This window comes from Neobacillus sp. NPDC093182, from assembly GCF_044754045.1.
In genome coordinates this window covers 1-115343 of sequence record NZ_JBIVOI010000009.1, presented here as the reverse complement: position 1 = coordinate 115343, position 115343 = coordinate 1, and the positions used below count along the sequence as shown (strand labels likewise).

103 protein-coding genes, 2 tRNA genes and 1 pseudogene (1 of these 106 running past the window's edge) are annotated in these 115343 nt (G+C 38.5%); 80 read left to right on the top strand and 26 right to left on the bottom strand.

The features are described from left to right. From ACIQAA_RS17350 to ACIQAA_RS17340, 3 genes are all read right to left on the bottom strand, one after another. Positions 1-924, bottom strand: partial view of a tyrosine-type recombinase/integrase gene (locus ACIQAA_RS17350; protein ID WP_402621777.1) — the 5' portion only. The gene continues 129 nt to the left of window position 1, outside the view; only the first 924 of its 1053 coding nucleotides appear in the window; it begins with the start codon at positions 922-924; the stop codon falls past the left edge of the window. 167 nt (positions 925-1091) lie between these two features. Beyond that, positions 1092-1165: transfer RNA gene (locus ACIQAA_RS17345), tRNA-Arg, on the bottom strand. Between the two features lie 68 nt (positions 1166-1233). Then, positions 1234-1941 (bottom strand): YwaF family protein, encoded by a 708-nt coding sequence (locus tag ACIQAA_RS17340; RefSeq protein ID WP_402621775.1) that lies wholly within the window; start codon positions 1939-1941, stop codon positions 1234-1236. A 162-nt stretch (positions 1942-2103) separates the two neighbouring features. On the opposite strand from ACIQAA_RS17340, the gene mutS reads away from it, so the two are divergent. From mutS to ACIQAA_RS17315, 5 genes are all read left to right on the top strand, one after another. After that, positions 2104-4698: a DNA mismatch repair protein MutS gene (mutS, locus tag ACIQAA_RS17335; protein WP_402621774.1), complete on the top strand. Its 2595-nt coding sequence runs from the start codon at positions 2104-2106 to the stop codon at positions 4696-4698. A 12-nt stretch (positions 4699-4710) separates the two neighbouring features. Beyond that, on the top strand, positions 4711-6591 hold the full coding sequence (gene mutL, locus ACIQAA_RS17330; RefSeq protein WP_402621772.1) for a DNA mismatch repair endonuclease MutL: 1881 nt from the start codon (positions 4711-4713) through the stop codon (positions 6589-6591). A gap of 129 nt (positions 6592-6720) precedes the next feature. Beyond that, a complete protein-coding gene (locus ACIQAA_RS17325; RefSeq protein ID WP_402621770.1) occupies positions 6721-7173 on the top strand; it encodes a hypothetical protein in 453 nt (150 codons plus the stop codon). Between the two features lie 349 nt (positions 7174-7522). Beyond that, the gene (locus ACIQAA_RS17320) at positions 7523-8044 is read left to right on the top strand and encodes a YsnF/AvaK domain-containing protein (protein WP_402621768.1); all 522 of its coding nucleotides are present in this window, start codon (positions 7523-7525) and stop codon (positions 8042-8044) included. Positions 8045-8114: 70 nt separating this feature from the next. Beyond that, positions 8115-8531 carry a YsnF/AvaK domain-containing protein gene (locus tag ACIQAA_RS17315; RefSeq protein WP_402621766.1) on the top strand — a complete coding sequence of 139 codons (417 nt, stop codon included), beginning with the start codon at positions 8115-8117 and terminating at the stop codon, positions 8529-8531. A 136-nt stretch (positions 8532-8667) separates the two neighbouring features. Here the strand turns inward: ACIQAA_RS17315 and mreBH are convergent, their stop codons facing one another. Next, on the bottom strand, positions 8668-9675 hold the full coding sequence (mreBH, locus tag ACIQAA_RS17310) for a rod-share determining protein MreBH (protein ID WP_402621764.1): 1008 nt from the start codon (positions 9673-9675) through the stop codon (positions 8668-8670). A gap of 316 nt (positions 9676-9991) precedes the next feature. On the opposite strand from mreBH, the gene miaA reads away from it, so the two are divergent. From miaA to spoVK, 3 genes are all read left to right on the top strand, one after another. Further along, positions 9992-10948: a tRNA (adenosine(37)-N6)-dimethylallyltransferase MiaA gene (gene miaA / locus ACIQAA_RS17305; protein WP_402621762.1), complete on the top strand. Its 957-nt coding sequence runs from the start codon at positions 9992-9994 to the stop codon at positions 10946-10948. A 26-nt stretch (positions 10949-10974) separates the two neighbouring features. After that, positions 10975-11205, top strand: a complete 231-nt coding sequence (gene hfq / locus ACIQAA_RS17300) for an RNA chaperone Hfq (protein ID WP_034672853.1) — start codon at positions 10975-10977, stop codon at positions 11203-11205. Between the two features lie 240 nt (positions 11206-11445). After that, positions 11446-12396, top strand: a complete 951-nt coding sequence (gene spoVK, locus ACIQAA_RS17295) for a stage V sporulation protein K (RefSeq protein WP_402621760.1) — start codon at positions 11446-11448, stop codon at positions 12394-12396. Between the two features lie 37 nt (positions 12397-12433). Here the strand turns inward: spoVK and ACIQAA_RS17290 are convergent, their stop codons facing one another. Beyond that, positions 12434-13039 (bottom strand): trimeric intracellular cation channel family protein, encoded by a 606-nt coding sequence (locus tag ACIQAA_RS17290; RefSeq protein WP_402621758.1) that lies wholly within the window; start codon positions 13037-13039, stop codon positions 12434-12436. 171 nt (positions 13040-13210) lie between these two features. Between ACIQAA_RS17290 and hflX the strand changes: the two genes are divergently transcribed. From hflX to glnA, 4 genes are all read left to right on the top strand, one after another. After that, entirely contained in the window at positions 13211-14479 is a 1269-nt protein-coding gene (gene hflX, locus ACIQAA_RS17285) for a GTPase HflX (protein ID WP_402621756.1), read from the top strand. Between the two features lie 4 nt (positions 14480-14483). Beyond that, complete coding sequence (locus tag ACIQAA_RS17280) at positions 14484-15755, top strand: methionine gamma-lyase family protein (RefSeq protein WP_402621754.1); 1272 nt, start codon at positions 14484-14486, stop codon at positions 15753-15755. Positions 15756-15899: 144 nt separating this feature from the next. Next, complete coding sequence (locus ACIQAA_RS17275; protein WP_402621752.1) at positions 15900-16301, top strand: MerR family transcriptional regulator; 402 nt, start codon at positions 15900-15902, stop codon at positions 16299-16301. A gap of 22 nt (positions 16302-16323) precedes the next feature. Beyond that, positions 16324-17658, top strand: a complete 1335-nt coding sequence (glnA, locus tag ACIQAA_RS17270) for a type I glutamate--ammonia ligase (RefSeq protein WP_402621751.1) — start codon at positions 16324-16326, stop codon at positions 17656-17658. Between the two features lie 410 nt (positions 17659-18068). Here glnA and ACIQAA_RS17265 read toward each other — a convergent pair whose 3' ends face one another. Further along, entirely contained in the window at positions 18069-18359 is a 291-nt protein-coding gene (locus ACIQAA_RS17265) for a DUF4257 domain-containing protein (RefSeq protein WP_402621749.1), read from the bottom strand. 262 nt (positions 18360-18621) lie between these two features. Further along, positions 18622-19245, bottom strand: coding sequence for a transcriptional repressor LexA (lexA, locus tag ACIQAA_RS17260; RefSeq protein WP_402621747.1), 624 nt, complete (start codon positions 19243-19245; stop codon positions 18622-18624). 157 nt (positions 19246-19402) lie between these two features. Here lexA and yneA point away from each other — a divergent pair, with 157 nt between their 5' ends. The 9 genes from yneA to ACIQAA_RS17215 all read left to right on the top strand — a co-directional run bounded on the left by yneA (position 19403) and on the right by ACIQAA_RS17215 (position 28589). Continuing rightward, complete coding sequence (yneA, locus tag ACIQAA_RS17255; protein ID WP_402621745.1) at positions 19403-19726, top strand: cell division suppressor protein YneA; 324 nt, start codon at positions 19403-19405, stop codon at positions 19724-19726. A 9-nt stretch (positions 19727-19735) separates the two neighbouring features. Beyond that, entirely contained in the window at positions 19736-20392 is a 657-nt protein-coding gene (locus tag ACIQAA_RS17250; protein WP_402621990.1) for a YneB family resolvase-like protein, read from the top strand. Positions 20393-20703: 311 nt separating this feature from the next. Next, entirely contained in the window at positions 20704-20934 is a 231-nt protein-coding gene (locus ACIQAA_RS17245) for a DUF896 domain-containing protein (protein WP_402621743.1), read from the top strand. Positions 20935-21116: 182 nt separating this feature from the next. Beyond that, entirely contained in the window at positions 21117-23123 is a 2007-nt protein-coding gene (gene tkt, locus ACIQAA_RS17240) for a transketolase (RefSeq protein WP_402621741.1), read from the top strand. Between the two features lie 392 nt (positions 23124-23515). Next, positions 23516-23956, top strand: a complete 441-nt coding sequence (gene sirA, locus ACIQAA_RS17235) for a sporulation inhibitor of replication protein SirA (RefSeq protein ID WP_402621739.1) — start codon at positions 23516-23518, stop codon at positions 23954-23956. 77 nt (positions 23957-24033) lie between these two features. After that, a complete protein-coding gene (locus tag ACIQAA_RS17230) occupies positions 24034-24255 on the top strand; it encodes a YneF family protein (protein ID WP_063254381.1) in 222 nt (73 codons plus the stop codon). Between the two features lie 151 nt (positions 24256-24406). Then, positions 24407-24877 carry a hypothetical protein gene (locus ACIQAA_RS17225; protein ID WP_402621737.1) on the top strand — a complete coding sequence of 157 codons (471 nt, stop codon included), beginning with the start codon at positions 24407-24409 and terminating at the stop codon, positions 24875-24877. Between the two features lie 165 nt (positions 24878-25042). After that, positions 25043-26794 carry an ABC transporter transmembrane domain-containing protein gene (locus ACIQAA_RS17220; protein ID WP_402621735.1) on the top strand — a complete coding sequence of 584 codons (1752 nt, stop codon included), beginning with the start codon at positions 25043-25045 and terminating at the stop codon, positions 26792-26794. Continuing rightward, positions 26781-28589 (top strand): ABC transporter ATP-binding protein, encoded by a 1809-nt coding sequence (locus ACIQAA_RS17215; protein ID WP_402621733.1) that lies wholly within the window; start codon positions 26781-26783, stop codon positions 28587-28589. The genes ACIQAA_RS17220 and ACIQAA_RS17215 overlap by 14 nt, the downstream gene beginning before the upstream one ends. A 37-nt stretch (positions 28590-28626) precedes the next feature. Here the strand turns inward: ACIQAA_RS17215 and ACIQAA_RS17210 are convergent, their stop codons facing one another. Next, positions 28627-28806, bottom strand: a complete 180-nt coding sequence (locus tag ACIQAA_RS17210; protein ID WP_402621731.1) for a Spo0E family sporulation regulatory protein-aspartic acid phosphatase — start codon at positions 28804-28806, stop codon at positions 28627-28629. Positions 28807-29086: 280 nt separating this feature from the next. On the opposite strand from ACIQAA_RS17210, the gene ACIQAA_RS17205 reads away from it, so the two are divergent. Continuing rightward, positions 29087-29794, top strand: a complete 708-nt coding sequence (locus ACIQAA_RS17205; protein WP_402621729.1) for a cytochrome c biogenesis CcdA family protein — start codon at positions 29087-29089, stop codon at positions 29792-29794. A gap of 62 nt (positions 29795-29856) precedes the next feature. After that, entirely contained in the window at positions 29857-30330 is a 474-nt protein-coding gene (locus ACIQAA_RS17200) for a CcdC family protein (RefSeq protein ID WP_402621727.1), read from the top strand. Between the two features lie 36 nt (positions 30331-30366). Here the strand turns inward: ACIQAA_RS17200 and ACIQAA_RS17195 are convergent, their stop codons facing one another. After that, positions 30367-30849: a hypothetical protein gene (locus ACIQAA_RS17195; RefSeq protein ID WP_402621725.1), complete on the bottom strand. Its 483-nt coding sequence runs from the start codon at positions 30847-30849 to the stop codon at positions 30367-30369. A gap of 80 nt (positions 30850-30929) precedes the next feature. Continuing rightward, a complete protein-coding gene (locus ACIQAA_RS17190) occupies positions 30930-31358 on the bottom strand; it encodes a DUF2621 domain-containing protein (protein ID WP_402621724.1) in 429 nt (142 codons plus the stop codon). Between the two features lie 220 nt (positions 31359-31578). Between ACIQAA_RS17190 and ACIQAA_RS17185 the strand changes: the two genes are divergently transcribed. The 18 genes from ACIQAA_RS17185 (at position 31579) to ACIQAA_RS17100 (ending at position 49871) form a co-directional block, all read left to right on the top strand. Beyond that, a tRNA-Sec gene (locus ACIQAA_RS17185) sits at positions 31579-31675 on the top strand. Positions 31676-32286: 611 nt separating this feature from the next. Further along, complete coding sequence (locus ACIQAA_RS17180) at positions 32287-32598, top strand: hypothetical protein (protein ID WP_402621722.1); 312 nt, start codon at positions 32287-32289, stop codon at positions 32596-32598. Positions 32599-33555: 957 nt separating this feature from the next. Then, positions 33556-34689, top strand: a complete 1134-nt coding sequence (locus tag ACIQAA_RS17175) for a betaine/proline/choline family ABC transporter ATP-binding protein (RefSeq protein WP_402621720.1) — start codon at positions 33556-33558, stop codon at positions 34687-34689. A 17-nt stretch (positions 34690-34706) separates the two neighbouring features. Further along, entirely contained in the window at positions 34707-35411 is a 705-nt protein-coding gene (locus ACIQAA_RS17170) for an ABC transporter permease (protein WP_402621719.1), read from the top strand. 64 nt (positions 35412-35475) lie between these two features. Next, entirely contained in the window at positions 35476-36390 is a 915-nt protein-coding gene (locus ACIQAA_RS17165; protein WP_402621718.1) for a glycine betaine ABC transporter substrate-binding protein, read from the top strand. Between the two features lie 34 nt (positions 36391-36424). Beyond that, the gene (locus ACIQAA_RS17160; protein ID WP_402621716.1) at positions 36425-37147 is read left to right on the top strand and encodes a cyclase family protein; all 723 of its coding nucleotides are present in this window, start codon (positions 36425-36427) and stop codon (positions 37145-37147) included. A 37-nt stretch (positions 37148-37184) separates the two neighbouring features. After that, positions 37185-37946, top strand: coding sequence for an IclR family transcriptional regulator (locus ACIQAA_RS17155; protein ID WP_402621714.1), 762 nt, complete (start codon positions 37185-37187; stop codon positions 37944-37946). Positions 37947-37983: 37 nt separating this feature from the next. Next, positions 37984-39387, top strand: a complete 1404-nt coding sequence (locus tag ACIQAA_RS17150; protein ID WP_402621713.1) for a UbiD family decarboxylase — start codon at positions 37984-37986, stop codon at positions 39385-39387. Continuing rightward, complete coding sequence (locus tag ACIQAA_RS17145) at positions 39356-40942, top strand: HAL/PAL/TAL family ammonia-lyase (protein WP_402621712.1); 1587 nt, start codon at positions 39356-39358, stop codon at positions 40940-40942. The genes ACIQAA_RS17150 and ACIQAA_RS17145 overlap by 32 nt, the downstream gene beginning before the upstream one ends. Before the next feature lie 101 nt (positions 40943-41043). After that, entirely contained in the window at positions 41044-41784 is a 741-nt protein-coding gene (locus ACIQAA_RS17140; RefSeq protein ID WP_402621710.1) for an SDR family NAD(P)-dependent oxidoreductase, read from the top strand. Positions 41785-41824: 40 nt separating this feature from the next. Next, complete coding sequence (locus ACIQAA_RS17135; protein WP_402621708.1) at positions 41825-42544, top strand: cyclase family protein; 720 nt, start codon at positions 41825-41827, stop codon at positions 42542-42544. A gap of 81 nt (positions 42545-42625) precedes the next feature. Then, positions 42626-43207, top strand: a complete 582-nt coding sequence (locus ACIQAA_RS17130; RefSeq protein WP_402621706.1) for a UbiX family flavin prenyltransferase — start codon at positions 42626-42628, stop codon at positions 43205-43207. A 105-nt stretch (positions 43208-43312) separates the two neighbouring features. Next, on the top strand, positions 43313-44311 hold the full coding sequence (locus ACIQAA_RS17125) for a YeiH family protein (protein ID WP_402621989.1): 999 nt from the start codon (positions 43313-43315) through the stop codon (positions 44309-44311). 23 nt (positions 44312-44334) lie between these two features. After that, entirely contained in the window at positions 44335-45732 is a 1398-nt protein-coding gene (locus tag ACIQAA_RS17120) for a dihydroorotase (RefSeq protein WP_402621704.1), read from the top strand. A 29-nt stretch (positions 45733-45761) separates the two neighbouring features. Beyond that, a complete protein-coding gene (locus tag ACIQAA_RS17115) occupies positions 45762-47024 on the top strand; it encodes a Zn-dependent hydrolase (protein ID WP_402621702.1) in 1263 nt (420 codons plus the stop codon). Between the two features lie 61 nt (positions 47025-47085). Next, a complete protein-coding gene (locus tag ACIQAA_RS17110; RefSeq protein WP_402621700.1) occupies positions 47086-48384 on the top strand; it encodes an MFS transporter in 1299 nt (432 codons plus the stop codon). Between the two features lie 439 nt (positions 48385-48823). Beyond that, positions 48824-49300 carry a GNAT family N-acetyltransferase gene (locus ACIQAA_RS17105; RefSeq protein WP_402621699.1) on the top strand — a complete coding sequence of 159 codons (477 nt, stop codon included), beginning with the start codon at positions 48824-48826 and terminating at the stop codon, positions 49298-49300. Between the two features lie 55 nt (positions 49301-49355). Continuing rightward, positions 49356-49871 carry a PucR family transcriptional regulator ligand-binding domain-containing protein gene (locus ACIQAA_RS17100; RefSeq protein ID WP_402621697.1) on the top strand — a complete coding sequence of 172 codons (516 nt, stop codon included), beginning with the start codon at positions 49356-49358 and terminating at the stop codon, positions 49869-49871. Between the two features lie 200 nt (positions 49872-50071). On the opposite strand, the gene ACIQAA_RS17095 is transcribed toward ACIQAA_RS17100, so the two are convergent. Further along, complete coding sequence (locus ACIQAA_RS17095; protein WP_402621695.1) at positions 50072-50596, bottom strand: phosphatidylglycerophosphatase A family protein; 525 nt, start codon at positions 50594-50596, stop codon at positions 50072-50074. A gap of 113 nt (positions 50597-50709) precedes the next feature. Continuing rightward, on the bottom strand, positions 50710-50889 hold the full coding sequence (locus tag ACIQAA_RS17090) for a PTS sugar transporter subunit IIA (RefSeq protein ID WP_402621693.1): 180 nt from the start codon (positions 50887-50889) through the stop codon (positions 50710-50712). A 410-nt stretch (positions 50890-51299) separates the two neighbouring features. On the opposite strand from ACIQAA_RS17090, the gene ACIQAA_RS17085 reads away from it, so the two are divergent. Continuing rightward, complete coding sequence (locus ACIQAA_RS17085; protein WP_402621691.1) at positions 51300-51563, top strand: phytanoyl-CoA dioxygenase family protein; 264 nt, start codon at positions 51300-51302, stop codon at positions 51561-51563. Positions 51564-52318: 755 nt separating this feature from the next. Here ACIQAA_RS17085 and ACIQAA_RS17080 read toward each other — a convergent pair. Then, positions 52319-52423, bottom strand: a pseudogene (locus tag ACIQAA_RS17080) (site-specific integrase); the annotation flags it as partial. A 411-nt stretch (positions 52424-52834) separates the two neighbouring features. On the opposite strand from ACIQAA_RS17080, the gene ACIQAA_RS17075 reads away from it, so the two are divergent. From ACIQAA_RS17075 to ACIQAA_RS17045, 7 genes are all read left to right on the top strand, one after another. Next, the gene (locus tag ACIQAA_RS17075) at positions 52835-53545 is read left to right on the top strand and encodes a GntR family transcriptional regulator (protein ID WP_402621690.1); all 711 of its coding nucleotides are present in this window, start codon (positions 52835-52837) and stop codon (positions 53543-53545) included. 546 nt (positions 53546-54091) lie between these two features. Beyond that, positions 54092-55189, top strand: a complete 1098-nt coding sequence (locus ACIQAA_RS17070; protein ID WP_402621688.1) for an amidohydrolase/deacetylase family metallohydrolase — start codon at positions 54092-54094, stop codon at positions 55187-55189. Next, positions 55167-56270 carry a DgaE family pyridoxal phosphate-dependent ammonia lyase gene (locus ACIQAA_RS17065; RefSeq protein WP_402621686.1) on the top strand — a complete coding sequence of 368 codons (1104 nt, stop codon included), beginning with the start codon at positions 55167-55169 and terminating at the stop codon, positions 56268-56270. The genes ACIQAA_RS17070 and ACIQAA_RS17065 overlap by 23 nt, the downstream gene beginning before the upstream one ends. A 1-nt stretch (position 56271) precedes the next feature. Further along, positions 56272-57027, top strand: a complete 756-nt coding sequence (gene dagF / locus ACIQAA_RS17060; protein ID WP_402621684.1) for a 2-dehydro-3-deoxy-phosphogluconate aldolase — start codon at positions 56272-56274, stop codon at positions 57025-57027. Next, on the top strand, positions 57020-58036 hold the full coding sequence (locus ACIQAA_RS17055; protein WP_402621682.1) for a sugar kinase: 1017 nt from the start codon (positions 57020-57022) through the stop codon (positions 58034-58036). The genes dagF and ACIQAA_RS17055 overlap by 8 nt, the downstream gene beginning before the upstream one ends. Positions 58037-58257: 221 nt before the next feature. Next, positions 58258-59583, top strand: coding sequence for a GntP family permease (locus ACIQAA_RS17050; protein ID WP_402621680.1), 1326 nt, complete (start codon positions 58258-58260; stop codon positions 59581-59583). 150 nt (positions 59584-59733) lie between these two features. Further along, positions 59734-60546 carry a BtpA/SgcQ family protein gene (locus ACIQAA_RS17045; RefSeq protein ID WP_402621678.1) on the top strand — a complete coding sequence of 271 codons (813 nt, stop codon included), beginning with the start codon at positions 59734-59736 and terminating at the stop codon, positions 60544-60546. A gap of 713 nt (positions 60547-61259) precedes the next feature. Here ACIQAA_RS17045 and ACIQAA_RS17040 read toward each other — a convergent pair. Then, positions 61260-62972, bottom strand: coding sequence for a metallophosphoesterase (locus ACIQAA_RS17040; protein ID WP_402621677.1), 1713 nt, complete (start codon positions 62970-62972; stop codon positions 61260-61262). 405 nt (positions 62973-63377) lie between these two features. On the opposite strand from ACIQAA_RS17040, the gene ACIQAA_RS17035 reads away from it, so the two are divergent. The 4 genes from ACIQAA_RS17035 to ACIQAA_RS17020 all read left to right on the top strand — a co-directional run bounded on the left by ACIQAA_RS17035 (position 63378) and on the right by ACIQAA_RS17020 (position 71866). Continuing rightward, a complete protein-coding gene (locus ACIQAA_RS17035; RefSeq protein WP_402621675.1) occupies positions 63378-68132 on the top strand; it encodes a glycerophosphodiester phosphodiesterase family protein in 4755 nt (1584 codons plus the stop codon). Between the two features lie 436 nt (positions 68133-68568). Continuing rightward, positions 68569-69960, top strand: coding sequence for an alkaline phosphatase family protein (locus tag ACIQAA_RS17030; RefSeq protein WP_402621673.1), 1392 nt, complete (start codon positions 68569-68571; stop codon positions 69958-69960). 84 nt (positions 69961-70044) lie between these two features. Then, positions 70045-70752: a DUF4352 domain-containing protein gene (locus tag ACIQAA_RS17025; protein ID WP_402621671.1), complete on the top strand. Its 708-nt coding sequence runs from the start codon at positions 70045-70047 to the stop codon at positions 70750-70752. Between the two features lie 913 nt (positions 70753-71665). Beyond that, the gene (locus ACIQAA_RS17020) at positions 71666-71866 is read left to right on the top strand and encodes a hypothetical protein (protein WP_402621669.1); all 201 of its coding nucleotides are present in this window, start codon (positions 71666-71668) and stop codon (positions 71864-71866) included. Positions 71867-72167: 301 nt separating this feature from the next. Here the strand turns inward: ACIQAA_RS17020 and ACIQAA_RS17015 are convergent, their stop codons facing one another. Further along, positions 72168-73331: a serine hydrolase domain-containing protein gene (locus tag ACIQAA_RS17015; protein ID WP_402621667.1), complete on the bottom strand. Its 1164-nt coding sequence runs from the start codon at positions 73329-73331 to the stop codon at positions 72168-72170. A 226-nt stretch (positions 73332-73557) separates the two neighbouring features. Here ACIQAA_RS17015 and ACIQAA_RS17010 point away from each other — a divergent pair, with 226 nt between their 5' ends. Beyond that, positions 73558-74241 carry a hypothetical protein gene (locus ACIQAA_RS17010; RefSeq protein ID WP_402621666.1) on the top strand — a complete coding sequence of 228 codons (684 nt, stop codon included), beginning with the start codon at positions 73558-73560 and terminating at the stop codon, positions 74239-74241. Between the two features lie 175 nt (positions 74242-74416). Here the strand turns inward: ACIQAA_RS17010 and ACIQAA_RS17005 are convergent, their stop codons facing one another. Next, on the bottom strand, positions 74417-75286 hold the full coding sequence (locus tag ACIQAA_RS17005) for an SDR family oxidoreductase (protein WP_402621664.1): 870 nt from the start codon (positions 75284-75286) through the stop codon (positions 74417-74419). Positions 75287-75766: 480 nt separating this feature from the next. Here ACIQAA_RS17005 and ACIQAA_RS17000 point away from each other — a divergent pair, with 480 nt between their 5' ends. From ACIQAA_RS17000 to ACIQAA_RS16980, 5 genes are all read left to right on the top strand, one after another. Continuing rightward, positions 75767-75955, top strand: a complete 189-nt coding sequence (locus ACIQAA_RS17000; RefSeq protein WP_402621662.1) for a hypothetical protein — start codon at positions 75767-75769, stop codon at positions 75953-75955. Positions 75956-76178: 223 nt separating this feature from the next. Next, positions 76179-76361, top strand: a complete 183-nt coding sequence (locus ACIQAA_RS16995) for a Fur-regulated basic protein FbpA (RefSeq protein WP_402621660.1) — start codon at positions 76179-76181, stop codon at positions 76359-76361. 245 nt (positions 76362-76606) lie between these two features. Next, positions 76607-78817: a catalase/peroxidase HPI gene (gene katG, locus ACIQAA_RS16990; protein ID WP_402621659.1), complete on the top strand. Its 2211-nt coding sequence runs from the start codon at positions 76607-76609 to the stop codon at positions 78815-78817. 224 nt (positions 78818-79041) lie between these two features. After that, positions 79042-79176: a hypothetical protein gene (locus tag ACIQAA_RS16985; protein WP_402621657.1), complete on the top strand. Its 135-nt coding sequence runs from the start codon at positions 79042-79044 to the stop codon at positions 79174-79176. Between the two features lie 167 nt (positions 79177-79343). Further along, the gene (locus ACIQAA_RS16980; RefSeq protein ID WP_402621655.1) at positions 79344-80174 is read left to right on the top strand and encodes an alpha/beta fold hydrolase; all 831 of its coding nucleotides are present in this window, start codon (positions 79344-79346) and stop codon (positions 80172-80174) included. A gap of 97 nt (positions 80175-80271) precedes the next feature. Here the strand turns inward: ACIQAA_RS16980 and ACIQAA_RS16975 are convergent, their stop codons facing one another. Continuing rightward, a complete protein-coding gene (locus tag ACIQAA_RS16975; RefSeq protein ID WP_402621653.1) occupies positions 80272-81411 on the bottom strand; it encodes an MGDG synthase family glycosyltransferase in 1140 nt (379 codons plus the stop codon). 154 nt (positions 81412-81565) lie between these two features. Here ACIQAA_RS16975 and ACIQAA_RS16970 point away from each other — a divergent pair, with 154 nt between their 5' ends. The 4 genes from ACIQAA_RS16970 to ACIQAA_RS16955 all read left to right on the top strand — a co-directional run bounded on the left by ACIQAA_RS16970 (position 81566) and on the right by ACIQAA_RS16955 (position 87124). After that, entirely contained in the window at positions 81566-82945 is a 1380-nt protein-coding gene (locus tag ACIQAA_RS16970) for an MFS transporter (protein WP_402621651.1), read from the top strand. 225 nt (positions 82946-83170) lie between these two features. Further along, positions 83171-83371 (top strand): hypothetical protein, encoded by a 201-nt coding sequence (locus ACIQAA_RS16965; protein WP_402621649.1) that lies wholly within the window; start codon positions 83171-83173, stop codon positions 83369-83371. 361 nt (positions 83372-83732) lie between these two features. Then, positions 83733-84635, top strand: a complete 903-nt coding sequence (locus ACIQAA_RS16960) for a phosphatidylinositol-specific phospholipase C/glycerophosphodiester phosphodiesterase family protein (protein WP_402621648.1) — start codon at positions 83733-83735, stop codon at positions 84633-84635. Positions 84636-84784: 149 nt separating this feature from the next. Beyond that, on the top strand, positions 84785-87124 hold the full coding sequence (locus tag ACIQAA_RS16955) for an alkaline phosphatase D family protein (RefSeq protein WP_402621647.1): 2340 nt from the start codon (positions 84785-84787) through the stop codon (positions 87122-87124). 214 nt (positions 87125-87338) lie between these two features. Here the strand turns inward: ACIQAA_RS16955 and ACIQAA_RS16950 are convergent, their stop codons facing one another. Continuing rightward, complete coding sequence (locus tag ACIQAA_RS16950; RefSeq protein WP_402621645.1) at positions 87339-87503, bottom strand: hypothetical protein; 165 nt, start codon at positions 87501-87503, stop codon at positions 87339-87341. 201 nt (positions 87504-87704) lie between these two features. On the opposite strand from ACIQAA_RS16950, the gene ACIQAA_RS16945 reads away from it, so the two are divergent. From ACIQAA_RS16945 to ACIQAA_RS16935, 3 genes are all read left to right on the top strand, one after another. Continuing rightward, entirely contained in the window at positions 87705-88370 is a 666-nt protein-coding gene (locus ACIQAA_RS16945) for a GntR family transcriptional regulator (RefSeq protein ID WP_402621987.1), read from the top strand. Between the two features lie 5 nt (positions 88371-88375). Continuing rightward, positions 88376-89350: a DMT family transporter gene (locus ACIQAA_RS16940; protein ID WP_402621643.1), complete on the top strand. Its 975-nt coding sequence runs from the start codon at positions 88376-88378 to the stop codon at positions 89348-89350. 231 nt (positions 89351-89581) lie between these two features. Beyond that, positions 89582-91024, top strand: a complete 1443-nt coding sequence (locus ACIQAA_RS16935; RefSeq protein ID WP_402621641.1) for a glycoside hydrolase family 1 protein — start codon at positions 89582-89584, stop codon at positions 91022-91024. A 77-nt stretch (positions 91025-91101) separates the two neighbouring features. Here the strand turns inward: ACIQAA_RS16935 and ACIQAA_RS16930 are convergent, their stop codons facing one another. Beyond that, complete coding sequence (locus ACIQAA_RS16930; protein ID WP_179599146.1) at positions 91102-91311, bottom strand: heavy-metal-associated domain-containing protein; 210 nt, start codon at positions 91309-91311, stop codon at positions 91102-91104. A gap of 182 nt (positions 91312-91493) precedes the next feature. On the opposite strand from ACIQAA_RS16930, the gene ACIQAA_RS16925 reads away from it, so the two are divergent. Further along, complete coding sequence (locus ACIQAA_RS16925; RefSeq protein WP_402621640.1) at positions 91494-91835, top strand: hypothetical protein; 342 nt, start codon at positions 91494-91496, stop codon at positions 91833-91835. A gap of 79 nt (positions 91836-91914) precedes the next feature. Here the strand turns inward: ACIQAA_RS16925 and ACIQAA_RS16920 are convergent, their stop codons facing one another. From ACIQAA_RS16920 to ACIQAA_RS16910, 3 genes are all read right to left on the bottom strand, one after another. After that, on the bottom strand, positions 91915-92037 hold the full coding sequence (locus ACIQAA_RS16920; protein ID WP_402621638.1) for an anti-repressor SinI family protein: 123 nt from the start codon (positions 92035-92037) through the stop codon (positions 91915-91917). Between the two features lie 531 nt (positions 92038-92568). Next, positions 92569-93876 (bottom strand): M14 family zinc carboxypeptidase, encoded by a 1308-nt coding sequence (locus ACIQAA_RS16915; protein WP_402621636.1) that lies wholly within the window; start codon positions 93874-93876, stop codon positions 92569-92571. 222 nt (positions 93877-94098) lie between these two features. Further along, positions 94099-95928: a helix-turn-helix domain-containing protein gene (locus tag ACIQAA_RS16910; RefSeq protein ID WP_402621634.1), complete on the bottom strand. Its 1830-nt coding sequence runs from the start codon at positions 95926-95928 to the stop codon at positions 94099-94101. A gap of 259 nt (positions 95929-96187) precedes the next feature. Here ACIQAA_RS16910 and ACIQAA_RS16905 point away from each other — a divergent pair, with 259 nt between their 5' ends. From ACIQAA_RS16905 to ACIQAA_RS16875, 7 genes are all read left to right on the top strand, one after another. After that, on the top strand, positions 96188-97327 hold the full coding sequence (locus ACIQAA_RS16905) for an acyl-CoA dehydrogenase (protein ID WP_402621633.1): 1140 nt from the start codon (positions 96188-96190) through the stop codon (positions 97325-97327). A gap of 45 nt (positions 97328-97372) precedes the next feature. Further along, positions 97373-99343, top strand: a complete 1971-nt coding sequence (acs, locus tag ACIQAA_RS16900) for an acetate--CoA ligase (protein WP_402621631.1) — start codon at positions 97373-97375, stop codon at positions 99341-99343. 172 nt (positions 99344-99515) lie between these two features. Then, a complete protein-coding gene (gene accC / locus ACIQAA_RS16895; RefSeq protein ID WP_402621629.1) occupies positions 99516-100877 on the top strand; it encodes an acetyl-CoA carboxylase biotin carboxylase subunit in 1362 nt (453 codons plus the stop codon). 11 nt (positions 100878-100888) lie between these two features. Continuing rightward, a complete protein-coding gene (locus ACIQAA_RS16890) occupies positions 100889-101101 on the top strand; it encodes an acetyl-CoA carboxylase biotin carboxyl carrier protein subunit (protein ID WP_402621628.1) in 213 nt (70 codons plus the stop codon). Between the two features lie 30 nt (positions 101102-101131). Then, positions 101132-102058: a hydroxymethylglutaryl-CoA lyase gene (locus tag ACIQAA_RS16885; protein WP_402621626.1), complete on the top strand. Its 927-nt coding sequence runs from the start codon at positions 101132-101134 to the stop codon at positions 102056-102058. A gap of 14 nt (positions 102059-102072) precedes the next feature. Then, positions 102073-102855, top strand: a complete 783-nt coding sequence (locus tag ACIQAA_RS16880) for an enoyl-CoA hydratase (protein WP_402621624.1) — start codon at positions 102073-102075, stop codon at positions 102853-102855. Positions 102856-102887: 32 nt separating this feature from the next. Beyond that, a complete protein-coding gene (locus tag ACIQAA_RS16875) occupies positions 102888-104420 on the top strand; it encodes an acyl-CoA carboxylase subunit beta (protein ID WP_402621986.1) in 1533 nt (510 codons plus the stop codon). Positions 104421-104485: 65 nt separating this feature from the next. Here ACIQAA_RS16875 and ACIQAA_RS16870 read toward each other — a convergent pair whose 3' ends face one another. From ACIQAA_RS16870 to gltC, 4 genes are all read right to left on the bottom strand, one after another. Further along, positions 104486-104686 carry a hypothetical protein gene (locus ACIQAA_RS16870; RefSeq protein ID WP_402621623.1) on the bottom strand — a complete coding sequence of 67 codons (201 nt, stop codon included), beginning with the start codon at positions 104684-104686 and terminating at the stop codon, positions 104486-104488. 66 nt (positions 104687-104752) lie between these two features. Continuing rightward, positions 104753-105187: a glycine/sarcosine/betaine reductase selenoprotein B family protein gene (locus tag ACIQAA_RS16865; RefSeq protein WP_402621621.1), complete on the bottom strand. Its 435-nt coding sequence runs from the start codon at positions 105185-105187 to the stop codon at positions 104753-104755. 36 nt (positions 105188-105223) lie between these two features. Beyond that, positions 105224-105724: a peroxiredoxin gene (locus ACIQAA_RS16860; protein WP_402621619.1), complete on the bottom strand. Its 501-nt coding sequence runs from the start codon at positions 105722-105724 to the stop codon at positions 105224-105226. 145 nt (positions 105725-105869) lie between these two features. Then, entirely contained in the window at positions 105870-106772 is a 903-nt protein-coding gene (gltC, locus tag ACIQAA_RS16855) for a glutamate biosynthesis transcriptional regulator GltC (protein ID WP_402621618.1), read from the bottom strand. A 133-nt stretch (positions 106773-106905) separates the two neighbouring features. On the opposite strand from gltC, the gene gltB reads away from it, so the two are divergent. From gltB to ACIQAA_RS16825, 6 genes are all read left to right on the top strand, one after another. After that, on the top strand, positions 106906-111453 hold the full coding sequence (gene gltB / locus ACIQAA_RS16850) for a glutamate synthase large subunit (protein ID WP_402621617.1): 4548 nt from the start codon (positions 106906-106908) through the stop codon (positions 111451-111453). A 17-nt stretch (positions 111454-111470) separates the two neighbouring features. Next, on the top strand, positions 111471-112937 hold the full coding sequence (gene gltD, locus ACIQAA_RS16845; RefSeq protein ID WP_402621615.1) for a glutamate synthase small subunit: 1467 nt from the start codon (positions 111471-111473) through the stop codon (positions 112935-112937). A 233-nt stretch (positions 112938-113170) separates the two neighbouring features. Next, on the top strand, positions 113171-114397 hold the full coding sequence (locus tag ACIQAA_RS16840; RefSeq protein ID WP_402621613.1) for an endo-1,4-beta-xylanase: 1227 nt from the start codon (positions 113171-113173) through the stop codon (positions 114395-114397). A gap of 94 nt (positions 114398-114491) precedes the next feature. Continuing rightward, the gene (locus tag ACIQAA_RS16835) at positions 114492-115055 is read left to right on the top strand and encodes a helix-turn-helix domain-containing protein (protein WP_402621611.1); all 564 of its coding nucleotides are present in this window, start codon (positions 114492-114494) and stop codon (positions 115053-115055) included. Between the two features lie 56 nt (positions 115056-115111). After that, positions 115112-115264: an IS3 family transposase gene (locus ACIQAA_RS16830; protein ID WP_402621609.1), complete on the top strand. Its 153-nt coding sequence runs from the start codon at positions 115112-115114 to the stop codon at positions 115262-115264. Then, positions 115192-115343, top strand: a 152-nt coding sequence (locus tag ACIQAA_RS16825) for an IS3 family transposase (RefSeq protein WP_402621984.1), incomplete at its 3' end; no start/stop codon positions are given. The genes ACIQAA_RS16830 and ACIQAA_RS16825, both read left to right, overlap by 73 nt.

Below are 115343 nucleotides of genomic sequence, written 5' to 3'. Positions count from 1 at the left end.
TTTTTGTAAAGTGAAAACATCTCCACCATTTAAAATGTAATTTCTAGCGAAGGTATGCCGAAACATATGGGGATGGAGTTTGGGTATGTCCAATTTCTTCTTAAGCCGATTTAATCTTTTCCTAAAGGCGTCTGCAGTAAAATCATCCCCATAAGCGTTCATAAAGATTTGGGTGCCTTCACCAAAATATTGTTCAGTTTCATTCAGTAACTGTTTTAATCTTTTTGATATTTCTCGGCTAATCGGTATCTCTCTATGCTTTCTATTTTTAGCGATTGAAGAGGGTACGATAAGGGTATTTTGGTGGATGTCAATTTGTTCTGAAGTAAGCGACATAGCTTCATTGATCCGTAACCCCGTGTCTAGTAATAGCAGCACTAAGGTTTTATCTCGCCACTGCGCAAATAATTTATCATCATATGAATCTAGAATCATATCAATTTTTTCGTCCGGTAGCCCTTGAACTTCTTCATGTTCATCATCTTTAACTAAAGGGATATTACCGGTTGGATTTTTGTTTATGATACCTTCCTCTGCCAAAAATCGGAAAATCGCTTTCAGATTTCGCAACCGAAAATTAATCGTAAATACAGATAATCCTTTTTTAGTTTTCTCTCGTTGTTTATCACCCTGATAAGGTAATCTGTCGTTTTTTAAATAATTGATATAATTACGTATCATTGTGCTTGTAATTTCATCAATGTATTCAATATCGGGACTTAACCAATCCCGGAAATATCGAACCGTATCATAATGTCCTTTGATGGTACTTTTCCGTAGCCCCTCTGCTTCCTTCGCATGAATAAATATTTCTACAGCGTCATGAATAGTATATCGGATATCAGGTGTATGTCGGTAATGACGAGGCTGTCGGTCATTGTTTGATGTTTTTTGTCCTCTTTGTGCAATGAATGTGCGTCCCATAAGTAATTTTGCCCCCTATTTTGGTGGCTGCATGTCCTATAGTCACAAAAATTCATGTCCTACAGTGTAGCGAAAAAACAGCAAAAAACGCTGATTCTATGCTACACATTAACCGACATAAATGAACGGCTAAAATAGCGTTAGAACAGCGTTTTCAGGCTTTTGTACGTCCCGAAGAGGATTCGAACCTCCGACCTACAGTTTAGGAAACTGTTGCTCTATCCTGCTGAGCTATCGGGACACTTTTATTGGGAACGTTACCTATTATAAATAGTTACAAGTAAAAGGTCAACAAGTAAGTATCCAAAACTAACCAACTTTTCTTATCCGGAAAATTAACCAAACAATTAGACTAAGGGAGATTAATAAAAACTCCATTGAAAAGATGTACCACGGATAGGGTCCTAATAAATCCAATAAGCTGGCACTGTTTGGTTTATGACTTAAGAACATGTAGTTTCCGTTTACAGCCTTATTAATTAGCATAATGATTGGCATTAAAACATTCAAAAAGACAAAGAGTTTTAGGACTGACCAGATCGTTGGTCGATATCCGTGAACCCAGGTAAAATAAAGGACAACCCAAATCATCATTAAATGGGTATAGAAGAAATGAAAATAGCGAAAATGCGGGAATTCAAAATTTAATAAAGGGGTAAATATTGCCTGAGAGGCACCCAATAAAGCAGTAAATAATAAAACTTCATAAATGATTTTTTTCCTCGTTACCAATAACAGTACAGATAAAATTAAGCTGAGACTGCACAATTCTAATGGAATGGCATGACTGACATCCCACATGTCATTTACAGTCATCCAAATATGGTACGTTACTTCTATTAATAGTAGAGATAACCCTACCATTATCTCTGCCTTTCTCCACTTTTTATCTCTAAGAGTATCTCTATTGATAAAAATTAGGACAGAACCAAGAAAAAGAAGGGCTATAATCACAAAATGGCTGACAGAAAACATTTGAAAATCAAATCCCTTATAACTGCCACCAAACCATCCCATCTTCGACCACCCTTTTCGGTTTATTACCATGATTATATGCGGACATGTTCCATTCCCGACCATAATAGGGGAAAAGAAATTTCTACCTAATCTAAGTTTACCTGATATATGATATAATAGTTTGTCGAAGATACTCGAAATAATTAAAATGTGGGGGTCATTATGGCTGGTTATACGCCGATGATACAGCAATACTTAACGATTAAGGCAGATTACCAAGATGCCTTTTTATTTTTTCGCTTAGGAGATTTCTATGAAATGTTCTTTAGCGATGCGATTAAAGCATCCCAAGAATTAGAGATTACCTTAACGAGCCGTGAAGGCGGCAGTGAGGATAGGATACCAATGTGTGGGGTTCCGTATCATTCCGCCCCTAACTATATTGAACAGCTTATTTCAAAAGGCTACAAAGTGGCCATATGTGAGCAAATGGAAGACGCAAAATTAACAAAAGGCATGGTTAGACGGGAAGTTGTTCAACTCATAACACCTGGAACCGTAATGGAAGGTAAGTCGTTATCAGATAAAGAAAATAACTACATTGCCTCGATTTCATGTTTTGATGACCAAACCTATGGTTTTGCCTATACCGATCTATCAACAGGTGAAAGCAAAGTAACGCAGCTATCTTCTAATTTTGATGAGGTATTAAATGAGGTTGCTGTTTTAAGCACAAAAGAAGTGGTTGTAGCAAGCAATTTTGACGCTGAATTGCAAAGGAAAATGCGGGAACGCGATGTCCTCGCCATTTCCTTTGAAGATAATAGTTCAATAGAAATGCAGTTTTCACAACTGTTGGATAATCTCAATCAAGACAAGCTAAAACAAACGGCAGCAAGACTGTTTCACTATTTGTACCGCTCTCAAAAGCGAAGTCTTGACCACCTGCAGCCTGTCACTACTTATCAAATCCATCAATATATGAAAATTGATTATTACTCAAAACGAAATCTTGAATTGACAGAAACGATTCGCTCCAAAGGGAAGAAAGGCTCCTTACTGTGGCTGTTAGATGAAACGATGACAGCAATGGGCGGCAGGATGCTGAAAACGTGGATTGATCGTCCGTTACTGTCTCGTGATGAAATCGAGCACCGTCAAACGATTGTCGAAGTATTGATGAACAAGTATTTTGAACGTCAGGAGCTGCGTGAAAAATTAACGGAAGTCTACGATTTGGAGCGCCTTGCAGGACGTGTGGCTTTTGGGAATGTAAATGCCCGGGATCTCGTTCAATTAAAACGTTCATTAATGCAAATTCCTTACCTAAAACAAATTCTTCATGGCATGGAGCATGAAGTGGTAAAACAAATTGCAGATTCACTTGACCCTTGTGAAGAAGTGACTGATTTATTGGAGCAGGCAATTGTTGATAATCCACCTCTTTCACTGAAAGAAGGGAATATCATTCGCGACGGCTACAATGACCAGTTGGATCAATACCGTTATGCCAGCCGAAACGGGAAAACCTGGATTGCCCAGCTCGAACGTGAAGAGCGAGAAAAGACGGGAATAAAATCCCTAAAAGTAGGCTTTAACAGGGTATTTGGTTACTATATTGAGGTTACACGCGCAAACCTTCATCTATTAACAGAAGGCCAGTATGAACGCAAACAAACCTTAACAAATGCAGAGCGCTTTATTACCCCAGCATTGAAAGAAAAAGAAGCATTAATACTTGAAGCGGAAGATAAATGCGGTGAGCTTGAATATGAACTGTTTACGGAAATCCGAGAGATTGTAAAAGAACATATCCCGCGCCTGCAGGCAGCTGCAAAAGCAGTAAGTGAACTTGATGTGCTCCAATGCTTTGCAGAAGTTAGTGAAAACCGTCGCTATGTAAAACCGCAGTTTTCAATAGAAGGTAAGGTTGTTATAAAAGAAGGCAGACATCCTGTGGTCGAAAAAGTGTTAAATGCACAGGAGTATGTAGCGAACGACTGTTATATGGATATTGACCGCGAAGTTCTTCTCATCACGGGTCCTAACATGAGTGGTAAAAGTACGTATATGCGTCAAGTTGCGTTAACAGCCATCTTAGCGCAAATTGGCTGTTATGTACCGGCCGATGAAGCGATGTTGCCCATTTTTGACCAAGTATTTACGAGAATTGGAGCAGCAGATGATTTGATATCGGGACAAAGTACGTTTATGGTCGAAATGCTTGAAGCTAGAAATGCACTGACCAATGCTACGCAAAACAGCTTGATTTTATTTGATGAAATTGGCCGTGGAACTTCCACCTATGATGGGATGGCACTAGCACAGGCTATCATTGAATACATTCATAAACATATTGGCGCGAAAACACTGTTTTCAACCCATTACCATGAATTAACCGTATTGGATAGCGAATTAGAGAAATTAAAGAACATCCATGTTAGTGCGATTGAACACAATGGAAAGCTTGTCTTTCTTCATAAAATAAAAGAAGGACCGACGGATAAGAGTTACGGAATACACGTTGCTCAATTAGCAGAGCTTCCGAAGGAATTGATCAATCGTGCCAATGAAATCTTATCAGCACTAGAAAAACCTGGTGTTCAACCTGTCGATGTTAAAAGTGCTGTGAAGGAAATTGGAGAGCAGCCAGCGCAACTGTCATTTTTCGATGAACCGAAAGAGCCAAAGAAACAAGAGCTTTCTTCTAAAGAAATGAAAGTCTTAGATAAGATGAAAGAAATTGATTTACTAGATATTACTCCGCTTCAAGCGATTAATCTATTGTACGAGCTTCAGAAAAAGTTGAAAAGCTAGGAGGTGACATGTGTGGGTAAGATTATCCAGCTAGATGACGCACTATCCAATAAAATTGCAGCAGGAGAAGTTGTCGAGCGTCCTGCTTCTGTTGTGAAAGAATTAGTAGAGAATGCAATTGACGCTGGCAGTACGGTCATTGAGATTGAAGTCGAAGAGGCGGGGCTTGCAAAAATTCGCATTACTGACAATGGGAATGGAATTGAAGAGGAAGACGTCTTACTCGCCTTTCAACGTCATGCGACGAGTAAAATCAAGAATGAAAATGACTTGTTTCGTATCAAAACTCTCGGTTTTCGCGGGGAAGCTCTGCCCAGTATCGCATCAGTTTCAAGGCTGGAGATGAAGACCTCAACTGGTGAGGGCGCAGGAAATCGTGTGGTTATTGAAGGCGGTAAGGTTGAAGTTTTTGAGAAATCTTCGAGCAGACGCGGGACGGACCTTACGATCACCGATTTGTTTTTTAATACACCGGCACGCTTAAAGTACATGAAAACCATTCATACAGAGCTTGGAAATATTACCGATGTGGTGAACCGTCTTGCACTTTCCCATCCAGAGGTAGCATTTCGCTTGATTCATAACGAGCGTAAGCTGTTGCAAACGAACGGTAATGGCGATGTCCGCCAAGTGCTTGCGTCCATTTATGGAATGGCGATTGCCAAACAGCTGGTACCGATTTCTGGGGAATCACTGGATTACAAAATTAGCGGCTTTGCCTCGATGCCTGAGGTAACGAGAGCGTCAAGAAACTATATTTCTACAATGATTAATGGACGATTCATTAAAAATTATGCCTTAGCAAAAGCGATTCAGGAAGGGTACCATACGTTACTTCCTATAGGAAGATTTCCGATTGTTCTCCTCAATATTGATATGGACCCATTATTGGTGGATGTCAATGTACACCCATCTAAAATGGAGGTTCGAATCAGTAAAGAGGCAGAACTAAATGAATTAGTCACCGATATCATCAAAAATGCGTTTAAATCGAAGGTTTTAATTCCATCTGCATATACTCAAGAGAAAAAAGAGATGCCAAAGTCAGAACAGACTACGTTAATTCTTGATGAACGAACGAATGAAACCCCGGTTAGTAAAGAAATCAAATGGGAACGGCCAATCTTTTCTAGCAACACCATTCAAGAAAAGGCAGAACCTTTAAAGGTGAATTATGAACCCGTGCCGCCAAAAGTAGAGGTGGAAAACGATCATCACAATTGGGAATTCGAAGAACCTGAACTCGAGAAAGAACTAATTGAGACAGAGCAGCATTCAGAAGTTACGCACGAGGATAACAAATTTGAAAGCAGAATACCTCGGTTATATCCAATCGGTCAAATGCACGGTACCTATATCTTTGCTCAAAATGAAAATGGTTTATATATTATCGACCAGCATGCTGCACAGGAACGACTCAAGTATGAGTATTTCCGTGAGAAGGTGGGGCAAGTCCATGCCGAGCTCCAGGAGCTACTCGTTCCAATCACGCTGGATTATTCAACAGATGAATATCTAAAAATAAATGAAAACCGTGTGGAATTGGAGAAGGTCGGGGTTTTCCTTGAGGAATTTGGATTGAACAGTTATATCGTTCGTTCCCATCCACAATGGTTTCCGAAAGGAGAAGAAAAGCAAATCATTGAAGATATGATTGAGCAGCTTCTCTCGATGAAAAAGGTCGATATCAAAAAGCTTCGGGAAGAAGCTGCGATTATGATGAGCTGTAAAGCTTCCATTAAAGCGAATCGTCATTTGCGCAATGATGAAATCCAAGCGTTACTTGATGATCTAAGAAAAGCTTCAGATCCGTTTACATGTCCGCATGGAAGACCGATTATTGTTCATTATTCGTCATATGAAATGGAGAAAATGTTTAAACGGGTAATGTAATCATGGCAAGAGTGTTTTCTTTTTAATAAGAAAGCACTCTTTTTTTATAAAATATTCAGAATAGGACTTATATTTGTTTGTTGTATAGTGTAAAATTACACTATAAGGGAGAAAAAAGGAGGTGGCTGAATGGTTGTTTTTGGCATCTTAAGTACTTTTTTACCTATCGTCATCATTATTTTTGTAATCGTTTACGCTGTGAAAAACAAAGAAATGGGGGGAGAAGCAGTGATACGTCATCTTTACACGTATTTAGTCTTGTTTGCAACACTTATGATGGTGATTGGCGGGGGGATCTCGATTTTTATGGCAGCAGCAGATTTAGTCAGTCCGCCAGGATATTATCAAAACTATGAAGATTTTAAACAGGTTTACCATGCTGGGAAAGTTCCAACTGAGGAAAGTAAAGGGTTATCAGATGATGAAATTCGCGAAAGATATGATCAAATGGTAAAAGATGAAAAGAACCGTGCTAGAGAAAATGCAAAAAACCAACTCATTAAAAGCTTAGGATTTATCGTCATTCCACTTCCAATTTTCCTATACTTCAACAATATGCGAAAACGCCAAAGTGAAATTTAGAGGTAATAGCCAGAGTACCCCTATTCCTAACGGGTTTAGTTATAGATCACAACATAATAATATAAAGGAAAATGACTATCAAAATGCATGTAAAACGATAGTCATTTTTTTATTGACATATAGGCCGATTTTTAAATAATTTTGGCCGTTTTTTATAAAAAATCAGTTGCTCTTAGGTACATAAATGTGTAATAAAAAAATGAGCTATCACAGTGAGCTTTTCGATGATATTTTTAATTATTCGCAAATAATAAGGTTGCAGAGGTTTATCCAAACAAACGAATAAAAAAACCTTTTGAGTAGATTATATAAAGGCATTACATTAATCAATTCGTGAGGAGGAATTCTTATGGGTAACATTTTTAATTTGTTTGGTGATGACAATTCACAAAATACAAATAACCAAGACAGCCAAAATAATTCAGGTACTCAAGGAAACCAGGCCAGTTCAAATACCCAAGCTAATCAAACTAACGGCTCCTTAGAACTCCATAAGGAAGAGCTGGACATTACGAAAAATACAGTTGATGCCGGTGAAGTTGTCCTATCTAAAGAGGTTGTTGAAGAACAAAAAAGCGTAGACGTTCCTGTTATGCATGAGGAAGTTGTTATAAAGAGAACGCCAGTGAACGAACGTAGTAATGCATCGATAAGCTCCGAGGAGACCATCCATATCCCTGTCAGCCAGGAGCAAGTTCAGGTGAACAAATACACGGTAACAACTGAGGAAGTCTCTGCTTCTAAACGCCAAGTTGAGGAAACACAGCAAGTTCAGGAAACACTTAGACATGAAACGGCTAATGTTAATACTACTGGTAGTGTTGACTTTGTTTCCGATACATCAGGCTTTGAAGATATAAATAAAAGCTAAAAGCAAAAACACCTTTTCATCCACCATAATGAAAAGGTGTTTTGACTCTTTTCCTTGGAGGAGGATTAAGGTGTCTGAGCAGCCAAAAACAGCAAATGACCACTATAATGAGGTAACACTTAAATTACATAAGGAAGAGTTGCAGGTAAGTAAAAAGTGGATAGAGACAGCTAACGTTACCGTGTATAAGAAAAGTTATACGGAAGAGAAGCAAATTTTGGTACCTGTTCGTCGTGAGGAGTTAATCATTGAGAAAAAGATATTAAATTCAGAAGGAGAAACGGATAAAAATATTGAAACGATTCGTATTCCTTTAAGAGAAGATCGAATTGAGGTTACTTTACAACCAACCCTCCTTGAGGATGTAGAAATTTATAAGAACCAATATGAAGAACTAAAACACGTTATTGAAACTCTTAAGGAAGAAAAAGTTCAGATAGAAACTGTAGGTGATATAAAGTTAACAGTTAATAATGAATTATTATAATACACCTGAAGATTTTGCAGCCCTTATTAAAAGAATCATATCAATTAATGAGTTAATTGAAAAACTGGCTCTAAAGTGACCCGAGCCAGTTTATTTATACATAAGAATCCGTTACCTTGTCATTGCTCGTTATTTCTTACTTCACTAAAGCTGGAATCTTATGCATGTATTTTAGGGCTTGTCCGGTTCCGATTGCGACGGATTCCAGAGGATTTTCTGCTAATTGTACAGGCACTACTATTTCCTTGCTTAGCCATTCTTCCATTCCCTTCATTAAGGCACAGCCACCCGTTAGGATCACGCCGCGGTCCACAATGTCTCCGCTTAGTTCGGCAGGGCAGTCCTCGAGTGTTGCACGAATCGCTTCTAATATATGAGACAATGATTCTTTTAAAGCATTTCTGATTTCATATGATGATAGTGTCACGGTTTTTGGCAAACCTGTCACAAGATCACGACCGCGTACTTCCATCGTAAGCTCTTCGTGATCAACCAATGCATAGCCGATTTCCATTTTGACATTCTCTGCTGTTCGCTCACCAATCAACACGTTATATTCTTTTCGGACATGTTGAATGATTTCTTCATCAAGACGGTCTCCACCAATTTTAATAGAATGGCAGGACACCACACCACCGAATGATATGATTGCTACCTCTGTATTACCCCCGCCAATATCTACAACCACATTGGCTACCGGCTCATCTACAGGCATTCCAGCACCAATCGCAGCCGCAACGGGTTCTTCAATCAACTGGATTTTTTTTGCGCCGGCATTTCGCACGGCATCATGAATTGCTCGTCTTTCCACACTTGTTGATCCAGAAGGGGTACAAATCACAACATTTGGCTTACGAACGGCAAAGCCGACTGATTTAGAAGCTTTGCGCATGATATGCTTCAGAAGCTCTGTGGTAAGGTCATAATCGGCAATGACGCCTTCTTTTAATGGGCGGATGGCAATAATTTTCTCTGGTGTTTTTCCAATCATTTCTTTTGCTTCTGTACCAAAAGCAACAACTTTTTTCGTTTCTGTATCAATTGCAACCACCGAGGGTTCATTTACAGCGATTCCTTTATTTTTACTATAAACCAATATATTAGCTGTTCCTAAATCAATTCCAATTTCAAAGTTCGAGAACATTTCATTTCACCTATTTTCCTATTTTTCGACAGCCAGCCGTTTTGGCCCGCCATTTTTCTACACAATATGCTACGAATAAGCCTACCATGAACTTGGGGGTAAAAAGCTGTTTGTAAATGAATCGTTATATGAATGTAATGATGTAAAGGAAATATATTTATTGAGACGAAAATGGAATAAAAAAATACTGTTTAAAAACATGCATAGAAAGGATTATTTTTGATTATACTTATTTGATGTTCAACTGCTTTTAACGTTTTATGTTAGGATGTAAGTGTGACATCACGGAAATTAAGAAAAGGGCAGTGTGAAGATTTTGGATTCAAAACAGAAATTATTAGTCATTATTGGTCCAACGGCAGTTGGAAAAACAAAGTTAAGCATTGAACTAGCTAAACGGTATAATGGCGAAATTATCAGCGGCGATTCCATGCAGATTTATCGTGGTATGGATATCGGAACTGCAAAAATAAAAACCGAGGAAATGGAAGGGATTCCACACCATTTGATTGATATTAAAGAGCCGGATGAGAGTTTTTCTGTTGCGGAATTCCAGCAGCTAGTGCGGGAAAAAATTTTAGACATCACCTCAAAAGGCAAGCTTCCTATCATCGTTGGCGGGACTGGCTTATATATTCAAGCGGTTATCTATGATTATCAGTTTTCTGAAGCGCCTGCAGATGAAGAATTTCGTTTACAGCTTGAAGAGAGGGCAAAGGAAATTGGCAATGAAGCTCTCCATCAGGAGTTAATGAAGGTCGATCCTGAAAGTGCCAGCCAAATTCATCCTAATAATGTTAGAAGGGTGATAAGAGCACTTGAAATTTTTCATTGTACTGGTAAGATTATGAGTGACTATCAAAATAATCAACAGCCTGACCTTCTATATGAAACCGCACTGATCGGTTTAACGATGGAGAGGGAGAAGCTATATGAACGGATTAATATGCGTGTCGAAATGATGATTTCGGAAGGTCTGCTTGATGAAGTCGGCAGGCTGCACAATCAGGGGCTAAGAGATTGTCAATCCATTCAGGCTATTGGCTATAAGGAAATCTATGATTATTTGGATGGGAAGGTTAGTCTAGATCTTGCCGTTGAAAATTTAAAACAAAATTCTAGACGATATGCAAAAAGACAGCTAACCTGGTTTCGAAATAAAATGGAAGTACAATGGTTCGACATGACAGATGTCTCAAATTTGTCAAAAAAAATAACCGAAATTTCACATTACGTTGAAGGAAAGCTGCAAGTAAAATCGAATACATATTAGTAGAGATAAAAGAGGAGGATATACAAATGAAAACCACCATTAACATTCAGGACCAATTTTTAAACCAGTGCCGTAAGGACAATACCCATGTAACGGTATTCTTATTAAACGGATTCCAATTACGAGGCCAAATTAAAGGCTTTGATAATTTTACTGTTCTTTTTGAATCGGAAGGGAAGCAGCAATTGGTTTACAAGCATGCCATTTCAACCTTTGCTCCGCAAAGAAATGTTCAGCTTGACCTGGATGCCCAATAATCTTCAATAATTAACCGAGTCCATGAAATCCATGGGCTCCTTTTTTATTTTTAATAATGAATTGTGAATAAGTTGAATACACATAAATGAAGGAGCATTGCTTGGGAAGCGCATAGAAAGGTCAGAGTGAACTTTATTAGCAATTTCCTCTCGTTATTTGTCAAAATGAGCATTTATTTTTTCAAGTCAACGATAAAAGCTGCCTAACGTATACTGTTTGCAGAATGAGAGGTGAAGTCTTTGGATCAACCGATTCGCATGAAAAGTAATGGACAAATAACAGTATCCCTCAACTCCCAAAAGAGAAAGTCCTTGACGAAAGAGCTGCCTGTTCCTCAAGTTGTTCCAAAGGATATTCCCCCGGAACACTCGGCATTAAAGGAAATCGAAGACGAGCTCGGGGCATTAGTGGGTATGGAAGAAATGAAACGAATGATAAAGGAAATTTACGCTTGGATTTTTGTAAATAAGAAACGAGAAGAATTAGGACTGAAGGCCAGGAAACAAGCTCTTCATATGATGTTTAAAGGGAATCCCGGAACAGGTAAAACAACGGTGGCACGGTTAATCGGCAAGCTCTTTCTAAAAATGAATGTTTTGTCTAAAGGACATTTAATTGAGGCAGAACGTGCGGACTTGGTGGGGGAATATATTGGACATACCGCACAGAAAACAAGAGATTTAATCAAGAAAGCGCAGGGCGGAATATTGTTTATTGATGAGGCTTATTCATTAGGACGCGGAGGGGAGAAGGATTTCGGAAAAGAGGCCATTGATACACTTGTGAAGCATATGGAGGATAAACAGCATGAATTTATTCTTATTTTGGCTGGATATTCCCGCGAGATGGATTATTTCTTAACGCTGAACCCTGGGCTCCATTCCCGCTTTCCACTCGTCATTGACTTTCCGAATTACACGATTGAGCAATTGATGGAAATTGCAAGCCGCATGCTGGATGAGAGAGAATATTCGTTAAGTCATGAGGCGGAAAAGAAGCTTAAGGACCATTTAATTTGGGTCAAAGCGGTTCTCAGTCCAAATAGCTTTTCGAACGGGCGATATGTTCGTAATATTATTGAAAAGTCGATACGCGCTCAAGCGATGCGGCTTTTATTGCAAAACAGCTTTGACAAACATGAATTGATGACACTTAGAAGTAATGATTTAATCTTCGAAGAAGACTCATAAGGACAAAAAAATCGGCGGAACATTGTCCGTCGATTTTTTAATGTGCACCTAGTCTTCTTGATGGCAGTTTCCAATCAAATGTATAGGAAAGGACCCTTAAAGCTGTTATAAGTACAAATAAGCTGTATAACTCCCACGGACTTGAGGCGATTTTTAAACCAATGATGAGACCTGCAAGAATCGCCCAAACTGCATATATTTCCGCTCTTAATACAATTGGCTTCCTTCCGGCAAGTAAATCGCGGATAATCCCTCCGCCAATTCCAGTTAAGACTGCTGCCACGATGACCGCACTTATCGGATGATCCATATTGGCTGCGTAGATAGCACCTTGAATGGCGAAAGCTGATAAGCCAATCGCATCGAAAAAGTTACCCCATTTTTGCCAATGACGCAGCAAATTATTTGGAAACAGGAAAACAGCTGTAATCGATAATAAAGCAATTTGAAAAAATAAACCTTGTTCCCATAATGCAGAAACGGGGACACCGATTAATAAATTTCGAATGGCTCCACCGCCGAAAGCTGTCACAATGCCTAAAATATATACCCCTAAGATATCATACTCTTCTTCCATCGCTATAATTGCTCCACTTACAGCAAAAGCAATGGTGCCAATGATACTTAACACATCCCATGTCATTTTGTCTGTTTCCCCTCGATGTAAAATACATATATTCTTAAATTTAATATGATTTTAACACGGAAGTTGAAATTATCAATAAAAATATGAAAAAATCTGCTGGAAATTAGGGGATTGCCCTTATTTTTGGTATGATGAAAAAGGAAAAATTTACGAAAATGAGGTGTTGGTATGGAACAAGAAGAAAGCTTGGAAAAAGCAATCTTAGTTGGCTGCCAAACGCAAGCATTAGACGATAGTCGTTTCGAATACTCAATGGAGGAACTTGCTTCCTTAACGGAAACCGCTAAAGGTGAAGTACTGATGACTGTTTCTCAGAAACGAGAGCGTATTCACCCTGCGCTATATATAGGTAAAGGGAAAGTGGAAGAACTAAAAGCGCTTGTCGATGAAGTTGAGGCTGACTTGGTCATTTTTAACGATGAATTATCACCAAGCCAAAAGCGAAATCTTGCTTCTGAATTAAATGCCCGTATTATCGACCGGACTCAGCTTATATTAGATATATTTGCACAAAGAGCACGCTCAAAAGAAGGTAAGCTGCAGGTGGAATTGGCACAGCTACAATACCTATTGCCGCGTCTTGCAGGCCAGGGGACAGCCTTATCTAGACTAGGTGCTGGTATTGGAACAAGAGGACCTGGGGAAACCAAGCTAGAATCAGACCGCCGTCATATCCGTCGGAGAATTGATGATATTAAAAGTCAGCTGGGAGTAATTGTGCAGCACCGGGATCGTTACCGGGAAAGAAGAAAGAAAAACAAAACGTTTCAAATCGCGATTGTTGGCTATACGAATGCAGGAAAATCTACACTGTTTAACCGACTTTCTGAAGCCGATTCGTATGAAGAAAATCAATTATTCGCGACCTTGGATCCAATGACACGCAAGCTTGTTTTGCCAAGCGGGTATCAAACCTTAATTACAGATACGGTTGGATTTATACAAGACCTGCCAACCGCGCTGATTGCCGCCTTCCGTTCGACCCTTGAAGAGGTAAAGGAAGCGGACCTGCTTTTGCATGTAGTTGATATGGCTAATGCTGATTATTTCCAGCATGAAAAAACAGTCAATAAGCTGCTTGAAGACTTAGAGGTTAAAGACATTCCGCAGATTACTGTCTATAATAAGAGGGATATTAAACATCCTGACTTTGTACCGACAACGAACACACCTCTTATTTTCATAAGCGCCTATGATAAAGAGGATCGAAATGAACTAAAAAGAAAAATTGAAAAAGTGATTATTGAATTGATGGATCAATATCAAGTTAGCATACCTTCAACCGCAGGAAAGCTGCTCGCGCAATTAAAGAATGAAACGATTGTAAGGGAACTTGTCTTTGATGAAGAAAAAGAGCTTTATCAATGCAGGGGATTTTCTCTCCCAGATCATCAAATTTCCGGACAATTAGTGAAATATAAAAGTAGAATGGAGTAACAGCATGTTTCAACAGTTAAAAAATGGGGAAAAGCTTCAACAAATCGTAAGTAGTGTAGAACAACAAATTGCCTCCGTACATAAAGGAATCGATGAAAGAATTGAGTCCAATCAATTTCGAGTTTTGAGAAGTTACCAAAAGCATAGGGTGAGTGATTCTCACTTTATCCCTTCGACAGGGTACGGTTATGATGATATCGGAAGAGATACATTGGAACTGATTTATGCAGATGTTTTTGGTGCTGAGGCGGGCCTAGTCCGTCCGCAGATTATATCCGGGACACATGCGATTTCGATTTCGTTATTTGGAATCCTGCGTCCTGGAGATGAACTTCTTTATATTACCGGTAAACCGTACGATACCCTTGAAGAAATTGTCGGTATCCGTGGAAATGGTGTCGGTTCTTTAAAGGAATTTGGTATTTCTTATGATAGTGCAGCACTGACGAAAGAGGGGACAATCGACTGGAGTGCGGTTGCCTCAAAAATAAAAAGTAATACAAAAATGATTGGAATACAGCGTTCAAAGGGGTATGCAACCCGCCCATCTTTTACGGTGGCTGAAATCAAAGAAATGATCTCATTTGTAAAAGAAATCAAAGAGGATGTAGTTGTTTTTGTAGATAACTGTTACGGGGAATTCGTTGAAGAACTAGAGCCTTGTCATGTTGGGGCTGATTTAATGGCGGGTTCTTTGATTAAAAACCCAGGTGGAGGAATGGCGAAAACAGGCGGTTATATTGTAGGCAAAAAACAATATGTTGAAGCTTGTTCCTATCGAATGACCTCCCCGGGTATCGGAGCTGAGGCAGGTGCTTCGCTATACAGCCTGCAGGAAATGTATCAGGGGTTCTTTTTAGCTCCGCATGTAGTCGGCCAAGCATTGAAGGGAGCCGTTTTTACAGCAGCTCTGTTGGAGAAATTAGGAATGAATTCATCCCCAAAGTGGGATGCAAATAGAACCGATTTAATTCAATCTGTGCAGTTTGATGATAAAGATAAAATGATTTCTTTCTGCCAGGCGATACAATTTGCTTCACCAATTAATTCTCATGTCACAGCTTATCCAGCATATATGCCGGGTTACGAGGATGATGTGATTATGGCGGCTGGTACCTTTATTCAAGGGGCGAGTATTGAACTGACTGCCGATGGACCAATCAGACCGCCGTATGTTGCTTATGTACAAGGCGGCTTAACTTACTCGCATGTTAAAATGGCCGTTTGTATTGCAGTCGATTCTTTAATTGAAAAGAAATTGATTGAATTAAACTAAGTCAAAATACAAAGGATAACAAAAGTAGTGGTCCTATATTTTTCGATGAAAAACTATGTAAGAAAACCTAACATATGATTGACATCTTTTCTAACACGAAATATAATAACATTATAAATCAGCAGAAGGAGAGGAGAAATTAAAGTGAGTGGAAAAGAAATACGCCGCTCAATGCCACTATTCCCAATTGGTACCGTCATGCAGCTAACAGACTTAACTGCCAGGCAAATCCGATATTACGAAGAGCACGAATTAATCTCTCCAGCTAGAACAGACGGGAATAGAAGACTCTTTAGCTTAAACGATATTGATAGACTATTAGAAATTAAGGATCTTATTGACCAAGGAGTAAATATGGCTGGTATTAAACAGCTTCTCTTGGTAAAAGATCAACAGGCAAATGTTATCCAGCAGCAGGCTGAAAAAGCCAAGCAGGAATTAACAGACGAACAGCTAAGGAATTTACTCCGCCAAGAATTACAGCAGGCTGGAAGATTCAATCGTTCGTCACTGAGGCAAGGGGATATGTCACGATTTTTCCACTAATTAAATTTTGGAGGTAATAAAGATGGCAAAGTTTACTAGAGAAGATATTAAGCGGTTGGCAGCAGAGGAAAATGTTAAATTTATTCGTTTACAATTCACTGATATTCTAGGAACAATCAAAAACGTTGAGATTCCTATCAGTCAGTTAGAAAAAGCTCTTGATAATAAAATGATGTTTGATGGTTCTTCTATCGAAGGTTTCGTACGTATTGAAGAATCTGATATGTATCTATATCCAGATTTAAATACTTGGGTGGTATTCCCTTGGACAGCTGAAAAAGGAAAAGTAGCTCGTTTAATCTGTGATATCTATACTGCAGAAGGAAAACCATTTGATGGAGATCCTCGTAACAACTTAAGAAGAGTATTAAAGGAAATGGAAGAGTTAGGTTTCACTAACTTTAACTTAGGACCTGAACCAGAATTCTTCTTATTTAAATTAGACCAAAAAGGTGAGCCAACACTAGAATTGAACGACCAAGGCGGCTACTTCGATTTCGCACCAACAGATTTAGGAGAAAACTGCCGTCGTGATATCGTACTAGAACTAGAAGAAATGGGCTTTGAAATTGAAGCTTCCCACCACGAAGTAGCACCAGGACAACACGAAATCGACTTTAAATATGCGGATGCGTTAACAGCTTGTGACCAAATCCAAACATTTAAATTAGTAGTAAAAACAATTGCTCGTAAACACGGTTTACATGCAACGTTTATGCCAAAACCATTATACGGAGTAAATGGTTCTGGAATGCACATGAATCTTTCATTATTTAAAGATGGTGTGAATTCATTCTACGAGCCAACTGGTGATTTAGAAATGAGTGATACAGCTCGTCAATTCATCGCTGGTATCTTAAAGCACGCTCCTACCTTTACAGCGGTAACAAACCCAACTGTAAACTCTTATAAGCGTCTAGTACCAGGTTACGAAGCACCTTGCTATGTTGCATGGTCTGCTAGAAACCGTTCACCATTAATTCGTATTCCAGCTTCTCGCGGTTTAAGTACTCGTGTAGAAGTAAGAAGCGTTGACCCAGCTGCAAATCCATACCTAGCAATGGCTGTTCTATTAAAGGCTGGTCTAGATGGAATCAAGAACAAATTAACTCCTCCAGCTCCAGTTGACCGTAACATCTATGTTATGAGCAAAGAAGAGAGAATTGAAGAAGGAATCATCGATCTTCCAGCTACTCTAGCTCAAGCATTAGACCTATTAAAGTCTGATGAAGTTATTGTATCTGGTTTAGGAGAGCACATCTTCGAACACTTTATCGAAGCAAAAGAAATCGAATGGGATATGTTCCGCACAGTCGTTCACCCTTGGGAACGCGAACAATATATGAGCATGTACTAAAATTAAGTAACCCAGTATTGACTATAGTCTTTACTGGGTTATTTTCGTTTTAATGGGTTGTGGTGTGCCTGTTTTATGTTGGAAGGTAGTTAGGGTGCGGTATGATGACCGTTTTCAGAGTAAAAATCGAAAAGTGGTAACCATGGAGCGTTCATGATGGCCGTTTTTAGAGTGAAAATCGAAAAGTGGTAACCATAGAGCATTCATGATGACCGAAATCCAAGGTGAAACGGAAAAGTGGTAACCATAGAGAGTTCATGATGACCGAAAACAGAAGAAAAACGAAAAAGTGGTCATCATAGAGTGTTCATGATGACCGTATCCATCGGGGAAATTAAAAAGTGGTAATTAAAAGATTCAGCAAAATTGAAAGACCCAGGATGGAAACGACCATACTGGGTTATTTGCGTTCAGGATTCTTTTTCTTTATTTTCATTAAGTGCTCTAAAATTAGTGAGTATGATATCACCACTAATCCCGGCAAGGGCCGATAAAAAAATGGTTTCTATCATTGAATTCGGAGTTGTGTAAATCATGATGAGGAAAGCTGCGACAGAACCAAGTAGCATTTCTTCTAAAAACCCTAAAAAGATAAACCTTTTTGTTTTCCGGGGCATAATTATTTTTCCGTGCTTCCTAACATGCCCTGCAATCCCTGCCATACCACCAATAACCATCGAGAAAATAATGTCCTTCAACACTTTTTCCACTCTCCTTAAGCCTAGTTTTTTTGGACCTAAGGTAAATCATGGTGTAATACTATTATACAAATAGTGGAAACTAGTTAGAATGAGTAAATATACACATTTTTGTATAAAGTGGAAATTGATTCTGAAATTGATGGTTGAAATTATGGAGACCTTGTCTGAATCAAGCATAGATTCGGACACAAGAGCTTTCCTTCGAGACTGATAAAAAAGAGTACAATTCAAAATCAGAATTGTACTCTTTCCCGTTTTAGGATTAATGAATATGTCGATAAACCCCAATTACTTTTCCGAGGATAGAAACGTTTCTTAAGATAATTGGATCCATGGTTGAGTTTTCAGGCTGCAGGCGAATGTAATCTTTTTCTTTAAAAAATCTTTTACAGGTCGCTTCATCTTCCTCTGTCATCGCAACGACAATATCCCCATTGTTCGCCGTTGGCTGCTGTCTTACGATTACGTAATCTCCATCGAGAATTCCTGCTTCTATCATACTCTCACCCATGATTTCTAGCATAAATACTTGCTCATCTGCAGGTGCTAGACTCTCAGGGAGCGGGAAAAACTCTTCAACGTTTTCAATGGCGGTAATAGGAAGACCAGCAGTTACTTTACCCACAATCGGTACATTGACAACATTGTTTCTTGGGATATGAATGGTTTCATCCACTTCTAGTATTTCGATAGCTCTTGGTTTAGTAGGATCTCGTCTAATAAGTCCTTTGCTTTCCAATCTTGCTAAATGACCGTGGACGGTAGAACTAGAGGCAAGTCCTACTGCTTCACCAATTTCCCGAACGGATGGCGGATAACCCTTCTTCTTTACTTCCCCTTTAATAAATTCAAGGATATCCTGCTGGCGCTTAGATATTTTTGTCATAATAGATACACCTCGCCCTATGTAATATTTACCTTTATTATAGCATGTTCGTATTTTTTATACAAACATAAGTTCGAATTATTATTGACAACAAACAAATGTTCGGATTATAATAAAAACATAAAAACGAACATACATTCTGGATAGGGGTTATATTATGAGAAAAATTTGGGACAGATACTCTTATGCTATTTTATTAATCATCTTGAGCTGCACAGTAGCTTTTATTTTATCATTACGTTTTAATGCTGATGTTGAAGAAACGTACTTAACGATTACTATTTCCGAAGGAGATTCGCTTTGGAAAATTTCTAACCAATATTCGGAGCAGCATTCATACTCTAATGATGAATTTGTCAGCTGGGTCAAGCACCATAATGAAATAGATGGAGATAAAATTTATCCTGGGGAAGAAATCATTATTCCTGTAAACTATGAAGTTGGGTCCATGACTGAATATGCAAGCGCTGCTGGGGAATAAAGTCAGATGGTGAATGCGATCGTTTACTGCCGGGTAAGTACAAACAAAGAAACCCAGGAAACATCATTAAAGCGTCAGGAAGAAGAGCTCACGCAGCTGGCGAGTCAATATCATTTTAATGTTGTCTCCATTATTAGAGAACAAGCGAGTGGTTATGAATTGGAGCGAGACGGGATTCTTGAGTTATTAGATTTATTGAAACATAATGATATACATGCTGTATTAATCCAAGATGAAACGAGACTCGGAAGAGGGAATGCGAAGATCGCACTCTTACATTGTATATTAAAAGAAGATGTGAAACTTTATAGTATTTCTCATAATGGTGAACTACAGCTTTCAGAAAGTGATTCAATGGTATTGAAAATTGTAGGGATGGTTGAGGAATATCAGCGTAAATTACATAATATTAAAATTAAACGTGGAATGAAACGAGCCGTGGCTCAGGGATACAAGCCTGAAAAAAATCTAAAAAACCTCGAGTGGAATTCTGGAAGAGAAAAAATAGAAGTTCCGATTGAAGAGATAGTCCGTCTTAGAAAAAATAAATTAACTTTTTCAGAGATTGCTGCTACTTTAAGAGGATTTGGATATAATATTTCAAAAGCAACTGTCCATAGACGCTATCAGGAATATCAAGAAACTATCGAATCAGAAGAAGATTAGACCATTTGCTTGTCAGATGGTCTATTTTTTAGTAAAATCAGTCTTTAAGTGAAGCTGTGGTAACGCTAATTGATGTTTAGAAACCCAGTTGATTGGAGCGGAAGGCACGAAGACTCCTCGAAAATGCTATCGCATTTTCTTCGTGCGTGGGCCGATTCGAAGGAGTAAATCCAATGTCCTGCAGGAGTACGGAGCAGGTGAGACCCCACAGGCGCAAGCGCCGAGGAGGCTCACCGCAACGCCTGCGGAAAGCGAAGTGCCTGCAACTGACTTGATTAACACAGCACAAGTATTTGAAAGGAGGGTCCTAAATGCTCTCAAAAGAAAAGATGGCAAGAATCAATGAATTAGCTAGAAAAGCTAAAGCAACTGGACTTACAGAAGCAGAAGCAAAGGAACAATCCAAATTAAGAAGCGAGTATTTGACCACTTTCCGCAGTTCTATGCTGGATACATTAACAAATACAAAAATCGTTGATCCTGAGGGAAATGACGTAACGCCAGAAAAAATAAAACAAAGAAAAAAATATAATCTACATTAATTTAAAAGGGAAACATTTTGTTTCCTTTTTTACATATTGCGCACTAACCTGTGTAAAAATATAAACTGAAGTGAAATAATTTGTTTAGTAGTCAAATTAATTGTTGAATTAATGTAAAGAGAGCTATAATATTAAGGTTGTTATTATTTTTTTATCCTAGAGAATCAGGAGTGATGTAAACAATGTTTGATACTATTGATGCTTTGTCCGTAACCTCTATTCGTACGCTTTCAATCGATATGATTGAAAAAGCAAATTCAGGCCATCCTGGAATGCCAATGGGTGCTGCACCAATGACCTACACTTTATGGACTCGTTTCATGAACCACAACCCAAAAAACCCAGAGTGGTTTAACCGTGATCGTTTTGTATTATCAGCAGGCCATGGATCTGCTTTATTATACAGCATGCTTCATTTATCTGGTTACAATCTATCAATGGATGACTTAAAGCAATTCCGTCAATGGGGAAGCAAGACTCCAGGACATCCTGAGTACCGTCATACTGAAGGGGTAGAAGCCACAACAGGTCCACTTGGACAAGGTATTGCAATGGCTGTTGGTATGGCAATGGCAGAGCGCCATACTGCTAGTGTCTACAATAAGGAAAATTATGAACTTGTTAACCATTATACATACAGTATTTGTGGTGATGGAGATTTAATGGAAGGTGTATCTGCAGAAGCTGCTTCACTTGCTGGACACTTAAAATTAGGTCGTTTAGTGGTATTATACGATTCAAATGATATTTCACTTGATGGAGATTTAAATAAGTCTTTCTCAGAAAGCGTAAAGGAACGTTTCTTATCATATGGCTGGCAATACCTTCGAGTTGAAGACGGAAACAATCTAGAAGAAATTGCTCAGGCCCTTGAAGAAGCTAGAAATGATCTAGACCGTCCGACAATGATTGAAGTTAGAACGGTTATCGGATATGGCTCACCAAACCGTGCAGGAACTTCTGGCGTTCATGGTTCTCCGCTTGGAGCTGACGAATTAAAGCTTACAAAAGAAGCTTACAAATGGACTTTTGAAGAAGATTTCCATGTACCACAGGAAGTATATGACAACTTCCAAAACCTTATCGTTGAAAACGGTACTAAGAAAGAAAAAGAATGGAATGACCTTTTTGCACAATACCAAAAGGACTATCCTGAACTAGCAAATCAATTAGAAAAAGCATTGAAAAACGAATTACCTGAAGGCTGGGATAAGGATATTCCAGTTTACAGCGAAGGTAAAGCTCTAGCTAGCCGTGCGTCATCAGGTGAAGCACTAAACGGTATCGCGAAAAATTTACCAATCTTTATCGGGGGATCTGCTGACCTTGCTGGTTCCAATAAAACGATGATCAAAGGTACAGGAGATTTTGCACCAGGCAGCTATGATGCCAGAAATATTTGGTTCGGAGTTCGTGAATTTGCAATGGGTGCAGCAATGAACGGGATCGCTTTACATGGCGGAGTGAAGATTTTTGGAGGAACATTCTTTGTATTCTCTGATTACCTTCGTCCAGCAATCCGTTTGGCTGCGTTAATGGGCTTACCAGTAACGTACGTATTCACTCATGACAGTATTGCTGTTGGTGAAGATGGACCTACACATGAACCTGTTGAACAGCTTGCAGCACTACGTGCAATGCCAGGTCTTTCTATTATTCGTCCAGCAGATGGCAACGAGACAGCAGCAGCATGGAAGCTGGCAGTTGAATCTACAAACAAACCTACTGCTTTAGTGTTAACACGTCAAGATCTGCCAACACTAAAAGGAACAGATCAAAACGCTTACGAAGGCGTTTCAAAAGGTGCTTATGTGGTTTCTCCTTCTGAAAAAGAGACTCCAGACGCATTATTACTAGCAACTGGTTCTGAAGTAAGTTTAGCTGTTGAAGCACAAGCTGCTTTAGCTGGCGAAGGTATTCATGTTTCTGTTGTAAGTATGCCATCATGGGATCGCTTCGAACAGCAATCACAAGAATACAAAAACTCAGTTCTTCCAAAGAACGTGAAAAAGCGTCTTGGAATTGAAGTTGGTTCTTCATTTGGCTGGCACAAATACACAGGTGATGAAGGTGACGTCCTAGCAATCGATACATTCGGGGCTTCTGCACCTGGAGAAAAAATTATGGAAGAATACGGCTTCAGTGTTAGCAATGTAGTAGCACGCGTGAAAGCACTTCTTCAAAAATAAGCCAACATTGAAGGGATCGGTATTACTGCCCGTTCCTATCACAATCATTAAAATGTAACCAAAAATGACTATCAAATCGTAAGCTGATTTGATAGTCATTTTTTATTAATATGACAACAGAATGATAAAAAGGCAAACACGGATTGTGTTTACCTTTGCTAAAATGGGGAAATACGATAGTTATCTGGAAATATCCGTCCTATACAGATATAAACTTTATATCAATGATTTTGATTTTAATAAATACCATTTATTAGTTGAATATAATAAAATTTGTAAGAAACTAATGAATTCGACAATAATAGTGATATTTTTTGCCGGTAAAAGACAAATGTTTTGACAACGCATATTTATAATTGATAGAAAGGGTATTCAACGAAGGAGAGATCGTGGTGAGACATTATCAGCTTTATTTAATAGAAGATGAATTTGCCGCCCATTACTTCGGAAGAGAGCGTATGTTTTTTCAGCTTTTTCAGGAACATGACAAAGCAGAAGGTGAACTTAAATTTATTACAAATAAGCAAATATCGTATATAACAAAGTCGATAGAAGTTTTAAAAATCCATAATTTAATTCAGAAACAACTTGGTAAAAAGAAAGGGTTTCGTGCTGAACATGGTACATACTCAATTGAGTTAAGTGGAAAACTAAGTACAGCGAAACTAAGGGTTTACCAGGATTTAATCATGATTGAGGCTACAGGCAGCTATGAAGCAGAAACGATTTTCTTTGAAGTACTGAGAAAATGTGAATCTTCCTTTATGGCATTAGACCTGGATCATCAGAGATTTGGATGGTTAAAGCCTATTAAAGAGAGAAAATATGTCTAATCTTTTAAAAGAGAATATTGTATATTCCTGTTTAATTTAGTACACTGTATGTTAGACAACATGAAGGAGGAAGTTTAATGGGTACAGGTCTATGGATTCTAGTTGTTATACTAGCATTAGTAGCTGGTGTAGCTCTAGGATTTTTCATTGCTCGCAGATATATGATGAGCTATTTAAAGAAAAATCCGCCAATCAATGAGCAAATGTTAAAAATGATGATGATGCAAATGGGTATGAAGCCTTCTCAAAAGAAGATCAACCAAATGATGGCTGCTATGAACAAACAACAAGGCAAATAATAGATGAAACCAAAACCATTTTATCTTTGGATAAAGTGGTTTTTTCATTTATTTAGAATATTATTATTTTAAAAAAGTATATTGAAATGTAGGATAAATAGATACATAATAGTTACGCTAAGAACAACTGCATAGATAAAGGAGCATTTATATGAAAAAAGTTTTATCACTTATTTTAATTTTACTTTTAGCTTTAACAGCGTGCGGAACGCAAGAAAAAGAAGAGACCGCTTCGCCTGAAGAAAAGAAAACAGAAGAGGGTACAAGTGCTGCTAAAGAAGAAAAGACAAATACAAGAGAGTTAACAGCTGAAGATGAAAAGTTCAGTAAATTTATCGTAGAAAAAAAGTATGACCAAGTAGTTACAGAGACAGTTTCTTTAAAGACTGAATCACAAAAAGACTTCTATTATATCGCATCAGCATTTATTAAAAATAATGAGAATCAAACAAAGACATATGATCCAGCTGATCTAACTGCGATGAAAACAGATTTTCAGGTAATTGTTAATTATATTAACCGAGTGAAGTTTGTACCTGATGAAATCAAAGCTGAAGTGGAAGGATTAAAAAAATCTGCTGAAGAAAAAGTGGCAGAAGCAGATAAACAATTAACAAAATAAACATGGACTTGCACTCATATCTATGAGTGTTTTTTTATAAATGGAAAAAATGTCTAAATCTTTATTATTTTACTAATATTTGATAAAATATACTTCCAGGCGAGATGGAATGATTTTTTTAAAATAATAAAAGGATAAGGTCAATTATTTTTCGGGGGAAGAATTATGAGAGTATTTTTAGATTTAGGCTGGTTTTTTAAGCAAGAGAAAAAAGCATACTTAACAGGGACATTTATATTACTGTTTGTCGCGCTGCTTCAACTCGTACCGCCAAAGGTAATCGGCGTGATAGCCGATCATATTAATGAAGGTACGTTGACCAAAGGCTTGCTTCTTGAATGGATGCTCGTATTAGTGGGTGCAGGACTCGGTATGTATGTCTTGAGGTATTTTTGGCGAATCATGATTTTTGGTTCAGCGGTTAAACTTAGCAAACAGCTGCGAAATCGCTTATATCAGCACTTTACCAATATGTCACCATCGTTTTATCAGAAACGCAGGATTGGCGATTTAATGGCACATGCCACGAACGACTTACAGGCTATTCAACAAACAGCCGGTGCGGGAGTCCTAACGTTAGTAGATTCTCTATCAACAGGTGGATTCGTTATCCTGGCCATGGCATTTACAATCAGCTGGAAATTAACGTTGATTTGTTTAATACCGATGCCTTTTATGGCAGTGCTTACAAATTGGTTTGGCACCATGCTCCACCGTACCTTTCACAAGGCACAAGAAGCCTTCTCTGATTTGAATGATAAAACACAGGAAAGTATTTCAGGGATCAAGGTTATAAAAACGTTTGGGCAGGAAAAAGAAGACATTGAGGATTTCCGAAAGCAATCCGAAGATGTTGTACAAAAAAACATCGTCGTCGCAAAAATAGATTCTTTATATGATCCTACTATTTCCATTATAGTGGGTATATCGTTTTTCTTAGCGATTACCTTTGGTTCGAAATATGTGTTGGCAGGAGAATTATCGATTGGTGAGTTAATTGCCTTTACGACCTATCTAGGACTTTTAATCTGGCCAATGTTGGCATTCGGCTGGCTGTTTAACATCGTTGAACGCGGTCGGGCTTCTTATGACCGTGTAGCCGCATTGCTTCGTGAAAAGTCAGACATTACAGACACAAGTGATGCTTTAGAGGTCGTGCCTAGCGGCGGTATTCAATATAACATTGAGAAATTCACTTTCCCTGGTGAAAAGGAACCAATGTTAAAGGATATCTCCTTTACTCTTAATAGAGGAGAAACACTCGGAATTGCAGGGAAAACAGGTGCTGGTAAAACGACACTGTTAAAGCTTCTCATACGTGAATTTGAAGACTATGAAGGGGAAATTAAATTCGGCGATCATACCCTTCAAGAATATAAGCTGGTAAAAATGCGTGAAGCCATTGGCTATGTGCCACAGGATCATTTCTTATTCTCAGCCAGTGTGGGTGAAAATATTGCTTTTACGAACCCAAAAGCACCAAAAGAAGAAATCTATGGTGCCGCAAAGCTGGCCAATATTCATGATGATATTCTTCAATTTACAGAAGGCTATGAAACTGTTGTCGGTGAAAGGGGAGTCTCACTATCCGGCGGACAGAAACAAAGAATTTCGATTGCACGTGCATTGCTAATGAACCCAGAAGTCCTGGTTCTAGATGATTCATTATCAGCAGTTGATGCAAAAACGGAAGAAGCAATACTTTCCTCTTTAAGGAAGAATCGTGAGGGGAAAACAACCATCATTACTTCTCATCGTTTAAGTGCCATCCAGCACGCAAATCTAATCTTAGTTCTAGATAATGGCAGGATTATAGAAAGAGGAACGCATGAAGAATTGATGGCAAGTGATGGCTGGTATAAGGAAATGTATTTACGTCAGCAGCTAGAGGAGTTGGTCGAGCATGGTGGACATTAAAATAGATGAAACAGCACAGCTGACTGAAAAAGAACAAAAACGTGTTTTGTATCGTCTGCTTTCCTATACGAAACCACATAAAAAGGAATTAATTCTAGCATTCAGTCTTCTCGTGTTAACAACATTAGGAGAGTTAGCATCTCCTATTCTCGTTAAAATCTTTATTGATGATTACTTAACACCAGGAAATTTAGTGTTTCAGCCTTTGTTGATCCTTGGGGTAAGCTATCTTGGAATTCAAATTGTAAAATCAGTCCTGTTATTTTTTCAATTAGTAAAGTTTCAGGAGATTGCCTTAAAGATTATCCAGCAGCTGCGGGTTGATATCTTTTCAAAGGTTCAATCACTAGGACTTAAATATTTTGATCAAACACCGGCAGGAAGTATCGTTTCCAGGATTACGAACGATACCGAAGCGATTAAAGATATGTTTGTTACCGTACTTTCAACCTTTATCCAAAGCGGATTTTTACTGACGGGTATTTTCATTACCATGTTTATTTTGGATGTAAAGTTGGCGTTGTTCTGTCTGATTTTTATACCACTAATTCTACTGGTCATGAGTTTATACCGTAAATTTAGTTCCCGTTTTTATTTGGATATGCGTGAAAGACTCAGCCAATTAAATGCGAAGCTAAGTGAATCTCTGCAGGGAATGAGTATTATCCAGGTATTCCGTCAGGAAAAGAGACTTCGCAAAGAGTTTGAAGACATCAATGAAAAGCACTATAACTCCGGTATGAAAAATATTAAGATTGACGGATTACTGTTGCGGCCTGCTGTTGACTTGATTTTTATTTTAGGATTAATCATCGTCTTAAATTATTTTGGGATTACCTCATTGGACAGTCCAGTTGAAATTGGTGTGCTTTACGCCTTTGTCAATTACCTGGAGCGTTTCTTTGAACCCGTCAATAATATGATGATGAGATTATCGTTGTATCAGCAAGCGATTGTGGCTGGGGCACGTGTTTTTAGAATATTGGATAAACAAGAATTGGCACCGGCACAAAGTGAAAAAAGTGCTCTATCGATTGAAGAGGGAAGAATTGAATTTAAGAATTTAACTTTTTCTTACGATGGACAGCGGGATGTGTTAAAAAATATATCCTTTACGGCTAACCCTGGGGAAACCGTGGCACTCGTCGGGCATACGGGAAGTGGAAAAAGTTCGATTATTAATCTATTAATGAGATTTTATGAATATGAAAATGGTGATATCTTAATAGATGGTAAATCCATTCGAGATTTCTCTAAGGAAGAATTACGCGATAAAATGGGGCTTGTACTCCAAGATCCGTTTTTATTTTACGGAACCGTAAGAGAAAATATTACGCTTCATAATCATCACCTAACGGATGAGCAAGTAGAGGAAGCAGCGAAATTTGTTCAGGCACATACGTTTATCGAAAAGCTGGAAGATACCTATAATCATAAAGTAGTGGAAAGGGGATCTACTTTTTCGAGTGGACAGCGGCAATTGATTGCCTTTGCAAGGACGATTGCAGCGAATCCAAAGATACTGGTCCTCGATGAAGCAACCGCTAATATTGATACCGAAACAGAAGAAGCCATTCAAACGGCTCTTGCAAAAATGAGGAAGGGGCGGACGACTATCGCCATTGCCCATCGGTTATCGACGATTCAGGACGCTAACTTAATTCTCGTCCTCCACCAAGGTGAAATTGTAGAAAGAGGAACGCATCAAGAGCTGTTGGCGCTTGGCGGGCTATATCATAAAATGTTCCTATTACAAAATGGAGCTGTTGAACGTTTAGAGGATGTTATGCATTAAATAAGAAAAAATCCTGGCAATGTGCCAGGATTTTTCATCAGAGACTCGCCACTCGGCGGGTTTTCTTTATATACTTTCGATTATACTCATTTAAAAGGTGGTCTAATTCTTGGCTATAGCGAATAGCAATGGAGGAGGTCAAGCCGTTTGTAACCGCGACTTGTATTAATTCAGCACGCTTATTTTCTATTAGTTCAATAAGATCTTGTTTAATCATAGCCGTGGCCCTTTCCGGAGAAACTCCAATAATAGATAACAAAACATTGGCAGGAAATTCTCTACCAATGTTTTACTAGTATAACCTAAGATGGGAATAAATACAAAGATATTTGTAAATAATTATCCAACTAATTTAGGTATTTAATAGATTTATTGTCATTTTGTTGAAGGGGATTTTAATATATTGCCAGCGACACAAAATATTCATGTTAACCATTATCTTTTAGGGGTAAGTTTTGTTAAAATGAAGGAGTATCGACTATAGTGGGAGTGTTAATATGACTGACGTAAATATATTTTTGGCCTTGGGTGCTGGTTTTTTAAGTTTTATCTCACCATGCTGTTTACCGCTATACCCTGCATTTCTATCGTATATCACGGGGATGTCTGTAGGGGAGTTAAAAACTGAAAATGCCATGCTTCAAAAACGGAGTCTTCTACATACAATCTTTTTCCTTATAGGATTTTCGGCTATTTTCATCGCAATTGGTTTTGGAACTTCCTTTGTAGGAAGCTTCTTCCTCGAGTACAAAGATCTTATTCGTCAGCTTGGCGGAATATTTATTGTACTGTTTGGATTAATCATTGTGGGAGTATTCAAACCGGAGTTTTTGATGAAGGATCGTAAATTAGAATTTAAAAATCGACCTTCTGGCTTTTTTGGTTCAGCGCTTATTGGAATGGCCTTTGCTGCCGGCTGGACTCCATGTACAGGTCCAATTCTTTCGGCGGTTATTGCTTTAGCTGCAACAAATCCAGGTTCAGGAGTACTATACATGACTGCTTATTCTCTTGGGTTTGCCATTCCGTTTTTAATCTTATCATTCTTCGTCGGTCGGATGAAATGGATTCGCAAAAACAGTGGAAAGATTATGAAATTCGGTGGTTACATCATGATTGTAATGGGTATTGTCCTCTTTTTTGACTGGATGACAAAAATCATAGAGATTTTCTCAAGATTGTTTGGTGGATTTACAGGTTTCTAAAACATGAATCATATATTAAAATATGATATAGCTTTATTTTAAGAAAATAGGGGATGGAACCTATGAACTTCGTTGTTGTATCTTCAATCGGAGCTGTATTTATGGGGATTTTGGCTTTATTTGTCCGTATGAAGGCTGCTAAAAAACCTACAAATGCATTAAAAATTATCCTGCCGCCAGTCTTTATGTCGAGCGGGGCATTGATGTACGTGGTACCACAATTTCGGTTAACTGGTATGGAAATCATAGAGGTCGTCATTTTGGGAATGCTTTTTTCGATTCTGTTAATCAAAACATCTAAATTTGAAATTCGCGAAAACCAGATTTACTTAAAAAGATCTAAGGCTTTTATTTACATTTTAGTTGGATTGTTAATTGTGAGATTAGCTTTAAAATCAATCTTAAGTACAACCATTGACTTTGGAGAACTCAGCGGCATGTTCTTCCTGCTGGCATTTAGTATGATTGTTCCATGGCGGGTTGCGATGTATCTAGATTATAAAAAACTATATAGACAGCTTTATGGTCATCACTGAAGAAACGCTCAGGGCATAATATTCCTGAGCGTTTCTTTAATATCGATATCTTTTGATTTTATCAAACAAATACTGTACTCCATATAAAAGATAGGCTTTATAATGTAAGTAGACAAAAAACTGAATATGATTTAATCGGCCTAGACTAACGATTTTAAACTTCTTAAGAACATCAATGATAACGAACGCAAAGGCACCATCAGCAATTACATTAAGTAACACAAACTTCTTGAAGTTTCCGTTCGAGATTTTAAGGAGCCACATCGAAAGAGGAGCATAAGGACCCACACTAAAAGGAAGTTCATCCCTTATAAATGATTTGCGTTTATCGTAAAACTTCCACCATTTGCGCTGATGTCCATACAAATGATTGATGATTTCAAAAATAATAATAAAAACGCCAGAAAAAGAATACCGTTTAAAATCACGCTTTCCTATAAATAATAATGACAGCCACGGTATCAATATTAACAATAGATTAAATATCTTGTGCCTCTTTGTGGCCATGCGTTTTGCCATCTGTTTCACCCCAACCTACTAATTGACTCTCTTTTAAAGTATCCAAAATCATGAAAAAAAACCGCCAAAAATTGGACGGTTTAGAATAAATGCTCATAAGGAGCTACATCAATTCTATTTTCAAAAAGCTTTTTACGTAAAAATTTATGATCTCTTTTTGGTGTGGCTTGAATGTAGCCGCGGATTACAAGGTCTTCTGTAATTTTAGGTGCTTTCTCATTAAGCGCAATCTCGCCAATCTTACCTGCTATTTTGTGCCTAGCTACATCACGGAATAATTCAGGAACCGGGCTGACCAAATCTTCAAGAAGAGCTTTCTCTTCGTCACCCCAAAGGTGCCGAGATTCATTCACATAATATTCTTCCCAGTCCATAACCGATTTGCCATCGTCTTTTGGCATTCTTTTAAGGAATTTCCGAAACATAAAAAATCCGCCAATCGCCATGGCTCCGGCAAAGGCAAAGATCCATAATAAAATAAACCAAAGAAACCAACCTGTTAACTGCATTGTTTTCACCTACACGATACTATTTTCATCTATTTATTATAGTCTGTAATAAGGTGAAAAGACAAGTCATTGCCTTTTGTGTCAAGGAAAAGTAGAGCTCTAAGAAGATTTGTAAAAGTTGTCGGAAAAATGACAATGTCCCCAACACTATTGATTTATTACTATATTCCATTGTATTATAATTACAAAAGGTAGTTATCTTTTTTACAATAATAATTATGGGGCTGAATGGGGTACTGGTGTCCTCCACAGTCTTCAAAACTGCTTGAGACCTGCGTGCCAGGTCTGGTGGGTTCGATTCCCACGCAGTCCCGCCAATACTGACTTTTTTAGCGTTTTTATTATTATAAGTTCTCGTACACGGTCTAAATGGTGTTTTTTTACTAGACTGTTAAAGACGTTTAGCAAGACTGTGAAGAACATTTACTCTTAGTCGCCTATAAAAATTCATAGGAGGCTATTTTTTATGCATAAAATTATTCGTAAGTATAAGCGTATTCAAGGAAGTAGAAAGAGTACAAAAAGGTTTTAGATGAATTAACATTAGATGAATTGTTTGATAAGTTTATGACTTTTAAGAAGTCAGATGCATTGGAACCTTGAACTATATCAGAGTACTATATTTATTTTGATTATCTGAAAGAAGTATCTTTTAGAAAGGCTTCTTCCTCTTTATTATTACATATTATCATTTCCACTTTTTTAGTCTTTGGTGGGGATACTTGATGCAGTTTAACCGATGTCGGTTAAAGTCCTCTACCATCTATTTTCTCGTTTTCTAGTTTATTAGAATATTATTATTGTTAGTTAATTTAAAACAATTTATGGGTTGGTATAGCTTTAAATATTTGTTACCATTAAGTTTAAGGTGACTTTTGCTGTATTTTGTCTTTAATTAAAATAACAAAGTCCAATAGGGAGTGATTAGATGTCAATCAAAGTATTTATAGAATATAAAATAAAAAGAGAGGAGGAGGGATTCTATCGTTCATTTCTGCATGAGGTCCTGAAGTACCACCGAGATCAATGGGGAATCAGTGATTTTCAAATTTTTGAAGGTACTGACCAGCATAGTTTGTTTGTTGAAGAGTTTCATGTCGAAAATATAGAGCTATTCCAGAATTATAACGAGGAACGATTACAAGAAAAAAATCAATTGTGGAATAGACTTCACAATTGTATTGAAGGCGGAAGAGACAAAGTTCACATCTGGTCTTTTCAAAGTTTGGATATATCATAGAAAAGTGTTCTAAGAGTAAATGACGTTTTTTAAAAGTGTTTGGAATAGTTTAAATAACTTACTTCACTACATTTAGATCTTTCTTCAAATCAACAATTTTTGTAAAGCAAACCTTACAGAGTAATTTTTACAAGTTACTTATATTAGTTTAACACAACTCAGCAAGTGAGAGTGATATTGTTCCCTTCTCTTGGTTTTTACAATGTCAAATTAAATGGAAGAAGTGATGATGAATGTGCAATTGCAATGATGCTTTATACCATAAAAAACAGGATTAATATTAGCTAAAATTCTCCTTATTTATTCAGAACCTTCTGCTTATTAAGGTATTATAGTAACCCCTCTTTTCTTCTATCCATAAATTGAGTTCACAATGATCTCCCTAAACCTCTATCCCCTTTTCATTTAATTGTGTTTGAACAATCATTAACAAAAATGAACATTTCTATCTCTTTATTCAACACTAAAAGAATAGGTACGGAAACAATTGGTCCTTGCTTTGATGATTTCCTTTTTTATCTAAGGTTAAGATGATTTAGACTAGAACTAAAGTAGTTATTGGAAGTCATATCTCATTATATAAGAATGACTTCTTTTTCAAATTTCTAAAAAAGATAATTATAAAAATATGATTATTATTTTTAATCTTATTTAATTTATTGAATATAATTTCATATATAGAGAATATAGTCCTGATATGTGATACGAAAATATATGGAAAATAAAAAAAATATAAAATTTATTCTGAATATTGATAATATTGTATCAATGATATATAATCCTTTTAAAGCGTTTACAAAAATACTTTATTAACAAACCTTACATAAGTTATCACAACTAGAAACAGAACTTTTAAAATAATCTAATAATATTTCTCAATATAAGGGAGTGGTGTACCAATAAATAAAAATTTGTTAGTTTATTGCATCTATATTATTTAAGGATAGGAGGGTTCCATTGATCAGATTTGAAAATGTAACCAAAATGTACGGGGATGTTAAAACACTAACTGACATCAGCTTTGAAGTACAAAAAGGGGAGATTCTTTCTCTCATAGGACCAAGTGGATGCGGTAAAACAACAACTTTAAGGATGATCAATCGCTTGATTGAATTGTCGTCTGGCAAGATTTACATTGATGGCAGGGATATTTCAGAGATTGATCCCGTCGAATTACGACGAGGGATCGGATATGTTATTCAGCAAGTAGGTTTACTACCTCATTTGACCATCGGTAAAAATATAGGTCTCGTCCCTAAATTAAAGGGATGGAAAGAAGAACAATACAACCAGCGTATAAACGATCTTCTGGATATGGTTGGTTTAGATCCTCATGTTTTTCGAAACCGCTATCCAGCTGAATTAAGTGGTGGTCAACAACAAAGGGTTGGAGTTATTCGCGCTTTAGCTGCTGAACCACCTATCGTACTTATGGACGAACCGTTCAGCGCACTTGACCCGATTAGTCGAGATCAATTGCAGGATGATATTGCCCGTATCCAAAAGGAAATTCATAAGACAATTGTTTTTGTTACACATGATATGGATGAAGCACTAAAAATCTCTGACCGAATCGCAATTATGCATCATGGACGGATTGTTCAACTGAATACTCCAAAAGCGATTTTGGAACAACCGGTCAATGAATTTGTAAAAGATTTTATCGGTGAAAAGCGTTTAAATACCAAAAAGGAGTTATCTGAATCATTGGTTTCTCTCGAGGATGTAATGGTTACATACGAATACATTTCTCCTCATAACACTCTCCAGAATGCATGGTCATTTGCTAGGGCCGAGGGGTATGAGGTCCTCATGGTTGTCGACCAGAATGAACAGGTGCTGGGAATCATTACATTAGAGGATTTAAGTCATCATGTAAACACCCATCGAGTAAATGAGTCCGTTGAAGCCATTATGAATACCAAAGTTCCGGTAATGGATTGTACCCTTGGCTGGAAAGAGGCAGCTAAACATTTCTTAGATGAGAATGTAAAAGCAATAGTTATTGTGAAACAAAACAAGGTGATCGGGTTAGTAACTGAAAAAAGTATTATAAGAAGCTTAGCTAATCTTAAATCAGTTGCCTTATAAAAGGAGGGTATTAACCTATGGTAGATGCATGGAATTTAATGATTGAAACCGTCACTAATCGGTGGGATATGTTAATGACGTCGTTATGGCAGCACATTTACATCTCCATGGTATCTATGGTCATCGTATTGGTCATTTCCATTCCGTTAGGAATCTATTTAACAAGAAAAAAGAAGCTAGCTGAACCTGTAATTGGATTTACCGGAATTTTTCAAACTATTCCAAGTATTGCTCTGTTCGGATTTTTATTGCCCTTCGTCGGAATCGGAATCAAGCCGACGATCATTGCACTGGTCCTATATGCATTACTTCCTGTCGTACGAAACGTCTATACAGGGATTCTTGAAGTAAACCAATCTGTCGTTGACGCTGGTCGTGGGATGGGAATGACCAGTAAGCAAATTCTGTGGATGATCGAGATCCCTCTAGCATTGCCAATCATTATGGCTGGGATACGTACAGCTACCATTATGACTATTGGGGTAACGACAATTGCCGCGTTTGTTGGTGCTGGGGGACTAGGGGAAATTATCTTCCGTGGAGTATCCATGATGAGAACAGAACTAACACTTCTTGGTGCTATCCCAGCAGCGACATTAGCCATTTTAACGGACTTTCTTCTAAAAAAACTAGAAGTAAAAGTCACTCCTAAATCGATACAAAAGAAAAAAGAGAAAAAGAAGCGGCTTCACCTAGGAAGGAAACAAAAGCAAGTAGCCTAATCCCATTATCCAATAATCAAAAATGAAGAAATTAGCGATTATTAATATTCAAGGGGGTTTAATAGTGAAGAATCTATTTGTTTTCTGTGTATCGCTCTTTTTAATTTTCATGACAGCATGCTCCAGTAGTACAACTTCTAATAGTGAAGAGAATACAACAAAGATTACTATCGGAGGAAAAGTTTTTACAGAACAGGTTGTCCTTGTCAATATTATGGCTGAACTATTGAAGGATAGGACGGATCATGATATTAGCACTGAGGAGGGTTTGGGTTCATCCCAAGTGTTAATGCAGGCTATGTCAGACGATGACATCCAAATCTATGCAGACTACACAGGTACAGGTTACATCAATATTCTAAAAAATGAATTAAAACCAGAAGATACCGCTGACAGCATCTATAAAATGACGAAAGAAGGATATGAGAAGGAATACGGATTCACATGGTTGAAACCTATGAATTTTTCTAATACGTGGACGCTGATTATGAAAGAGGAAAAGGCAAAAGAGCTAAATATAAAAACGTTCTCTGATTTGGCCGTACATACAAAAAATTTGAGTATCGGTTCTGATGCCCAGTTTTTTGAAAGAGGAGACGGGTATGAAGGTGTGGTTGAAAAATATGGTTATGCCGATTTCAAAGAAACGAAGGAAATGGACATTGGCTTAGCATTCCAAGCACTTGATAAAGGACAAATCGATGTGCTAGTTGGTTATGCAACGGACGGTCGGATCCCAGCCTTGAACCTTGTCACTCTTAAAGATGACAAAGGATACTTCCCGCCATATTTTCCGGCACCAATCTTAAAAGAAGAATTTGCTGACAAACATCCTGAAGTAGTAGATGCCTTGAATGAATTAGCAGATAAACTGGATGAAAAAACAATCTCTGATTTGAATGCAAGAGTAGATGTTGAGAAAAAGGATCCTATTAGTGTTGCAAAACAATTTTTAAAGGAATCAGGACTAGTAAAATAAAGAACATAATTTGTTAAATTAGGAGGATTCTAGAATGAAAGTAATAGATTTATCTTTAACAATCGCTGAGGATATACTATATGCAGGATTTCCAAGGAGTTTGGTCTACGGGAAACCAGAATCTAGCACGAAGATATGGGAAGTGGCTTCTTTAAAAGAAAATAAGGTTCAGTCTCACAATTTTACTATGTGCACCCAGCATTTCACACATTATGATGCACCTGCTCATTTTTTGGAAGACGGTTTAAAGAATGATGAAGTCCCGATCGACTCCTTTGTAGGTGAGGCAGTAATGTTTGACATGATGCATAAAGAGCCTGGTTCCTATGTGACGGCAAGTGACCTTGAACATGCTGGAGTTGAAGTGAGGGAAGGAGATATTGCCATTATTCGAACAGGGTGGACAGACAAATCCTTCGGAACCTTACGATTTTGGCAGGAAATGATTGGATTGTCCACTTGTGCTGCCGAATGGCTCATCTCGAAAAAAATCAAGTCAGTTGCCGGAGATTTTATGCTATGTGATTCTCCTCTAAACCCTCCAGAAGATCGTAAATGGGAGAGTGACAACTGGAGTCCGAATCACTTTACATTTCTGACAAGGAATATCGTTATGTTAGAATGGCTAACAAACTTGCAGGCAATAACAGAAAAACGTTTCTTGTTTGGTTGTGTCCCAATCAAATTGAAGGGAACAGATGGAGCTCCTTGTCGGGCTTTTGCAATAGAAGGGGTGTTGAACCGAAAATATTCATAAAATAACGAGTTGGGCTGTATAGAAAGGAGAACTAGAGATGGCATCAGATTCAAATCGTACTTTAGAAAATGGGCTTGATATGTTATTTCAATTTACGGAGCAAAAGCCGGTATTGTCGGTCAAAGATATTGTTGCTGAATTGGATTTACCCAGAAGCACGGCATACCGTTTGTTGGAAACGTTGAAAAATAAAAAACTGATCCAGGAGAGCGGGCCAGGACGCTATCGTCTCGGTCTAAGTATCCTACAGTTAGCAAAAGTCGCTACAGTAGGCATGGAGTTGGTCACTTTAGCGCTCTCAGCAATGGAGGAACTTTCAAAAGAGACTGATGAAACGGTTATCCTAACAGGTCTTATCGATGATCGGGCGATTTGTATTGACCGAATTGAAAGTACTCAGCCAATCAAGTTAACTTTTGAACGTGGAAGGGTACAGCCGCTGCATGTTGGTGCTTCTGCAAAAATCCTTCTGGCCTTCTTGGATGAGGACAAGCAACGGGACATCATTGATAAGTTATGGAGAAATGGAATGATTGTTGACAGGAATGAGTACAAGAAAAGGTTATCTAATATAAAGGAAGAAGGTTTTGCCATTAGTAATGAAGAAATTGATTTAGGAGCCTGGGCTGTTGCAGTACCCATATTTGGGGTCTCTGGAAATATCTTGGCTGGCATTACAGTTGCTGGCCCAAAATTCCGAATTGATAATGAAAAAGAGAAGAGGATTATAGATAAGCTACAATTATTTGCAGATGAATTAAACGAAAAAATCAAGTTGATGGAGATTGATTCTATTTAAATGAAGCAGTTCAGTTTGTGTGCAGGAGGAACCGCAGATGTCCAAAAAGAAACAAGATATGAGATTTGCGCTGGATATTTTGGAAAGGGAAGCCAGAATTACAAGAGTACGGGGAGAGGTTGACCCAAAATTTGAACTACCTGCGGTGTTGGCACAAAGCCCCAACAGATCAGCAGTGATTTTTGAAAAAGTAAAAGGTTATTCTGTTCCTGTGGTAGGTAATTTGGTTGATCGAGAGAATTTTGCCCTTACATGTGGAATTGAATCGACTATAGAGGCATCACTTCAGTTTATTGACCATGGAATAACAAATCCAATCAAACCCGAATTGATAAAAAATGCTCCTTGTAGGGAAATCGTTATTACAGAGAATGTCGATGTGATGAAAACGATCCCTGTTACGACATTTTTTCAAAAGGAATCTGGCCCATATATCATGTCCGCAATTGTCGTAGCAAAGGACCCGGAAACTGGTAATCGAAATGTATCCATGAACCGATTACTGATCCTTGGCCCGGATCGATTGATGATCGGCATGTCTCCGAGTCATCATCTCCATCGCCTGTTGGAGAAGGCAACTGTATTGGGAAAAACTTTAGAGGTTTCTATTGCTATTGGTAATCATCCGGCTGTTTTGGTTGCAGCCAATGCATATGTGGATCTGGGATTTGATGAATTTTATATTGCCGGGGGTATGTTCGGTGAGCCACTAGAATTGTCTCCCGGTATAACAGTTGATGTGGAAGTTCCTGCCGGAGCCGAGTTTGTGATTGAAGCCGAATTCATACCAGGAGAATTACATGAAGAAGGGTTTGTATCGGAATTTCACGGGATGTATGTAGACTATGGGAAAAGTCCCGTTCTTCAGGTGAAGGGAATCACGCATCGTAAAGATCCTATTTTTCAAATCATTTTGCCTGGCAGGTACCATGAGCATTTCATTATAGGAGCGATGGCGATTGAAACAACAACTTTGCGCCATATCCGAGCAGCCGTTCCAAGGGTGAAAACTGCTTATATTACTGAAGGCGGAATGGGCCGCAGCCATTTGGTTACTTCACTATCCGATCCTCGACCGGGTGAAGGTCAAAAAGCGATTTTTGCTGCATTTGCTCATTGTAACTTGATCAAGCATGTTACGGTTGTTGATGAAGATATCAAAGTGGATGATCCTGTTGATGTCGAATGGGCGATTGCTGCTAGAATGCGAGCCGAACGGGATATCATGATAATACCTGGTGTACGAACGGACCGGGCAGATGCATTGGTTAAGGAAGGAACAGTATCAAAGGTAGGAATTATTGCATTACGTGAACCTACTGCATTACCAAAAGCCGAGATTCCACATGAGATAATGGAAAAAGTGAAAAGTGAGTGGGGACGTTATAAGGTACAAGTGGGGGATAAAAATGTTAACAGAAGCTTTTCCTACATCAAATGAACCGGTGTTACTCACCGGAGAAACACTGACCTTGGCTGAAGTGAACAGGGTGGCATTTAATCGTACCAAGGTCGCAATTGATCAAAAGGCAATGGAACGTGTGATCATGGATCGTAGATTAGTAGAGAAGCTTGCAACGCTAGATATACCTATTTACGGAGTGACCACAGGGGTGGGGGCAAATCGTACAGTGAAGATCCAATCCGATGACATCAATCATTTTCAAAGTAGGATTTTGTTGAGCCATTGCATTGGTATTGGTCCCTATCTTCCTGAGGAAGTAGTTAGGGCAGTAATGGTATCGAGAGCAAATGCTTTGGCAAAAGGCGGGAGTGGAGTTCAGCCAGAGATTCTTGAGTTGTACGTCAATCTGCTAAATTTTGAAATTCATCCTTTGACACCTTCAAGGGGTTCTGTTGGAATGGCAGATCTGGGGCCCATGGCAGAAATGGGCTTGGTCTTTATCGGGCAAGGAGAAGTAATGTATAAAGGGGAGCAGATAGCATCATCTCAAGCTTTGAAGTTAGCAGGGTTAAAGCCTATCACATTAGGTCCCAAAGACGGGTTGATCCTTTGTAGTCATAATTCTTTGACGATTGGACATGGCTCTCTTGTATTACAGCGTTGTGCCGCCTTGCTGGATCAAGTTGACCTCTCATATGCTCTTTCATTGGAAGGTTTCAGGGGCAACATCATGCCCCTCGATAGCACAGCAAATTTCTACCGACCTCATCCAGGTCAAATAGAATCGACCACTGATCTGCTGAAGTATTTGCAAGGCAGTTTCTTATGGGAAGTGGGAACGCAGCGAGCTGTACAAGACCCGTTAAGTTTTCGCTGCGCAGTACAGGTTCATGGGGCTTGCCGCGATGTCTTCCATTTTGTTGAGAAGGGGCTGGATATTGAATTGAATAGCATGAGTGATAATCCACTTTTATTACAGGATGAAGAAAAATTCATTTCCCATGGTCATTTTCACATTCAAACTATAGCCATGCGTTTTGATTTTCTAGGTATCCAACTTTCTTCATTGGCCAACCAAATACAGAACCGAATTCAGCGGCTTATGACCCCTGAGTTCAGCCAGTTGACAAAATTTTTAACGGTTCAGGAAGGGGTATCTAATGGGTTTAGCACATTACAAAAAACTTATACGGTTTTAGCAGCTGAGATTCGTCATCTTGCAAATCCGGGTTCTCTCGATGCTCTGCCAGTTGCCAACAGCATGGAAGATCAAGCTACTATGGCACCGTTTGTCATTCAGAAGACGGAACGGATCCTTGATAATTTGGAGTATATGATAGGGATTGAATTTATGGTAGCTGCACAAGCAGTCGATCTCCTTGGTCATCCACAGTTGGGAAAAGGAACTGAAATGGTATACCAATGTTTACGAAAATCAATTCCAAAACTTGAAGAAGATCGAATTCTTAAGGACGATATTGAAACCGCCAAGAAGTTGGTGGCTAGTGGTGAATTACTTAAAGCAGTTAGAAACGTTTTCGAAAGTACTCCTAATTCGGTTAGAGATGTTGACCAAATCACTAAGCGGTAACTTAAAATTTTTTTTGATAAATATTGAGACACTATTCCCAAAATATAAGAATTCCGTTAGGAATCTATTAAAATATGATAATTAAACAGGAGGTATAGGCCATGAGGTTGAAAGGTAAGGTTGCAATTATTACTGGAGGTACAAAGGGTATAGGTAAAGCTACCGTAGAACTTTTCATTGAAGAAGGGTCACACGTAGTAATCGGTGATGTGGATGATAATGGTGCCGAATTGGCTAAAGAGTTATCGACTCCAGAAACTCAATGCACTTTTATTCGAACAGATGTGACCAATGAAGAGGATATTAAGCACTTAGTGGACGAAACCGTAAAACAATACGGAAAACTAGATATCTTGTTCGCAAATGCAGGGATCGGCGAAGCAACGATGATTGAGCAAATGAGTTATCAAGACTGGCAAAGAGTAATTAATGTAAACATGAATTCCGTTTTCTTAAGCAATAAATATGCAATAGAAAAGATGCTTGAAACAGGAGGTGGGTCAATTATTAATAATGGGTCCGTACTAAGTTTTGTTGGTCAGGCATCTGTAATGGCTAATGCAGCGGCCAAGGGTGGTGTCGCCAATTTAACAAGGACATTGGGTGTTAACTACGCTTCAAAAGGGATTCGAGTCAATTCAGTGTGCCCTGGCTATACCTTATCTCCAATCATTACTTCTAAACCTCAAGTTTTCATTGATGGGCTTATAAAAAATCATCCGATTGGTAGATTAGCAGACCCGATAGAAATCGCAAAGGCTGTATTGTTCTTGGCTAGTGATGATGCATCCTTTGTGGTAGGAAGTAATCTTATCGTGGATGGCGGTTATACAGCGCAATAAGGATTTATTATAAAAATATAAAAATGGAGGATACTTTTTTATGAGAATTATCGATCTAACATTAACCATTGATCCAGAAACCAAATATCCTGGTTTTCCTAGAAGCAAAGTTTATGGTAAGCCGGAATCAGTGAACCAAATTACAAAAGTTGCTTCTGTAGAAGAAAATAAAGTATCTTCGCATGACGTATTGTTGTCAACCCAACATTTTACTCATTATGATGCACCATCTCATTATATTATCGGAGGATTAAATAACGATGAAGTTCCTCTAGACTGGTTAGTTGGAGAAGCTGTTGTATTTGATATGATGCACAAAAAAGCCGGGGAAATAGTAACTGCCGCTGACCTTGAAGCTACCGGAGTGCAAATGAAAAAGGGTGATATTGTGATCATCCGAACCGGGTGGACAGATAAGATGTTTGGCACTTTTGAATTCTGGGATCAAATGATCTATTTATCGACGGATGCGGCGGAATGGCTGATGGAACGAGGAATTAAGTCGTTAGTTCAGGATTTCATGACCTGTGATTCTCCACTGCACCCACCAGCTGGACGCGAATGGGGAACACCAAATTGGAGTCCTAATCATCTTACTTTCTTAGGGAATAATGTTTGTTTAATTGAGTGGTGCACCAATTTGGGTGAAATTAAAGAAGAAAGAGTATTTCTTGCATGTGCTCCAATCAAACTTAAAGGAACTGAAGGGGCTCCATGTCGAGTATTTGCAGTCGAAGGCTTGATTAATAATAACTATTAACTTAGTGAATCTCAGGAAGGAATTCTTGAGATTCGCAATCTATTTTAATAATTCACAGCGAAAAGCAGGGGAGGAAATTTGATGAAAATAGTGGTCGGCATATCAGGTGCGAGCGGTGCAATTTACGGAATAAGAACTTTAGAGATACTGAGACATTTAGGTATAGAAAGCCATGTAGTGATCAGCGATGCAGCGAAGCAAACTATCCAACATGAGACCCCTTATCAGATAAAAGATATTCTTGATTTAGTTACCCATTCTTACGATCAAAAAGATATTGGTGCTGCCATTTCAAGTGGTTCTTTTAAAGTAGATGGAATGATCGTCGCTCCATGTTCCATTAAAACTTTATCAGCGATTGCTAACAGTTATAATGACGAACTTATCACTCGAGCAGCAGATGTCCAGCTAAAGGAAAGAAGAAAGCTTGTTCTTCTAGTCAGGGAAACGCCATTAAATCTTAGTCATTTGAATCATATGACTTTAATCACTCAAATGGGCGGGGTGATCCTTCCTCCTGTGCCTTCTTTCTATCACTTACCGAAATCAGTTGATGATATTGTTAACCATACTGTTGGTAAAGCACTCGATCAATTTGGAGTGGATGCTCATCTTTTTGATAGGTGGAAGGGATTGGAGCAGTCGTATACGCTCAAAGTTTAGGGATAAGCAATCTTATTTCTATTAGGAAGGAATAGTAAAATGGGTTTAGCGAAAAAAGCAATGAACTCTTCTAAAATAATGAATTCTCTTCCACTGCAGCTTGAGATGGAGTCTTCCTTAAAACGGGGATATCTACGAGGGATCTGTTTAACTCTTATTTTAGCAATTTTAGCCAGGAGTTTGGTACAAATACCCTATTTTTCTATACTGGGTGCCATGGTTATCTCTATCCTATTAGGAATAACTTGGAGAGGAATCATGGGGATACCACAAGATGCAGACATTGGTATCACATTTTCAAGCAAATTTTTACTCCGATTTGGAATTATAATAATGGGATTACGGTTAAATCTCTCGGATATAGCAGCAATCGGGTGGAAAGTACTCCTGATTAATGCCATTCTAATTACATTTACGATAGTTGTTATAACTCTATTGGGAAAATGGTTCAAGATGGAATCACATATATCAGTCCTGACTGCAGTCGGTACCGCAGTTTGTGGAGCTGCGGCAATTTTAGCAGTTGCTCCGTTAATTCAATCGAAAAAAGAGCATACAGCAATTGCTGTCGCCACAATAGCCATTATGGGAACAGTTGGTACAATTATCTACACCATGTTATATCCTATTCTTCCCATAGATTCATATTTTTACGGTTTATGGTCTGGCTCAACGTTACACGAATTAGCCCATGTCCTTGCAGCTGCACAGGTTGGCGGTGAAGAGAGCAGCGAAATTGGAATAATAGTAAAACTTGGAAGAGTGGCCATGCTTGTCCCAGTAGCTCTCACCCTTGGATATATTTATGGTAATAAAGAAAAAAAGGAAAATAATAGCGGTTGGAGTAGATTACCCATTCCATGGTTTATAATTGGGTTTTTGTTGATGAGCGTGATTAATACTTTAGGGCTGGTTTCACAAGGGATAATCCAATGGACAATGGTTCTCAGTGTATTTTTGCTTTCAATGGCAATGGCAGGTTTAGGTCTAGGCGTAGATATTAAATCTATGAAAAAATATGGTGGAAAGTCTTTAATGATTTGCTTGATAGGTTCAGTGGCCTTATCGTTATTAGGCCCATTGTTATTAAAAATATCGGAATAATCTAAAAACAAAGGAGCCTGAATATGCAGAACGAGCAAAACAATTATGATGTAGTGATTAAAGGGAATGTTGTACTACCAACTGAGGTTTTGTATGATGCCAGCCTAGCAGTTAAAGACGGCAAAATAGTGGGTATTTTTAAGGAAGATATCAAAGTGAGAGGGAAAGAAAATATTGATGCCCACGGTCACTATGTGCTTCCAGGTGCGATTGATGCCCATGTTCATTGTTATAGCTCTTTAGATGAGGGGTTTACGACAGCAAGTCGATCTGCAGCAGCAGGCGGAGTCACGACGATTATTGAAATGCCTTATGATGCAACCGGTATGGTTTGTACGGAAGAATTATTTTTACAAAAAAAAGAGCGGCTAGACAAAGAAACCATAGTTGATATGGCAATGCTGGCTACTATTCAAAAGAAAAAAGGGTTAGATCAGATACCTTTAATGGCAAAAGCGGGTGCATGCGGATTTAAGGTTTCTATGTTTAACACAGATTCATTCCGCTTCCCACGGATTGATGATGGGGAGCTATACGAAGCTTTTCATAAATTCGCTGAAACAGGATGTCCAGTCGGTGTTCATGCTGAAACAGATGAAATTGTTCAAAAGTTTATTGAAAAATATCGGGAAGAAGGTGATGATCCGAGGTCCCACTGCTGGAGCAGACCAAAAATTAGTGAATCAACAGCTGCCTTGAAAGTAATGGAAATGGCCCATTGGTCTGGAGTAAAACTGCACATTTATCATTGTACTTTCCCTCACATTTTTGAATTGGTAAATTATTATCGGTCTAAAGGAACACGAGTAACTGCTGAAACCTGTACCCATTATCTAGCTTTTGATGAGAATGATATGCTTTCACTTAAAGCGAAAGGGAAAATTAATCCTCCTTTGCGTTCTCGAAATGATAGGGAAGAGTTGTGGAAACAAATGTCGCTAGGTATGATTGATATCGTTACATCTGACCATGCCCCCTGGTTAATTGAAAGAAAAACTCATCCTAACATTTTTGATAATGCTTCTGGCACTCCTGGTGTTGAAACCTTATTACCTTACTTATACAGCGAAGGTGTTGCAAAAGGTAGAATTACGATCCTGCAACTAGCCAAGCTGTTAAGTGAAAAGCCAGCTTCGATATTTGGTTTAGACTATTGTAAGGGAACTATCGAAAAAGGTAAGGATGCCGATTTCGTCATTATCGATCCTAAAGCCAATTGGATTATAGATGAAAAAAATCTGCATTCTAGTGCAAGGTGGAGCCCGTATCATGGAATGAAAATGCAGGGTCGTATAACACATACACTGGTTCGCGGAAACGTGGTTTATAACGGAATGGTAGTTGGTCAACCGGGAGAAGGGAAATTTGTTCCGGCTAAACATAGAGTTCTTGAGTCAAAATGTGAAAATTTATTGGTCTAGGATTAAAAACATTGAGAGGAGTATTTAGTATGAAGACGTATACAATAACACCGAACATTGAAAGAATTCAGGCGGATATTGAGAAACTTGCAACATTCGTAGATCCGGAAAAACCGGGGTGGACTAGAAGGCCATTTACTCCTTGGTATTTCCAAGGAAGGGAGTGGCTGAAAAATCAAATGCTTGCCATTGGAATGGAAGTGGAAGTCGACTCAGCATCAAATCTAATTGGAAGAATTCAAGGAACCAATCCTCAACTTCCTCCAATTATAATTGGCTCTCATACGGATACTGTTACCGGAGGAGGTAGATTCGACGGGATCATAGGAGTAATTGGAGGATTAGAGATTGCTAGAATGCTGAAGGAATTGGGTATAACCCTAAGACATTCTCTTGAAATTGTGGATTTTACGGCTGAAGAACCGAGCGAATTTGGAATTTCAACAATCGGCAGCCGGGGCATGGTAGATAATTTATCCGAAGAGATGCTAATAAGAAGGGACCCTTCGGGATTAGCATTAAGAGAAGGAATCCTGATGGCAGGTGGCAAACCCGACGAGATTAATAGCTATGCAAGAAGGCGAGGTGATGTTGCTTTATACTTGGAGATGCATATAGAGCAAGGTCCAGTTTTAGAACAAACAAAGAATAAGTTAGGTGTAGTAACGGGGATTGTTGGTATTCATCGCTACCGCGTTATTGTTGATGGGAAGCCCAACCATGCTGGAACAACTCCTATGAATATGCGCTTTGATGCATTCACTGGGGCAGCCCAAATCGCACTGGAACTGGAGTCCTTATGTCAGAAAGAATATAGGGAACCAATTGTTGGAACGGTGGGGAAGCTTAATGTAGAACCGAACGCATCCAATGTCATCCCTGGGAAAGTCATTTTTGATTTAGAAGTACGATCGTTAGATACTGCTATTCTAGAACAAATTATAAAAGAATTTAAGAAAAAGTCTACTAATATTGCTGATTATAGGGGATTAACCGTTCATTTTGACTGCCTGTCTAAATCAGAACCCATCCTTGTTGCTCCCGAAATCCAAAACGTTCTTGAAGCGGCTTGTAAAGAAACAGGCAGTACCATTTTAATGCCGAGTGGTGCAGGACACGATGCAAACCAATTAGCGAAAATTACTCCAATTGGAATGATTTTTGTTCCGAGCAAAGATGGAAGGAGTCATTGCCCAGAGGAATGGACTTCTTATAACGATGTTGCTTTAGGCATAGAAGCAATTGCAAGGGCTCTCTTATCATTTGATCAATTAAATGAATTGGTTGTATAAAGTCGGGATTTACTCTTGGTCTATATAAACCTACTCTAATAATAAAGGAGGATATAAATATATGAAAAGTTCGGTGAAACTATCTTCCAACACGCAGGAAGAGTTAGCGATTCAAACAATTTGGAGTCGGTATCAATGGTTTATTGTAATCTCACTTTTTTTAGCAATGGTAATTGCCTATTTGGATAGAATTAATTTCTCCATTGTAATGCCAGTTCTAATAAAAGAATACAATTTAAATCCTTCAACTGGAGGGATACTTCTCTCAATATTTAATTGGTCATTGGCTTTTTTCTATCTATTCACAGGACCTCTTATTGATCGATTCCATTCAAGTAGAATGTTACCGGTGGGAGTAGGTTTATGGTCTACAGCAACGATTTTAACAGGGCTTACTAGTAGTATTCCTTTCTTAGGAGTTATGCGTGGATTATTGGGAGCAGGAGAAGCAACACTTATTCCATCCGCATCAAAAATAATTTCTGAAGTTTTCAAAAAAGAAGATCGTGGAAAAGTAGTCGGATTATATTTTTCTGGTACAAAAGTTGGGGTAACACTAGGGGCTCCTTTGGCATCAATGATTTTGGTTGCTTTCGGCTGGCAAGCAGTTTTCTATATTACAGGTGCTATTAGCTTTTTATGGTTAATTCTGTGGCTTCCATTTTACCGAAAAAACAAGGAAGTTATTCCTCCAGAGGTACCTGAAGAGGAAGAAAAACAAACCCCAATTAGCTGGTTTTCCTTACTAAAGAATCGATCAGTTTGGGCATTGATATTAGGACAAGCTGGATATCTTTATGTTTACTTTGTGTTCATCACTTGGGTACCAAGCTATCTAGTTCTTGAACTAAAGATGGGTTTCTTAAAAACAGGATTTCTTTCTATGGTTCCTTTTCTATTGGCGGTTGTTATGGGGATTTCTTCCGGTTGGGCAGCAGATTGGTGGATTAGGAATGGAGGTAATTTATCGTTCGTAAGAAAGACCTTCATAGGTTGTGGATTTGCTTTATCGACAATTTTTATTATCATCTCTGCATACTCACCATCTGCTAATCTAACAGTCTTGTTTCTTATACTTTCAATGGGAGCACTTGGTATAACATCACCAAATATTAATGCACTTCCAATGGATATTGCCTCACGACGTGTCGTTTCATCGGTATCGTCACTCCAGAATTTTGGAGGAAACATCGGTGGCGCGTTTGCACCTGCTCTCACTGGAATCCTATATGCTTGGAGCGGTAGTTTTCAATCTTCCTTAATTCTAACAGGTGTGATTGCAATGGTTCTGGGAATTGGTTCCCATATTTTTTTACTAGGTAAGATTGATAAAAGTGTTGGTATTAATCTAAATAGTTGAGAATAATAAGAGGTTGCTTGAATTTTCTAAAAACTTTATTTGTATTCCTAAATATACCAAGTTTTTAGTATAGTCAGTGACATCTTCGACGGAAAACTGAAAATCTATTATATCCCGATATCTATTGCAATGTGCTCATTTTATTACTAGATTTTTTAGTACTGCACTGCTTTCACCGCTATTACTGTGTGAGGTTATTTAATTTACGGGGTTGCGAAACTAGGTTGAATTCACTGAATACGATGTGAGAAGGAGGATTATGTATCTCTAAAAAGTGGTGCCCTTTGTATCCAATCTGCCCTGTTCCTGTTATAGGGAGCAGGTTTTTTATCTTTTTTAGAAAAGTTAAAATCAATATTTTTAAGTATATTAAAGGTTATAAGATCAAGAAAAGAATATTATCTTAATGCAATTCTATTATAAGGATAGGTGAAAAGGTATGAATAATATTGTAACAGCAAAAGTGGAAGATTCAGCGGAAATTCTTTCTTTGCAAAAATTGGCCTATGTTAGTCAAGCAGAATTAGCTGGCGATTATTCGATCCAACCTTTGACACAAACATTGGCTGAGTTAGAAAAAGAGTTTGAAAATAATTTAATTTTAATATATATGCATGATGGCAATATTATTGGCTCTGTAAGGGGATATGAAAGAGATGGAACCTGCCATATTAGTAAATTAATGGTCCATCCAGAATTTCAAAATAGAGGCATTGGCAAGGAATTGATGAGAAAAATAGAAAGTATGTTTATTGACGTTCGATTTGAATTGTTCACGGGAAGTCAAAGTACAAAAAATATTTCCTTTTATGAAAAATTAGGGTATAGGGGATATAAAAAAGGAAAGTTAGACAGAGAAGAAACGGTTTTTATTTTTATGGAAAAATCTGCTCTTCACCATAAATCCAAAATATAGTTAACCAACGAATAGAATAGTGATAAGAGGTCTAACATTGGGGGGGGATTTAATCTTGTTACTTGTCCGGGAATTTAAAAAATTGGAGTATTTTTCAAATGTTGCTAATCTTGTAGCAGGAGAAAAAGGGCTTAACAATCAAATTAGCAATATCACAGATATGGAAGCTCCAGATTTCCCCAATTGGGTTAGCGGGGGTGAATTTGTTCTTAGCACATTTTTTTCTATAAAAGATGATCTGGATGTTCAAGTCAAGATTATTAGACAGTTAACAACGAAAGGAATTGGCGCCTTAGGGATTAAAGTAAATCGGTATATTGAAACGATCCATCCAACAGTACTTCAAGAAGCAGATAAACTTTCCCTTCCCGTATTTTCTATTTCTAGAGAGGCTAAATTTCGAGACTTAATGAAGGATATATCAGCTGAATTAATTCATCGTCAAAATGAATCTCATAGAGAAACGGGAATATTTCAGGATAAAATCATGACGCTTTCATTTAAAGTGTATTCCTTGAAACATTATGCCAAGAAATTGAAAATCATGTTGGAGTTAGTAAAGGTAAAGTAGAGGGAGCAGAGGATGAATATATTATGATTTTTGCTCCGTTAGAGGATTGCCAAGACTGCATTTTTGAAGTTGGAAATAATATTAAAATACCATTTACGAAGTAGTATCGAGCCTCCTTGATCGTTTAGTACATAATTATATTCAACGTATAATTAGCCTCCGACATTTCCTAGCAGGAGGCTCATTCGTTAGTGCTATATTTATTGATTTTTCTCAGTTCTCTCAAGTCTTGCTCGGTAGCGATGAGCCAAGCGACTCGATGCTGCCGCTGCAATAGCCCCTACTAAATCGTCCAAAAAACAATTTACCTTTCCAGTCGATTTATCATTCAAAAGACTTAGTACTCCTTCTTTAAGCTTATCTATGTAGCCGTAATTCGTAAAGCCGATGCTTCCGTACAAATTCAAAATCGATAATGCTAACGTTTCATCTACTCCATACAGGCTTTCATCAGTTTTGAGCATTTGCTGCAATGGAAATGACAATCCTTCCTTTTCAGTCAGCATATCAAGCTCAATTCCTGTTAGCAATGCATTTTGAACTTCTCTTTTTTTGAGTACATGTTCAATACTTTCAATACACATCTCCATTGTAAGATCTGGAATATACGGCTTTTGCAAAAACATGGTAAGCTTAGCAATATCATTAATTTTCACACCTCTGTTATTTAGCGCCTCTAAAGCATGTGCCTCTACAACAGAACTACGTATAAACGAATATTCCATTCTATACCTCCTTAAGACATAGTTTTATAACTCTGTCTTATTATCATTCTGATGTAAGACTTTATACGTTGCTTAGCCAAAACAGTGCCTCAAGAGGAAAGTAAAAAGGGAGTTTAGATTTCCCAGGTCTTCAAAGGTGATTTTAAAGTCACGACCGCAAAAGTCGCTTCTTTGACAGTTGAGGATTTGCCATGGGGAATGGCTAACCCACCTTCAAACCCTGTCGGGGAAAGCTTCCCTCTGTCCATAACGGCCTTATAAAATTGTTCTTCTGTATCTAATTTTTTAAGCACCTGTTGGCTTTCAATATTCACATTGTCACAATTACGATACGAAGGAATTCCGTGCGTGCGATAGTGAAAGACTCTCCGATGACATCGAGGATTTAGTAGGAACAGGTCGCTGGATCGACCCTTGCATACCCAATCGTTGGGGATGGTGGCCTGTTAATTTTTCAGAAGGTTCCCATCTGGAATGGGACGTTCCAACTGTGATGGATGGATTTGGGATGGGATCCATTTTAAACATCGCGTAGATAGTCCTGATCAAGGTCTGCTTTGTTTATGTATTTTTTCGGATATTGGTCCCCTGGGTGGCGGGACATTAGTGGCAGAGGGCTCACATAAAGTGATAGCCCGATACTTAGCTGTGCAGCAAAATGGTGTCACTCTCGAGGATGGAATCCAAGCGGTGAATAGAGCTCATGAATGGTTTGGGCATGCTTACAGGTCAAGAAGGGACATCTTCTTTAATCAAGGATACGAACCGAATTGATTATTTTATGAATGAAACCGTTAAGGTTGATGGGGCAAACCTTAGAGTAGTAGAAACGACTGCAGAAGCAGGAGATGTCTTCCTTTGTCATCCTTTTCTCTATCATGCATCCTCTCAAAATCATTCAGGAATTCCTCGTTTTATGTGCAATCGGACAACTCCGTTAGGGGAGAGATTAAACTTAAGAAGATAAATGATAAAGACTATTCACCTCTGGAATTTAGTATACGAAAGGCCTTGTAAACTCAGGAAAAAGCCCGATTATGTGGTATCCTATCCATTAAATCGGGCTATTTTTCCGTATTTGAAGTCTTTTACCCTATTATACTAAAGTAACACTACTCAGCCGTATATCGAAAACGGAATTTCGGATGGTACTTTTCCACCAGATAAACTGTTGCCTTCTGAGAGAACCTTTGATACTTAAAAATGACCTAAAATAACACATTTCCTCTAACTTCAAAACTTCTTGTTGTGTGATTCTAACATAAGTACTTTTCGATTAATAAGAAATTTCCGGGTTACCTAATGTGTTTTGAGATATTTCATGAGATTAAGGGGGAAGTCTTTGATACTGTAGATTTTATGAAACGAAAATCTAAAGATATAAGGTATACTTAATACAAGTGGATTAGACATTAATACTAGTGATTAAATTTAGAAAATACTAGTGACCTTTCTTAATAAAACTGATTTGAACTTAATTTGGTGAGGATTAAACTGTACTAGGCGTTCAGGAAGATAATCAAAAAAGGACGTCCAGTCTTCAAAACTGCTTGAGACCTGCGTGCCAGGTCTGGTGAGTTCGATTCTCAAGCAGCCCTGCCAACCTTGATATATAAGGATTTTTGAGCTTTTTTTGAAGATAAAGAGGAATATTTTAGTGTAGAAAATTTTAAAAGTATCTAATTTGGTCACAAAGGATAATTGTTTATAATATTAATATGATTATTTTATTAGCTGCTCAAATTGTCGAGCAGCTTCTTTTTGCATATTTGGTAAAACGTGCGTGTATGTGTCCATTGTAATACCTATTGTTGAATGGCCTAATCTAGTGATTCATGTAAAACATTAGCGTCCTTAGCTAGGAAAGAAAAAACGACAAAATTAATAAATCGGTTCAAATACTGTTTGTCCATATTCCGTGGATTCAAAATCTTACTTACATGAGGGCAGCAATACCGAACGAGCTGAAAACCCTAAATCCAAAGATTGAAAGATCAATGTAAATCATGGAGGTCTTTTAAGTTGGGTAAATAATAGATAAGGTAAGGATTTCAAAAAGATACAACATTTATACAATTATTGGTACAATAAGAAAGAATGTTCACTTAGATGAACAATAAATACATGGCTTCCTATAAAGGAAAAGCATTACATATATAGACTTACCAGTTGCTTCTTTAGATGATATTTGAACCATAGTTTGATTTGAGATTAGAAACATAGGAAAGGTAGATCTTTATGAGAGTGTTACGGAATAAGGAACCATTTTATATTCAAGTAAAAAATGAATTAAAAGAACGGATTATAAAAGGAGAATATCCAATAAATTCGTTAATCCCACCTGAACCTGTTTTAGAAAATGAGTTTGGTGTAAGTAAAATAACGATACGCAAAGCTGTGGAACAATTGGCAATTGAGGGATACGTGGAAAAACATAGCGGTATCGGTACGAAAGTGTTAGATAATCGAGCAATCTCGAAATTATCAAAGGGCCAGGGATTTTCTGAGTATTTATTATCCACAGGATATACCTTAAAGAAGGGAAACGTAACTATCTCTAAAGTTGATGTATCAGACCATCCAATCTTATCCAACTTTTTTGAAAGAGAGTACTATTGCATTGAGCGTTTATATACGTTAAATGATGAACCTTATATTCATTTTACACACTATATACCCGGTCGATTTTCACTTTCGTTAGATCCTGAAATGTTTAAAGATTCTTTATATGAAATCTTGTATAAAAAGGGAGTTTACTTTAATCGGTTTCAAGATGAATTTGGTGTAGAAACTCCAAATGATAAAATTGCTAATTTGCTAAATATCGAATCGAAACCACTATTTCAAAGATCTCGTTATTCTTACGATATCAATGAACAATTAATCGAATATTCGATCGGATACTATAATACAGATATTCATAAATATGTTGTAAATTTAAATGTATAGAAAATGAAAGCTATAAAAAGCTAAGTTACACAATATAAGTTCTTAGCTTTTTATATTTTTTTAACTTTCCTGTTTTTAGTTAAGATCCATATACAGTTACTTGATAGGAGATAGGTGATAAAACATGTTTCTTGTTCTTTAATTTTTTCAATGGATTTTCTCTTCGATGTTATAAATATCTGACTTTTTACAACTCCTATAAGATAACTCTCCTTTAATTTCCTTTTCCATTGTTACTGTAACCATTTTTATTAATTAATTAATTAATTGCTTTATCGAATCAAGTATGAATGCAGAACAGTTATAAAAAATGGAATATTTTACATTTAAATTCAAACAACAAACATTATAACGTTATATTTACTTTATTGATTTTCTATGTTATCTTAACGTTATAACCAACTCAACCTTATTGTATCAACAAACATTATAACGTTATGCTGTTACGAAGTTTTTTTACTACACCAGCCTTGTTGGAGAAAACAATAAGGCTGCAGCAATAAATTGTAAGCGTGTTTAAATAGAGTACGGAAAAGGTGAAATGAAATGAAGGACTTCGTATTGAGTCATGTAAAGCGAGTAAATGGAGAAGAGATCGATATTGTCATTGAAGGTGGTAAAATTGCTGAGGTGTCTAAGGCTGGGTATGGACGTGGAAAACATGTTTTAGATTACTCAGGTGTTTATGTATCGAGTGGTTGGATTGATTTACATGTCCATGCATTTCCTCAATTTGATCCCTATGGTGATGAAATCGATGAAATAGGAGTAAAGCAAGGTGTAACGACAATCGTGGATGCGGGAAGCTGCGGAGCGGACCGAATTGCGGATTTGGTAGCAAGTAGAGAAAGAGCTAAAACTAACTTATATGCATTTTTGAATATTTCACGTATTGGTTTAAAAAGAGTGGATGAATTATCCAATTTAGAATGGATAGATAAAGGAAAGGTTGTACAAGCAGTAAATGATTATAAAGAGGTAATCGTTGGATTAAAGGCGCGAATTAGTAAAAGCGTTGTTTGTGAAAGCGGTATTGAACCTTTAAGGATCGCACGTGCTCTTTCTAGTGAAACATCATTGCCGTTAATGGTTCACATCGGTTCTGGTCCGCCAAATATCGATGAAATTATTCCACTCTTGGAAAAAAAAGATGTCATTACCCATTATCTCAATGGGAAACAAAATAATCTTTTCGATGCAAATGGGATTCCCCTTCAAGTGTTGAAGGATGCGATTGAACGCGGTGTGCATTTGGATGTTGGTCATGGTACTGCAAGCTTCTCATTTAAAGTTGCTGAAGCAGCAAAACGCCACCACATCGGTTTAAATACAATCAGTACAGATATATATCGAAGGAACCGAATGAGAGGTCCTGTATATAGCATGGCGAATGTACTTACAAAATTTCTAACCTTAGAATATTCGCTGGAAGAGGTGATCGCAGCGGTTACTACAAATGCAGCTGACTGGCTTGAAAAACCAGAACTAGGTCGCATAGAGGTTGGGGACGTTGCTAATATAACTCTTTTTACAGTTGAAAATAAACCGATTACCCTCATTGATTCCGAAGGAGAAAAGCGAGTAGCAGATAGAAGAATAGAAACAAAAGGAGTGGTTGCAAATGGTGAGTTCATTGAATGCTAAATATGGGCTTAAACGTGTTATTAATGCAAGTGGACGAATGAGTATCTTAGGAGTATCAGCTCCAACTGATACTGTTATGGATGCGATGAAACAAGGTGGACAAAATTATGTTGAGATTGCAGATTTAGTCGATAAAGCAGGTGATTACGTAGCACGCATTCTAGGTTCAGAGGCAGCAGTCATCGTTAACTCGGCATCAAGCGGTATTGCACTTTCTGTTGCTGCAATTGTGACACAGGGGAATCGCCGTAAAAGTGAACGTCTGCACCAAGAGGATATTCCTAAAAATGAAATCATCATGCTAAAAGGTCACAACGTACAATACGGAGCACCTGTTGAAACGATGATTTATTTAGGCGGTGGAAAGCTTGTTGAAGTTGGCTACGCCAATGAAGGCAGAGCAGAACATATTGAGGATGCGATTTCTGAAAACACAGCAGCCATCCTTTACGTCAAATCACACCATACGGTCCAAAAAAATATGATTTCTGTTGAGGAAGCATGGGAGATTGCTCAACGTCATAATGTGCCACTCATTGTGGATGCTGCAGCAGAAGAAGATATTCAAAAGTATGTGAAATACTCAGACCTAGCAATCTACAGCGGTTCAAAGGCCATTGAAGGTCCGACTTCAGGGATTATTGGCGGTAAACGAAACTATATTGAGTGGGTAAAAGTACAATTACATTGTGTTGGACGCAGTATGAAAGTCGGCAAAGAAACAACCTTTGGACTACTTCAAGCTCTCGATGAATACGGCGCAAAAGAAGATAAAAGCGAACAAGAAAAAGAAACATTACAAGCATTAATACCATTGAATGAACTTGAAGGCGTCAAAGTGACGATTGTTCAGGATGAAGCGGGTCGAGCGATATTCCGTGCACGCATTCAACTTGATCCAAAACAAACAAATATAACTGCAAAAGAAGTTGTGACTGGGTTGAAAAATGGTGAAATTGCTATCTACACACGAGATTACGGTGTCAGACAAGGCTATTTCGATATCGATCCACGTCCGCTACAAGGTGATGATATTTATGTCATCAAATCTAAAATCAATGAATTACTAGGGGGAAACTAAGATGTCAAACATTACAAAACGTTTTTATAAAGACCGTGTCGCATTAAATGTATTAGCAAATAGTGTAGAGAATGCCAAAGAGGTATTCGAAGCGGCAGAAGGATATGTATTAGTCGGAGTTCTTTCAAAAGACTACCCAACGGTAGAAGAAGCAGTAGCAGCTATGAAAGAATATGGAAAAGAAATTGATGAGGCAGTATCGATTGGATTAGGCGCTGGTGATAATCGTCAAGCTGCTGTAGTAGCAGAGATTGCGAAATACTACCCAGGCAGCCATATTAACCAAGTATTTCCTGCCGTAGGCGCAACGCGTGCTAATCTGAGTGAAAAAAATAGTTGGATTAATAGTTTAGTTTCTCCGACAGGACGCGTTGGATATGTGAATGTTTCAACAGGGCCAGTGAGTGCTGCGCAGGACGAGCATGCGATTGTACCAATTAAAACTGCGATTGCGCTTGTACGTGATATGGGAGGTAATGCATTGAAATACTTCCCAATGCAAGGATTGAGTCGTGAAGACGAGTTCCGTGCTGTTGCACAAGCTTGTGGGGAAGAAGGATTCGCATTAGAGCCAACTGGTGGTATCGACAAAGAGAATTTTGAAGCAATCTTGCGCATTGCCTTAGAAGCTAACGTGCCACAAGTCATTCCTCACGTGTATTCATCGATTATCGACAAAGAAACAGGAAAAACAAATGTCGAAGATGTTCGCGAATTACTTGAAACGATGAAGAAATTGGTTGATCACCATGGGTAAACAGATTACAGCATTTGGGGAGGTTATGATGCGCTTGCAAGTGCCGGGATATGAGCTCCTGTCACAAGCCAGCACATTAAATTATTCTTTTTCAGGTACGGGAGTGAATGTAACCGCAGCTCTTGCACGCTTTGGACATACAGGATACCTCGTGTCCACATTGCCAGCTAATGCAGTTGGTGATGCGGCCGTATCGTATCTTCAAAAACTAGGAGTTACAACATCGTTTATTATGCGAGACGGGAATTACGTGGGAATGTATTTTTTAGAAAATGGATTCGGTGCGCGGCCTAGCCGCGTTACCTATTCCAATCGACTTGAGAGCAGCTTCAATACAGCATCTGAAGGAACGTATGATTTTCAAGACATTGCAAAGAAAATGGATGTTGTCCATTTTTGCGGAATCACGCTAGCGATGAATGATTCTGTCCGTTCCCACATGAAAACATTCGCTAATACTGTCAAAAAAAATGGCGGTACTGTTGTTTTTGACTGCAACTACCGTCCGTCCCTCTGGGGTGAAGATGGATATGAAAAAGCGAAATCGCATTATGAAGAAATGCTGCATTTGGCGGATATCGTCATGATGAATGAAAAAGACGCAATGTTTGTCCTCGGTATGAAAACAGAGAAAGAAGACCGCCAAGAACAGCTCATGGATCTGATTCCAGCCGTTGCGGAAAAATACAAAATCTCTGTCGCAGCAGGTACGCACCGTTCAATCAATGGTGACAATACACATTCGTTGCGTGGTTTTATCTTTAAGAATCAAACCTTCACATTTTCAAAAACACTTACGTTTTCTGTCTATGACAGAATAGGTGCTGGGGATGCCTATACGAGTGGTATTGTACATGGTGAAGTGGAGGGATTTTCACCAGAGAAGACAGTTGAGTTTGCCGCAACAGCAGGAATGCTTGCGCATACAATTGTAGGCGATACTCCCATGTCATCTGAGAGTGATATACTCCGGGCGATGACAGAATCGGTGGGCGATGTAGAAAGATAGAAGATTTTATGTCAAAAAAAGAAACACCTGTTATTAAAAAAATCACGTTATTCCTAAGATGAAACGGGTGGTGTGATCAATGCAGTGAAGAAGATGCAATACGGACCTGCCAATTTATGTAATGAATTAGGATAACTAAGAAGTAGCGAGAAATGGATTTAAACCCTTTTCTCGCAAGGGTTTTGAAAACGTTTACTGTATAGGGAGAAGGGGGAAGGAATATGGAATTGTATTTATTATCGGTTACAATGCTATCGATTGTGATTGTCATTTTAGGAGTAGCATGGTGGAAATGGCATGCGTTCATTAGTTTAACCGTCGCGAGTTTGTTCTTAGCGATTATGTCAGGATTATCGATGGATAAAATCGTTAGTGCCTATGAAACAGGAGTTGGGAGCGTCTTAGGTCATTTAGTTGGGATCTTAGCGTTAGGTACTATTTTAGGAAAGTTGATGTCAGATTCAGGTGCTGGAATGCAAGTGGCAGATTTCTTCATTCGAATCTTTGGTGTAAAGAAATTGCCTTGGGCAATGTTACTGTCAGGCTTTATTATTGGAATCCCGGTATTTTTTGACGTAGGGATTGTAATGTTATTACCTCTAGTGATTTCAATTTATAGAACGACGAAACAAAACATATTATTAATCGCTTTACCTGTACTTGCCGGGTTATCCATTGTACACGGGCTTGTACCTCCACATCCAGGGGCAATGACTGCTATAGGAATCTATAATGCCAATATAGGAAAAGTGCTAGTCTACTCACTCATCATTGCGTTGCCAGCAGCCATCATCGCAGGACCAGTGTTTGCAAAGTGGGTGAATAATCGCGTTATTCCTGAAGGAGAGCCAGAGCTAATCCGTGTAAGTACGACGTCACAAAAATTACCAAGTACAGGAATTTCATTCTTTATTATCTTATTGCCTGTAATATTAATGGTATTATCGGTTGTTGCACCGTTTATCTCACTACCAAGTGGCTTGATGAAATTCTTAATATTTATTGGTAATCCAGTAATTGCACTTCTAATTTCTTGTTTTGCAGCATTTTACTTCCTTGGATTTCGCCAAGGTATGGATAAAAATTTCATTAAGAAGTTATCAGACGAATGTTTACTGCCAGTTGGTTCAATTATTTTAATCATAGGTGCCGGCGGTGGATTTAAGCAAATCCTTATTGAGAGTGGTGTCGGTACAGCCATAGCTCAAATGTCCGAACTTATATCCTTATCCCCAATTGTTTTAGCGTTTATGGTAGCCGGATTAATTCGAATTGCAACAGGTTCAGCGACGGTCGCATTAACAACAGCAGCTGGAATTGTTGCACCAATTATTGAACACATGTCAGGTGTGAACTTGGAATTGCTCGTTATCGCAACAGGTGCGGGGTCGCTAATGTTCTCACACGTAAATGATGCTGGTTTCTGGATGGTAAAAGAATACCTGGGCTTAACAGTCAAAGAAACATTTAAAACGTGGACGGTATTGGAAACATTACTTTCATTTATTGCTTTTGGAACCGTTTTACTGTTTGATATGTTTTTTTAAAATCAAAACTCCTTCTACAGAATGGTAGAGGGAGTTTATGCAATATAATCCAAATTTTTAAGGATGTTTATATGAGATCGATTGAACCTAAATGCTATTTGATAAAATAAAACCAAACTTACAATAAAAAGGTGATTAGGAGGATTGAATATGACTTGGTTAAAAGATGTAATTGGAACTGAAAAGGCGATTATTGCAATGTGTCATTTATTACCGCTGCCGGGAGATCCTTATTTTAGTAAAGAAAAAGGGATGGAGTATGTTGTAGAAATGGCAAGGAAGGATTTGCAGGCTCTTCAAGAGGGCGGTGTGGATGCAGTTATGTTTTCAAACGAGTTTAGCATGCCGTATCTGACAAATGTAAAAACGGAAACTGTTGCTGCTATGGCTCGTATTATTGGGGAGTTAATGTCAGATATTAGAGTACCATTTGGTGTAAATGTATTATGGGATGCAAAAAAATCACTGGATTTGGCTGCTGCAACAGGGGCGAAGTTTGTCAGAGAAATTTTCACAGGTGTATATGCTAGTGATTTTGGGACATGGAATACAAATGTAGGTGAAACCATTAGACATCAGTATAGAATTGGTGCTGAAGATGTAAAGCTGTTGTTTAACATTGTACCAGAAGCCGCTAAATATTTAGCTGATCGGGATATTGAAAGTATTGCTAAGTCAACGGTGTTTAACAATCAACCTGATGCTTTATGTGTATCTGGTCTAACAGCAGGTTCACAAACCAATGCACAGTTATTAAGACGCGTAAAAGATATAGTTCCTGAAACAGTTGTTTTGGCGAACACTGGAGTAACACTTAAAAACCTTGAAGAACAACTATTAATTGCTGACGGAGCAGTTGTTGGAACTACTTTTAAATATGATGGAAAATTTGAGAATCATGTTGATGCTAGACGTGTAAAAGAATTTATGGAGAATGTGAAGAGTTTTCGTAATACGCATTAAGTTTGTTGGTGGAATAAGCAAGGTGATTGAAAAAAATAAGAAATATTTGTATCAAAACCAAACAATATTTTCATAATGAATCTGTTAAAATGACAAAGCATACCCAGCATTGAGAGGGTTAAGGTGACAGGTTTAATTATGATTTTCTTAACTAGTAGTGACAAATGGAAGAAGAGGAAGTTTGCATAAACCTCCTCAATTATTCGTTCAATCCTATCAATCAAACAAGGTAACTGGTGACAATTTGGTCACGAATTAGGATATTTTTATATTTTATTAGATAAAATTAAATGATATATGACTTGTTAAAAAGTACATTAAATCAAGACTTTATGACATTATATTAATCTAGATGAAATCAAAAGAGATACCTTCCCTTTAACTTTATAACTGCTTGAGACCTGCGTGCCAGGTATGGTGGGTTCGATTCCCACGCAGTCCCGCCAACTCAATAATACAAGGATTCTAGGGAATTCTTTCTTACATAGACCAGAGGGCACTCTGGTCTTTCTTTGTTTGGCGGTGCCAAGTGGTGCAATTTCATATATGTAATCATCAATCTTTGATATCTTTTAATATTATTGTTTAAGGGGCTTTGGCAATTTCTTTGGTCCCTTTTGGTATCATTGGATATATTATAAAAATCGATAAGAAGATCTTATAATCTATAAAAATTTAACCCCCATTTCATTTGAAATGGGGGTTGCACGAGATTAGTTTACTGTAAAGGTTGCATGTGTGACGGCATCATATCCACCGCCGTAGAAATATACGAACTTATACGTTTTGCCTGACTGATATCGACCTGGATATGAATTCTTACTTGGATCATAAGTAACTCTATATGTTCCATTAGTTACTGTTGTATACTCCCACCAAATGGCTGGTACATTCCCTGGATTTTCACTAACTTCATATAATCCAATCCAGTCACCTTGTGGAACTCTTGCGTTTTCTACCAAAACATCAACTGTTTCGGTGGTTCCAGTTAATGTGTTTTTAGACAGAGTAATTGTGATATCCTTTATTTCACCATCAATTGTTTTTCCTAAAACCTTTAATGCATTTTGACTTTGGTTCCCAAATGCATCTAGTGCAAATACGTTGATCTCATATAATGTATTCGGCTGTAATCCATCAATTTGTAATGTAAGCGGATTAGGAATCGGGTCTTTATAAAATTCCGAGAATGCAAGGAATTCTTTCACTTTTTGTCCTTTCGACGAATCGGTGATCTCTACCTTATAATCATGAACCAGCAAGTCATCCTTCGCTTGAGTAAACATAACGGCAAGGCTTGTTGGTGTTGTGAGTTCGTGATTAATCGAAATTAACGCATCCTTTGTGAAAAATGGAGCCTTTTTATCTCGATCTTCTGTATAGATAAATTCATTTTTGTTAGCAGGTAAGGTGATTTCAAAAGGTTCAGCTGTCCAATTATTGTTATGAATATCCCGTCGCTTCAGTAATACCTTGTTATTGTACACTTCAACGATGAGTGCCTGGTTAAGGATGTCCGCTCCTTCCGGCACTTCCCCTTGTATTCTTCCAGCATCGAGCCACAAATAAGCACCCGTGGAGGTTCCGGTGGATGTAAAGTCCTTTTGATGGATGATTTTAGGGTCATCTAGTGGATAGTGGGTGTGACCAGAAAACGAAATCACCTGTGGATAGGCGGCCAATGTATTGTAGAATAAATCCCTATTTTTTGCAAAGCCCCATTCACTTCCATAAACCGTTCCCATAATCGGCTGATGATGGAACACAAAAATCGGTTTGTTCGGATCATCCTGTGCTGCCTGCTTTAACTGTTCGGCTAACCAATTAATTTGAGTTACTGAAAAAGTACCTTCTGTTAGACCATCTTCTGTTCCAAGGATGATAAAATGGTAACCTTTAATTACTTTGTGAAAGTAAATCGATTCCATCCCTGACCTTTCAAGGAATCGTTTTTGAGCTTCTGAAACCGAAAGCCCATTCCAATAATCATGGTTTCCGATGGCAATCAAGGAAACCGCATGTTTTTGTTTTTTTGCATTATAAGTTGAGAAAAACTTATCATATTCTTCCGTGTAACCATTATCAGTTAAATCTCCTACTACCACAAATGCATCCTGCTTTGGGACTAGTAGATTTAATTGATCTAATGTTGTTTTAAATTTTTCTAATGTTTGATTACTGTTTTTATTCATATGTACATCACTAATGACTGGAAATACAAGCTTTGGCTTTACTTTTTTGGATTCAATGATGGAAGAGTTAGACGCAGCGCTCACAGGCAGGCTCGTCAATGAGCCTACTAAAGATGCCCCCATCGCAGCTCCAACAACCATCGTAGTTTTCTGCAAAAAGGCACGTCGATCCATTCCCTCACTTAATACATTCTGAGTTTTTAAGTCTTCATCTTTTACCTTGATGTCTTTCATTTTTCCTAATCCCTCCTGCTTAAACCTAATAGTAGATTATATATTCTACTCTTTGAACATTACTAAAAAATCATGTAGCCGATGTTAAAGAGGCGTTTAATTTATGTAAATTTTGCACCAACTTTTGAACTAATTAATATCTAATATTCTCGTGTACGGATCGAGATTTTCTGGTTCACATTAAGTAATTTTGGGGTATTTTCACATTGTTAGAGATTGGTATACAAAAAGACTGATATTTCAAAAAAATTACGTTATTTTTACATAATTCTTCAATTTCTTTAACAAAACGTTGGTAGGCTTTATTGAGAAGACCTTACATTTTGAAACGGAAGGGAGAAGTATTAATAGTTGAATAAATAGATAGTGTAAGGCTTGAATAATAAACAATGGAGGATGAGTTTAATGAACATGCGAAAGTCTAATCTGCTGTTTTTCGTTGTCATCTTATTTCTCAGCTCTTTGCCGCTGAATATGATAAATGTTAGCGCAGAAGAAACCACACGGCAAAGTTTAGACATTAAGAAGACCCTTGTGGAACCGATGATTGACGGGAAGTTGAATGAAGAGATGTGGTCCGTCAACGAGCCATTAGAAGTACAATTTGGTGAAGGTAATTTTAAAGATTCGAAGTTTGGAATGTTATGGGATCATACATATCTTTATATTGGAGTTACGGTAGAAGATGATGAATTTGTGTATGACGGCGAAGGAAACTGGTTTCAACAAGATAATATTAGTATGTTCTTCGATCCTTCCCTCCATCAGTCCTCTCCATTTGTAGAAAATGATATGCAAATGGGTCTCGTCTATCAACCAGATACGACAACCCCAAAGTTCTATTTTGGTGCAGCATCAAACCATAAGAATAAAGCTGAAAATGATATCCTTCGTGCCATTGAAACCACTGAAACAGGATGGACAGCGGAGGTAGCGATTCCATGGGAGATGCTAGCGTTTGATCCTGTTCTTTCTAAACAATTGGGCTTTGAAATGACTGTCACTCACCGAGATGACAAGACCGATGCCCCTTTTAGTGCATGGAGTGCCTACAATTCTAGTTCTTTTTGGAATGATACTAGAGGATATGGCACCATTGTTCTGAATGAAGAAACGGTGAATGGTAAAGAAAATAATCTTATTCTAGATGAAAATTTTGATAGCTATGAAAATGGCCAATTACCGGACGGCTGGACTTCACATATTAATTCTGGCGGTCGCGGGTTTGGAATTGTTAAAGATGGTCAGGATGGAGAAATGGCCTATGATGGAAACGTATCAGGCTATTCAGCGGCAGCCTTGGCGCCAGTCAGGTGGGATCACTATATTGTGGAAGCCGATGTATCCTTTGACAAAGTGATAAATAGTGCCAGATGGGCTTCATTAGTCGTTAGAGCATCGGATAATGGATTAAATCAATACAATCAAATGGCAGTTAGACAAAACGGTAGCTATGAATTTGCCTATCGGACACCTACAAACGCATGGTCTGTTCCTGTGGCAGGAAAATGGACACAACCCCTTGCTTTAGGTAAAGACTATACGTTGAAAATTCGAATTGTCGATAATAATGTGAAAGAATACATTAAAGCCGCAAATGATGAGGAATTTACACTTTTAACAGATACCCGTCTTGATAGTAGTATTCTTAAACGTGGAAAAGTAGGATTCCGAGCAGACCAAAGTAAAGTAGCGTTTGATAACTTGAAAGTAACAAGAGTTACTGCGGAAAGCATCTCTATGGACATACCAGCAGAATTGGAATCGTTGACAGGGCCGATTGATCATACTTATGAAGTTACGTATTCTGATGGGATGAAAGAAGCGGTACCAAATGAAAAGGTGAAGCTATACTCTTCTGATGAGGCAGTGATCAAAGTAATCGAAGGACAACTCTACCCGTTGAACGTGGGTACAGCAACAGTGAAGGCAGTCTATCAAAATGCAGTAGTAAAAAAAGAGATTACGGTTACTCCCTCAAGCAGTGGTGTTGAGGTTACGTCGTTAAAGCATGAAGAAGGTTATATTTTAGGAACGAGTGGAATCTCTATTCCAATGAATAGTATTTTCTTACAGTCCTCTTTTAATGATTTAACAGAAGGGCAAATCACAGGTGATCAAGTCACATGGTCTTCAGACAGTGACGCCCTTGAAATTTCAGAAGGTTCCATTACACCAAAGCAAGATGGGATTTATACTTTAACAGGTACAAAAGACGCAGGTTCTACTAATGTCCTTTTAGTTGTAAAGGGAGCAGAGGATGAAGAATATGTCCTCTATGAGGAAAATTTTGATAGTCTTTCAGAAGGGAGCATTCCAGAAAACTGGACAAAACTTGACGGTACAACGAATAGTCAAATCGGTGTGAAGGCAGGGGCCTTTGAAATCGATGGAAGAGGAAATGGTTATAACGGTACAGGTATTCTTTTACCAGAATACTTAGGGATGTTTGGCAATTATAAAATTGAAGCAGACATGACTCATTTGGCTGCCAATGATAGCGGCCGCTGGAATTCGATCATGTATAGAGTTCAGAATAACACTTATCCGTTTTATCAAATGGCGGTTCGTCAAAATGCCACAGCTTCTAACGGTGTGGAATTTGCCGAAAGAACGCCGGCCAATGCATGGAATGTTCCTGAAAAAAATGGATATAGTGAGGCCATCCGCGCGGATAAAATGTATCGTTATACCGTGGTTACTTATGGAAACAGGGTTCAAGAATGGATTAATGATGATTTACTGATTGATACAGATTTGGCAACCGCTTATTCAAAAGGAAGAATCGGGTTTCAAGCAGCAGGCAGTTTAACGAAGGTGGATAACATCAAGGTAACGCTTCAAACAGAAGAATTGCCTAAGATTGTCCGACCTGGTGAGAATTTCGTGAATGTAGCAGAACCAGACACAAGCATCGCGCTTGCTCCGACGGTTGTAACAGAAGTAAACTCTAGTGAAGATTTAAACTCGTTAATGAAGGGAGATCTTCCGGCTACTGCTATTTTCGATGTGAATAGTAATCTGAAGGTTACCGATGCTTCAGGAAATGTGATCGCAGACCTTTCAGATGTTATTGACAAATTGGATCAGAAAATCATCCCAGCTTTTACATTAACTGAAGAAGCAACGATCGCACCTTTGACTCAATATCTTAAGAGAATTAATTTGGAGGACGCTTTTGTTCTTTCTGATAATCCGGAATTGGTGAAAAAGGCAAGAGAAGCCTATCCAATGATTCGCGGGATTATTGAGTATCATGTTTCAGGTGAATGGACTGAAGAAGAATTAATGAATTTCCGAAGAACAACAAATAGTAATCTAGCGAAAATCATTCTTTTGCCAGAAAGTGCAGCAAGCATCGAGAATATTTCATATCTACAAAGAAAATTAATGACCGTTTGGGTAAAAGAGGATAGCAGTAAAGAGTCAACGAATGTAGATTTTCACCGCATCATTACAGCAGGTCCGAATGGAATCGTTACTGACCAGTATGAATCGGCCCTAGATGCATTGGAATTTTACAATGAAAATACTACAATTGTCCGTACACCTTATATGCTTGCGCACCGTGGAATCCCGGGGCTTGCACCAGAAAATACATTAGAAGGTGCGATCCTTGCCTATGAAAAAGGTGCCACACATATCGAAAATGATATTTATTTAACAAAAGATGGTCATATTGTCATTTTGCATGATGGAACCCTTGACCGAACAACAAATGGAACAGGATATATCGAAAACTATACGCTTGCGGAATTAAAACAATTACTCGCCAATGATCAGTTCCCAGAGCAGTATCCGTCTGCAAGAATTCCTACGCTACGAGAATTTTTTGAAGAATTTAAAGGCAAAGATGTCGACCATGTTGTAGAAATCAAAAGTAGTAATCCGGTAATTGTTGATAAATTGATAGAGCTTATTGTAGAAATGGGAGTAGAGAATCAAGTATCAGTTATTTCGTTTAATGCCGCTCAATTACAATTACTTGCTGAAAAAATGCCAGGCATGACGATCGGTTATTTAACTGGTGGTTTTGCGAATGAAACAAATGTGAATCCTTCCTTGCGTTCGACATTGAATGTGATTCAAAATCTAAATTCTACTTTTAACACAAGCTATGATGGATTAGGCGTGAACTTTATGGATGCGGCCAAACACCGTGGTCTAACTTTCTGGCCTTGGACATACCGCAGCCAAGATTTATTTATTAACGCTTTTTTACTTGGAACGAACGGTTTAACAACCGACTATAATCATTGGGCTTCTGCTTGGGCATCCAGCATTTCTCCAACACAGACCGAGTATCAACTTACAGTAGGGGAAAGTAAGGAATTAACGGCTCAGATCGAAACCTATGACCGTCAAATGAAAGAGATTACTCCTGAAATTATATTGATAGATGGACAGGATTTAGTGACAGTTGATGGAAATATAGTGAACACCCAAAGGGAAGGTACCGTTCATGCGACGTTGCGTTATACCCAAACCTTAGCTGAAGGAAAATCATACGATCTTTATACGCATCCTATTACTATTCAAATTTCCGATCAAACAGCTCCTGAAACGACAGTAAGCCCGGTAGAAGACAGATGGTATAATTCAGATATAATACTAACACTTGAAGCTTCAGACGCAGGATCGGGTGTAGCCAAAACAGAGTATAAAGTGAATGCTGGAGACTGGTTAATGTACAACAAGGAGATTAACATCAGTGAGGAAGGAATCCATAAGGTTCAATATAGAAGCATTGATCATGCAGGCAATGTAGAAGAAATGAAATCAGTCGATGTAAAAATCGATAAATCAGGACCTGCACTAAACGTTTCTTTTAATCCATCCGTTATCACTAGTCGAAATCATGAGTTAGTACCAATTTCAGCATTGGTAGAAGCAATTGATTCTTTATCTGGTGTTGCTTCCTTTGAACTGGTATCTATTACTAGTAATCAACCTGTAAACGGAAAAGGGGATGGCAATACGGATCAGGATATACAAGAAGCCGAATGGGGTACATCTGATACAGAATTTTTATTACGAGCAGAAAGAAGTGGATCCGGAGATCGGGTTTATACGATAACGTATAAAGCAACAGATCTTGCTGGAAACACATTCACTTTTTCTAAAAATATAAAAGTAAAACACGATCGATCAAACAAATAAGCGATCAGGGATGAGATCATTTAACAAACTACTTTATATAGCTTGTACATTTTACAGTCTTTGATGTTTTTCCTAGTTTTTTGAAGGGCACTTAATGTATTCCTGAAAATTTAATAACTGTTTAAAGTTCGAGACGCTTTGGTTCAACCCCGACCAACTGTATCATAAGAAAAAATGAGTTCATTTTAAAACGGAAGAACACTCACAAATGTTGATATTACTATGTTTGTGGGTGTTTTTTGTTTTTTGGATTAAAATTTTTTAGTATATGAACATATAGGGCAAATCTTTCTCAATTTCACTAAACTCTAATATTAAGAGTTTTTGTAAAATAATCTTAACGTTAAATTTACAAGTTATTATAATCAACTTAACAATTTCGTTTTAGAATGTTTTTTGTAAGAAAGATTAAGACATTCAACTAGGGGGAACGACATTGTTAAACAAAAAGAAGTTTACTAGAAAGCTATTTCCAGTAGCTGTTCTTTCAACAGTCGCATTCGGAAGTTTAATGGGTGCTATATCACCTGCAGAGGCAAAACAGCCGGCTAATAATAATGCGGACATCAAAAATGTCATTGTCTTAATTGGTGATGGCATGGGAGTTTCTTATACGTCTGCTTATCGTTACTTAAAAAATGATCCTTCGACTAAAATCGCTGAAAAATCAGCATTTGATCAATACCTTGTTGGACAGCAAATGACATATCCGGAAGACCCTCAGCAAAATGTAACCGATTCTGCATCTGCTGCTACAGCGATGTCAGCAGGAATTAAAACATACAACGCTGCAATAGCAGTAGATAATGATGGTTCGGAAGTTAAAACAGTGCTTGAAGCGGCTAAAGAACAAGGGAAAGCAACAGGACTTGTTGCAACATCAGAGATTACACATGCAACTCCTGCTTCTTTTGGATCACATGACCATAGCCGTAAAAACATGAACTCGATTGCAGATGACTACTATGATGAAATGGTAAATGGAGAACATAAAGTCGATGTCATGTTTGGAGGAGGCGTAAGCAACTTCGTTCGTAATGATCGTAACTTAACAGAAGAATTCAAAAAAGATGGATACAGCTATGTAACAAATAAAGAGGAATTATTAAAAGATACGAATAAACAAGTACTTGGTTTATTCGCACCAGGTGGACTTCCAAAGATGATCGACCGTCCAGCTGAAACTCCTTCGCTTGAAGAAATGACAAACGCTGCAATTTCTCGCTTAAGTCAAGATAAAGATGGTTTCTTTCTAATGATCGAAGGTAGCCAAGTCGATTGGGCAGGACATGACAACGATATTGTCGGTGCCATGAGTGAAATGGAAGATTTTGAAAAGGCATATAAAGCAGCCATTGAGTTTGCGAAAAAGGACAAGCATACGCTAGTGGTTGCAACAGCTGACCATTCTACTGGAGGATATTCAATCGGTGCGGATGGTATCTATAACTGGTTCGCCGAGCCAATCAAAGCGGCTAAGCGTACACCTGACTTCATGGCAGAGGAAATCGCTAAAGGTGCAGGTGTTGAAGAAACATTGAAAAAGTATATTGATCAAAATATTCTTGCATTAACATCAGAAGAAATCCAATCTGTTGAGGCTGCGGCGGCTACAAAGAAAGTTGTCGATATTGACAATGCAATAGAAAATATCTTTAATAAGCGTTCACACACTGGCTGGACAACAGGCGGACATACAGGTGAAGACGTTCCTGTCTATGCATTTGGACCTTCAAGTGAAAAATTTGCCGGACAAATTGATAATACTGATATTGCGAAAAATGTCTTCGATGTTTTAAAATATGACATCAAAATCGAAGATAAATAAACGATTACAACCTAAATATCCCGTTGCTACACTTCATGGCAACGGGAACTTTTTTTGAAGATAAAATCATAGGGAGGAAACATCATGAAGCAATCTCTTAATCTCCTATTATTAATTTTATTGCTTGTTGGTTGTTCAGCAAATGCTGCTACTGGAAATAATGAAAAAAATACCGTTGTTAACACAAAAGCAGAAGAGACTTTAATAGAAACAAACAAGTCTGAGAATCAGGAAACGAATGAGAAGTATCAGCCCAATCCACAAGTAACGGACGACCAGTCTTTACTTAAAATTGGCCAAACCTATTCCGATTCAAAAGGTGAAGCCACTTTAAAAGCCATTAATCAAGTTAACCAAACATATAAAGTGGGACCAATCGAATTGACAGTAAAAGAGATGAAAATGATTCACTTGAGACCGGATTATAGTATGATTGATTATTTTCATGTGCTAACTCATGATGAGGAATTTGATTTTGTTAAAGTTTTCGTTGAAATCAAAAACACCTCTACTGAGAAAGTTAATTTTGCACCAATTGCGCTTCTTAAAACTAACTCAGGTGAAACATTTGATTGGGAAAAAGATATGTACCTTGAAGAATTAAACGGTGAAATTGCTGGGAATAGTACAAAGTCAGGTAACCTTGGCTTTATTGTCAATGCATCAGAGAGTGGAACGCATAATGATACAGATGCAAAAAACATTGAGTGGATTGAAATAACTACAAGCGATGTTTTTGGTAAAGGTGAAAAGAAAATCAACGAATCGGAAAAGATTAAAATTGAATTTTAACCTCCCGCTGCAAGGTCGGGGAGGTTCTGAGTTGAATAAGACGACATAAAAAAGATGATTTCATCATATCTCATCAATGAGGTTAAATAGGTGAAATCATGTTACGCAATGTTGGCAGAAGATTCATCTGGATTCTGATCCAAGTAGGTTCTGTACTACCTTTATTGATATGCCCTGTTTAAAAACATATGTGGTCAAAAATTACAAAGGCTGACTTGAATTTATAGTCAGCCTTTTTCTATATAGAGTTAGTATTATAGTGCATTTTTTTTATAACTAGATTACCTATTCATAATCCGTTTGAAAATATCATAAAGAATGTTTGCATTTATAGGAAACGTTTCTTTGTATTTGAAGTCAAACCGCGGATTTATCCTAAATTATGATGATAGTCCAATCCATCCTTGCGTTTTGAAATAACATAGGAGGAGTTAGCACACAGATCTTACGGTTGGTGGTGAAAAATTGAGGTTCCGGATATGGCGGTGGATGTGGCGGTTATGGATACGATTGCTTTTACTGCGGTAGTACATGTGCATTAATCGTAGTATTGTTGATACCTCATTTGATAGTGGGAGCGTCCTTCTTGTAATACATGGAACAAAGAAATGTGAATTAATAGGAACAAGGCTCCAGTTAAGGAGTCTTTTTTTTATCTGCATTCTCTGAAAATGGAGCGCAGTCCACTACTTCGATGGTGCTTTTTGTGGTGCCAGCAAGTACTGTATAGCCATCTCCGCCACCAGCCATATAGTTGTTCACTTTAATTTATTTAGTCTGATTCATTTCAACGGGGTTCCGTATGTTTTTGATTAATTGAGGCGATCAGACTTTTACAAAAAATTTACAAGGATTTTATTAATGTTTGGCCAATTCTATACGTAAGTAATATAAACAGGGAAGGAAGTGGAGTATGAGATATCAACGAACGTTTTTTATGATTAATGATTTGGTCATCGAAGTCAAGAAACCTGAAATAACGTTAAAAAAAATCAAAGTAACCAAAATTAAAATAGAAAATGAAGAATATAGAATGCTCCGAAAAAAATTCGATGAAGATTTATTCCATATAGAGAAAAAGCCTGATGGATGGTATATAACAGAAAAAGAGTAAGCACTCTGAATTGATAAATACCAGAATGTTTCAGCGTTTGGAATAAACTAACTCCTATACATTCTCGTAAAAGTTATATATTCTACCTGATTACGTTTCAGTTCGAAATGGACGGTTATTAACTGGGTCTTTAAGTTGTTACGAGGCTTTCGTTATAAAGGAGATTGCATAAACAAAAGCAATCGACTCAGCATTGGTCTGATCGATTGCTTTTTGAGTAAAAATAGTGATACAAAAAAGATTACAAATTAATTTTAATATACTTCGTCATCCCTCAATGATTCAGCACTTATACGTGTTTTTAAAGCGAACTATAAATAGCCGAGCGAAGCCGTGGATGATGGTAAGCCTCAAAGTTAGGCAGCATTTGCTGCATATACACAGCAGAAAGCTTTTCTTTTGGATCGATTAATACCCACGTGCCTGCTAAACCACACCAGCCGAATTCTCCAATTGAACTGTTACTGCCGCCTAAAGGCGGATCGATCATGACCCTGACACCCAAACCATAACCATATCCCTTCAGATACTCCCAATTATAGTACGGCAGTACCTCCTGTTGAAGATGATTGGTGGACATTAGTTCAATCGTCTTACTTCCTAAAATTTTGACGCCGTTAAGCTCTCCACCCTTCGCCAACATGTGGGCAAACCGACTATAGTCGCCTAATGTAGACAGCAAACCTCCGCCTCCACTTTCAAACTTGGCTTCTGGCTGATAATTCCCATCCATTAATGAATTTTGGGTTAACTCCCCATTTTCACTACGATTGTAAAGACTGCAAAGACGCTCTTTTTTCTCCTCGGGAATCTTGAAAAATGTGTCCTTCATTTCTAAAGGATCAAAAATTTCATCTTTTAAAAATTGTCCAAAGGATTTATATGACACGACTTCAATCAGTGCTCCCAGGACGTCATGGCTATAGCCATATTGCCATTGTGTCCCCGGTTCAAAGGCAAGTGGAATCTCGCTGAGCATTTGGGAGAGGGTTCTTGCATCTAAATTCTCAGAACCCTTGCCGGTATTAAAGTTATTAAGCGCCAGTTTAACCTGACGTTCGGTTTCATTTCCTTCCCCTCCATAGGTTAATCCAGAGGTCATCATGAAGAGATCTTTGACCCTGATTGATTTTGAAGAAGGTGTAATCAACAACTCTCCGTTTTTATTTCTATGGTAAACTTTTGGTTCTTTGAATTCCGGAAGATACTCTTCAAGAGGATCATTCAGTAAAAACAATCCCCGTTCATATAAAATAAGGGCAGCAACACACGTTACCAATTTGGTGTTTGAATAAATTCTATAAATCGTATCCGGTAAAATTGGTTTTTCCGTTTCAAGGTCGGCATACCCAATGTAATCTTCAAATACCGTTTTCCCTTGATAAGTAACGGAGCAGGCACATCCAGCCGGACCTCTTTCGACAAAGCTTTTTAATAATGGATGTAGTTTCTCAAATGATTTCAAACAGCTTCCCCTCCTTACGTAAAATCGACTAGCAGAAACGTAGATGATACTTCCATTTAACCATTTATTGCTATTTGTCACAAGATTCTATTATCTATTAATATATCAAGGAAAAGTCAAACTTTACCAAAGCCGTTTTTATAGAAAAGTAGTAAGGATTTCCCTTATTTTGTACTTGTTTTTTATGTTATTGTTTATAAATATTCAGAAAAAGTTGGTGTAACGATTGAGTAAAAAGAAACCAAAACGTAAAGCAAAGAAGAAGGAACCGATTACGTTCGGTACAGCACTAAAGCTATTTGGCTGTTTTCTCGCCGTATTGTTTTTAGGGTGGTATATGATGGTGGACCATTTGGATGGGGAAACTTTCCATGGAGTGGTGGAACTCCCCTTAAAGGAGAGCTATGCGAACCCGGTATCTGGTTTGGCATTGATACATTGGGTCATTGGAATTCCGAGTGTCATTGTTTTTCTACTATTATTGGGAAAGAGGAACATAAGTGAATTTATGACAACCTGTTTCTATAGTGTTCCTATTTTTTTAATGAGTTTGGGCTTTACGATTCAGTATATGGTTTTGTTAGTTAAAGTTGGTGCTGAATCCTTATGGTGGTGTTATGTTGTTGCAGCAGTCCTCGGCTTCCTGCTAGCTAATCTCTTAATCTATTTGGATAAAGGTAAAATACATATTGTTTTTATTGGACTGGGTACGGTGTTAATAGTCCTTAGCTGGATCCTATTAGTCATGGCGAACTCTGCAGATGGTCATTATATTATTATTTATAAGGATAAACTAAGAGGAAGTTTCTCGATTAAAACGATGGTCGGAACCTTTCAAACGATGGGAATTATGGTTTTCCTGCTTATGTATGGTTTTCTATTGAAGCTTCGATTTGGCGGGGAAGAGTAAGAGTCTCTTCCCGCACATAACTATTCAACCGTACAGTAGATTTCACTTGTACGGTTTTTTTAGTGCTTGCTCCCAGTGCTTTAATTTTGCTGAGTGCTGGGGGACAGGCAGGGATATTGATGGCTAGGTAAATGGGCTTTATTCAAGCTAATGCCTGCGTTTATAAGGAACATGCCTACCCATTAACGACTTTTCCGCCATTAACATGCAGAATTTGTCCAGAAACATAGGATGAATCTGAATGTGATGCTAGGTAGACATATGCAGGAGCAACCTCCTCTGGCTGTCCTGGGCGCTTCATCGGTGTATCCTGTCCAAATTCACTTACTTCTTCCGCAGTAAAAGTAGAAGGAATAAGTGGTGTCCAAATAGGTCCTGGGGCCACTCCATTTACCCTGATTCCTTTCTCGGCCAGCTGATGGGCAAGAGACCTTGTAAAGGTTGTAATCGCACCTTTTGTAGAAGAATAGTCAAGCAACTTTGGATGCCCTTGATAGGCAGTGATGGACGTTGTATTAATAATGGTACTTCCTGCCTTAAGGTGAGGTAACGCTGACCTTGTTAAATGGAACATAGAAAAAACATTTGTCCGGAATGTCTTTTCCAGTTGAGCTGAATCTATCTCCATAATACTTTCCTGGGGATGCTGTTCAGCCGCATTGTTCACAAGGATATCAAGACCGCCAAGCTCATCTATTGTTTGCTCTACAGCTTTTTTACAAAAGGATTCATCACCAATGTCTCCTGCAATTAATAGGCATCTTTGACCTTGCTCCTCAACCAGCTGTTTCGTTTCTTCGGCATCATTGCTTTCATTTAAATAAATAATGGAAACATTTGCTCCTTCCTTCGCGAAAGCTATTGCTACCGAACGTCCAATTCCACTGTCTCCTCCGGTAATGATTGCATTCTTTCCTTGAAGCTTGTTACTTCCTTTGTAGTTCGGATTTTCGCTTTCTGGAAGCGGCCTCATATCCTTCTCAATTCCTGGCTGCTGGTTTTGTTCTTGTGCAGGTAATTTGCTTGGGTACTTTTCATTGTTCATTTGATATTACCTCCATAAATTTGGGATGTTAATTCAGTACCCATTAAATAAAGAGAGTAAACCATTATCGTTTCTATACCCCTTATTGCTTAATCTTGTAATCTTATAAAATACGAAAAAAATGTAGAAAATTCAATTAAAATGGAAAACGAAAAATGTTAAAGAGTTCGAGGGAACGGGAATGATAAAAATCAAATACATCTCAGCTGAATATTGTTGCAAAATAAGTTGTTTATATACTTTTTGAAACCGAACAATACTCTAATGGGGGAATGGAAAATGAAAATTTTTAAACCCGAATGGCTTTCATTAAGCAAAGAAATAAAACTGAAACTAATTCGTTTAGCGATATTGGAAAACCAGAACAGATACTTACGGTCATAAGCAAAATTAAAAGGAACGATGGCAGAGCTGAACGCCGACATAAATTAGATGATTTCATCATATTTATCAGCAATGAGAGGTTAAAGAGGTGAAAACATGTTACGTAATGTTGGCAGAAGATTCATCTGGTATCTAATCGGAAGTACGATCTTTGCTTCATTTATCGGATATGCCCTGTTTAAGGCTGGCCTCATATCTTTTCCAGGTATTCCTACATCACAAAGAGAACTGAATATAAAAAATCGTAATCGAGGTAGAAGAATTGGTAAAATTCGAATTACTTAGAGATTTCTAGATCATCACTGTTTTTTTACAGTGGAGTTGGGTTCATACCGTATATAATTATAATTCGAGGAGGCATTGTCATGATGATAGTGTCTTTTTTATTTAATTTTAATTCATACTTTACAGGTAGGAATTATAGGGTTATAATTAAGTTATCAAATAATCGAATTATTAGTTGTTGTAATCAAGGGAAAGACTTTGTAAAACTAAAGGAGTGTTTCTGATGAGAAATAATGATGAAAAAAAACGGCAAAAACTTATCAATAAATTAATTTTTTTAAACGTATATTCCAAAGAAGATCAACAGCTTTATAAATGGCCACTATCGAAATTAAATTATGAGTATAGAAGATTTAAATTACAAAACCATCCGCATGGTGAGTTTGGTTCTATTCAGTGGATATAAAAATAAATAGGGTTACATCACAAGACTGCTATGGTGCTCCGCACCTGCAGTCTTTTTTGTTAAGAATGAAGGAATCAAAGGATCTCCCAAATGTTACAAATTTGTGATTATGTTGGTTATTTTTTCAATTTTTAGTAATAGCTTAGTAGAATATAAATAGAATAGTTATTGTCATCAGTTTGTCTTCCTGCCACTAGAAGAATAATTATTTGTTACCTAAGTTTCAAAGAGAGAGGAGAAAAATTATGGACGTTAAAAACAATGCTAAAACAGGAGGGTGCCCATTTCATCACGGAGGCGCTACTAGTAACAACTCTAGCGGTACGTCAAATCGAGACTGGTGGCCAAACCAGTTAAACTTGAATATTCTCCATCAGCATGATAGAAAATCTAACCCTATGGGAGAGGACTTTGTTTACACAGAAGAATTTAAAAAACTAGACTACTATGCTCTTAAGCAGGATCTTCAGGATTTAATGACTAACAGTCAAGATTGGTGGCCTGCTGACTATGGACATTATGGTCCATTCTTTATCCGTATGTCTTGGCACGCTGCTGGTACTTATCGTATAACCGACGGCCGAGGCGGCGGCGGAGCTGGTGCACAGCGTTTTGCTCCACTAAACAGCTGGCCGGACAACGGAAACCTTGATAAAGCTCGCAGGCTGCTATGGCCGATTAAGCAAAAGTATGGCAACAAAGTCTCTTGGGCTGACTTGCTCCTTCTCGCAGGTAATGTTGCTATTGAATCCATGGGAGGTAAGACATTTGGTTTTGGCGGAGGACGCGAAGACATCTGGCATCCAGAAGAAGACATCTACTGGGGTACTGAAACAGAATGGCTGGGTGATAATCGTTACTCAGGAGATCGTGAACTAGAAAATCCACTTGCTGCCGTTCAGATGGGTCTTATTTATGTTAACCCTGAAGGTCCAAACGGTAAACCTGATCCTGTTGCAAGTGCTCGCGATATACGTGAAACCTTTGCACGTATGGGAATGAACGATGAAGAAACAGTGGCATTAATCGCCGGCGGTCATACTTTTGGTAAGGCACACGGTGCAGGAGATGCTGCTCTTGTTGGTCCAGAACCAGAAGCAGCTCCTATTGAAGCACAAGGCTTAGGCTGGTTAAGCACACACGGCAGCGGTAAAGGTCATGACACCATCACCAGCGGTATTGAAGGTGCTTGGACTGCGAATCCAACACAGTGGGACAATGGTTACTTTGATCTATTGTTTAAATATCAATGGTGGCTTACAAAGAGTCCTGCAGGTGCATTTCAGTGGCTTGCTGTAAATCCTGATCAGAAGGATCTTGCACCGGATGCAGAAGATCCATCCGTAAAAGTTCCAACTATGATGACCACCGCGGATATGGCATTACGTTATGATCCTGAATACGAAAAGATATCTCGTCGTTTTCATCAGAATCCGGAAGAATTTGCCGATGTATTTGCCCGTGCATGGTTCAAACTTCTTCACCGTGACATGGGTCCTAAAGTAAGATATCTAGGCCCAGAGGTTCCTGAAGAAGATCTTATCTGGCAAGATCCTGTACCAGCTGTTGATTATGAATTAACAGATGCGGAAGTAGCAGAGCTTAAAGCAAAGATCCTAAACTCAGGACTTACAGTCAGTGAGTTAGTCACAACTGCTTGGGCTTCCGCTAGTACCTTCCGTGGCTCTGATATGCGTGGCGGTGCTAATGGCGGCCGCATCCGTCTTGCTCCACAGAAGGATTGGGAAGTGAATCAACCGGAGCAGCTTGCAAAAGTGATTCATGTACTCGAAGACATACAAAGTAAATTAAATAAGCGAGTTAGTCTTGCTGATTTAATTGTACTAGGCGGCAGTGCTGCGGTAGAAAAGGCTGCACGTGATGCAGGCTTTGATGTAACGGTTCCATTTGCTCCTGGACGCGGTGATGCGACACAAGAGCAAACGGATATAGAAGGCTTTGCCGTTCTAGAGCCTGTAGCTGATGGTTTCCGTAACTATCAGAAGAAACAGTATAGTGTAAGTCCAGAAGAGCTCCTAGTAGACAAGGCACAACTCCTAAACCTTACTGCACCAGAAATGACGGTATTGGTTGGCGGTATGCGTGTTCTAGGTACCAACCACGGCGGCACAGAACACGGTGTATTCACTGATCGTACTGGCACACTCACGAATGATTTCTTTGTTAACTTACTTGATATGGGAATAGAGTGGAAGCCTGTAGAAGAAAACGTATATGTCGGTCGTGATCGTAAGACAGGTAAAGTAGTGCGTACGGCAACTAGAGTCGACCTTGTGTTCGGTTCAAACTCCGTTCTACGTGCCATAGCAGAAGTTTATGCTCAAGATGATAACCATGAGAAGTTTGTACGTGACTTTATTGCTGCATGGGTCAAGGTAATGAATGCAGATCGCTTTGACCTTAAGTTGAACAAAGCTCAAATATTAAACATGTAAACTTACAAAACCTGAGACTTCGCGGTAATAATTATATGTGCCTGGTCACTACTCGCAAATTGTACGAGTAGGTCCAGGCACTTTTATTTTCGGAAATTTTACATACTTTTGTCACTAAACGATCAAATGAAGGCAGGAAAACTACTATCAACTCGATTAAAATAAAATTAGTGGTATTTGTGAAATTTTTCACAAAATATATTATAAAGGGAGGTTTTATCAAAATGTATTACCCAAATTTATTCAAAGAAGGTAAAATTGGCAATCTAACCTTGAAAAACAGAGTGGTCATGCCGCCCATGGGTACAAATCTAGCTGGTCCTGAAGGGGAAGTCACTGATCAACTAATTGCCTATTAATTTAATTTTGTCACGCGGATTTCAATTTACGGCATCTCCGGCATGAACGAGCAATGTATTAGGGTTTTCAGCTTTCTTTAGTAATTGAAGAGCGATTTTCTGCATTCTCATGTTTTTATTGATAAATAATAAAAATATATAATAAATTCGTTGAGGAGTGGAACCTATTGTCTGTATATCAATTGAATCAAACATACATTAAAGTATCTAATATCAATTTGTACTGTGAATACTTGTTAAATGACAAACCTCCAATTCTTCTGATCCATGGCTTTGCATCTTCTACCTATACATTTCGCCGTATCATACCTTTATTGCAAAAGGAGTTTTCAATCATTGCCGTTGACCTTCCCGGTTTTGGGAAAAGTGAGAAGTCAACTTCTTTTATTTATAGTTTTCAAAACTATGCAAAGTTAATGCTTGAATGCATTGACAAGTTTGGTTTTCAAAACACTTATGTGGTTGCTCATTCAATGGGGGGACAAATTGCTCTAAATATGGCACTAATTGCTCCTGAGAAATTAAACAAAATCGTTTTGTTATGTAGTTCAGGTTATTTAAAACGTGCAAAAAAACTTCTGATTTACAGTTCATATTTACCTTTCTTTGAAAAATTCGTTCATTATTATATTCGAAGAAAAGACGTTAAAGATCACTTGAGGAACGTTTTTTTTAATCAAACATTGATCAATGATGAATTAATTCATGAATTCGGTAGACCGCTATCCGAAAAAGGATTTTATAAAGCTTTAATTCGACTACTGCGACATCGTGAAGGTGATTTATTACCACAACAACTTCAGGATATTCAAGTCCCGACATTATTAATATGGGGAGAGGATGATCGAGTCGTTCCTGTGAAGGTAGGGCAACAATTAGTTCGAGATTTACCGGTGGCCAAGTTAATTACATATGAAAAAACGGGACATTTAATTACGGAGGAAAGACCAGAGCTTGTCTTTAAGAATATATTGATGCATACGATTCATCAATTGTAGCGGAATTTGATTCGTACTTAAAAAAAGATAAGCAGACTCAAAAAAGTTGTTACTTCACGACATTTGAGTCTGTTATTTTTTATCAAAATAAAGAAAATTAAGAAAGTTTTACTTTTGTTTCTTCATAGTTAGAATCACCGACATTCAGAATGAATTGTAGAATGTCTTCGGCTGCATTTGCATTTATAAATTTCCTTTGGCAATAAATAATTTTATTTAGGTTTTCTCCATCATTTTCGATTAATTTGTTTATTGTTTGCGTAATTTCCTTTGGATTTTTACAAACCACTCCCAAATTGAATTTTTCAGCGAAGGTTGGATTATCCTCTTCTTGACCGGGCAAAGCCCCAGTAATAATAAGTGGCGTATTGGATGCTATTGCCTCAAACATGACATTAGGACTGCCTCTGGTAAAAGCGATATCAGAAGTTAGCATTAAATCTTGGATATTCTGGGTGAAACCATAAATCTCTACTCTATCACCATATTTGGCCATAAGGGATTTTTCCAGCTTCATTTTGAGTTTTTCATTTTTTCCAGCAACAATTTTTACTGTACAATCAAAATCTTTAAGCAGGTTTTCTGCTATTTTCTTCATATTTCCTACACCTTCACCACCGCTCATGATCAGGCATTTTAAAGATTGTCCCTTTTTATAAAATTTCCGTTGGTTATGGTTCTTCAAGAAAAATCGGGATCGGACTGGAAATCCTGAAACCTTTATTTTTTCATCAGGAATACCAAATTCAATACACTTATTTTGTGCTTCAAAAGTGGGACTAATAATGTAATTTGCCCTATTATCCGCCCAAAGGGGATAAATGTTTACAAGATCGGCAATTAGAGTAATGAAAGGGATATTTATATTTTGCTTTTCTAATATGTTCAAGATTGAGCCATTAAAATTAGGATGAACGGATAAAATCAGATCTGGTTTAACCTCAGCCAGCAATTTTAGAAAATTATCCCTAATTAGTGTTTCTATAAAATTATCTACTAAAGAGGGTTTTAAAGCTGAAAGTTTCCAAATTATCTTCCATAGATTTTCTGAATTTCTTGTAATGGGGCCATAGGATTTTCCTATTTTTATCAGCAGCTGTTTGCCCAGTGAAAATCCATCCACTACATGTATTTTTACATCATTATGAGTTTTGACGCTTTCACATAGAGATTCTGTTATACTTTTATGTCCATGCCCCGTGTGGTCGGAAGAAATAATTAGTAATGTCTTTTCCAAAAAATCAGCCCCTTGTTAATTAAATAGTAAAACAAAAATCACTACCGAAAATGTAAAATTCTTATTAAGTTTTATAAAATTCGAATTAAGAGATTGAAAACTTAGATAAGATTGTAAATGTATTAAAAACATATACAAAGGGGCAGTATAGACTTTGAAAAATTCAAATTGGAAAATCAGGTATACAATATTTGTAATTATTATACTTGCTGCCTTTGAACATATTGTTATTGGATTATTTCCTCCACTTATCCAATATATAGCTAAGGATTTAAATGTAGATATTGCTAGTTTGGGGTTTGTCTCAGCCGCCAATATCTTGGTTACCTCTATTTCCTCGATTTATTGGGGATACCTATCAATGAAGTATCAACGTAAGAAGATGTTGATTGTTGGTACACTCATTTGGACGGTATCGATATTCTTGACTTCATTCAGCAACAGTTATTTTCAACTTTTGATCTTTCAAATAGGAACTGGATTTGGCTTAGGCTGTATTGCATCAATTGGTTTCAGTGTTATAACCGATTACATTCCCTATCAAAAACGCGGGTTTATTTTAAGTTTTTGGGGCATGGCCCAAGGTTTTGGTGGAATATCAGGATCTATTCTGGCTTCTTTAACTATTGAGAACAACAGCTGGGCATGGCCTTTTGAAATTGTAGGATTTATGGGCTTATGTGTTATTGGTATGATTCTTTTTATCCAAGATCCAATCAGTGGTGAATCACAATTAAAACCAAAAGATTCTTACAACAACAATCTGGAAGCTAAACATATAAAATTGCTTATCTCAAATGGCAGCAATGTTTTTTTGTTTTTGCAGACATTCTTGATGAATATTGCAACAGGGACCCTTATTTGGATACCAACCTTATATATATATAAAATAATGGAGCATGGCTACAGTATGGGTACATCAGTGATGGTCTCAGGCTATCTTTATGCAATTTTTCAGATTGGAGGTATAGCGTCCTTCTATTTCGGGCATCTCGGCGATAAATTCCAAAGGAAAACCTTTAAAGGAAGAGCTTATTTAACAGCATTTTTCGTTTTTATTTCAATGCCTTTGTATATTTTGTTATTTAATTGGCCTATGACAAACCTATCATTATCAAATGAAAAAGATGAATTGATGATTTTAGTCAGCATTTTAAAGCAAATTTTCATAAATCCGTGGATAACACTTATGTTTGTTTTATCTCTTTTTGCTTCTGCTGCCCAATCAGCCAACACACCTAATTGGATGGCGCTTTTAACAGATGTAAATCTTCCTGAACATAGAGGGATTGCCTTTAGTATCGCTAACCTATTTAATAGTTTGGGCAGGGCAGTAGGTACCGCAGGCGTTGGGATTTTGCTTGGAATTTTATCAAATCGATTCACCGAGCCTAATAGCTATATCTACACTTTATCAATACTGCAAATCTTTCTAATCCCATCTGCCATATGTTATTTGAAAATGTCTAGAAATAATGTGATTGACATAAAGTATGTTAATAAAATTCTAAAAGAAAGGGCTGGAAAGGTGTAAAGGGACGGGACACAATGGAAATAGATCCTTTAATTGTAAGTACCACTAAATTATATTAGGAGTTCGGTACTTCATTATTAATTTCATGTAAAGAGTATGTATATATTTTGTATGTGAAGTTTGTCAAACGAGGCGAGGAGAGATTTTAGGGAAAAATTACAAGGATTTTATTAATGTTTGGCAAATTCTTTACGTAAGTAATATAAACAGGGAAGGAAGTGGAGTATGAGATATCAACGAACGTTTTTTATGATTAATGATTTAGTCATCGAAGTCAAGAAACCTGAAATAACGCTAAAAAAAATCAAAGTAACTAAAATAAAAATCGAAAATGAAGAATATAGAATGCTGCGAAAAAAATTCGATGAAGATCTATTCCATATCGAAAAAAAGCCTGAAGGATGGTACATAACAGAAAAAGAGTAAGCACTCTCAATTGATAAAGTTCACATATATTTACACAGCTGCCGTTCCGAATGGAACGGTTTTTTATTCTGGATTTTCCACAATCACTGATTGTACCTCAATTAGAATATTTAAAGAATAAAATTTACCATTAGTTACTGAGTGAAAACTACTATATTAAAAAATCTATCCTTCTAATTTCTTATTTTTCTTTATATTTCTTTAAGTTTCCTTAACTTCCAATTTACAAAACATGAGTATTATTTGTATTAAATTCATGTTAAAGGTTAGGGAGAGGGAGAAAATGAAAGACAAAAAAATAATAGACAAAGAGTCTTAAATCATTACATAAAAAAATTTTTTAATACGGGAGGAAAGAAAGATGAAAATAAAGTTAGTAGCATTAAGTTTAATAGTTGCAGTTATGATCTCTTTTGTAAATTCATTTTCGGCAGCTAATGCTGAAGCCGATGTAGCCAAAAGGGAGCACGTTATACCTCTTTCGAAAGCACACGCTCATAATGATTATGAACATACACGCCCTTTATTCGATGCACTGGATCATGGTTTCACCAGTGTGGAGGCTGACGTCTGGCTTGTTAATGGAGAACTCCTTGTTGCTCATGATTTGGAAGATGTAAAACCCGAACGCACATTAAAATCTCTTTATCTTGAACCATTAAAGGAAAGAATAAAAAGTAATCAAGGGTCGGTTTACAAGGGGTATAAGCATGAATTTCATTTATGGATAGATATAAAATCTGAAGGTGTAGCTACCTATCAAGCTATTCATAAGGAACTAGAAGAGTATCAGAAAATGCTGACAAAATTTGAAGGATCTAAGGTTAAGCCTGGTGCCATTACCGTTTTCATTTCAGGGAATCGTCCCAGAACTGTTATGGAGAGTCAACTAATACGCTATGCTGCCTATGATGGTCGTATGGGTGATCTTGATACCGGGGCACCGAATACCTTAATCCCAGTAATAAGTGATAACTGGACAAAGCATTTCATCTGGAACGGTGAAGGAGAAATGCCACAAGCTGAACGAGAAAAGCTTAAAAGCATCGTATCAACCGCTCATGCTGATGGCCAAAAGGTTCGCTTTTGGGCAACGCCCGACACTCCATCACCGGCACGGGACAAGCTTTGGAAACAACTTTTGGACGAAGGAGTCGATTTCATTAATACCGATGATTTGGAAGGATTGGAAAAGTTCCTTAAGGAAAATGACCCTAAGCCTTCAGAACCTAATATTACATGGAAAACAGATAATAAGAGATAAGATTTCGTATGATTTAGCTGCTGCAACAAGTTTAGAAAATTCGGCGGTAAAATTATACTTATGGAAAACTCCTAAATAATAGATTAATAATTTTTTTTATGATTAAAATGTTATTTTACTCTAATTTTTATTTTAAAGGAGCCTTTATATTGAATTTCGAGAAATGGATAAATGAATTGAGTTCGAAAAAAATCGATCGCCGCAGCTTCTTAGGGACAACTGGAAAAACAGCTGCACTTGCTGCACTTGGCTTTACCCTCCCTATTATAAAACCTGATAAGATACAGGCTTCACCAATGTTCACTACCAACCCTTTTACCCTTGGTGTTGCTTCAGGTGATCCTCTTTCAGACGGTGTTGTCCTATGGACGAGGCTCGCTCCTAATCAACTCGCAGAAGATGGTCGAGGAGGGATGGAAAATAGTTACCTGGCGGTTGATTGGGAAGTTGCAGAAGATGAAAATTTCAGCAAAGTTGTCAAGTCTGGTTCAGAGATTGCGGGACCTGAGCTTGGTCACTCTGTTCACGTAGAAGTTTATGGCTTAAAGCCATGGAGAGAATATTACTATCGTTTTAAAGCTGGTAATGAAATAAGTCCGATTGGTAAAACAAAAACTGCACCCGAGGAAGGTTCACATATAAAAGATCTTTCGTTCGCTATTGCATCTTGTCAGTCATGGACAGGTGGTCGATATTCAGCCTATCAGCATATGGCAAAGGACAAGTTGGATGTAGTATTTCATCTAGGAGATTATATTTACGAAAAAGGTGATACAGAAACACTTGCTGATTATCGCCTACTTCATGCACAGTATAAAACATCTCCAGATTTACAAAATGCTCACGCAGCTTTTCCTTTTATTGTTACGTTTGACGACCATGAGGTTGATAATGACTGGGCAAATGATATATCTGATCCAAATTATCCGCAGGGTGAGCGTGAGCGCTTCCTTGCAGTACGTGCAGCCGCTTTTCAAGCCTATTATGAACACATGCCTTTAAGACGCCGTTCCAAGCCGAATGGACCAGACATGCTACTGTACCGCAAGTTTACATATGGTAATCTTGCAGAGTTTAGTGTTTTGGATACCCGCCAATATCGCAGTGATCAAGTTGGCACAGGATTCCCAGGCGGACCTATACATCCTGATGCCTCAGAACCATCCAGAACGATGATGGGATCTGAACAGGGGCAATGGCTCGTAAAAAATCTGAATTATTCACGTACACGTTGGAATGTTATAGCTCAACAAACGATGATGGCACAATTTGACTATGATACAGGAGAGGGACTTAGTATTAATAAAGACCAGTGGGATGGCTACTCTGCTGATAGAGAATATCTATTTGAATTCATAAAAAAACATCGTCTATCTAATCCTGTTGTTCTTAGTGGTGATTGGCATTCAAGCTGGGTTAATGATTTAAAAGAAGATTTTAACAATCCTCAATCGGATACACTTGCAACTGAATTCCTGGGTCCTTCCATCAGTTCAGGCTGTGGGTGGAAGAAGCAAGTGGAAGCAGCACTTTCTGCCAATCCACATGTCAAATTTTTTGACGGAGATTATCACGGGTATGTACGCTGCCATGTAACTCCTCAAGCTTGGCAGAGTGATTATTGTGTAGTATCTTCCGCGAGTAATCCAGATGCTTCTATGAGTATACTAGCCTCATTTGTTGTAAAAAATGGCAAACCAGGAGCGGTTCGTATTGGGGGAGTAGATGTGTCAAACATTGTGTCCCATACGATGTTCTCAGGTAAGCCAAACCCAGTTTCAGTTTCACTAAGCAATGGAACGGAAAAAGCAGTTAAGGTTACAGTTAGTGTAAATGTTCCTCAAGGTTGGAAGAGTGATAGTGTAGAAATTACTCTTGAACCGTATGGCATGTCAAATGTTGAGGTAATGGTAACCCCGACTGCTCAAACCCTAGCTTCTGAGAAACTAAGATTAGAAGTTAAAGCTGGGAAGACGCAAGTGTTTGGGACTTCTAGGGATTTTTATGTTGTCTCAACATTATCTCGGGACGAGCTTTTTCTCGCACTAGATGCTGGTAGTGCGACAAGTGAACTTTTCCCGACATATACTCGATTGTCTCATCAAGATAAATGGGATGTTACAAAAGGATACGGATGGATAGGAACAGCCCCATCTTATAGAGATCGAAATAAGTTGGATGAACTGCAACGTGATTTTATTCTATCTAAAGGCAAACCGACGGTTTTAAGGTTAGCTATACCAGCAGGTGCTTTTAAGACCTATATCCTGACAGGAGATGCCACTTATTCATCCGGCAATACAATCATAAGATCTGAAGGGAAACTGCTTGCCGAATCTGGAGGAGAGTTAAATCTTGGACAATTCAAGTGGATTTCTTTCGAACTAGACGGAGGAGCAAAAGGAAGAGAAATTGATCTGGAAATTACTGGTGCACTCAAAGATGGTTACTGGCGCATTGCGGCGTTAGTAATACAAAACAAACAATAAAGATTCGCTAAATAACAGTATGTAAACTAACAACTGAATTCTATATAATGATAAAATTCAAAAGTATATTTTCCCTACGTTAAGGGAAAATCAAAAAAAGTGCTTTCCGAGCGTGAGCACTTTTTTTGTCTTACTTTTTTCCTATCTCCCGTTTCATTTTTTGACATAGTAAAATATAAAAAACGCCATAAAAAATGGCGTTGTAGACTAAATCCTATTGGTTGTTTCTATTTCGCCCTCGATTTTGACCATTATTTCGATCATCAGGAGTAACTGCATCAACAACATTTTCAAGAGCTTGACCAATTTTGTCCATAATTCCATTGTCATTGTTATTTTCGCGATTATTATTTCCTTGACGATTATTTTGATTTTCCAAATTTATCACCTCCAAATAATAGAGTGTGTAATTTAAAAATAATTAACCCGATTACAAAAAAAATAATAAACAGAACAATCCCTTCGTTAATCCCTTACATTCAAAATAATTTTTGAATGTCTTTTTGCGAGAAAAAATCCTCCTCTTGATGGAGGTATAGAATTGATTGTAATAAAAACCAATATGCGATATATTAGTTTTATGGAAAAAGACATGATAAAGCCAATTAAGCGTTTGTCGTTTAGAGATGAAGTATATCAAACTTTAAAAAAATCAATTATCAACTTGGAATTACAACCCGAAGAACGCTTAAGTGACAAAGAATTAGCAGAGAAGTTTGGAATTAGCCGGACTCCTGTTAGAGAAGCACTTAAACGACTTGAAGATGAAGGACTTGTTGAATCACTTCCGGGATCATCTACCCGCGTAGCACCATTAAAGTTAGAGGAGGCGAAACATGCGTTTACAGTTGTAGCAGCTTTACATGCATTAGCTGCTAGACTGGCTAGTCCTTTATTGAAGGAATCGGATATTGAAGAATTAGAGCTTAGCAATAAGACGTTGAGACTAGCTATTGAAGCGGGTAATGTGATTAAGGCGATTGAGGCAGATGGATCTTTCCACAAGGTTTTCCTAGATGTGGCCGAGAACCCTGAAATTGCAGTAGCATTGGAACGTATCCTACCTAAAATTCAACGACTAGAAATCTCACAATTTATCTCAGTTAAAGGGTTAAAATCGGTAGAGCAACACAATCAAATTATTTCAGCATGTAAAAACCACGAGCATGAAAGAGTAGTCCGTCTTGTTGAAGATAACTGGCTAAGTCTTGGCGAACTATTATCACAGCAAATGGGGCCGAGGTGAGTTCAGTGAAATCAATCGTAATAGGTATTTGTGCAGCCTTCTTTTTTGCTTTTACATTTGTACTTAACGCTTCCATGGAGTTATCTGGAGGCAGTTGGATTTGGAGTGCCTCGCTTCGGTATATCTTTATGGTCCCATTTCTTTTGTGTATTGTCATCATGAGGAAAAATCTACGGCCACTATTAAAAGAAATGGGAGAAAACCCAGGAAAATGGATGCTCTGGAGTTTTGTTGGCTTCGGGTTATTTTATGCTCCTTTATGTTTTGCATCTGCATACTCACCAGGCTGGCTGATTGCGGGTACATGGCAAATAACGATTATTTCCGGCGCACTGCTGGCACCGTTATTTTTTGAAACGATCCATACAAAGAATGGGCCATTGCAGATAAAAGGGAAAATACCCTTTAGAGGTCTAATTATGTCAATGATTATTCTACTAGGTATAGTCCTCATGCAAATGGAACACGCAAAGCAACTTTCTTTTGAGAATGTATTATTAGGAGTTGTCCCAATTCTAATCGCCTCATTTGCCTATCCTTTAGGAAATCGAAAAATGATGGATGTCTGTGAAGGGCGCTTAGATGCTTATCAACGAGTGTTAGGGATGACATTAGCAAGTCTTCCATTCTGGTTATTACTTTCTTTCTATGGCTTGTTTACGGTTGGATTGCCAAGTGGAGGGCAAAGTGTTCAATCCTTATTGGTTGCACTTTCCTCAGGAGTCATTGCTACTGTCTTATTTTTCATGGCCACAGATATGGTGAGAGGAAATATGCAAAAGTTAGCTGCTGTTGAAGCAACGCAATCAATGGAAGTGGTTTTTGCCTTAGTTGGAGAACTACTATTTCTATCTATACCTCTACCTACGCCATTATCATGGATTGGTATTTTTATCGTGATCCTTGGAATGATTTTGCATAGCTATGTTTCAAATAAAAGAGTGGACAGTTATTTGAATCAGTCAGTGAACATAAACTAATGTCGGCGATGCTGTAAGAAGCATCGCTTTATTTTGTTCATTTCATATGTTGCTGCCTGTAAGCCTAAAAATATAGCGAATTTATAAAGGGAAGTATTTACAACTTTATAATAAATAAGGAAAAACAGAGCAAGTTAAAAAGTGGGTAATGGTGGTTTATTCAAACTTCCCGAAAAAAGAAATAAATGTTATCTATTTTTACTACGGTAAATCGATTGGAGGATTAGAGGATTGACTTCTAAACTAAAAAAATTTCCAGAGGGATTTTTATGGGGCGGTGCAACGGCTGCTAACCAAATAGAAGGTGGATTTAAAGAAGGGAATAAGGGATTAAATATTGCCGATGTTCTCCCGGGCGGGAAAGAGCGCCTTAAAATTTTAATGTCTGCTGGTTTTAACTTTGAAATCAATCACGAGAAATACACGTATCCAAATCATGAAGCTATAGATTTTTATCATCGTTATAAGGAAGATATTGCGCTGTTTGCTGAACTGGGATTTAAAGTGTTTCGGATGTCGATTGCTTGGCCAAGGATTTTTCCTAATGGTGATGAGCTGGAACCAAATGAAGAAGGTTTGGCTTTTTATGACCGGGTATTTGATGAGTTACTAAAGTATGGGATTGAACCTGTTGTAACGATTTCTCACTATGAAATGCCGCTGCACTTAGTGAAAGAATATGGGGGCTGGAGAAATCGCCAGGTTGTTCCCTTCTTTGAAAGATATTCCAATGTCATTTTTAAACGTTATAAAGAAAAAGTGAAATATTGGATGACCTTTAATGAAATTAACGGTGCCTTGAAGATGCCAATTATGAGTATGGGCTTTTCTCCTCAGAGTGAAGAAAGTCGTTACCAGGAGACTTTCCAGGCCTTTCATCACCAATTTGTTGCTAGTGCGATAGCTGTAAAAGCCTGTAAAGAAATAATTCCAGGTGCAAAAATTGGCTGTATGATTCTGTTTGCTCCTGTTTATTCTTACGATTGCAATCCGGAAAACATTATGTATGCCTTAAAGGAAGAGGAATTGTTTAACTATTTCTGTGCGGATGTCCATGTACGCGGTGATTATCCAGCTTTCATTAAGCGCTTCTTTAAGGAGAAAAATATCGAACTAGAAATTCATGATGGTGATTTGGACGTAATAAAAGAAGGTAAAGTAGATTATATTGGGTTAAGTTATTACATGTCTCGTACAGATAAAAAAGAAAAGTCTGAAGAGGAAAAAGCACAAGGAAATATTGTTGGTGGTGTAAAAAACCCATTCCTTCAGGCTAGTGACTGGGGCTGGGAAATAGATCCGGCTGGTTTGCGGATCAGCTTAAACAAGCTTTATGGAAGATATCAGGTCCCGCTATTTGTCGTTGAGAATGGCTTAGGGGCGTACGACCAAATGGAGGAGGACGGCTCCATCAATGATGACTACCGAATTAACTACCTCCGGGAACATGTGCGGGCAATGAGGGAGGCAATCGAAGATGGGGTGGAACTGATGGGTTATACTGCCTGGGGTTGTATAGACTTAGTCAGTATGTCTACCGGTGAAATGTCCAAACGCTATGGATTTATCTATGTCGATAAGAACGATGACGGCAGTGGAACACTGGAAAGAAAACGGAAAGAATCATTCCAATGGTATAAAAAAGTAATTGAAAGTAATGGAGAGGTCCTATAAGAATCCAGAAGTCGTTATAACAGGCAAAACCGTTTACTTAGAATGTGGCGGTTTTGCCTTTTTAAGCTATAAAACATCTATTCTAAAAGGTGTAATCCATGCTCTTGAATCCTATTGATAATTTTCTCCTGAGCAACCTGATTTTCATTGTAAGTAATTTTCACCTCACCATCCTCTGTATCAACCAGGGCTCTTTCGACCCCATCCATTTGCATAAGGACCGTTTCTAATGTTTGAATTGGTAGCATACTTGTTGCTTCTTTAATAAAAAGTGTCATATCTGCCATTTAATATCTTCCTTCCTGTAATGATTCTTTCTTCAACCTTAGTATCTTTCCCTTTTACTATCCATTTGCATACGAGAGAGTTTTATTTCACTTTTACCTAAGAGGGGATGTTTTGCTTGAATGTTCTTAATTAAGAACTTATAATGGTAATGAATTGTTAATTAATGGAGGTGAATGTATTCATGAAACGGCAGGAAGTGGTTATTTTTGCTCGTACATATGATTCCAAGAATGATGAAGGAAAAGTTGTTCAAGTTGGAGAAATTCATATTCTAAATAAAAAACAAGCTCTGTCTAACGAAAATGGTGTTTCCAACGGTCACAAAATCGCTCAAGTAGGTGTCCCTTTTGAACTGGCTCAAAAGATTATTGGGCAAGTACCAGCTGTCTGTGATATCGAATATGAGATTACCGTTGTAAATAAAGCGCTCGTACTTCTCCCGAGAAATGTTCAAGTGACTAAAGAGATAGAAAGTTTCAAAATATTAGAGGAAACCGATTATATTAGCACATTTGGAAGATAATATTGTAAAGGGACAAAGCATGTCTAAGCAAATGTGCTTTGTTTTTTTTCGGTTATAATAAAAAAGACCCCAAAAAGGTCTAAGAAGATTGCTTGAGGTAATCCCTAATTTCATCTATAGAAATTCCTAACTTTCGTGCTTCTACCATTAGTTCTAACCATTCTTGATCAAGTATTTTTTCGTCAAGCAAAGCTAATTCCATATTATTTATGTATCCTCCTAAAATAACCAAATTTTTGTTGGTAACTCTGGAAACCAAGTGCCAATCGTGATTAATCATAACTTAAGAGTTTTGATGCGCATTTCTCGCATGTTACCTTGCCAATTTCAACAAACCTAATTTTTTTAAGGGTTTTTCTTTTAATCACCAAATCGTTATTATACTTTAGACCACATGCACAGGAATTTAAATCTTTTACAATATGAATCTTCTTTTTCTGTTCGATTAGTGGATATAACATTACCTCACGCCTTTTGTTAATATTGTTCTTAATTAAGAATTTCTATTGATGCAATTGTAAATTAATTGCTAGAATTTGTAAATATTTTAATCGAAAAAATACCGAAATCCTGTAAATCTAGAATGTATCTATGAATTTTTGTAATGGTTTTACCGCACAGTATTTTTATACTAGTGTCATTTGACTGTAGTCCAACTACAACCAAAAAAGGCTGACCCCAAAAGTAATAGTATTGGGTCAGCCTCAAAGCATATTCTTATTATAAAAATCTATTAATCTCTTGTTGTAGGGTCTTCAATCCTGTTCGTTGATTCTGGAATGGCGTCATAAATTGCTGGATCCACATCATGAATTGATCCGTCTGCAAGCCCTTTAAATACCTCAAATAATGGAACTTTTACGGTTTCCTTCAGCATGCCTGCTTGTTTTTGTCCTAGTGTCTGGCTTTGTCCTTTGATTTCAATCAGCATGATGGCTGCGTCATTTAAAGCAAACGCTCCTAATGCTGTACCTGGCAGGTTAACGTCAGGATATTTTTGAATGGCGCCGTAATGTGAGTTCCCTCTTTGAAGAGCAAGATTGGCAAGCGCATTAACTTGTTTCCCTAGTTTTAATACATCTGCATCCACTTCATAGTTCTTGCCTGTAAAAGGATCCTTATAAGGATCTGCCACTACAGCAGCGAATTGAACAGGAACGGATCGGTTATCCTCATCAGAAAGAGTATTAAATCCACGATGGTGAACATCAACAAAAACATCCGGTTTAAAGTCTTTAAATACTTTTGTCACCGTACGTGCTTCGGCTGTTACATAGAAACCGCCATAATTGCTGTTATTGGTTGCTTTATTATTCAGGAATTGTGCTATTTTGGCTGGATCTTCATTTTCTACCCTAAAATCCAAATTCGGATTGTAGTCCCGGTTTTGGTCGTAACCAGGGATTCCATACACCACACGGCCATCATTTGCCTGACCTCTTTCACTGCCATCTGCGTTATAGTACCAAGGCGCCAAGGTACCTGCAGGAAGTGCTATGTTTTCTGGAAGCCAGGTTTGGTGTGTGTAACGAGTAGGGTACCATTTACCTTCAAATGTATTATCTGAACCTTCTGGATTAATTCTTGGCATAATCCAAATAGACACGTTTTCTAGGATTTGATCGATTTCCTGTCCGCCGCTTGATAGTTTTTGAATAATATCAATGGCAGCTTCTGTTCCAATTTGTTCGTTGCCATGAATTTGCGTTGTAATTAAAATTCTTTTTTTGTTTGGATCCGCATCTCCGAATTTGACAAGATACAAGGGATCCCCTTTTTCTACTTCGGTCTTATATTCATCTAATGTATGGTTAGAATATCCGACAACTTCTAACTTCATTTTCCCTTTAGAGGATGCTTCTAATTTCTGCAGCGTGTTGGCTAGTTCCTCATTTGACAGGTAGCTTGATAAAGAGATATTTTGTTCTCCCTCAATATAGGGTCCGTTTGGATTTGATTGAGGTCCTGCCAATGCAGTAGATGAAAGTGTCATCGTTAATGCCATTGCGGCTGGAATAACAGCCTTTGAAAACTTTTTCATAGAATTTTCCCTCCAGTATGTAATAGCTGCCATTTTATTATTTCGAGTATAGAAATAAATGGTAGTTATATGTATATTACCAGAGGAGAGTGTAGATATTAACTGAAAAATTACTATATTTGGAAAAATGAATCAATAGAACTTGTTTGTGATTTCGTTTCGGACCCTATTACCCAAATTTCTCTTTTTAATAGATGGGCTTTTTATCCTGTTTCTAGTAATTTAACTTTTCATTTTCTGTAATGTATCTTTATCTTTAATAAACTGATAAATATTTATGGCTAAATGAATATTAAATAAGGAATGACTATCATTTAAATCCGTTACTAGAATTTCCTCAATCCGCTTTAAACGATAGCTTAGGGTATTAGTATGAATATGTAAAGAATCTGCCGTTTTCCGGATATTTTGATTTTGGTCTAAATACACAATCAGAGTACTTAACAATTCGCCTTTTCTAGATTGTTCGTATTGAATTAGAGGACCTAATACTTCTTGGATAAAATCGATCAATTCTTCCGTTGAATTTTGTAAAATAAATCTTTGAACCCCAAGGTCTGTATAACTAATAATTCTATCATCAAAAAGATAGTTTTTTAGAAATTTTATGCACTTGGTTGCTTCTACAAATGACTCATGTACAAGAGTAAGCCCTTGCTTCATTCTTCCAATACCGATCGATACATCTATCTCACTATATTTATTATTAATCTCTTGCTGTAATTTTTTTGCAAGTTCCTTTAATTCAGCAACAATATTGGAGGATGAAACTTTTGAATGCAAAGATAGAAGAGCAACGATTTGATTCTTATCCCTTACTGCCGTTACTTGAAAGTTCCTCCCAAGTAATGTCCTATTGGTCATATGGAGTAAATTTCTGATAACGGGATCGCCTAAGACCTTTTGCTCGTTTAATTTATCTTTAACATTAATAATAATCGCCACGTAGTTCCAGTTAGGATCAAAATTTAAATTTTTTGCTTTCTGAATCAGCAGCTCATCAATCTGTCCTGAAAAAAGCTTAGTCACGAATTCGCCTCTTAAACGCTGCTGTGTATCAAATACGGCATGCTCTTTTACAAGTTCAAGTGAAATGACCGTACAAGCATGTTCAAGAGCGGCGATATCCACATTACTAACTTTTTGTTGAGAAAGGATGATTAGACCACCAAGAGACTTTTGCTTAGATCCAAGCGGTAAAACAACTAATTGATATGTATCGTCTATTAATGTTATTTCGGAAACGGTATGTGAGTTTTCTAGTGTTAGGATAATTTGTTTTGCATACGCTTTCATATATTCGGTCATTTCAACAGAAAATGAGGAATGACATGCTGAAGCCCTTAGTTCTCCTATTTCATCAAAGAGAAACAGGTGCTGTCCAATTGTATTATGTATATAATTCAAAATAGATTGAATACCTTCTCCATTCACAACAAGATTAGCTAAGTTTCTATGTATTTCAATGGAATGGGAAAGGGTGTGAACCATTTTTTCTTTTTCAAAAAATAGTTTGGATCTTTCCAAGGCAACAGCAGCTTGGTGACCAATCGCTTCTAATAAATGAATATCCTCTTGTTTAAACTGCAATGATTGTTCAAACGAGTCTAATGTAATGACCCCAATACATTTTCCCTTTTGTAAAATAGGGGAGGAAATGACAGAGGTAAAGTGGAAATTACTTGGAATAGCCTGATCTAATAAATCTCTATTATATGGGGTTAATGTAGAAAGTGCCTGTTTAACTTCCCCCTCATCCCAAAAAATGAGACATTTTTTTGCTGCAAAAGCCATCCCTGTCATGGATTCGCCGCTGACAAGTTTAATTTGCCTAAAAATATGTGGATAAAATAATCCTTGCGCTGATTTTGCGATCAGTCGATTTTGGTTTTTGTCAAAAATCCATATCGAGCCGCCCCCAGCAGCTTCAACCACAGATATCGTTTCACTCATGATGGATTCAAAAATGGTATTAATATCTAATTTGGAATTAATTACGTTGGACACATGGATTAAGGACTTTAGCTGCCGATGAGTTAATGTTTCTTGCATCGTTCATCACTCTTCCTCTATGAAATTAAATTCTTTTATATTTCGGTCCATTTTATGTTTTTGTGTGAAAGTCACAAATTTATTACAACTATATTCATGAAAACGTACATAGCATAATAATGCTAATCGTTATATTCTGATTATAAGAAAGTTTAGACAATAATGAAAGGGGGGCTGTACATAGAAAAGTGAGTTTACTAGTTTGTTTTTATATTTTTTTACTAAAAACAATCAGGATATTGAAAGGAGTTGTAAATAAATGAATTTTGATTTAACGAAAGAACAAGAAATGATCCGCAATTTAATTCGGGATTTTGCCGATGCAGAGGTTGCTCCTGGAGCAGATGAACGTGATCGAACAGGGGATTTCCCTAAGGAGATTTTTTCAAAATTATCCGAGCTGGGGATCATGGGTCTTCCTTTCCCTGAACAATATGGGGGTGGTGAAGCAGACACAGTCAGCTTTGCAATTGTCGTTGAAGAACTTAGCCGCGTTTGTGCATCCACAGGTATTACATATTCAGCACATATTTCTTTAGGCGGGGCGCCGCTTAATCTATTTGGCACCCACGAGCAAAAGGAAAAATACTTAACACCCATTTGTACTGGAGAATCTTTTGGGGCATTCGGTTTGACTGAACCAAATGCAGGCTCCGATGCAGGCGGAACCCAAACAACAGCAGTTCTTGATGGAGATGAATGGGTCATTAACGGCTCTAAATGTTTCATTACAAATGCAAGCTATGCCAAGCACCTGGCAGTCACAGCCGTAACAGACCGCTCAAAAGGAATTAACGGTATCACTGCATTTATCGTTCCTACTGATGCTCCAGGATTCACTGTGATTGACAACTACGAAAAAATGGGTCTGCATGCTTCGAATACGACAGAACTGATCATGGACAATGTAAGAGTTCCAAAAGAAAATCTGCTAGGTACAATTGGAAACGGTTACAAACAATTCTTAGCTACTCTTGATGGCGGCAGAATTGGAATTGGTGCCATGGCGGTAGGTATTGCTCAAGGAGCTTATGAAAAATCTCTTCAATATGCAAAAGAAAGAAAGCAGTTTGGAAAAAGTTTATCTAACTTCCAGGCCATCCAATTTAAGTTGGCTGACATGGCAATGAATATTGAATTAGCTCGGAATATGGTTTTCAAAGCAGCCTGGTTAAAGGACCAAGGACGAGTATTTAAGAAGGAAGCCGCATTTGCAAAGTTATTTGCTTCGGAAATCTGTATGCGTGCATGTGACCAAGCGGTTCAAATTCATGGCGGATATGGATATATGAAGGAATATCAAGTTGAGCGATTCTTCCGTGACGCGAAACTCTTGGAAATTGGTGAAGGAACTTCAGAAGTTCAACGAATGGTCATTGCAAAACAAATTGGATGTTAATGATTTTTTGTGGGGAATAAATATCATTGTTAAAGGAGCCATGACATGGATATCAGTGGAATTTTACAAGTCGTATCAAATAGTAAACTCATTTATCCAGCAGAAGAAAAAGTGCGTTCAACCTCCATTGGCAGCACCGAAGCTTTTCAAGAACTTCTTAAACAATCTCAAGAAGATCCTGCTGCCTTTTGGGACCGTGCAGCACGAGAACTTGTTTGGTATGAACCATGGAAAGAAACCATTAGTGGAGAACTTCCTGATTTTAGCTTTTTTACCGGCGGCATTAGTAACCCGAGTGTTAATTTACTAGATCGGCATATCGAAAATGGTGCTGGAAACCGAACCGCTCTGATTTGGGAGGGTGAGAACGGGGACAGCAAATTTTACACGTATAATATGCTTCTCGCCGAGGTAAATCGATTTGCGAATGTCCTTAAATCATTTGGAGTCAAGAAAGGCGATTGTGTCGCTATTTTTCTTCCAAATCTAGCAGAAGCCATTATTTCCGTTTTAGCCTGTTTCCGGATTGGCGCCATTTACAATACAATTTTCTCTGGTTACTCCGAAAAATCATTAACGGACAGACTGATTAATTTTGAACCGAAAGTATTAATTACGGCGGACGCAACTGAACGCAGGGGTAAACTCATTCGTCTAAAGGAAAAAGTCGATCATGTTGTACCATCTATAGCTTCAATCGAAGCTGTCATTGTGGTAGACAGATTGGGTTCTGAGGTTCAAATGAAAGAGGGCCGGGATTACTGGTGGCATGAGCAGACAAAAGCCGCAAGCATTGTTTGTGAACCTGAGAGATTAGAAGCGAATGAGAGCGGTATTGTATTTTATACCAGTGGTACCACTGGTAAACCAAAAGGTGTCGTGCACTCCGGTATGGCTTTTGTCATTCAGAACTACATATATGCCAAGTATCATATGGATCACCATCATGACGATGTTTTCTGGTGTACCGCGGATATCGGCTGGTTAACCATGCACATTTGGGGAATTACAGGTGCCTTAGCAAATGGCGTAACAACTGTTGTCTTTGAAGGGGCAGTTGATTATCCAACGAAGGATCGTTTTTATCAAATCATTGAAAAATACAGAGTGAATAAACTGTTTACTGCCCCAACCGCATTAAGAATGTTAAAAAGTATGGGAGAAAAGGCAGTAGAGAAATTTGATTTATCTTGTCTCGATGTCATTTCCCTTGTTGGAGAACCTTTCGATCCGGAAACCTGGTACTGGACATATGATGTGTTAGGAAAGAAGAAAGTATATATCAATAATACGTGGGGCCAAACCGAAACAGCAGGTTCGCCAATTGCGGGAGCAGCTTGGCTGACACCGATGAAACCTGGTGCCGCGGGTACTGCGTTCTTAGGTGCTGTAATGGATGTGGTTGATGAAGAAGGCAATCCAGTTCAACCTGGAAGGTTAGGGAATCTCGTGATTCGAAAACCATTTCCAATGCTTTGCCGCACACTTTGGAAAGAACCTGAGCGCTACTACGCCTCCTATTTTAGCCAAGTGGATGGCTGTTATTATGCCAGCGACCTGGCATTACTAGATGATGATGGATATTTATGGGTAGTCGGCCGTTCGGATGATGCGTTTAATGTAGCAGGACATCGTTTAAGTACAATGGAGATGGAAAGTGCTGTACTAGAAACTGAGGGTGTAGCTGAAACGGCAATCATTGGAATCCCTGACGAGATTAAAGGAGAAGTACCCCTTGTATTTGTCCGTCTCGCTGATGGCTATCAAGAAACAGAAGAATTAAAACAGCAAATAAATGCTCAAATCATTCAACAAATCGGCAAAATTGCAGCTCCAAAATCGATTATTTTTACTGATATGCTGCCGAAAACAGTCAGCGGAAAAATCATGCGCCGTCTATTAAAGGAAATCGTTGTATCCGGACAGGTTCAAGGCGATATTACAGGACTAGAAGATCCAGCTACCGTTGCACAAATACAAAAAATTGTTGCTGAAAGAGCATCCGTTAAAAGGTAATAGGCAGGGCTAGTCATTTGTTAGGAACATGCCTGGCAAATGACTGGTTCCATTTACAAGATTAGGAGTTTAAGATCGTTTAAAAAATAAATCATTAAATTTTTACATATCTTTGTAATGAAGCTTACGAGTATTGAACCTATATTGATAGAGCGAGAAAGGGTGGAAAGGCATGTTCAAAAAGGTGTTAATTGCTAATCGGGGCGAAATTGCTGTTCGTGTAATCCGTACATGCAAAGCCTTAGGTATTACAACAATTGGAGTCTACTCTGAAGCTGATGCAGATGCTCCACATGTAAAAATGGCGGATGAGGCCTATTTAATAGGCGGTTCCCGGGTAGCAGAAAGCTATTTAAATATTAATAAGATACTAGAGGTGGCGCAGGCTTCAGGAGCGGAGGCAATCCATCCTGGATATGGCCTGCTTTCTGAAAATGCTGAATTTGCCCGCCGTTGTGAAGAAGCAGGGCTGATATTCATCGGACCTTCTCCAAATGTTATTTCGAAAATGGGAAGTAAGATTGAATCACGCAAAGTGATGGAGGAAGCAGGTGTTCCTGTCGTACCAGGGATTACCTACCCACTATCAGATGCAGAGGAAGCGGTAGAAGTGGCAGATCACATCGGTTACCCTGTAATGCTGAAAGCATCCGCGGGTGGCGGGGGAATTGGAATGCAGGTGGTCCAGAATGGTGATGAAATTCGAAAAGCTTTTGCTGGAAACCAAAAGCGGGCTACTGATTTCTTTGGCGATGGGTCGATGTATATTGAAAAATTTGTTGCCAATCCAAGACATATTGAGATTCAAATCTTAGCTGACGGTTTTGGAAATACCGTTTACCTTTGGGAACGTGAGTGTTCGATTCAGCGTCGTCATCAAAAAGTTGTGGAGGAAGCACCATCATCGTTTATAACTGAAGATACACGTACCAAGATGGGTGAGGCTGCAGTCAAAGCGGCAAAATCTATTGGGTATAAAAATGCAGGAACGATCGAGTTCTTAGTGGATGAAGAGCAAAACTTCTACTTTCTTGAAATGAATACTCGTTTGCAAGTGGAGCACCCGGTTACAGAAGAAATTACAGGATTAGACTTAGTCGAACAACAATTACAAATTGCTGCGGGTCAACCTTTGAATTTTTCTCAGGAAGAGGTAAAGCGTGAGGGCCATGCCATTGAGGTTAGAATCTATGCAGAAGACCCCAAAACATTTTTCCCTTCACCTGGAAAAATAACCAAATTAGAGTTGCCGAACGGACCGGGAGTTCGACATGAATTAGCCATTCACGGGCAATCCGTGGTCACTCCTTTTTATGATCCCATGATTGCAAAGCTGGTTGTCAAAGGAAGCAGCCGTGATGAGGCAATCAATCGCCTCCAAGCTGCATTGGCTGATTATCATATTGAAGGAATTAAAACAAATATTCCTATGCTGCAAGAAGTTGTTGCGCATTCGGCATTCCATTCAGGCGATACGACAACAGACTTTGTCAGCAAGTATTTAAAAACGAATAAGACCAACAAGGTAAAATAGGAGGAAAAATCATGACTGAAATCATTGCAAGTATGGCAGGAAGTGTATGGAAGGTATTAGTTCAAGTCGGAGATCAAGTAGAAGAGGGTCAGGATGTTGTTATTTTAGAATCGATGAAAATGGAAATTCCAATTGCGGCTGAATTCGATGGAACGGTAAAAGAAATAAAAGTGGCAGAGGGTGAATTTGTAAATGAAGGCGACGTCATTGTAGTTGTCGAATAATCCTTGGTAAGGTGGAAAGGAGATGGAGCAATGAAGTGGCCGAAAGGTGTAACGATTAAAGAGGTTGGTCCCCGTGATGGGTTACAAAATGAAAAAACCTTTATTTCAACAGAAGATAAAATTACTTGGATTAATCAATTGTCAGAAAGTGGACTGAAGCATATTGAGATTACCTCTTTTGTTAATCCAAAATGGATTCCTGCACTTTCAGATGCCACTGCGGTTGCAACTGGCATTACCAAAGTGCCTGGTGTCACCTATACAGCACTCGTTCCAAACTTTTATGGTTTGGAACGGGCATTTCAAGCGAACATTGATGAAGTAGCTGTGTTTATGTCTGCTAGTGAAACTCATAATCTAAAAAATATCAATAAAAGTATTGACCAGACTTTCCCTGTGTTACGAGGTTTGGTCAGAGAAACCATTTCAGCAGGGAAATTCAGCAGAGGTTATGTTTCAACCGTTTTTGGATGTCCGTATGAAGGTCCTGTTGATATCGACAGTGTCATACGAGTTTCCGAAGTTTTATTTGAAATGGGGATTGCAGAGCTGTCTCTCGGAGATACAATCGGTGTCGCAAATCCAAAGCAAGTTCAAGAAGTTTTGGAGGTTTTATTAAAAAGATTTCCAGCAGATAAATTAGCCATGCATTTTCACGATACAAGGGGAACAGCTTTGGCCAATATCTTAGTATCGTTAGATATGGGGATTACCATTTTTGATTCTTCTCTTGGCGGCTTAGGAGGATGCCCATATGCGCCTGGAGCATCGGGTAACGCAGCGACAGATGATTTACTCTATATGCTTCACGGGATGGGTATTCACACTGGAGTTGATCAGCAAAAGCTGCTTCATGCATCCCAATTTATTCAGGAAAAGATAGGCAGAACTTTACCTAGTAAAAGTTTTCAAGCCGCAAGCTCTGGGCTGGGTGGAAAGCTTGGAAAGACCGTTTGAGGGAAGGTGAAATCATGAGTAAAACCATTTTAGTTAACAAGCTGGATAACGGCATTATAATGATTACGTTAAATAGGCCGGAAGCTGCTAATGCCTTATCAATTGAGATGTTAGAGGGTCTCCGTGACGAACTTCTTACCTGTAAATATGATCGAACAGTCCGCTGTATCATTATTACTGGGGCAGGGGAGAAAGCTTTTTGTGCTGGAGCTGATTTAAAAGAAAGAGCTGGAATGGATGCGGTTCAGGTGAGGAAGACGGTTTCTTTGATCCGCGATAATATCAACTCTTTAGAATCATTACCCCAGCCGGTCATCGCAGCTGTGAACGGCGTAGCTTTTGGCGGAGGTACTGAACTAGCGCTCGCTTGTGATATCCGCATTGCCGCTGAAACTGCGAAGCTTGGTCTAACGGAAACATCACTAGGAATTATACCTGGTGCCGGCGGAACACAGCGTTTACCAAGATTGGTAGGAAAGGGACGTGCCAAAGAGCTGATTTTCACTGCTAGAAGAATTGGTGCCGCTGAAGCCCTTGAGGTTGGATTAGTAGAATATACGGTCCCTTCTGCGAGTTTACTAGATAAAGCATTGGAAATTGCCGGACAAATTGTTCAGAATGGCCCGATTGCCGTAGCACAAGCAAAGTTCGCAATCGATAAAGGCTATGATGTTGACCTGAACACCGGTCTAGCCATAGAGCAAAATGCCTATGAAGTGACGATCCCAACAAAAGATCGTTTAGAAGGATTGCAGGCTTTTAAAGAGAAACGTACTCCAAATTATATTGGTGAATAAGAATGAATCGAGGAGGAAAAATGACTGTGGAAATGAAACCTCTCCAACAAACTTTAAATGATAGAGTCGAACAAATTAAAAAGGGTGGACCTCCCAAATATCACGAGAAAAACCAAGAGCAGGGAAAATTGTTCGTCCGCGATCGTTTATCATTATTATTTGATTCTGACCTTGAACTAGAGGATGGTCTATTTGCAAACTGTATGGCGGGGGATCTTCCGGCAGACGGAGTTGTGACAGGGATGGGCAAGATTAATGGCCAGACAGTCTGTGTGATGGCCAATGATTCAACCATTAAAGCTGGGTCTTGGGGAGCTCGGACGGTTGAAAAAATCATTCGAATCCAAGAAACAGCTGAAAAACTTCGAGTGCCAATATTATACTTAGTAGATTCAGCTGGAGCACGGATAACAGATCAGGTGGAAATGTTCCCTGGGCGTCGAGGTGCAGGAAGAATCTTTTACAATCAAGTAAAACTTTCAGGTAAAATTCCTCAAATCTGTATTCTATTTGGACCATCTGCTGCAGGCGGGGCCTATATTCCAGCTTTTTGTGACATTGTAATTATGGTTGATAAAAATGCGTCAATGTATTTGGGTTCACCAAGAATGGCGGAAATGGTTATTGGTGAAAATGTATCCTTGGAGGAAATGGGCGGCGCTCGCATGCATTGTTCTGTTTCAGGCTGCGGTGATGTTCTGGCAAAAAATGAAGAAGAAGCCATTTCAATGGCTAGAAACTATCTATCTTATTTTCCTGCCAATTTCTCAGAAAAACCGCCAGTTCGTGAGGCAGTTGACCCTAAACCATTGAAGAAACCATTAGAAGAGTTAATTCCGGTGAATCAGAATTCACCTTTTAATATGCTTGATCTAATCAATGGGATTATTGATGAAGGCTCTTTCTTTGAAATCAAGAAACTTTTTGCTGGTGAACTCATAACCGGACTTGCCCGCATGGATGGGAAATCTGTTGGAATCATCGCCAACCAGCCGCGAGTTAAAGGCGGGGTATTATTCCACGATTCAGCCGATAAGGCCGCAAAATTTATTAATCTTTGCGATGCCTTCCATATTCCTCTTTTATTCCTAGTGGATGTGCCTGGATTTATGATCGGTACAAAAGTAGAACGGGCAGGAATCATACGCCATGGTGCGAAAATGATTTCAGCGATGTCTGAAGCAAGTGTTCCGAAAATCTCTGTTATCGTACGTAAAGCATATGGCGCTGGTCTTTATGCTATGGCTGGCCCTGCATTTGAACCAGATGCGTGTCTTGCTTTGCCTTCCGCGTCCATTGCGGTTATGGGACCAGAAGCAGCCGTTAATGCCGTTTATGCGAATAAAATTGCTGCTCTGCCGGAAGAAGAACGTGCTGCATTTATCGAACAAAAACGTGAGGAATACAAAGAGGATATTGATATTTATAATTTGGCTTCCGAAATGGTGATTGACGGTATCATACCAGCAAACTCATTACGTAAGGAACTCGTAAATCGTTTCGAGGCATATTCTTCAAAATATCTCATTTTCTCTGAACGAAAACACCCTGTATATCCGGTCTAAAACAGAGGGGACGGTTCTTCTGGCCTAAAAAGGCCGGAAGAACCGTCCCCTTGGTTCAGGTTCATTTAATAAGATGGAAAATGTACATCATGTATATTTCCTGGCTCTTGTCTTTCATTTAGTTCTGCCAGTGCTGCCATTAATACTTTCATATGTGTTGTTTTATCATGAGGCTTTCCTAGCGAATGTCCAAATTCGAACCCTATTGGATGTATAGCCCGTGGCGGCCTCATCAAGCTGGATTGTTCAACGTCCAACGTAATCAATGTTGTAGGAATTCCCTGAGATTCAATGCCGCGCTGCACTGTAACTACAGTGCGATGACAGAGAGGTCAGCCGGCAGTTAAAAGGACAGCATCCGCTTTGGAACGAACTACTTCCTTTACGAGTGCAGGGATTGTTTCCTTATTAATAATATTTAAACGCATGGAATAACCCATCATGGTCATATGTTTCTCAGCAACCCCGCCTAGGTCTCCATCGTCTACCATTTCCCGCAGTCGGTCAATAGGAAAAACGCAGTTAATATCCTCTTTCGGGGCATCTGTATTATAATGCTCCTTTGGGGCTGCATGAGTGACTGTTAAATCCTTTGCATCAACATCTCCTGGAATAATACGGAAGGTCGTATCTCCTACTGACTGATCGGTGTTAAATGCCTCCTGATCCTTTAGATGAACACCAGAAGTGGAAACAATCATAATGGTCATTTCATGCAGTGGTTTGGTGCTAGGTGTATATGGGATAGCTTTTCTTGATAGTTCCATACACAGCCTCCTTATATTCTACTAACAAAATTAGGATTAAAGTTTTCTTAAAACATCAAACAACTCTTCGTTGTCAGGCTGCTTATCAAGTGGATGAACATCAATCCATTGAACGATTCCTTCTTTATCAATGATAAACAGGGCTCGTTCGGAAGCTCCATATGCCGGTTCGCTTTTGTTTTTACGAAGAACGCCATATTTCTCCGAAACTTCTCCATGTGGATAGAAATCGGAACAAAGCGGATATGATATTCCACCAATAGATTTTGCCCATGCATCATGACTGTGAACGCTATCGACTGAAATACCCAGGACCTGGGTATCAAATTCTTCAAAACGAGGGAGATCATCCTCGTATGAAGGCATTTGCGCGCCTCAAACTGGGGTCCAATCTAGAGGATAAAAACAAAGAAATACATTTTTAGATCCGCGGAATTCACTCAAAGTCACTCTGCGGCCGCCATGGGCTTCCACTGTGAAATCCGGTGCCGGATCACCAACTTTTAAGGTGCTTGTTTCAGTAGCTCCTTGTGGCATGTAATTATCTCCTTTCTAGTTTTAAAATTTACGAACACTTTTTATTATTCCCATGTACATTTTGGATTAACCGTAAATATAAGCATTTAAATCCTTTTTTCTATTGCCAAAAGCAGCTTAAGGAGAGTGATTTTTGTAAAACTCATTATTTGTATTGGTCCAACCGGTTGAAAAATTGGATTAGAAATTGATAAAAATTCTTTTCGGATGGTCCAATTTCTCTATGTTTAGGCGTAATAACCCCGACTGTACGCATGGCTTTGGGTGTTTCAATCGGTACTTTGACTGTGAACCGTGGAACCGAGTCATAGAAAGTACTCTCAGGCAGCAGGCTAACGCCGATTCCTGCTGAGACAAGTCCTTTTAATGCATCCATATCCTCCCCTTCGGACGCAATGTTCGGTTCAAAGCCAGCCTCATGACAGGCATCTACTGCAAGTTTTCGAAGCACATATCCATCTGGAAATAAAACGAATGGATCGGTCCGCAAGTCACTTAAATTCAGCCTTTTTTTATCAGCCAAGGGATGACGCTCAGGAATCAAGGCGACGATATTTTCCATAAATAAAATCTTAGCCTCGAGATCGGGTTCCTTCATGGGAACAGGGCCGAGAAAGGCCAAATCGATTTCACCGTTTTTAACCGCATCAATTAAGTAGGCATAGGAGCCATGCCGTAAATGGAAATTAACATTTGGCGCCACTTCCTTATATGCCGAAATTAGAGTTGGAATCCAATAGATGGAGAGACTTGAAGGATATCCAATATGAAGCGTTCCTCCTAGTGGATCGAGATATTCTTCTACTTTTTCCTTACCCTCATCTAATGTTTTTAATGCACTTATTGCAAATTGTAAAAAAATGTTTCCGATCGGTGTAATCTTAATGTTTCTGCCGACTCTTTCTAATAACTTAACCCCTAGCTCCTCTTCTAGTTTGGTAATTTGATAACTGACAGCTGATTGTGCCACGTTAAGATGATCAGCTGCCTCTGTAACATGCTGCCGTTCCGCCACTTCGATTAAATAACGTAATTGACGAAGCTCCATTGTTGTTCCTCCTTTCATTTATATAAGAATTAGATTGGTTTGATATAAATTATATATTGTTTGTATAAATTAGAAAACCTAGAATAGTGGATATAAATATTTCGACAATTTAACTAACAGGGAGAGATTTGAAATGACGTATCATCAACTACCAAAAGCACAAGGTCTCTACCGTCCAGAATTTGAACATGATGCCTGCGGAATCGGCTTGTATGCTCACATAAAAGGAAATGCCACACATGATATTGTGGTAAAAGGACTAAAGATGCTTTGTCAATTGGATCATCGCGGCGGACAGGGAAGTGACCCGCTTACAGGCGATGGCGCCGGACTTATGGTTCAAATACCGGATCAATTTTTCCGCCAAGAATGTCCAGAAATAAACTTGCCAGAAAAAGGGAAATACGGTGTGGGGATGCTGTTTTTCTCTAAGGATGATAGTGAACGGGAAGAAATTGAAAACTATATCAATAAAATGGTCGAACAAGAGGGGCAAACGGTGCTTGGCTGGAGAACAGTCCCAGTCAATCCCGAACCAATAGGGGTAACGGCACAGGAAAGCTGTCCTGTTATTCGCCAGTTGTTTGTTGGTGACAGCGAAAAAAGTACGGATTCATTAGCATTTGAACGAAAATTATACGTCATTCGGAAACAAGCAGAAAAATGGGCAAAGGAATCAGAGTATCGTTTTTACTTTGCTAGTCTTTCTAGCAGGACTATTGTTTACAAAGGTCTGTTAACGCCTGAACAAGTAGATCAGTTCTATTTGGATTTACAGAATGAGAATTTTGTCTCTGCGTTTGCTTTAGTGCATTCACGCTTTAGTACAAACACATTTCCAAGCTGGGAAAGAGCACATCCAAACCGTTATTTAATTCACAATGGCGAGATTAATACACTTCAGGGAAATATTCACTGGATGAAGGCGCGGGAAAGTCAATTTGTATCAGAGGCGTTTGGAACCGATTTGGAAAAAGTACTGCCAATCCTCGATACAGATGGAAGTGACTCTTCGATCTTAGATAATGCGCTTGAATTTTTAGTCCTTGCCGGCCGAAAGCCAGCCCATGCAGCGATGATGTTAGTCCCAGAGCCATGGTCTGAAAACCCTCATATCACAGAGGAAAAGAGGGCTTTTTATGAATATCACAGTTCTCTAATGGAGCCATGGGATGGACCATCCGCTATTTCTTTCACGGATGGGAAACAAATCGGTGCGATTTTGGACCGGAACGGCCTCCGTCCAGCTCGTTATTATGTTACAGAAGATGATTACATTATTTTTTCATCTGAGGTTGGTGTCATTGATGTAGAGCCGGAAAAGGTACTGTACAAAGAGCGCCTTCGCCCAGGAAAAATGCTTTTGATAGATTTAGAAGAAGGAAGAATCATTTCCGATGAGGAAATCAAGTCACAGTTGGCTCAGCAACAGCCGTATCAGCAATGGCTAAATGAACAACTTGTTCGCTTGGAAGATAGCGTAGAGGCTGAGGGAGAGATCCCGGCTGAGTTACTGGTCCTTCAAAAAGCCTTTGGATACACCTATGAAGATATTCAAAAATATATCCTTCCCGCAGTGACTGAAGGTAAGGATCCTCTAGGAGCGATGGGAAATGATATGCCGCTTGCTGTTCTATCAGACCGTCCTCAAACTTTGTTTAACTACTTTAAGCAATTATTTGCCCAAGTAACCAATCCGCCAATTGACTCGATTCGTGAAGCAATTGTCACTTCAACCATTTCCTATTTAGGAGCAGAAGGGAATTTACTTCATCCATCAGCAGAAAATTGCCATCGGATTCAGTTGGAGACACCGATCCTAACCAACAGCCAGCTTGAAGTATTAAAGATGAACGAATCATTTGAAAGTAAAGTGATCGACATCCTGTTCGCAGAGGATTTAGAGAATAGTCTTAACGATATTTGCCGTCAAGCAGACCAAGCAATTGCAGATGGAGCAAGCTTGATTATCCTGTCTGATCGAAATATGAATGCCAAAAAGACAGCCATACCATCTTTATTGGCAGCGAGCACACTTCATCAACACTTGATTCGTGAAGGATTAAGAACGAAGGCAAGTATCATGATTGAAACAGGGGAAGTAAGAGAAGTTCACCATTTTGCAGTACTGCTAGGATACGGTGTTGATGCGATTAACCCATATCTTGTGTTCGCTACCTATCAGCAAGCTGTTGAGGAAGGAACGATACCGTTCACTTATCAAGAAGCAGTTAAAAAGTATATCTATGCCATGACTGAGGGTGTTGTAAAGGTTATGTCAAAAATGGGGATTTCTACGGTGCAAAGCTACCGTGGTGCACAAATTTTTGAAGCTGTTGGAATCAGCTCAGATGTTATCGACACCTACTTTACAGGAACAGTTTCCCAGCTTGGCGGAATTGGTTTAGACACAATCGCCCAGGAAGCGCAGTTGCGTCATGCGCAAGCTTTTACTGAATTAACCGACAAGACCTTAGAATCAGGCAGTAACTTTCAATGGCGACATGATGGAGAACACCATGCCTTTAATCCAGGAACCATCCACACATTACAATGGGCTTGCCGCAACGGTGATTATGATTTATTTAAAAAATACTCGACACAGGCTAATGATGAAAGACTTGGCTTCTTACGCAATTTATTCTCCTTTAATGGAACACGACCAGCTGTGCCGATTGAAGAAGTAGAATCAGTCGATTCGATTGTGCGTCGCTTTAAAACAGGTGCGATGTCGTTTGGATCCATCAGTAAGGAAGCGCACGAAACATTAGCGATTGCTATGAACCGATTAGGCGGAAAAAGCAACTCGGGAGAAGGCGGCGAAGATTCAAGCCGTTATGTTATAGATGAAAATGGCGACAACAGAGGAAGTGCGATCAAACAGGTTGCTTCCGGTCGTTTTGGTGTAAAGAGTCATTACCTTGTTAATGCAGAAGAACTGCAAATAAAAATGGCTCAAGGTGCAAAGCCGGGTGAAGGCGGCCAGTTGATGGGAACGAAAGTATATCCATGGGTTGCCGATGTTCGTGGGGCAACGCCGGGAGTTAGCTTGATTTCACCGCCACCGCACCATGATATTTACTCCATTGAGGATTTGGCGCAGTTGATTCATGATTTGAAAAATGCCAACCGCGACGCCCGTATCAGCGTTAAGCTTGTTTCAAAAGGCGGGGTCGGAACCATTGCTGCCGGTGTGGCGAAAGCAGTAGCCGATGTGATTGTCATCAGCGGTTACGATGGCGGAACGGGTGCATCGCCGAAAACGAGCATTCAGCACGCCGGTTTACCGTGGGAACTTGGCTTAGCAGAGGCACACCAAACTCTTATGTTAAATGGTTTACGTGATCGGGTGGTGCTTGAAACCGATGGAAAATTAATGACAGGTAAGGATGTTGTAATGGCAGCCTTGCTTGGAGCGGAGGAATTTGGCTTTGCAACCGCACCGCTAGTAGTCCTTGGCTGTGTCATGATGCGTGTTTGTCATTTAGATACATGTCCGGTTGGCATTGCCACTCAAAACCCTGAGCTTCGCAGAAAGTTCACGGGTGAAGCAGATTATATCGTTAACTTTATGCGTTTCATTGCACAGGAAGTGCGTGAGCTTATGGCTGAGCTTGGTTTCAGAAGTGTTGAGGAAATGGTCGGCCGTGTAGATGTATTAACTGTAAGTGAGCGAGCAAAATCACATTGGAAAGCGCAGCATTTGGATTTAACATCGTTACTGTATAAGCCTGAAGGATACCGCACCTTCAAAACTTCACAAAATCATAGAATTAACGAATCACTAGATATTAAACAAATTCTTCCGGCTGTTCAACCAGCTTTACAGCAGGGGACACCTGTCGATTTAAGTTACCCGATTTCGAACATCAATCGCGTGGCGGGAACCATCGTCGGAAGTGAAATTTCCAAACGCTATGGTGAAGATGGTCTTCCGGAGGATACTATTACCTTACGATTTACCGGTTCTGCCGGACAAAGCTTTGGTGCCTTTGCACCAAAAGGAATGACGCTTGAACTTACCGGGGACGCAAACGATTATGTTGGTAAAGGTCTATCCGGCGGAAAAATTATCGTCAGAGCAGATGAGCATATGAAGATTGCTTCTGGAGAAAACGTCATCGCTGGAAATGTCGCCTTTATCGGGGCAACAAGCGGGGAAGCTTATATTAACGGACGTGCAGGCGAAAGGTTTGCGGTTCGGAATAGCGGCGTCAATGTGGTTGTTGAAGGAGTTGGCGACCATGGCTGTGAGTATATGACGGGCGGGCGTGTTGTTATTTTAGGTGATGTTGGCAAAAACTTTGCAGCTGGTATGTCCGGAGGAATTGCCTACGTCTTAGCTGAAGACAAGGATACATTTAAACATTTATGTAATCAAGAACTGATTGAATTTGAATCGGTATCAACCGCTGCCGATCAGGATGAGCTAAAACAGTTAATCGAAAACCATTTCCGTTACACTCAAAGTGTAAAGGCTAGCTGTGTTCTCGAAAACTGGAAAAAGTGTGTTAGAAAATTTGTCAAAGTCATTCCGAAGGATTATAAACGGATGATTCATTTGATTGAAGAGCAAAAATTAGCAGGATTATCGGAAGAAGAAGCAGTTATGAGCGCCTTTTTAGCGAACTCCTCTGCAAAACCAAAACCATCTAAACAGCAGGAAGCTGCAAATCGCTAAGAAAGGGGAGAGGAACAATGGGGAAACCAACGGGATTTATGGAATATTCCCGCGAAAAAGTGGGTGAAAGAAATCCGCTGACACGCCAAAACGATTGGAGCGAATATACGGTTCCTTTTTCTGATGAAAAGTTACGTATACAGGGGGCGCGGTGCATGGATTGCTCCATCCCCTTCTGCCATACCGGAATGGAGATTCAAGGAGCAACATCAGGCTGTCCGATTCACAACCTGATCCCAGAGTGGAATGATTTAGTGTACCGCGGCCGTTGGAAAGAAGCGCTCGACCGGCTGATGAAAACAAATAATTTCCCTGAGTTTACAGGCAGGGTTTGTCCGGCACCATGTGAAGGTTCATGTACGTTAGCTATTTCCGACCCAGCGGTTACAATTAAGAATATTGAACAAGCGATCATCGATAAAGGCTTTGAAAACGGATGGATCACACCAAGGATTCCAAAGTCACGAACTGGAAAAAAAGTGGCGGTGATCGGTTCCGGCCCTGCTGGTTTGGCAGCGGCCGATCAGCTTAATCAAGCAGGCCATTCCGTAACGGTTTTTGAGCGTGCCGACCGTCCAGGTGGTTTGCTGATGTATGGAATTCCGAACATGAAGCTTGAGAAAGAAGTTGTAGAACGCCGGATTCGTTTATTGACACAGGAAGGCATTGACTTTGTTACGAATACAGAAGTGGGTAAAGATATCACAGCTGCTGAACTTCAAGCACAGTTCAATGCGGTCATCCTTTGTACAGGTGCTCAAAAACAGCGGGATTTAGTGATTGAAGGCCGTGAAGCAAAGGGAATTCACTTTGCGATGGATTATTTAACTCTAGCGACAAAAAGTTTATTAGATTCGAACTTTGAGGATGGTCAATTTATTAATGTAGAAGATAAAGACGTCATTGTGATCGGCGGAGGCGACACAGGTGCGGACTGTGTGGCCACAGCGCTTCGTCAAAAAGCCAAGAGTGTCGTTCAGTTCGGCAAGCACCCGCAATTACCTGGTGCGCGTACTTCTGATAATTTATGGCCAGCATATCCGAACGTTTTTACCATGGATTATGCTTATAAGGAAGCAGAAACCAAATTTGGGGAAGATCCACGACAATATTCGATTCAAACAAAGAAAATCATCTCCGATGAAAATGGGAAGCTTAAAGAACTTCACACCATCCAAATGGAGAAACTAAAGGATGAAGAAGGTCGCTATTATTTTAAAGAAATCCCAGGAACTGAAAAAGTATGGCCAGCTCAGTTTGTGTTTATCGCAATCGGCTTTGAAGGTACTGAACTGCCATTGTTAAGCCAATTTGGTGTAAAGGCAGTCAACCAAAAGGTTTCAGCCAGATACGGTGAGTTCAAAACCAACGTTGAAGGAGTGTTCGCTGCAGGCGATGCCAGAAGAGGCCAGAGCCTCATCGTTTGGGCGATTAACGAAGGCAGGGAAGTTGCACAGGAAGTCGATAAATACTTGATGGCGTAGTGAAAAGGAATAAAAGTTGCAGGCATCATTTTTATAAAATGATGCCTTTTTTGTGTTGTATGCTATTAACATTTATGAGAATTATCACCTTTAGTAATAAAAGTAAAACCTTTACTTTGTCGGGTATTTAAACAAAGTTATTTTAGTTAAAATAAATTCAGAAAAGGCAGAAGGTTCTTAAAAAAGGAACCCTAATGAAAATAAAAATCTTTAATTAAAAAGGAGAATAAAACATGCTAAAAGTTCTACGTAAACCTATCCTTTCTGGATTAGCTTTAGCTTTGTTATTACCTGTAGGATCAACAGTTGGTGCCGAAACAAATATCTCAAATAAACCAAGTATTAGCGGTTTAACAGCACCACAATTGGACCAACGATATAAAGATTCTTTCACCATTGGTGCAGCGGTTGAGCCATATCAATTATTAGATGCAAAAGACACACAAATGTTAAAGCGTCATTTTAATAGTATAGTAGCCGAAAATGTAATGAAGCCTAGTAGCATTCATCCATCAGAAAACGTATATAACTTTGAACAAGCTGATAAAATTATCGAATTTGCAAGAGAAAATGGAATGGAAGTACGTGGCCATACTCTTGTATGGCATAGTCAGGTACCAAATTGGTTCTTCACTGATAAGGATGGAAAATGGATGCCAAATGAGACAGATCCAGTAAAACGCGCTGCAAACAAACAGCTTTTATTACAGCGTTTACATGATCATATTAAAACAGTGGTAACACGTTATAAAAATGATGTAAAATCTTGGGATGTTGTGAATGAGGTAATTGATGAATGGGGCGGTCAACCTGGTGGCCTTCGAAATTCAGCCTGGTACCAAATTGCTGGAACTGACTATATTAAAGTTGCTTTTGAAACAGCAAGAGAATATGCAGCACAAGACGCTAAGCTATATATCAATGATTACAACTCAGAAGTAACACCAAAAAGAACATATCTTTATAACCTAGTAAAAAGTTTAAAAGAGCAAGGCGTTCCAATTGATGGTGTTGGGCATCAGGCTCACATTCAAATCGGCTGGCCATCTGAAAAAGAAATTGAAGACACAATTAACATGTTTACTGAACTTGGGTTAGATAACCAAATTACTGAGCTTGACGTGAGCATGTATGGCTGGCCAGTTAGGGCGTATCCTACCTATGATTCTATTCCAGCACAGAAATTCATAGATCAAGCAGACCGTTATGACCGTTTATTTAAGTTATATGAGAAATTGGGCGATAAAATCAGCAATGTAACGTTCTGGGGTATTGCTGATAACCATACATGGCTGAATGACCGTGCAGATGTTTACTATGATGCAGAAGGTAATGTTGTAACAAATACAAATGCACCGTATGTAACAGTAGAAAGAAGAGCAGGAAAAGATGCACCATTTGTATTTGATCCGGAATACAATGTAAAACCAGCCTATTGGGCGATTATCGACCACAAATAACACAAAAGGGACGGTTCTCCTTGCCCAAAAAGGCAGGGAGAATGTACTGCACCCCAAAAGTTAGAGTAAAATCTGGCTTTTGGGGTGTTTATTTATGAAAAAATATAGTGAAGAATTTAAACTTATGGTGGTAAGAGAATATCTGGAAGGAAAACTTGGATATAGAGCCCTTGCCAAGAAACATGGGATTAAGTCGAAATCAGCCATTGACAGATGGGTGAAAGTATACGAGAAGCTCGGACAGGAAGGTTTAACAAGTAAGAAGCATACTGAAAGTTATTCTGTTCAATTCAAGCTGGATGTATTAAGCTTTATAAAAAGAACAGGTTCTTCAGAAACAGATGCTGCCCTTCATTTTGGGCTAACCAATCCAACTATTATATCCTCATGGAAAAAAGCATTTTCAGAGGATGGGAGTGAAGGCCTGAATAGACCGAAAGGACGGCCACCCATGTCTGATAAAGCTGAGAATATAAAAGGCAAACAAGCAAAAAAGAGCGAAATGACAAACGAACAAAAATTGGAACGAGAGAACGAACTTCTTCGTTTAGAGGTAGAATACTTAAAAAAGTTGCGAGCTTTTCAGATGGATCCGGAGGGTTATCTCGAAAAGCACAAGCAGCGTTATCACTCGAACTCAAAGAAACCTTCAAATTAAAAGATGTTTTACAAGTAGTCGGTATTCCTGAATCCTCCTACCATTATCATATTAAAATGATGAAGAAAGAGAATCCTGACCAAGCATTAGAGGTTACTATTCAATCTATATTTCACGAACATAATGGTAATTATGGATATCGTCGTATCAAACTAGAATTGAGAAATCGTGGGATGAAGTCAATCACAAGAAGGTTCAACGCATCATGAGGAAACTTGGACTTAAAGGAAATAAGTTCAGACGAAAATCACGTAAGTACAGTTCTTACAAGGGTACGACTGGAACAGT

Excerpts from the sequence above, each read along its gene's own strand:
- ACIQAA_RS17340 (WP_402621775.1), bottom strand. The coding sequence starts at position 1,941 with ATGGGATGGTTTGGTGGCAGTTATAAGGGATTTGATTTTCAAATGTTT.
- mutS (WP_402621774.1), top strand. The coding sequence starts at position 2,104 with ATGGCTGGTTATACGCCGATGATACAGCAATACTTAACGATTAAGGCA.
- ACIQAA_RS17325 (WP_402621770.1), top strand. The coding sequence starts at position 6,721 with ATGGTTGTTTTTGGCATCTTAAGTACTTTTTTACCTATCGTCATCATT.
- ACIQAA_RS17320 (WP_402621768.1), top strand. The coding sequence starts at position 7,523 with ATGGGTAACATTTTTAATTTGTTTGGTGATGACAATTCACAAAATACA.
- mreBH (WP_402621764.1), bottom strand. The coding sequence starts at position 9,675 with ATGTTCTCGAACTTTGAAATTGGAATTGATTTAGGAACAGCTAATATA.
- hfq (WP_034672853.1), top strand. The coding sequence starts at position 10,975 with ATGAAAACCACCATTAACATTCAGGACCAATTTTTAAACCAGTGCCGT.
- ACIQAA_RS17290 (WP_402621758.1), bottom strand. The coding sequence starts at position 13,039 with ATGACATGGGATGTGTTAAGTATCATTGGCACCATTGCTTTTGCTGTA.
- hflX (WP_402621756.1), top strand. The coding sequence starts at position 13,211 with ATGGAACAAGAAGAAAGCTTGGAAAAAGCAATCTTAGTTGGCTGCCAA.
- ACIQAA_RS17280 (WP_402621754.1), top strand. The coding sequence starts at position 14,484 with ATGTTTCAACAGTTAAAAAATGGGGAAAAGCTTCAACAAATCGTAAGT.
- glnA (WP_402621751.1), top strand. The coding sequence starts at position 16,324 with ATGGCAAAGTTTACTAGAGAAGATATTAAGCGGTTGGCAGCAGAGGAA.
- lexA (WP_402621747.1), bottom strand. The coding sequence starts at position 19,245 with ATGACAAAAATATCTAAGCGCCAGCAGGATATCCTTGAATTTATTAAA.
- yneA (WP_402621745.1), top strand. The coding sequence starts at position 19,403 with ATGAGAAAAATTTGGGACAGATACTCTTATGCTATTTTATTAATCATC.
- ACIQAA_RS17245 (WP_402621743.1), top strand. The coding sequence starts at position 20,704 with ATGCTCTCAAAAGAAAAGATGGCAAGAATCAATGAATTAGCTAGAAAA.
- tkt (WP_402621741.1), top strand. The coding sequence starts at position 21,117 with ATGTTTGATACTATTGATGCTTTGTCCGTAACCTCTATTCGTACGCTT.
- ACIQAA_RS17230 (WP_063254381.1), top strand. The coding sequence starts at position 24,034 with ATGGGTACAGGTCTATGGATTCTAGTTGTTATACTAGCATTAGTAGCT.
- ACIQAA_RS17225 (WP_402621737.1), top strand. The coding sequence starts at position 24,407 with ATGAAAAAAGTTTTATCACTTATTTTAATTTTACTTTTAGCTTTAACA.
- ACIQAA_RS17220 (WP_402621735.1), top strand. The coding sequence starts at position 25,043 with ATGAGAGTATTTTTAGATTTAGGCTGGTTTTTTAAGCAAGAGAAAAAA.
- ACIQAA_RS17215 (WP_402621733.1), top strand. The coding sequence starts at position 26,781 with ATGGTGGACATTAAAATAGATGAAACAGCACAGCTGACTGAAAAAGAA.
- ACIQAA_RS17210 (WP_402621731.1), bottom strand. The coding sequence starts at position 28,806 with ATGATTAAACAAGATCTTATTGAACTAATAGAAAATAAGCGTGCTGAA.
- ACIQAA_RS17205 (WP_402621729.1), top strand. The coding sequence starts at position 29,087 with ATGACTGACGTAAATATATTTTTGGCCTTGGGTGCTGGTTTTTTAAGT.
- ACIQAA_RS17200 (WP_402621727.1), top strand. The coding sequence starts at position 29,857 with ATGAACTTCGTTGTTGTATCTTCAATCGGAGCTGTATTTATGGGGATT.
- ACIQAA_RS17195 (WP_402621725.1), bottom strand. The coding sequence starts at position 30,849 with ATGGCAAAACGCATGGCCACAAAGAGGCACAAGATATTTAATCTATTG.
- ACIQAA_RS17190 (WP_402621724.1), bottom strand. The coding sequence starts at position 31,358 with ATGCAGTTAACAGGTTGGTTTCTTTGGTTTATTTTATTATGGATCTTT.
- ACIQAA_RS17180 (WP_402621722.1), top strand. The coding sequence starts at position 32,287 with ATGTCAATCAAAGTATTTATAGAATATAAAATAAAAAGAGAGGAGGAG.
- ACIQAA_RS17170 (WP_402621719.1), top strand. The coding sequence starts at position 34,707 with ATGGTAGATGCATGGAATTTAATGATTGAAACCGTCACTAATCGGTGG.
- ACIQAA_RS17160 (WP_402621716.1), top strand. The coding sequence starts at position 36,425 with ATGAAAGTAATAGATTTATCTTTAACAATCGCTGAGGATATACTATAT.
- ACIQAA_RS17155 (WP_402621714.1), top strand. The coding sequence starts at position 37,185 with ATGGCATCAGATTCAAATCGTACTTTAGAAAATGGGCTTGATATGTTA.
- ACIQAA_RS17150 (WP_402621713.1), top strand. The coding sequence starts at position 37,984 with ATGTCCAAAAAGAAACAAGATATGAGATTTGCGCTGGATATTTTGGAA.
- ACIQAA_RS17145 (WP_402621712.1), top strand. The coding sequence starts at position 39,356 with ATGTTAACAGAAGCTTTTCCTACATCAAATGAACCGGTGTTACTCACC.
- ACIQAA_RS17140 (WP_402621710.1), top strand. The coding sequence starts at position 41,044 with ATGAGGTTGAAAGGTAAGGTTGCAATTATTACTGGAGGTACAAAGGGT.
- ACIQAA_RS17135 (WP_402621708.1), top strand. The coding sequence starts at position 41,825 with ATGAGAATTATCGATCTAACATTAACCATTGATCCAGAAACCAAATAT.
- ACIQAA_RS17130 (WP_402621706.1), top strand. The coding sequence starts at position 42,626 with ATGAAAATAGTGGTCGGCATATCAGGTGCGAGCGGTGCAATTTACGGA.
- ACIQAA_RS17125 (WP_402621989.1), top strand. The coding sequence starts at position 43,313 with ATGGAGTCTTCCTTAAAACGGGGATATCTACGAGGGATCTGTTTAACT.
- ACIQAA_RS17120 (WP_402621704.1), top strand. The coding sequence starts at position 44,335 with ATGCAGAACGAGCAAAACAATTATGATGTAGTGATTAAAGGGAATGTT.
- ACIQAA_RS17115 (WP_402621702.1), top strand. The coding sequence starts at position 45,762 with ATGAAGACGTATACAATAACACCGAACATTGAAAGAATTCAGGCGGAT.
- ACIQAA_RS17110 (WP_402621700.1), top strand. The coding sequence starts at position 47,086 with ATGAAAAGTTCGGTGAAACTATCTTCCAACACGCAGGAAGAGTTAGCG.
- ACIQAA_RS17105 (WP_402621699.1), top strand. The coding sequence starts at position 48,824 with ATGAATAATATTGTAACAGCAAAAGTGGAAGATTCAGCGGAAATTCTT.
- ACIQAA_RS17095 (WP_402621695.1), bottom strand. The coding sequence starts at position 50,596 with ATGGAATATTCGTTTATACGTAGTTCTGTTGTAGAGGCACATGCTTTA.
- ACIQAA_RS17085 (WP_402621691.1), top strand. The coding sequence starts at position 51,300 with ATGAATGGTTTGGGCATGCTTACAGGTCAAGAAGGGACATCTTCTTTA.
- ACIQAA_RS17075 (WP_402621690.1), top strand. The coding sequence starts at position 52,835 with ATGAGAGTGTTACGGAATAAGGAACCATTTTATATTCAAGTAAAAAAT.
- ACIQAA_RS17070 (WP_402621688.1), top strand. The coding sequence starts at position 54,092 with ATGAAGGACTTCGTATTGAGTCATGTAAAGCGAGTAAATGGAGAAGAG.
- ACIQAA_RS17065 (WP_402621686.1), top strand. The coding sequence starts at position 55,167 with ATGGTGAGTTCATTGAATGCTAAATATGGGCTTAAACGTGTTATTAAT.
- dagF (WP_402621684.1), top strand. The coding sequence starts at position 56,272 with ATGTCAAACATTACAAAACGTTTTTATAAAGACCGTGTCGCATTAAAT.
- ACIQAA_RS17055 (WP_402621682.1), top strand. The coding sequence starts at position 57,020 with ATGGGTAAACAGATTACAGCATTTGGGGAGGTTATGATGCGCTTGCAA.
- ACIQAA_RS17050 (WP_402621680.1), top strand. The coding sequence starts at position 58,258 with ATGGAATTGTATTTATTATCGGTTACAATGCTATCGATTGTGATTGTC.
- ACIQAA_RS17045 (WP_402621678.1), top strand. The coding sequence starts at position 59,734 with ATGACTTGGTTAAAAGATGTAATTGGAACTGAAAAGGCGATTATTGCA.
- ACIQAA_RS17040 (WP_402621677.1), bottom strand. The coding sequence starts at position 62,972 with ATGAAAGACATCAAGGTAAAAGATGAAGACTTAAAAACTCAGAATGTA.
- ACIQAA_RS17035 (WP_402621675.1), top strand. The coding sequence starts at position 63,378 with ATGAACATGCGAAAGTCTAATCTGCTGTTTTTCGTTGTCATCTTATTT.
- ACIQAA_RS17025 (WP_402621671.1), top strand. The coding sequence starts at position 70,045 with ATGAAGCAATCTCTTAATCTCCTATTATTAATTTTATTGCTTGTTGGT.
- ACIQAA_RS17020 (WP_402621669.1), top strand. The coding sequence starts at position 71,666 with ATGAGATATCAACGAACGTTTTTTATGATTAATGATTTGGTCATCGAA.
- ACIQAA_RS17005 (WP_402621664.1), bottom strand. The coding sequence starts at position 75,286 with ATGAACAATGAAAAGTACCCAAGCAAATTACCTGCACAAGAACAAAAC.
- ACIQAA_RS17000 (WP_402621662.1), top strand. The coding sequence starts at position 75,767 with ATGTTACGTAATGTTGGCAGAAGATTCATCTGGTATCTAATCGGAAGT.
- ACIQAA_RS16995 (WP_402621660.1), top strand. The coding sequence starts at position 76,179 with ATGAGAAATAATGATGAAAAAAAACGGCAAAAACTTATCAATAAATTA.
- katG (WP_402621659.1), top strand. The coding sequence starts at position 76,607 with ATGGACGTTAAAAACAATGCTAAAACAGGAGGGTGCCCATTTCATCAC.
- ACIQAA_RS16985 (WP_402621657.1), top strand. The coding sequence starts at position 79,042 with ATGTATTACCCAAATTTATTCAAAGAAGGTAAAATTGGCAATCTAACC.
- ACIQAA_RS16965 (WP_402621649.1), top strand. The coding sequence starts at position 83,171 with ATGAGATATCAACGAACGTTTTTTATGATTAATGATTTAGTCATCGAA.
- ACIQAA_RS16960 (WP_402621648.1), top strand. The coding sequence starts at position 83,733 with ATGAAAATAAAGTTAGTAGCATTAAGTTTAATAGTTGCAGTTATGATC.
- ACIQAA_RS16945 (WP_402621987.1), top strand. The coding sequence starts at position 87,705 with ATGGAAAAAGACATGATAAAGCCAATTAAGCGTTTGTCGTTTAGAGAT.
- ACIQAA_RS16930 (WP_179599146.1), bottom strand. The coding sequence starts at position 91,311 with ATGGCAGATATGACACTTTTTATTAAAGAAGCAACAAGTATGCTACCA.
- ACIQAA_RS16925 (WP_402621640.1), top strand. The coding sequence starts at position 91,494 with ATGAAACGGCAGGAAGTGGTTATTTTTGCTCGTACATATGATTCCAAG.
- ACIQAA_RS16920 (WP_402621638.1), bottom strand. The coding sequence starts at position 92,037 with ATGGAATTAGCTTTGCTTGACGAAAAAATACTTGATCAAGAATGGTTA.
- ACIQAA_RS16915 (WP_402621636.1), bottom strand. The coding sequence starts at position 93,876 with ATGAAAAAGTTTTCAAAGGCTGTTATTCCAGCCGCAATGGCATTAACG.
- ACIQAA_RS16910 (WP_402621634.1), bottom strand. The coding sequence starts at position 95,928 with ATGCAAGAAACATTAACTCATCGGCAGCTAAAGTCCTTAATCCATGTG.
- ACIQAA_RS16905 (WP_402621633.1), top strand. The coding sequence starts at position 96,188 with ATGAATTTTGATTTAACGAAAGAACAAGAAATGATCCGCAATTTAATT.
- acs (WP_402621631.1), top strand. The coding sequence starts at position 97,373 with ATGGATATCAGTGGAATTTTACAAGTCGTATCAAATAGTAAACTCATT.
- accC (WP_402621629.1), top strand. The coding sequence starts at position 99,516 with ATGTTCAAAAAGGTGTTAATTGCTAATCGGGGCGAAATTGCTGTTCGT.
- ACIQAA_RS16890 (WP_402621628.1), top strand. The coding sequence starts at position 100,889 with ATGACTGAAATCATTGCAAGTATGGCAGGAAGTGTATGGAAGGTATTA.
- ACIQAA_RS16885 (WP_402621626.1), top strand. The coding sequence starts at position 101,132 with ATGAAGTGGCCGAAAGGTGTAACGATTAAAGAGGTTGGTCCCCGTGAT.
- ACIQAA_RS16880 (WP_402621624.1), top strand. The coding sequence starts at position 102,073 with ATGAGTAAAACCATTTTAGTTAACAAGCTGGATAACGGCATTATAATG.
- ACIQAA_RS16875 (WP_402621986.1), top strand. The coding sequence starts at position 102,888 with ATGAAACCTCTCCAACAAACTTTAAATGATAGAGTCGAACAAATTAAA.
- ACIQAA_RS16865 (WP_402621621.1), bottom strand. The coding sequence starts at position 105,187 with ATGGAACTATCAAGAAAAGCTATCCCATATACACCTAGCACCAAACCA.
- gltC (WP_402621618.1), bottom strand. The coding sequence starts at position 106,772 with ATGGAGCTTCGTCAATTACGTTATTTAATCGAAGTGGCGGAACGGCAG.
- gltB (WP_402621617.1), top strand. The coding sequence starts at position 106,906 with ATGACGTATCATCAACTACCAAAAGCACAAGGTCTCTACCGTCCAGAA.
- gltD (WP_402621615.1), top strand. The coding sequence starts at position 111,471 with ATGGGGAAACCAACGGGATTTATGGAATATTCCCGCGAAAAAGTGGGT.
- ACIQAA_RS16840 (WP_402621613.1), top strand. The coding sequence starts at position 113,171 with ATGCTAAAAGTTCTACGTAAACCTATCCTTTCTGGATTAGCTTTAGCT.
- ACIQAA_RS16835 (WP_402621611.1), top strand. The coding sequence starts at position 114,492 with ATGAAAAAATATAGTGAAGAATTTAAACTTATGGTGGTAAGAGAATAT.
- ACIQAA_RS16830 (WP_402621609.1), top strand. The coding sequence starts at position 115,112 with ATGATGAAGAAAGAGAATCCTGACCAAGCATTAGAGGTTACTATTCAA.